Annotated in this window: 99 protein-coding genes and 1 tRNA gene (2 of these 100 cut by a window edge); 66 read left to right on the plus strand and 34 right to left on the minus strand. The window is 53.4% G+C overall.

Annotation, left to right across the window (positions count from 1 at the left end; translation table 11 throughout):
- The 3 genes from RID21_RS15330 to pilM all read right to left on the minus strand — a co-directional run.
- Window positions 1–2,157, minus strand: the 5' portion of a protein-coding gene (locus tag RID21_RS15330) for a hypothetical protein (RefSeq protein WP_350190277.1). It extends 51 nt beyond the left edge of the window; the window shows 2,157 of its 2,208 coding nt (coding positions 1–2,157); the start codon lies at window positions 2,155–2,157; the stop codon falls past the left edge of the window.
- Window positions 2,158–2,222: 65 nt separating this feature from the next.
- Window positions 2,223–3,998: a hypothetical protein gene (locus tag RID21_RS15335; RefSeq protein WP_350190279.1), complete on the minus strand. Its 1,776-nt coding sequence runs from the start codon at window positions 3,996–3,998 to the stop codon at window positions 2,223–2,225.
- 97 nt (window positions 3,999–4,095) lie between these two features.
- Window positions 4,096–6,249 (minus strand): type IV pilus assembly protein PilM, encoded by a 2,154-nt coding sequence (gene pilM, locus RID21_RS15340; RefSeq protein ID WP_350190281.1) that lies wholly within the window; start codon window positions 6,247–6,249, stop codon window positions 4,096–4,098.
- Window positions 6,250–6,926: 677 nt separating this feature from the next.
- On the opposite strand from pilM, the gene RID21_RS15345 reads away from it, so the two are divergent.
- Together RID21_RS15345 and cmk are read left to right on the plus strand one after the other, a co-directional pair.
- Window positions 6,927–9,842 (plus strand): polysaccharide deacetylase family protein, encoded by a 2,916-nt coding sequence (locus RID21_RS15345; RefSeq protein WP_350190283.1) that lies wholly within the window; start codon window positions 6,927–6,929, stop codon window positions 9,840–9,842.
- A gap of 3 nt (window positions 9,843–9,845) precedes the next feature.
- The gene (gene cmk / locus RID21_RS15350; protein ID WP_350190285.1) at window positions 9,846–10,508 is read left to right on the plus strand and encodes a (d)CMP kinase; all 663 of its coding nucleotides are present in this window, start codon (window positions 9,846–9,848) and stop codon (window positions 10,506–10,508) included.
- A 30-nt stretch (window positions 10,509–10,538) separates the two neighbouring features.
- Here the strand turns inward: cmk and RID21_RS15355 are convergent, their stop codons facing one another.
- Both RID21_RS15355 and RID21_RS15360 read right to left on the minus strand, forming a co-directional pair.
- On the minus strand, window positions 10,539–11,669 hold the full coding sequence (locus tag RID21_RS15355) for a hypothetical protein (RefSeq protein WP_350190287.1): 1,131 nt from the start codon (window positions 11,667–11,669) through the stop codon (window positions 10,539–10,541).
- 257 nt (window positions 11,670–11,926) lie between these two features.
- The gene (locus tag RID21_RS15360; RefSeq protein ID WP_350190289.1) at window positions 11,927–13,324 is read right to left on the minus strand and encodes a sigma-54-dependent transcriptional regulator; all 1,398 of its coding nucleotides are present in this window, start codon (window positions 13,322–13,324) and stop codon (window positions 11,927–11,929) included.
- Window positions 13,325–14,374: 1,050 nt separating this feature from the next.
- Here RID21_RS15360 and RID21_RS15365 point away from each other — a divergent pair.
- Genes RID21_RS15365 through RID21_RS15375 form a run of 3 tightly spaced genes read left to right on the plus strand, consistent with a single transcriptional unit; the run spans window position 14,375 to window position 18,657 of the window.
- On the plus strand, window positions 14,375–15,121 hold the full coding sequence (locus RID21_RS15365; protein WP_155362530.1) for a metallophosphoesterase family protein: 747 nt from the start codon (window positions 14,375–14,377) through the stop codon (window positions 15,119–15,121).
- Between the two features lie 2 nt (window positions 15,122–15,123).
- Window positions 15,124–17,253: a YidC/Oxa1 family insertase periplasmic-domain containing protein gene (locus RID21_RS15370; protein ID WP_350190291.1), complete on the plus strand. Its 2,130-nt coding sequence runs from the start codon at window positions 15,124–15,126 to the stop codon at window positions 17,251–17,253.
- Between the two features lie 24 nt (window positions 17,254–17,277).
- Complete coding sequence (locus RID21_RS15375; protein ID WP_350190293.1) at window positions 17,278–18,657, plus strand: tRNA modification GTPase; 1,380 nt, start codon at window positions 17,278–17,280, stop codon at window positions 18,655–18,657.
- 17 nt (window positions 18,658–18,674) lie between these two features.
- Here the strand turns inward: RID21_RS15375 and RID21_RS15380 are convergent, their stop codons facing one another.
- A complete protein-coding gene (locus RID21_RS15380) occupies window positions 18,675–20,282 on the minus strand; it encodes an SLC13 family permease (RefSeq protein WP_350190295.1) in 1,608 nt (535 codons plus the stop codon).
- An 86-nt stretch (window positions 20,283–20,368) separates the two neighbouring features.
- Entirely contained in the window at window positions 20,369–20,836 is a 468-nt protein-coding gene (locus RID21_RS15385) for a universal stress protein (protein ID WP_145184574.1), read from the minus strand.
- A 287-nt stretch (window positions 20,837–21,123) separates the two neighbouring features.
- Here RID21_RS15385 and RID21_RS15390 point away from each other — a divergent pair, with 287 nt between their 5' ends.
- The 11 genes from RID21_RS15390 to RID21_RS15440 all read left to right on the plus strand — a co-directional run bounded on the left by RID21_RS15390 (window position 21,124) and on the right by RID21_RS15440 (window position 28,943).
- Window positions 21,124–21,972, plus strand: a complete 849-nt coding sequence (locus RID21_RS15390) for a sugar phosphate isomerase/epimerase family protein (RefSeq protein ID WP_350190297.1) — start codon at window positions 21,124–21,126, stop codon at window positions 21,970–21,972.
- A 41-nt stretch (window positions 21,973–22,013) separates the two neighbouring features.
- Window positions 22,014–23,267, plus strand: a complete 1,254-nt coding sequence (locus RID21_RS15395; protein ID WP_350190299.1) for a hypothetical protein — start codon at window positions 22,014–22,016, stop codon at window positions 23,265–23,267.
- A 233-nt stretch (window positions 23,268–23,500) separates the two neighbouring features.
- Window positions 23,501–24,862, plus strand: a complete 1,362-nt coding sequence (locus RID21_RS15400) for an HD-GYP domain-containing protein (protein WP_350190301.1) — start codon at window positions 23,501–23,503, stop codon at window positions 24,860–24,862.
- Between the two features lie 224 nt (window positions 24,863–25,086).
- Window positions 25,087–25,159: transfer RNA gene (locus tag RID21_RS15405), tRNA-Phe, on the plus strand.
- Between the two features lie 496 nt (window positions 25,160–25,655).
- Window positions 25,656–26,060, plus strand: a complete 405-nt coding sequence (locus RID21_RS15410; RefSeq protein ID WP_350190303.1) for a hypothetical protein — start codon at window positions 25,656–25,658, stop codon at window positions 26,058–26,060.
- A 62-nt stretch (window positions 26,061–26,122) separates the two neighbouring features.
- A complete protein-coding gene (locus RID21_RS15415) occupies window positions 26,123–26,491 on the plus strand; it encodes a VOC family protein (protein ID WP_350190305.1) in 369 nt (122 codons plus the stop codon).
- Between the two features lie 30 nt (window positions 26,492–26,521).
- Window positions 26,522–26,902 carry a hypothetical protein gene (locus RID21_RS15420; RefSeq protein WP_350190307.1) on the plus strand — a complete coding sequence of 127 codons (381 nt, stop codon included), beginning with the start codon at window positions 26,522–26,524 and terminating at the stop codon, window positions 26,900–26,902.
- 192 nt (window positions 26,903–27,094) lie between these two features.
- Window positions 27,095–27,502 (plus strand): DUF695 domain-containing protein, encoded by a 408-nt coding sequence (locus RID21_RS15425; protein WP_197993943.1) that lies wholly within the window; start codon window positions 27,095–27,097, stop codon window positions 27,500–27,502.
- Between the two features lie 6 nt (window positions 27,503–27,508).
- Window positions 27,509–28,021, plus strand: coding sequence for a hypothetical protein (locus tag RID21_RS15430; protein WP_350190309.1), 513 nt, complete (start codon window positions 27,509–27,511; stop codon window positions 28,019–28,021).
- A 209-nt stretch (window positions 28,022–28,230) separates the two neighbouring features.
- Complete coding sequence (locus tag RID21_RS15435) at window positions 28,231–28,596, plus strand: hypothetical protein (protein ID WP_350190311.1); 366 nt, start codon at window positions 28,231–28,233, stop codon at window positions 28,594–28,596.
- Window positions 28,597–28,685: 89 nt separating this feature from the next.
- Window positions 28,686–28,943, plus strand: coding sequence for a DUF8617 domain-containing protein (locus RID21_RS15440; RefSeq protein ID WP_350190313.1), 258 nt, complete (start codon window positions 28,686–28,688; stop codon window positions 28,941–28,943).
- A 713-nt stretch (window positions 28,944–29,656) separates the two neighbouring features.
- On the opposite strand, the gene RID21_RS15445 is transcribed toward RID21_RS15440, so the two are convergent.
- The gene (locus RID21_RS15445) at window positions 29,657–30,334 is read right to left on the minus strand and encodes a hypothetical protein (RefSeq protein ID WP_350190315.1); all 678 of its coding nucleotides are present in this window, start codon (window positions 30,332–30,334) and stop codon (window positions 29,657–29,659) included.
- 191 nt (window positions 30,335–30,525) lie between these two features.
- Between RID21_RS15445 and RID21_RS15450 the strand changes: the two genes are divergently transcribed.
- From RID21_RS15450 to RID21_RS15470, 5 genes are all read left to right on the plus strand, one after another.
- Window positions 30,526–31,098, plus strand: a complete 573-nt coding sequence (locus RID21_RS15450) for a sigma-70 family RNA polymerase sigma factor (protein WP_350190317.1) — start codon at window positions 30,526–30,528, stop codon at window positions 31,096–31,098.
- A 113-nt stretch (window positions 31,099–31,211) separates the two neighbouring features.
- Complete coding sequence (locus tag RID21_RS15455; RefSeq protein ID WP_350190319.1) at window positions 31,212–32,078, plus strand: hypothetical protein; 867 nt, start codon at window positions 31,212–31,214, stop codon at window positions 32,076–32,078.
- Between the two features lie 38 nt (window positions 32,079–32,116).
- Window positions 32,117–35,995 carry a protein kinase domain-containing protein gene (locus RID21_RS15460; RefSeq protein WP_350190321.1) on the plus strand — a complete coding sequence of 1,293 codons (3,879 nt, stop codon included), beginning with the start codon at window positions 32,117–32,119 and terminating at the stop codon, window positions 35,993–35,995.
- Between the two features lie 199 nt (window positions 35,996–36,194).
- Window positions 36,195–36,560, plus strand: coding sequence for a hypothetical protein (locus tag RID21_RS15465; RefSeq protein ID WP_350190323.1), 366 nt, complete (start codon window positions 36,195–36,197; stop codon window positions 36,558–36,560).
- An 8-nt stretch (window positions 36,561–36,568) separates the two neighbouring features.
- Window positions 36,569–36,991, plus strand: coding sequence for a hypothetical protein (locus RID21_RS15470; protein WP_145440148.1), 423 nt, complete (start codon window positions 36,569–36,571; stop codon window positions 36,989–36,991).
- A 34-nt stretch (window positions 36,992–37,025) separates the two neighbouring features.
- Here the strand turns inward: RID21_RS15470 and RID21_RS15475 are convergent, their stop codons facing one another.
- Window positions 37,026–37,361: a DMT family transporter gene (locus tag RID21_RS15475; RefSeq protein ID WP_350190325.1), complete on the minus strand. Its 336-nt coding sequence runs from the start codon at window positions 37,359–37,361 to the stop codon at window positions 37,026–37,028.
- 175 nt (window positions 37,362–37,536) lie between these two features.
- Here RID21_RS15475 and RID21_RS15480 point away from each other — a divergent pair, with 175 nt between their 5' ends.
- Together RID21_RS15480 and RID21_RS15485 are read left to right on the plus strand one after the other, a co-directional pair.
- Complete coding sequence (locus tag RID21_RS15480; RefSeq protein ID WP_350190327.1) at window positions 37,537–37,788, plus strand: hypothetical protein; 252 nt, start codon at window positions 37,537–37,539, stop codon at window positions 37,786–37,788.
- A gap of 3 nt (window positions 37,789–37,791) precedes the next feature.
- Window positions 37,792–38,031 carry an Imm7 family immunity protein gene (locus RID21_RS15485; RefSeq protein WP_350190329.1) on the plus strand — a complete coding sequence of 80 codons (240 nt, stop codon included), beginning with the start codon at window positions 37,792–37,794 and terminating at the stop codon, window positions 38,029–38,031.
- A gap of 47 nt (window positions 38,032–38,078) precedes the next feature.
- Here the strand turns inward: RID21_RS15485 and RID21_RS15490 are convergent, their stop codons facing one another.
- From RID21_RS15490 to RID21_RS15505, 4 genes are all read right to left on the minus strand, one after another.
- Window positions 38,079–40,415, minus strand: coding sequence for a PAS domain-containing hybrid sensor histidine kinase/response regulator (locus RID21_RS15490; protein ID WP_350190331.1), 2,337 nt, complete (start codon window positions 40,413–40,415; stop codon window positions 38,079–38,081).
- Entirely contained in the window at window positions 40,412–42,223 is a 1,812-nt protein-coding gene (locus tag RID21_RS15495) for an HDOD domain-containing protein (protein WP_350190333.1), read from the minus strand. The genes RID21_RS15490 and RID21_RS15495 overlap by 4 nt, the downstream gene beginning before the upstream one ends.
- A 560-nt stretch (window positions 42,224–42,783) precedes the next feature.
- A complete protein-coding gene (locus RID21_RS15500) occupies window positions 42,784–43,566 on the minus strand; it encodes a DUF2071 domain-containing protein (RefSeq protein WP_350190335.1) in 783 nt (260 codons plus the stop codon).
- 102 nt (window positions 43,567–43,668) lie between these two features.
- Complete coding sequence (locus tag RID21_RS15505) at window positions 43,669–43,878, minus strand: hypothetical protein (RefSeq protein ID WP_350190337.1); 210 nt, start codon at window positions 43,876–43,878, stop codon at window positions 43,669–43,671.
- A gap of 570 nt (window positions 43,879–44,448) precedes the next feature.
- Between RID21_RS15505 and RID21_RS15510 the strand changes: the two genes are divergently transcribed.
- Complete coding sequence (locus tag RID21_RS15510; protein ID WP_350190339.1) at window positions 44,449–45,204, plus strand: response regulator; 756 nt, start codon at window positions 44,449–44,451, stop codon at window positions 45,202–45,204.
- Here RID21_RS15510 and RID21_RS15515 read toward each other — a convergent pair.
- From RID21_RS15515 to RID21_RS15525, 3 genes are all read right to left on the minus strand, one after another.
- A complete protein-coding gene (locus RID21_RS15515; protein WP_350190341.1) occupies window positions 45,201–48,944 on the minus strand; it encodes a chemotaxis protein CheB in 3,744 nt (1,247 codons plus the stop codon). The two genes, RID21_RS15510 and RID21_RS15515, sit on opposite strands and share 4 nt — an antisense overlap.
- 277 nt (window positions 48,945–49,221) lie before the next feature.
- A complete protein-coding gene (locus RID21_RS15520; protein ID WP_350190952.1) occupies window positions 49,222–49,755 on the minus strand; it encodes a DUF4184 family protein in 534 nt (177 codons plus the stop codon).
- 164 nt (window positions 49,756–49,919) lie between these two features.
- Window positions 49,920–50,516: a hypothetical protein gene (locus RID21_RS15525; protein WP_350190343.1), complete on the minus strand. Its 597-nt coding sequence runs from the start codon at window positions 50,514–50,516 to the stop codon at window positions 49,920–49,922.
- 161 nt (window positions 50,517–50,677) lie between these two features.
- On the opposite strand from RID21_RS15525, the gene RID21_RS15530 reads away from it, so the two are divergent.
- Window positions 50,678–51,151, plus strand: a complete 474-nt coding sequence (locus RID21_RS15530; protein ID WP_350190345.1) for a hypothetical protein — start codon at window positions 50,678–50,680, stop codon at window positions 51,149–51,151.
- A gap of 14 nt (window positions 51,152–51,165) precedes the next feature.
- On the opposite strand, the gene RID21_RS15535 is transcribed toward RID21_RS15530, so the two are convergent.
- The 5 genes from RID21_RS15535 to RID21_RS15555 are packed head-to-tail and all read right to left on the minus strand — an operon-like array spanning window position 51,166 to window position 56,804.
- Window positions 51,166–51,897: a glycosyltransferase gene (locus RID21_RS15535; protein ID WP_350190347.1), complete on the minus strand. Its 732-nt coding sequence runs from the start codon at window positions 51,895–51,897 to the stop codon at window positions 51,166–51,168.
- Window positions 51,897–52,919, minus strand: a complete 1,023-nt coding sequence (locus RID21_RS15540; RefSeq protein WP_145184679.1) for an NAD-dependent epimerase/dehydratase family protein — start codon at window positions 52,917–52,919, stop codon at window positions 51,897–51,899. The genes RID21_RS15535 and RID21_RS15540 overlap by 1 nt, the downstream gene beginning before the upstream one ends.
- Window positions 52,916–54,139, minus strand: a complete 1,224-nt coding sequence (locus RID21_RS15545) for a nucleotide sugar dehydrogenase (RefSeq protein WP_350190349.1) — start codon at window positions 54,137–54,139, stop codon at window positions 52,916–52,918. The genes RID21_RS15540 and RID21_RS15545 overlap by 4 nt, the downstream gene beginning before the upstream one ends.
- Before the next feature lie 31 nt (window positions 54,140–54,170).
- Window positions 54,171–55,817, minus strand: coding sequence for a glycosyltransferase family 39 protein (locus tag RID21_RS15550; RefSeq protein WP_350190351.1), 1,647 nt, complete (start codon window positions 55,815–55,817; stop codon window positions 54,171–54,173).
- Window positions 55,818–55,853: 36 nt separating this feature from the next.
- Window positions 55,854–56,804 carry a prenyltransferase/squalene oxidase repeat-containing protein gene (locus RID21_RS15555; protein ID WP_350190353.1) on the minus strand — a complete coding sequence of 317 codons (951 nt, stop codon included), beginning with the start codon at window positions 56,802–56,804 and terminating at the stop codon, window positions 55,854–55,856.
- A 164-nt stretch (window positions 56,805–56,968) separates the two neighbouring features.
- Here RID21_RS15555 and RID21_RS15560 point away from each other — a divergent pair, with 164 nt between their 5' ends.
- The 3 genes from RID21_RS15560 to RID21_RS15570 all read left to right on the plus strand — a co-directional run bounded on the left by RID21_RS15560 (window position 56,969) and on the right by RID21_RS15570 (window position 59,193).
- Window positions 56,969–57,697, plus strand: coding sequence for a hypothetical protein (locus RID21_RS15560; protein ID WP_350190355.1), 729 nt, complete (start codon window positions 56,969–56,971; stop codon window positions 57,695–57,697).
- A gap of 93 nt (window positions 57,698–57,790) precedes the next feature.
- A complete protein-coding gene (locus tag RID21_RS15565) occupies window positions 57,791–58,282 on the plus strand; it encodes a S1 RNA-binding domain-containing protein (protein ID WP_350190357.1) in 492 nt (163 codons plus the stop codon).
- Between the two features lie 98 nt (window positions 58,283–58,380).
- Window positions 58,381–59,193, plus strand: a complete 813-nt coding sequence (locus tag RID21_RS15570) for a phosphatidylinositol-specific phospholipase C/glycerophosphodiester phosphodiesterase family protein (RefSeq protein WP_350190359.1) — start codon at window positions 58,381–58,383, stop codon at window positions 59,191–59,193.
- Between the two features lie 34 nt (window positions 59,194–59,227).
- On the opposite strand, the gene RID21_RS15575 is transcribed toward RID21_RS15570, so the two are convergent.
- The gene (locus RID21_RS15575) at window positions 59,228–60,199 is read right to left on the minus strand and encodes a hypothetical protein (protein ID WP_350190361.1); all 972 of its coding nucleotides are present in this window, start codon (window positions 60,197–60,199) and stop codon (window positions 59,228–59,230) included.
- Between the two features lie 126 nt (window positions 60,200–60,325).
- On the opposite strand from RID21_RS15575, the gene RID21_RS15580 reads away from it, so the two are divergent.
- On the plus strand, window positions 60,326–60,820 hold the full coding sequence (locus tag RID21_RS15580) for a hypothetical protein (RefSeq protein WP_350190363.1): 495 nt from the start codon (window positions 60,326–60,328) through the stop codon (window positions 60,818–60,820).
- Between the two features lie 69 nt (window positions 60,821–60,889).
- On the opposite strand, the gene RID21_RS15585 is transcribed toward RID21_RS15580, so the two are convergent.
- A complete protein-coding gene (locus RID21_RS15585) occupies window positions 60,890–61,366 on the minus strand; it encodes a T6SS immunity protein Tdi1 domain-containing protein (RefSeq protein WP_350190365.1) in 477 nt (158 codons plus the stop codon).
- 116 nt (window positions 61,367–61,482) lie between these two features.
- Window positions 61,483–62,337 carry a hypothetical protein gene (locus RID21_RS15590; RefSeq protein ID WP_350190367.1) on the minus strand — a complete coding sequence of 285 codons (855 nt, stop codon included), beginning with the start codon at window positions 62,335–62,337 and terminating at the stop codon, window positions 61,483–61,485.
- A gap of 504 nt (window positions 62,338–62,841) precedes the next feature.
- Here RID21_RS15590 and RID21_RS15595 point away from each other — a divergent pair.
- Window positions 62,842–63,327: a hypothetical protein gene (locus RID21_RS15595; protein WP_350190369.1), complete on the plus strand. Its 486-nt coding sequence runs from the start codon at window positions 62,842–62,844 to the stop codon at window positions 63,325–63,327.
- 225 nt (window positions 63,328–63,552) lie between these two features.
- Here RID21_RS15595 and RID21_RS15600 read toward each other — a convergent pair whose 3' ends face one another.
- Window positions 63,553–64,071 (minus strand): hypothetical protein, encoded by a 519-nt coding sequence (locus RID21_RS15600; RefSeq protein WP_350190371.1) that lies wholly within the window; start codon window positions 64,069–64,071, stop codon window positions 63,553–63,555.
- Window positions 64,072–64,435: 364 nt separating this feature from the next.
- On the opposite strand from RID21_RS15600, the gene RID21_RS15605 reads away from it, so the two are divergent.
- The 9 genes from RID21_RS15605 to RID21_RS15645 all read left to right on the plus strand — a co-directional run bounded on the left by RID21_RS15605 (window position 64,436) and on the right by RID21_RS15645 (window position 73,223).
- Window positions 64,436–65,599, plus strand: a complete 1,164-nt coding sequence (locus RID21_RS15605; protein ID WP_350190373.1) for a hypothetical protein — start codon at window positions 64,436–64,438, stop codon at window positions 65,597–65,599.
- Window positions 65,600–65,894: 295 nt separating this feature from the next.
- Window positions 65,895–66,647 carry a hypothetical protein gene (locus tag RID21_RS15610; protein ID WP_350190375.1) on the plus strand — a complete coding sequence of 251 codons (753 nt, stop codon included), beginning with the start codon at window positions 65,895–65,897 and terminating at the stop codon, window positions 66,645–66,647.
- Between the two features lie 170 nt (window positions 66,648–66,817).
- Window positions 66,818–67,351, plus strand: coding sequence for a hypothetical protein (locus tag RID21_RS15615; RefSeq protein ID WP_145040830.1), 534 nt, complete (start codon window positions 66,818–66,820; stop codon window positions 67,349–67,351).
- 288 nt (window positions 67,352–67,639) lie between these two features.
- Window positions 67,640–69,571, plus strand: a complete 1,932-nt coding sequence (locus tag RID21_RS15620; RefSeq protein ID WP_350190377.1) for a pyruvate kinase — start codon at window positions 67,640–67,642, stop codon at window positions 69,569–69,571.
- Entirely contained in the window at window positions 69,537–70,079 is a 543-nt protein-coding gene (locus RID21_RS15625) for a GNAT family N-acetyltransferase (protein ID WP_350190379.1), read from the plus strand. The genes RID21_RS15620 and RID21_RS15625 overlap by 35 nt, the downstream gene beginning before the upstream one ends.
- Window positions 70,080–70,206: 127 nt before the next feature.
- Entirely contained in the window at window positions 70,207–70,455 is a 249-nt protein-coding gene (locus RID21_RS15630; protein WP_145040837.1) for a histidine kinase, read from the plus strand.
- Window positions 70,456–70,484: 29 nt separating this feature from the next.
- Window positions 70,485–70,835 carry a DUF6122 family protein gene (locus tag RID21_RS15635; RefSeq protein WP_350190381.1) on the plus strand — a complete coding sequence of 117 codons (351 nt, stop codon included), beginning with the start codon at window positions 70,485–70,487 and terminating at the stop codon, window positions 70,833–70,835.
- A 39-nt stretch (window positions 70,836–70,874) separates the two neighbouring features.
- Window positions 70,875–71,132, plus strand: coding sequence for a hypothetical protein (locus tag RID21_RS15640; protein ID WP_350190383.1), 258 nt, complete (start codon window positions 70,875–70,877; stop codon window positions 71,130–71,132).
- Window positions 71,133–71,252: 120 nt separating this feature from the next.
- Entirely contained in the window at window positions 71,253–73,223 is a 1,971-nt protein-coding gene (locus RID21_RS15645) for an FAD-dependent oxidoreductase (protein WP_350190385.1), read from the plus strand.
- A gap of 31 nt (window positions 73,224–73,254) precedes the next feature.
- Here the strand turns inward: RID21_RS15645 and RID21_RS15650 are convergent, their stop codons facing one another.
- From RID21_RS15650 to RID21_RS15660, 3 genes are read right to left on the minus strand one after another with little or no spacing between them, the layout of a single operon-like run.
- Window positions 73,255–74,502: an exo-alpha-sialidase gene (locus RID21_RS15650; RefSeq protein WP_350190387.1), complete on the minus strand. Its 1,248-nt coding sequence runs from the start codon at window positions 74,500–74,502 to the stop codon at window positions 73,255–73,257.
- The gene (locus RID21_RS15655; protein WP_350190389.1) at window positions 74,499–76,103 is read right to left on the minus strand and encodes an FAD-dependent oxidoreductase; all 1,605 of its coding nucleotides are present in this window, start codon (window positions 76,101–76,103) and stop codon (window positions 74,499–74,501) included. The genes RID21_RS15650 and RID21_RS15655 overlap by 4 nt, the downstream gene beginning before the upstream one ends.
- The gene (locus RID21_RS15660) at window positions 76,100–77,644 is read right to left on the minus strand and encodes a sodium:solute symporter family protein (protein ID WP_350190391.1); all 1,545 of its coding nucleotides are present in this window, start codon (window positions 77,642–77,644) and stop codon (window positions 76,100–76,102) included. Before RID21_RS15660 ends, RID21_RS15655 begins: the two co-directional genes overlap by 4 nt.
- Before the next feature lie 85 nt (window positions 77,645–77,729).
- On the opposite strand from RID21_RS15660, the gene RID21_RS15665 reads away from it, so the two are divergent.
- The 19 genes from RID21_RS15665 to RID21_RS15755 all read left to right on the plus strand — a co-directional run bounded on the left by RID21_RS15665 (window position 77,730) and on the right by RID21_RS15755 (window position 94,783).
- Complete coding sequence (locus RID21_RS15665) at window positions 77,730–78,473, plus strand: AraC family transcriptional regulator (RefSeq protein WP_350190393.1); 744 nt, start codon at window positions 77,730–77,732, stop codon at window positions 78,471–78,473.
- Between the two features lie 210 nt (window positions 78,474–78,683).
- Window positions 78,684–78,959: a hypothetical protein gene (locus RID21_RS15670; RefSeq protein WP_350190395.1), complete on the plus strand. Its 276-nt coding sequence runs from the start codon at window positions 78,684–78,686 to the stop codon at window positions 78,957–78,959.
- Between the two features lie 94 nt (window positions 78,960–79,053).
- Window positions 79,054–79,548, plus strand: a complete 495-nt coding sequence (locus RID21_RS15675; RefSeq protein WP_350190397.1) for a hypothetical protein — start codon at window positions 79,054–79,056, stop codon at window positions 79,546–79,548.
- 247 nt (window positions 79,549–79,795) lie between these two features.
- The gene (locus RID21_RS15680; RefSeq protein ID WP_350190399.1) at window positions 79,796–80,665 is read left to right on the plus strand and encodes a hypothetical protein; all 870 of its coding nucleotides are present in this window, start codon (window positions 79,796–79,798) and stop codon (window positions 80,663–80,665) included.
- 13 nt (window positions 80,666–80,678) lie between these two features.
- Window positions 80,679–81,044, plus strand: coding sequence for a hypothetical protein (locus RID21_RS15685; RefSeq protein ID WP_350190401.1), 366 nt, complete (start codon window positions 80,679–80,681; stop codon window positions 81,042–81,044).
- 51 nt (window positions 81,045–81,095) lie between these two features.
- Window positions 81,096–81,485, plus strand: a complete 390-nt coding sequence (locus RID21_RS15690; RefSeq protein WP_350190403.1) for a hypothetical protein — start codon at window positions 81,096–81,098, stop codon at window positions 81,483–81,485.
- A 269-nt stretch (window positions 81,486–81,754) separates the two neighbouring features.
- Window positions 81,755–82,117 carry a hypothetical protein gene (locus tag RID21_RS15695; protein ID WP_350190405.1) on the plus strand — a complete coding sequence of 121 codons (363 nt, stop codon included), beginning with the start codon at window positions 81,755–81,757 and terminating at the stop codon, window positions 82,115–82,117.
- 62 nt (window positions 82,118–82,179) lie between these two features.
- Window positions 82,180–82,842, plus strand: a complete 663-nt coding sequence (locus tag RID21_RS15700) for a DUF4328 domain-containing protein (protein ID WP_350190407.1) — start codon at window positions 82,180–82,182, stop codon at window positions 82,840–82,842.
- Between the two features lie 49 nt (window positions 82,843–82,891).
- Entirely contained in the window at window positions 82,892–83,656 is a 765-nt protein-coding gene (locus tag RID21_RS15705; protein WP_350190409.1) for a hypothetical protein, read from the plus strand.
- Between the two features lie 31 nt (window positions 83,657–83,687).
- Entirely contained in the window at window positions 83,688–84,356 is a 669-nt protein-coding gene (locus RID21_RS15710; protein ID WP_350190411.1) for a DUF4328 domain-containing protein, read from the plus strand.
- Window positions 84,357–84,380: 24 nt separating this feature from the next.
- Window positions 84,381–85,160: a hypothetical protein gene (locus RID21_RS15715; RefSeq protein ID WP_350190413.1), complete on the plus strand. Its 780-nt coding sequence runs from the start codon at window positions 84,381–84,383 to the stop codon at window positions 85,158–85,160.
- Window positions 85,161–85,174: 14 nt separating this feature from the next.
- Window positions 85,175–85,939, plus strand: a complete 765-nt coding sequence (locus RID21_RS15720) for a hypothetical protein (RefSeq protein ID WP_350190415.1) — start codon at window positions 85,175–85,177, stop codon at window positions 85,937–85,939.
- 1,073 nt (window positions 85,940–87,012) lie between these two features.
- Window positions 87,013–87,543 (plus strand): hypothetical protein, encoded by a 531-nt coding sequence (locus RID21_RS15725; protein ID WP_350190417.1) that lies wholly within the window; start codon window positions 87,013–87,015, stop codon window positions 87,541–87,543.
- 263 nt (window positions 87,544–87,806) lie between these two features.
- Window positions 87,807–90,857, plus strand: a complete 3,051-nt coding sequence (locus RID21_RS15730; RefSeq protein WP_350190419.1) for a GAF domain-containing protein — start codon at window positions 87,807–87,809, stop codon at window positions 90,855–90,857.
- A gap of 142 nt (window positions 90,858–90,999) precedes the next feature.
- Window positions 91,000–91,830 carry a hypothetical protein gene (locus tag RID21_RS15735; RefSeq protein ID WP_350190421.1) on the plus strand — a complete coding sequence of 277 codons (831 nt, stop codon included), beginning with the start codon at window positions 91,000–91,002 and terminating at the stop codon, window positions 91,828–91,830.
- 3 nt (window positions 91,831–91,833) lie between these two features.
- Window positions 91,834–92,721, plus strand: coding sequence for a hypothetical protein (locus tag RID21_RS15740; protein ID WP_350190423.1), 888 nt, complete (start codon window positions 91,834–91,836; stop codon window positions 92,719–92,721).
- Between the two features lie 104 nt (window positions 92,722–92,825).
- Window positions 92,826–93,596, plus strand: a complete 771-nt coding sequence (tam, locus tag RID21_RS15745; protein ID WP_350190425.1) for a trans-aconitate 2-methyltransferase — start codon at window positions 92,826–92,828, stop codon at window positions 93,594–93,596.
- Between the two features lie 55 nt (window positions 93,597–93,651).
- Window positions 93,652–93,975, plus strand: a complete 324-nt coding sequence (locus RID21_RS15750; RefSeq protein ID WP_350190427.1) for a hypothetical protein — start codon at window positions 93,652–93,654, stop codon at window positions 93,973–93,975.
- A gap of 109 nt (window positions 93,976–94,084) precedes the next feature.
- Window positions 94,085–94,783 carry a phytanoyl-CoA dioxygenase family protein gene (locus RID21_RS15755; RefSeq protein ID WP_350190429.1) on the plus strand — a complete coding sequence of 233 codons (699 nt, stop codon included), beginning with the start codon at window positions 94,085–94,087 and terminating at the stop codon, window positions 94,781–94,783.
- A gap of 13 nt (window positions 94,784–94,796) precedes the next feature.
- On the opposite strand, the gene RID21_RS15760 is transcribed toward RID21_RS15755, so the two are convergent.
- Window positions 94,797–96,986, minus strand: coding sequence for an FdhF/YdeP family oxidoreductase (locus RID21_RS15760; protein ID WP_350190431.1), 2,190 nt, complete (start codon window positions 96,984–96,986; stop codon window positions 94,797–94,799).
- A gap of 246 nt (window positions 96,987–97,232) precedes the next feature.
- On the opposite strand from RID21_RS15760, the gene RID21_RS15765 reads away from it, so the two are divergent.
- The 5 genes from RID21_RS15765 to RID21_RS15785 all read left to right on the plus strand — a co-directional run bounded on the left by RID21_RS15765 (window position 97,233) and on the right by RID21_RS15785 (window position 107,284).
- Window positions 97,233–99,218 carry a redoxin domain-containing protein gene (locus RID21_RS15765; protein ID WP_350190433.1) on the plus strand — a complete coding sequence of 662 codons (1,986 nt, stop codon included), beginning with the start codon at window positions 97,233–97,235 and terminating at the stop codon, window positions 99,216–99,218.
- An 86-nt stretch (window positions 99,219–99,304) separates the two neighbouring features.
- On the plus strand, window positions 99,305–101,656 hold the full coding sequence (locus tag RID21_RS15770) for an efflux RND transporter permease subunit (RefSeq protein ID WP_350190435.1): 2,352 nt from the start codon (window positions 99,305–99,307) through the stop codon (window positions 101,654–101,656).
- Window positions 101,657–101,834: 178 nt separating this feature from the next.
- Window positions 101,835–104,483 carry a PSD1 and planctomycete cytochrome C domain-containing protein gene (locus RID21_RS15775; RefSeq protein WP_350190437.1) on the plus strand — a complete coding sequence of 883 codons (2,649 nt, stop codon included), beginning with the start codon at window positions 101,835–101,837 and terminating at the stop codon, window positions 104,481–104,483.
- Window positions 104,484–104,544: 61 nt separating this feature from the next.
- Window positions 104,545–105,999, plus strand: coding sequence for a DUF1501 domain-containing protein (locus RID21_RS15780; RefSeq protein WP_232106828.1), 1,455 nt, complete (start codon window positions 104,545–104,547; stop codon window positions 105,997–105,999).
- Between the two features lie 25 nt (window positions 106,000–106,024).
- Complete coding sequence (locus RID21_RS15785) at window positions 106,025–107,284, plus strand: M14-type cytosolic carboxypeptidase (RefSeq protein ID WP_350190439.1); 1,260 nt, start codon at window positions 106,025–106,027, stop codon at window positions 107,282–107,284.
- 60 nt (window positions 107,285–107,344) lie between these two features.
- Here the strand turns inward: RID21_RS15785 and RID21_RS15790 are convergent, their stop codons facing one another.
- The 3 genes from RID21_RS15790 to RID21_RS15800 form a co-directional block, all read right to left on the minus strand.
- Complete coding sequence (locus tag RID21_RS15790; protein WP_350190441.1) at window positions 107,345–108,433, minus strand: deoxyhypusine synthase family protein; 1,089 nt, start codon at window positions 108,431–108,433, stop codon at window positions 107,345–107,347.
- 222 nt (window positions 108,434–108,655) lie between these two features.
- Window positions 108,656–109,075 (minus strand): S-adenosylmethionine decarboxylase family protein, encoded by a 420-nt coding sequence (locus RID21_RS15795; RefSeq protein ID WP_350190443.1) that lies wholly within the window; start codon window positions 109,073–109,075, stop codon window positions 108,656–108,658.
- A gap of 488 nt (window positions 109,076–109,563) precedes the next feature.
- Window positions 109,564–110,541, minus strand: a complete 978-nt coding sequence (locus tag RID21_RS15800) for a DUF1559 domain-containing protein (RefSeq protein WP_350190445.1) — start codon at window positions 110,539–110,541, stop codon at window positions 109,564–109,566.
- Window positions 110,542–110,775: 234 nt separating this feature from the next.
- Between RID21_RS15800 and RID21_RS15805 the strand changes: the two genes are divergently transcribed.
- On the plus strand, window positions 110,776–111,030 hold the full coding sequence (locus RID21_RS15805; RefSeq protein ID WP_350190447.1) for a hypothetical protein: 255 nt from the start codon (window positions 110,776–110,778) through the stop codon (window positions 111,028–111,030).
- Between the two features lie 330 nt (window positions 111,031–111,360).
- Here RID21_RS15805 and RID21_RS15810 read toward each other — a convergent pair whose 3' ends face one another.
- On the minus strand, window positions 111,361–112,260 hold the full coding sequence (locus tag RID21_RS15810) for an alpha/beta hydrolase family protein (RefSeq protein WP_350190449.1): 900 nt from the start codon (window positions 112,258–112,260) through the stop codon (window positions 111,361–111,363).
- A 360-nt stretch (window positions 112,261–112,620) separates the two neighbouring features.
- On the opposite strand from RID21_RS15810, the gene RID21_RS15815 reads away from it, so the two are divergent.
- Window positions 112,621–113,550 carry a chemotaxis protein CheX gene (locus tag RID21_RS15815; RefSeq protein ID WP_350190451.1) on the plus strand — a complete coding sequence of 310 codons (930 nt, stop codon included), beginning with the start codon at window positions 112,621–112,623 and terminating at the stop codon, window positions 113,548–113,550.
- Between the two features lie 90 nt (window positions 113,551–113,640).
- Complete coding sequence (locus RID21_RS15820) at window positions 113,641–114,384, plus strand: SDR family oxidoreductase (protein ID WP_350190453.1); 744 nt, start codon at window positions 113,641–113,643, stop codon at window positions 114,382–114,384.
- Between the two features lie 30 nt (window positions 114,385–114,414).
- Here the strand turns inward: RID21_RS15820 and RID21_RS15825 are convergent, their stop codons facing one another.
- Window positions 114,415–115,343, minus strand: partial view of a polysaccharide pyruvyl transferase family protein gene (locus RID21_RS15825; protein ID WP_350190455.1) — the 3' portion only. 409 nt of this gene lie beyond the right edge of the window; the window shows 929 of its 1,338 coding nt (coding positions 410–1,338); its start codon lies beyond the right edge, outside the window; the stop codon is at window positions 114,415–114,417.

Genomic DNA, 115,343 nt, shown 5'->3' on the forward strand with positions numbered 1-115,343 from the left:
CTGAGCAGGTGCCATCATTTCCGGATCAATTCCGGTGAAGTCGGCACTCATACCCTCCAGACCGAATTCCATGCCATCAGTGGGGGCTGTTTCACGGGCTTCGGTGGCTTCCTTAACCCATTCGAGACTCTTGCGTTCCCGGCCGAAGCGGGTTTTGACAGTCTCGTAGTCGCGTGAAGCGGCTGCTGGAAGTGAGGTTTTCAGATTGCCGAAGTTATCCACGATAATGGCTTCGGCATCAATGGGCAGATTGCCGCGTGTGTTTGCCGGCAGGTTGAGGTCCGGGTGGTCTTCCAGACGAATGGAAGGTGAAGCCACGGCATCGACCAGGTAGTTCTGTGTATCAAATTCGACAGTTGCTTTTTCGTCGAATTCTTCTTTAGCGACGTCGTACAGTTCAGCAACCTGCTCACCACCGATCTCTTCACCCACGGCTGTTTTCAAGACTGAGTGAATCGTCGTTCCGGTTTTGGGGTACCACTGGAAGACTTCGAAGCTTGCAGTCTTGCCGTTGATGCCCCGAGGAGGCCGGACACTTTCCAGATAGTAGTGCACGTCTTCTTCAGCGGTAACCGCAGCGGTTTCATTACTCCAGGGAGTCATACGGGTTTCCCCTTCAGCGACAGCCGGCAGGACCACTTCTTCGATGGGACGCTGATAGTTCGGATTGCGGACCACCAGCCGGACGCGATATTTGTAGGTCGCACCGGGAGTGAGATCAAAGTCGAAGTAACGGAACAGCAGCAGGCGACCTGCGGCAGATACGTTTGCTTTCAGTTTCTGAACGAATTTCTTCTCATCGAAGGCCTCGCCGGGGCGCTGCTGCTGTCTCATGTTGTCGACCATGCCATTGAAGACATCGTCCATGGCTTCGGGCTGGCTGCCATACATGAAGTCGCTGCGAATACCACGCATGTCAAGCTGCAGGGTGGAGAACCCTTTCTGCTTTTCTTTGAAGACACGTTCATTTGCATGCGTTTTCTTGTACTGATCCAGGAAGCGACGATTGATTTCCAGTTCCTGTTCGATTTCCTCCTGGCTGAGGGTGAAGTTTTCAACACGGGGGTGTGTAGCGACCTTGTACCAGAATCCAGCAATACGACTGGGGAGTGGCATGGTGAAGACCCGGTCGGTAATACCCGTATTAACGACTTCGGGATCGAAATCAGAGCTTTGATTGAGTGTCTCAATGGCAACATCGATATCGACTTTTTCCCAGGGGCCAGCCCAGGGATCAGCACCGGAGACGGCTTTTTTACGTTCCAGTTCGAAGTCGAGGAATTCCAGGAGTTTGCCGGTCTGCATGTTCTGCAGAGAGTAGGCATCGCCCAGTGAGCGTTCCAGTTTATCCTGCTGTGTGGCCAGGTCGAAGACACCGCGGACGGCAACAAACCGCAGCCCACGTCCTTCGCGGGCCGGGCCAGCCATTCCCATGCCGCCCATCCCTTCCGCGCCCATCATAGCAGGGTCTTCCGGCAGTGCGCCTCCTACCATATCGGGGGCAACCATTCCCGGATCGTAGCCACCAGGACCAGCGGCCATCATTTCAGCTTCGCCTGGAATCGCACCAAAGGTCAGACCAGTGGGAGAACCGGGACCGCCCATACCTTCCATGCCCATTCCGGCCGTCGTCGTACGGCGTTTAAAGGCGTCATACTCGGGTTCATCCGGCTTGGCTTTTTCGGTCTCCGCACCAGATTCCGAACCTTCTGCTCCCTCTTCTGTCGTTGCGTCAACAGGACGAGTCATCATGATAAAACGTCCATAAGAGGCGATCAGCTCTTCCACGGGGAGCCAGTCCACTTCTTTGGCGCGTTCTTTTTTAGCGTAGATCTGATAATCCAGTGGGGTAGAAAAAGCATAAGGCGAAGCTTCGACGCCATCGATCATCAGCTTTTTCACTTTTTCCCGTAAGTCATCCTGCTTGAGGAATTCTTTGCGTTTGTCCTCAGGCCACTGGCTGTTAGCGACCATGGACTCAGAGGTATCCACCTTCTGGGTTAACTCCTGTGGAGTCCGTTGCTCGGTCGACCATTTGGATGTAAAGATGGCGAAGAGTACAAACAATGCAACGAAGCCCAATACGATTTTTTCCGCATGGTTCACTGCAAATTCTTTGTAATTCATTCCTTTGAGATTGGACATCAGGTTTTTCACGGGACCTTCTCCGTTAAGTGAGTTTTACTGCCTCTGATTAACTTCAGGTTCAGATCAATCTTAAATTACTGGTTTCCAACAGGTTCAGCAGTTGTCTCATTCTGCGGTGACGGCTGGGATGTATCTGGTTGTGTGCCTGCACCAGGTTCTGCTGCAGGGGGACTGTTATTACCGTCCGCGGGCTCTGCGGGAGTATCTCCCTGAGCTGCGGGGGGCGTTGCCGGTTGACCAGGTTCCGTTCCTGGAGTTGCCAGACCTGAGGCTGCTGGTTGACCGGGAGTCGCTGGAGTATCTGTCGCCGGAGCATCTGCCGCAGCAGGATCGCCGGGCTGCCCTTCAGTTGCTGCACCTTCTTCTCCGGCAGGTTGCTGGCTTCCATCAGTCTGTTCTGCTACTTCAGCACCTTCGGGTGGTACATATGGTTTATAAAGCGTCATCAGTCCGGCGACAGTGACGACTGCCAGTTCCGGGTCATTCATGGCTGCCTCGAGTAGGCTGCGGTTTTCCGCACCGGGTTGAAGACCAGAACCAGGAACGCCTCCAGATTCTGCTTCCATTCCAAAACCACCAGACATGCCTGCACCAGGTAAGCCAAAGTCATTGCCACCAAACCCGGCATCTGCACCAAAGCTCTCGGCGCCACCGGAACCTCCCATGGCACCGCCCCGCATGGCTCCACCGCCTGCATTGGAGACGATGGGCTGCATGTTGTCAGAGTACATGGAAGCCAGTTGGACGCGAACAATTTTGGTCGGCCAGGGCATGCTGCTCAAGGATGCCAGCAGGTCCGGAAGTTTGGAAGACTGGATTGTTGCTTTGAGATAAAAGGCGCGGGTTTTATAAGGGAGATCTTCTTCCTCATTATAGTAACGTTTCAGATTTTGGGACTGGCCACCCATGCCGCCTCCCATACCACCGGGGACCATACCCATGCCTTCAGCAGACATGTCGCCACCCATATCTCCTTCTCCCCCACCGGCGGAGCCATCGACGTTGTTACCAAAGATCTTCATTAAGTCCATATCGACATCGATGGACAGTGTTCCATCGCGGCCGCCGTCCATGCCTGCACCAGGACCAGCGCCACCGCTGCCCCCGCCAAACATGCCACCGCCACCGGCCATCATTTCGGGATCCATGCCCCCCATTCCTTCCATGCCGCCCCCTGCTGGGGCACTTCCATCATCACCGGGGGTTCCACCACGCAGTTCCAGAACGGAAATCTGACGCACCGGGGATTCACTGATGTTGGCTGCACCTTTATTGACTTTGGCGATCGCTTCCAGAATAGATGTGACCAGCCAGACATCTTCCTGCGCATTCCACATTTCTTCGGATGTCGGAGGCAGGGTTTTCCATTTGTCCAGGGGAACGTGAGGAATGATATTCGGCGAAAGCTGAACCAGTCCTGTGCCATCCCTGACGTCAAAGGGATTGGCGGCTTTATGGGCACGCAGGATTTCAAATTTGTAGGCACTACGATAGAGGTTACGTGGTACACGGGTGATCTCACCCCGGTAAGGAGTGTCTGACATCAGAGGTGTGATTTCCGGCGGCCAGACAAACAGTTCTTTCTGCTTTTCCCAGAGGAACTTGTGAGAGGCGCCGATATAGCTCTCTTTCTTCTTGTTGATTTCCCGAAGTGCGCTGGACCAGGTTTCATTGGGAGGATTGGGTTGAATCTGGGCATCGGTAAACGCTTTGTCGATGGCCGTTTTGCGCTCATCAATTTCTTTAGCCAGGCTTCCCGTTGCCATGCTCCAGCCTACCACCGGCAGAATGAGGGCGATGAACAGGATGATCCAGAATTTATGAGTAATCAGAGGTTTCAATTTATCCATTGGGGTTTCCTCTACACTCCGAAGAGAATCAGTTTATTTTCAGTTTTACGTGTACTTCAAAATCGGTTGTCACAAAAGTCGAATCCGTTTTCACGGATCAGGCGGGAGGAGCTTCGCCTTCAGCGCCGGGAGTCTCTTCCCCTTCTCCTTCAGCAGCAGGTGCTTCCGGTGGATTTTCTTCACGCTCCAGAACTGGAATTGGTTGCCAGACAAACTCCAGCGTGAAGGTGGTCTTCTTCAGCGGGATGATTTTCGTTTCTTTCTCGGGACGTGGTCGCGGGCGAACTCCCGGACGTCCCATCGGACCCATTGGAGACGAACCGAAGCCGACATCCTCTCCCGGAAGCGCACCCATACCTGGCTGACCGCCTCCGAGTCCGGCGAAACCACGGCCCATGCCGCCGTCCATACCGCGATTCATACCCGGTGGTTTGCCATACGGATAGTACTGGAAGGGACGCACTTCGTCTTTGAGAATGACCGCATGGGAAATTCCCATTTTGCGAACATCCACGGGTTGAGAATTCGGGTTTTTAACAGTCCATGACTGCAGGTTCTTGAGTAGTGTTTCATGCACGTAGAGTACGCCGACATCAGTTGTCGGTTTGGATTCATCGTTATGGTAATGCACGCCGGTCAGTGTGAAGACGTAGCCTTCACCTTCGGGTGGCTTTTCTTTATCAATAGGTGGCAACAGCGATTTGGCCTGCGGAGAGAGTTTTTCAAACCACTGGGCCAGATCTTTGTGGTGTGTAACTGTGATACCGGGCAACTTGATGCGGTTGCTCTTGGCAATCTGTTCGTTGTCGATTTCATCGCCGACATCACGAGGCAGGCATTCATCGATGGCCTTGTAAACTTCCAGCCAGTTCTCGCGTGAATCGAGGTTCCAGACCAGTTTATTACCGTTTTCGATCAGGGTTGTGAAATCTCCGGCAGCAGAGTCATAACTGGATTTGTAGCCGGAGACCTGTGTGGTGAGGTTATTGACTTTTGTTTCTGCTTCCCCAAAGCGATCTTTGCTGACCGAATTGGCAACATTGCTGTAGCCAACGGCTGAAATACAGAGGCCGACCATCAAAGCAGCAGCACTGACCACCGCCCATGGTTTCTTGCGGCGGATTTTGCGGGCCGTCGCAATTTCCGGTGGCAGAAGCGTGGTACGAATCATGGTCTGCTTGAGTGCCTGCAGAGCGATCCCGTAAGGCACTGTGAAGGTCAGGATGTTGTCCTGGAACAGGGGTTCGTTGAGGACGGCATCGCCAACCAGGCCCTGGAAGTCATCCAGACGTTCCACTTCGTATTGCAGGTTCTGCTGCAGGAATTTCTGCAGACCCGCGAGCTTAAAGCCATTACCGGTACCGTAGACCTTCGAGATCTTGGCTTCGCGGTTAACACTGGAGAAATATCCGATAGAACGCTGGATTTCTGAGACGTATTCGTTGAATACGGGACGCAGTGCCTGGAAGACCGCACGGGGATCTTCGGAGCGGGTTGCATTACATTTCAGGTGTTCCGCTTTGGCAAAGGTGAGTTTCATTTCCTTGGTCAAAGCACGTGTGAAGTGGTTGCCGCCGATGGGAACGTTACGGATCCAGATTTTGCTGCCGTTCGTCACCATCAGGGTCGTGCTGTCGGCACCCATGTCAACCACGATGGATGATTCTTCCGGATTGCCGTCGTAATCGGCATCGACACGCATGCCGAGTGAGTCGTAGCAGAGCGTGTTGTACAGACCCAGTGGTGCGATCTGAATCAGTTCCACTTCGACTTTACGATCAATGAATGGCTTCAGGGTTTTGAGGACCTGATCTCGTTTCATGGCGAAGATACCGACTTCGGCATCCAGCATGTAGCCCCCTTCTTCGATACCGCCTCCCAGGGGCTGGTAATCCCAGATGACATCTTCCAGGGCGAAAGGGATCTGCTGCTTGGCTTCGTACTTGACGATTTCCGGAACACGGTTGGACTGGACCGGTGGCAGTTGGATAAAACGGGCCAGTGAAGTCTGCCCCGGAACGCTGATGGCAATCACATCTCCCTTGATTTCATTACGGGAGAGGAATGTATCCAGTGCCTGACTGATCAATTCTTCGGGATCTGCATCGGGCTGGCTGAGAATTTTCGGATGCGGGATATAGTCGAAGGCAACCGCAATAACCTGGTCGGCCGCTTCGGCATACCGTAGTCGGATAGCCTTCAAACCGGCCTGTCCTATTTCAATGCCCCAAACAGCTTGATTTTCTGCCATGTGTCTGGTTACTCCTGCTTTCTGGTGGAACTGGAACCAGTACTACCAGAGTGCTTGCGAATCGTGTTGCGAAATTGAATGTACGAAGTGAATTCCCGTCACCTGGATGAGAGAGCTTCTGCAGGCGGCCGGAAGAATCTGATTTCAGTCATTTCTGTAGAGACAGGTCAGGAAAAAATCGATAGAGATAATTCCCTAACATAAGGCTATCACAGGGTTTTGTATAAAGTCAATGAAATAACGGGTTTTGCTATCGAGTTCATCAAATTTTATCAGTCTGCTCCCTGCAACTGGAAGCCCGGAAAAGCGGTTTAACGATGCTCTTTTTGGGCCTCTTGAGCGACCTGTTTATCTGCCTCTCGAAATGTTGGACGGATGCTGCAGGGCGGAAAGTTCCCACAAACAACATTTTTAGTACGATTTTTCCAGATTTTTTGCTGGATTTCATCCACAGAATCAGATCAGTCTCTTTGAGATTCCGTTTGTGAGCAGGTGAAATGGGGCTGTATTTAAGTATTGTTTCAGCATGCATTTGGGATTTCTGACCCCTGTGGGAATCAGCACTATGGATACTCGGAACCAGTTTACGTATGCTAATTGTTGTGACGGTTTGTGCCGACACCAGGCCTGCCGCGTAATCTCATAAAGTTATATCTTCTGTAAAGTATTGCAGTGAAATGACATACAATGACATTGTGATATTGATTCCGTGTCACAGTCTGGATGACTTCCCGACAGAGTTGGATGAAAAAGAGGCGGAAAGCCTGCTGAATGCCTTTGCGGTCGCCTGGCATCCGGAACTGCTGGCGACGACCCGGGTGATTCCGAGCTGGCACCGCTCCGATGAGCCTCCCCAGTTTCTGACCGATCGACTGTTGCTGGTCCCCAAGACGGCGGAAGACTGGCTGCCTTACGGCTGGATTGAAGAGGCTGAGTCGAACGGAGCGACCGTTGTCAGCGGCAAAATCCAGCGCGACGAATATACCGAGGCGGCCTTAGCCCCCCTGCACTCTTCTGCGGAATCGAGTGAATCCGAAACAGAGAAGCCTGATTCGTCGTCAACAGTCGAGTTATCAGCAGATCTGGTCGCCGATTTTTGTGCACTCGGTTTCTGTTATATACAATTAGAACTGCTTACCCGCTGTATGCATCATTTCAGTAGCCTGGATGAAGCTACGATTCAGCGGGAAGCAATTGCCGCCGCCGATGCTGCCCTCGCTCAAGATGAAGAAGCTGCCCGGGCGCATCTCAAGGCCTGTTTCGAGGTGTTGCTGGAAAACCGCGAACGGTTTTATCCCATTGATTGTTATCTGATTGACCTCTGTCTGGTCGCGCCGGAGTGGGCTAAGGAGAGTTTCCAAGAGGCGATCGAAGACGAACAGCCTCTCAATATCCTGATAACGGCGCAGGATCTGGAGACTGTTGCGGAACAGAATCCGGACCTGATCACGGTCTTGAAAAAGAGCTGTGATAACAGGGAAACGGAAGTCATCGGTGGTGAGCGGGAAGAGATCGCCACCCCCGTGATTGCGGTAGAATCACTGATCTGGCAGTTACAGGCTGGTTCAGAGAAGATCCGCGAACTTTCAGGACGGGCACCGACGACGTGGGCGCGACGACGGTTCGGTCTGGCCTCCCTGCTGCCGATGCTCCTGCATCGTTCGGGATTTCACTCTGCCCTGCACCTGGTTCTGGATGACGGGATTTATCCGGATTACGAACAGAGTAAGATCCACTGGGAGGGCGCAGACGGCACCATTCTGGATGCCTACTCCCGGATTCCGATGTCAGCCGAAGGTGCTGCGAGCTATCTGCGATTTCCCCAGCGAATGGCGGAGTCGATGGAGGAAGACCAGGTAGGGGCATTGATGTTTGCCCGCTGGCCGGATGTGAAATCGCCCTTTTATCAGGACATGAAACGCATTCATCGCTACGCGCCGGTTCTGGGTAGCTTCGTCCTGCTGAATGACTTCTTCCAGGATACCGAATCTTCCGGGCGGCATTCTTCCTATGATGCGCGAGAGTACCTCTCTCCCTTTTTGAGCCAACTGGTGGCGATGCGAAAGCCGGATCCGTTGAGTCGCTTCATTGACTGTTTTCAAAGACATGACGAGTTTATGGCGGGACGCTGGTTTCAGACAGTGGCCCAGGCAATCTATGGAAAGCCGATTCAGGAACCATCTTTATTGGCGCTGGAAGCAAAGGTTGAAGACGCACACCCGGACGCTGAGGAAGAGACGATCCAAGGTGCACGTGCAGCACTGGAGGGTTTCCGGGAAGCGGGTGTCAAAAAACTGGCCGACATTGTTCTGCAGGGAGCCGACGCGTCGCAGTCAGGTGTGCTGCTGTTGAATTCACTTTCGTTTAACCGGCGTGTCGTTGTCGATCTCCCCGATTTTCCCTTTGAGCCGGAGCCGCGGGATTACATCAAGGCGACTCAGTTCGATGGGCAGCGCAAACAGGCGGTGGTGGAAATACCAGGTGCGGGATTCGTCTGGCTGCAGCCTGGGAAGAAGCCGGCACCGGCGGTTAAGAGTAATATTCCGATTGGTGAGCCCCTGCTGTTACGCAACGAATTCTTTGAGGTGCATATCCACGAAGAGACCGGCGGGATTGCGCAGATCAAAGAGTATGGTCGTAAGCCCAATCGCCTGAGTCAGCAGTTGTCATATCGTTTCCCTTATCAACGGAATATTCCCCGCCCCGATCCCCTGGGGGACTGGGATGAGAAAACACCCTATGCTGCTGTTCGAGGCGTGAAGGCCGAACTGACCTGTGCCGGACCCGGAATGGGCGAGATTGTCACCACTGGTGAGTTGTATGACCAGGTCAGCGACAGTCCCCTGGCAACGTTCCGGCAGACATTTCAATTATGGCGGGGACGACCGATTCTGGATGTGAAAATCGAGTTGGACGTGCAGGTACAGCCCGAAGGAAATCCGTGGGACCATTACTATGCGGCCCGTTTTGCCTGGGGAGACAGTACGGCATCTCTAACGCGTTCGCTGCTGGAAAGTGCCCACGCGTTTCAGGGAGAACGTTTTGAGGGACCGCATTATTTTGAAATCGCCGAAGGCGAGGAGCGGGTGACGATTCTGAATCATGGGCTTCCCTTCCATCGCAAAACCGGTCCCCGCATGCTCGACAGTATGCTGGTGGTCGAAGGGGAAACCAGACGCGAGTTCCAATTCTCGATTGCCTTGAACCAGAACTTCCCTATGCAGCTGGCTCGAAATGCGATGGTGCCGGCAGCTCAGTTTGCCAGCCCCGCAGGTCCGCCGCGAATGGGCGACCAGGGGTGGTTGTTCCACGTGTCGGCCAGTAACGTGCAGATCACCCGGGTGATGGATCTTAAACACGATGAGTTGCGTCCCGAGGAATCGCGGAAAGGGTTTGCCGTGCGTCTGCTTGAAACCGAAGGCGTGCATCGTTCAATTAAACTGCGATGTTTCAAATCCCCCGTGAGCGCCCGACAGCGTGATTTCCAGGGGAAGACCGTTGTGGAACTCCCCGTAGAAGAGGATGCGGTGCTGGTGGAAATGTCGCTGTACGAAATTGCCGAGATCGAAATTTTCTTTGAGGAGTCGAACTGACAGATGATCGTGACGATTGATGGTCCTGCAGGATCGGGTAAAAGTACTGCGGCGCGGGGGCTGTCTCAGCGGTTGGGTTTCGAGTTCCTGGATACCGGGGCCATGTATCGTTGTGTGGCTCTGGCGGTGCTACAGCAAGGCATCGATCCGGCAGAGGTGCAGTCCGTCGGCGACGTCAGTCAGCAGATTCATATTACCTTTGCTGACGCCAGCGTGATCTTGAACGGAGAGGATGTCACCCAGGCAATTCGGACCGCAGACGTCTCGGAAGCGGCATCCCAGGTCGCACAGTACCCTGCGGTTCGGGAAGCACTGGTGCATTTGCAGCGACAGGCGGCCGAAGGAGTAAATATTGTCAGCGAAGGCCGCGATCAGGGGACAGTGGTGTTTCCAGATGCGTTGTGTAAGTTCTTTCTGATCGCCGATCCTGAAGAACGGGCCCGACGTCGCTTTGATGAAATGCAGGGACAGGATCAGGAGATTACCCGGGAAGAGATACTGCAGCAGATCCACCAGCGCGATCAGCGGGATGAAAGCCGCACCGTCGCCCCGTTAAAACCGGCCGACGATGCGGTTGAAATCAATACATCTCAGCTTTCAATCGAGGAAGTCCTGGATCAGCTTGAGCAGACAGTTCGGGAGCGTCAGGCTGCTTCAGCCGAGTAAATGCCGAACCGATCACGATTGAACCTGTTATTAGAACATCAGAGTCAAAGTGGCAGTCGTGCGGCTGTCGAGCAGATCTTTTCTGTTGGACAGCGGGAATTCCCAGGCAGCGGCGAATGACAGACACTTGTTGAAGCGGTAGTCGGCACCAAAAGCGAACGTCAGGACATTGTTTCCAGCGACACTGGAAGAACCCAGGTTGATCCAGTCGCCCCCTTCAATATTCAAAGGCAGTGCCTGACCGCTTTTGGTGTAGACAATGCCGTTCAACTCAGCCAGTGCAGAGAGTTTGCTGGTCACGGGGTGATCGTAGTGCACGCTGTAGTAAATCGACTGCGATTCTTCAGCAGTATCTCCGGGAACGTGATATCCGGTGGAGGCGATGAGGTGCCCGCAACCAATCTGCTTACCAATCGACAGGTAAGGAGTCCAGACACTGTCGCCATTGCCCTGGAAGACGCGTGAACTGCCGTTGGTAGCCTCGTAAATCAGTCCCCCCGACAGCAGGAACTGGTTTTCCACATCGCGGACCAGAACGTATTTCAGTCCGAGGCCGATATCAGACCAGCCGGTTCGGTTGCCGATTCCCCGTGTCTGCAGGGTGTTGTAACCATCTTTGACGGCGATGACTGAAAGGCGTTCGTTGAGTGCGACTCCCAGCTGAAGTGCGTAAACCTGCAGGTCCCCTGCCCCCAGTACCGGCGTCTGAGAATCGATCATCTGATTGATGAATATGCCCCTGACATAAGTCAGCGAGCGGGGATCGATTGACCAGACTGGATTGCTGACCGGCATGACGAAGTCTTCAAAACAGCGGTCGCTGGGAAAGCGATTCAGCAGAGGAATGCGATCGCAGAGAGTACAGTTCTGGCAGGATTCACAGCTGCAGACCGGAGTCTGGCAATTACAGGTTCCACAATTACAGCCCGTTCCGCCGGGACACGCCGCAGGCTGCGTTGCAGGAGCAGTGATGGCTTCGACCTCGGATTTCAGGGGGAGTTGTGCTGGAGTTGCGGGATCTGTCAGAGGAGGAGCCGGCGCAGGTTCGAATTCACGAAAGACTTCTTCAATGGACTTGGGTGCTGCTGGTTCTTCGGCGGAAATTGCCGATCCGCAGATGTGGATAACGAGCATGGAATAGAAAACCAGCGCAAACCTCATCTCTTCCCCCTCCTGAAAATGAGACTGTTGTATTTTTGGGTTGTTTCGTCAGAAACACTCAATTATCTCTTCAGATATCGGCAGTTCCGAAATGTGAAAACAGGTATATAAGTGCAACTTTATTCGTTTTTTCTGATTTGAAGGTAATACCGCTTTTGCTGCTGGCGTAAAAAAAGCACGCCAGTGAGGCGTGCTTTCTGGTTCAGGAGATTCAGAAGAACCAGTATAGTTTCAGTTGATTTGCAGTTCGTGCGTGCTTAGTGCATCAACTGTTTTTCGAAGTCGATCTCGTATTTTTTCATCTTCTTATAAAGCGTAGTTCGGTTGATACCCAGGGCTTTGGACGTGTTCTGTCGGTTCCAGCCGTTGGCTTCCAGTGCTTCGATGATGATCTGTCGCTCGGGATTGGCGAGGGCATTTTTCAGTGAACTGCGTCCGCCGCTGCTGGTCTCTGTAGAGAGCGAATAGGACTGTTCCTGACGAATCTGCTCGGGCAGATCGTGTACGCGGATGTACTCCCCTTTGGAGAGGACCACAGAGCGTTCGATGACGTTGATCAGTTCCCGCACGTTACCCGGCCAGGAATATTTCAGCAGGGCCTGCATGGCGGAAGGATCGAAACCTTTGATCGATTTCCCGATCTGTTCGTTGTAAACTCTGAGATAATGTTCCACCAGCAGCGGGATGTCGCTCATGCGTTCTCGCAATGCCGGCTGAGTGAGGGTGATGACGTTGATGCGGTAGTAGAGGTCCTGCCGAAACTCCCCCTTCGCCACCATCTCTTCCAGATCCTGGTTGGTGGCCAGAATCAGGCGGATGTCGACTGAGTGTGTTTTGGTATCACCCACGGCTTCAAACTCGCGGTCTTGCAGAACACGCAGCAGTTTGACCTGCAGGCTGGGAGAAGAAGTCGCGATTTCATCAAGGAAGAGCGTGCCTCCGTCTGCCTGGAGGAACTTACCAATTTTGTCGTGAGTCGCTCCGGTAAACGAACCGGCTTTGTGTCCGAACAATTCGCTTTCGAGCAGTGTGTCGGGCAGTGCCCCACAGGCGACTTCGACGAATGGTTTGTTGGCACGATCGCTCAACTGATGAATGGCACGGGCCGTCATTGTCTTACCGGTTCCGTTCTCTCCCAGAATCAGAACAGTGGTACGCGTGTCGGCGACGCTTTCGATCAGATCAAACATCTTCTGCATTTTGTAGTCCTGCCCGACGATGTTAGACAGGCCATAGCGCTGATCGAGTTGTTTTTTAAGTGATTTGTTTTCTTCGACCACTTGTCTCTGATCGAGGCAGCGTTCAATGGTCAGACTGAGTTCTTCATCAATGACCGGCTTCGTGAGATATTCAAAGGCCCCGAGGCGGATTGCTTCCACCGCACTTTCGATCGTGCCGTATCCGGTGAGCATAATCACGGCGGTGTCGGGGGCGTTCTGCTCAACCCATTCCAGCAGATGGAATCCATCCTGATCTGGCAGGTTGACATCACAGATGACGATTTCAAAAGGAAATTCTTTCAATCGCTCGATGGCATCGAGGCAGGTCAGAGAGGTCTCTGTACGGTGCCCCAGACTACGCAAGTAGTCTGCCATGGCTTCCAGAATGTGTTGGTCGTCATCAACTACCAGTAATGAGCCTGAATTTGTCTTCATTGATTTATGTCTCGCCAAAAGGTGCTTGTAGCGTTGTAATCGTCGTACAACCGATTTGATGAACTAAAATTAATTGTGATGTTGGATCTCACTGGAACCAGTGTCAGGCTCTGTCAGCAACCGTCCAGACGGTTCGACAGCGCAGAATTCTGGCACCGCTCACCTGCTCCAGGGAGCATGTGAAGAGACCGGATTTCAATTCAGGCTTCTTGTCCGCAATCCTGGCGAACTGTGCGACCCGAGTTGAAAACTGGGAGACAATCATGATGAAGGGGTACCAAAACATAGACCACAGTTTCCTGCAGGCAACATCGTGAGCAGCGCGGCTGTTGATTTTGGGAAGCAGCTGTTCCTCGCTTGCATCTTTGAGGTTCATAGAACTGTTATTGTGATCACTCCTTGAGGTCAACGAAGGTTGGAAATTGCCGCTTGCAGGGATCGCAGTGGATCTCGCACAGTGGTGTAGTGGCTCAATCGCCCCGCAGAACTGCTTCAGGCCTGAAAGGCGGCACAACCCCTGATTTCGCTATTTGAAACGCCATTTAGCCAGCTTTATCCGGATTTCCTATGTTTTGACTCAATCTGGAGAGAGAAATCATCACCGATTTTGGCGATCTGGGAGAGTTTTGGTGTGTTTTTCAGTCATGAATGAGGCAATGTTGTTTTTTGAAGGCATTAAGCAGAGATGAAATCAGAAGATTTACTGACAGGTAACGAATGATAACTGTAAACAGAGCCTTGAGATGGTGCCCCTGTACTGCTACTATTGGGACTTTGGTGGAAAGATTTTGGACGGTCTCTCAGAGCTGTAGTGATCTTTTGTCAGACCCGGTCAGACTCAGTGTCCCGTTGCATGTTACCGCTGCTTTTCTTTCGCGGTGCTGTGGCGGTGTTTCATTGTGGGAATGCATTCATGTCTGTTTTGACAGATCTGACCCGTCGCAGTTTATTTCTGATGAGAACTTCGGGTGGTCATGCTCCGTAAAAAGCGACCTGCCTGGATAGTCTTTCGAACTGGTATTCCCGGTCAAACAAAGTGGGAGTTGTCCGTTGTTAAGAGCGATAATTAGTGATATTCACGGTAATCTCGAGGCGCTGGAAGCTGTCCTGGCTGACATTGATCGTCGTGAGATCAGCGAGATTTATTGCCTGGGTGATATCATCGGATATGGACCCAATCCACGGGAATGCATCGATCTGGTCAGACAACGATGCAAGAAGTCTCTGCTGGGGAACCACGACCAGGCAGCCTTGTTTGATCCGGAGGGCTTCAATGCCGGTGCCGAACGCGCCATCTTCTGGACTCGGAAGATGCTGGAGACCGGTGATGCGAATAAAAACCAGGATCGCTGGGATTTTCTGGGCGAACTGCCGCGGATGATTCGCGAGGACAAGTTGCTGTTCGTGCATGGTTCCGCCCGCAACCCGTTAAACGAATACGTCTTCCCGGAAGACATTTACAACCAGCGCAAAATGGAACGTATTTTTGGTCTGGTCGACCAGTACTGCTTCCAGGGACACACTCATATTCCCGGCATTTTCACAGAAAGCATGAATTTCCTTGCTCCAGATGAGATTGATTACGTTTACTCATTCGGCGAGGAAAAGTTTCTGGTGAATGTCGGTTCGGTGGGACAGCCCCGCGATGCGGATAGCCGCTCTTCCTATGTCATTATCGATGATGAGAAGGTGACCTTCTGCCGGGTTGAATACGATTTCAACACGACCGCCGAGAAGATTTACGACATTCCTGATTTAGATAACTTTTTGGGCGATCGTCTGCGTGACGGTCGATAATCATGGAACAAAAACGACTTTTACTCTTTGTAGTACTGTCTGCCACAGTCATCTTTTTCTGGCAGATGTTCATATTCCCCCGCATTGCTCCCCGTCCTCAGGTTGTCGCAGAACAGCAGGCTGAGAACGCGCCTGCGCAGGATGAGCAGGATCCCGATCTGCCGCTGGTGGCGAAAAAACCATCGACTCACGGCGAAGTCAAGCCGTTGCCCGAACAGCCGGCAGAACAGAAAGCCGGTTTTGCCCGCAATCCCAATCGGACAATCGTACTCGGTTCACTGGACCCGGACTCAGGCTACTTTCTGCAGGCGAAAATCACGACTCAGGGGGCTGCTGTCCTGGAAGCCTCTTTGAACGATCCACTCTACAGAGACCTGGACGATAACAAGAAACAGTTGCAGATCCTGGGGGAATTCAGTGGTGCCAAAGAGGTTTCGCGGTCTTTACAGATCGAGATGAAGCAGCTGGACCAGAAACTGGCCCCCTTCCTCACCAATACCCGTCGCGCTGACTGGAAGGTGCTGGAAGAAGTTAAAGATGCCGACGGAATCATTCATTCGGTCCGCCTGGGTCTGACGGCTCCGGATGGAAGTATCGAAGTTCAGAAGGTATTCAGCCTGAAAAAATACCCGTTACCTGAGGGAGAAGACTTTCGCGAGTTCCGCAATACCCAGCAGGCCGGTTACCTGATTCACTTCGATCTCAAACTGATTAACGAAAGCTCACAAGGGCAGGTGCTGGATTATCAGCTGCTGGGTCCCGTGGGAATTCCGCTGGAGAACGCAGACAATACTCGTAAGTTCCGCGATGTTCGCATCGGATTCCTGCAGGACGATATGAGTGTCGACACCACGACCTTATACGCTGCAGACATTATCGAAGAAATTCAGGAACAGAATGTCGAGAAATACACACGGGCTTTTCAGTTCGCCGGTGTGGACGTGCAATATTTTGCTGCCCTGCTTACTCCAGATGGCAAGAACTATAAGCCGGAACTGGTCAACGGTGAGATGCAGTCCAATTATTCTGCGAGTGTCGAGCCGGTGCTCATCCAGCAGAATGTGAAGACCGAAGAGCAGAGCCGCATCACGGTCAAAATCAATTCTGATGAAATCGAACTGCCCGCCGGCGGTGAGACCGAGCACAGCTATGCTCTGTATGCCGGCCCCAAACGGGAATCGTTGCTCGGACCGCCGTTGAAGGCGACCGAGATCATGGATTTCGGCTTCTTCGGTCCGGTAGCCAAACTGATGTTGTGGCTGCTGACGACATTGCACAGCATTGGGTTGTCTTACGGGATCGCCATCGTCTGCCTGACTGTGATCGTGCGGGGAAGTCTGTATCCCCTGTCGCGTAAGCAGGCCGTAGGTGCTCAGAAGATGAAAGAGCTGCAACCGCAGATCGCCGAGCTGAAAAAGAAATATGGCGATGATCGCGAGAAACTGGGCCGGGCGCAGATGGAGTTGTTCAGCAAGAACAACTACAACCCGCTGGCTGGCTGTCTGCCGATCTTCCTGCAGCTGCCGATTTTCTTTGGTCTTTATACCGCGTTGAACAACGCCGTCCAGTTGCGGGGAACCCCGTTCCTCTGGATCGACAACCTGGCTGCTCCGGATGCCCTGTTCAAGCTGCCGTTCAATCTGCCGGTACTGGGAGATAACTTCAACCTGCTGCCATTGATCACAGTGGGGCTGTTTGTGGTACAGCAAAAGCTGTTCATGCCGCCCCCGACTGACAAAGACCAGGAACTGCAGCACAAGATCATGAACTACATGATGATCGCGATGGGCTTCCTGTTCTACCGTGTGCCGGCCGGTTTGTGTGTGTACTTCATCGCATCCAGTTTGTGGGGGATCTGTGAGCGGAAGCTGCTGGATTTCCAGGCCAAACGTCATCCTGCAACCAGTGCCGATCCGAATGTGATCGAAGTTACAGCTGAGACGAAGAAGTCTTCGCCGAACAAGAACAAGAAGACGGACAAAGAGGATGAACAGCCTGCGAAAAAAGGCTGGTTTGCCCGCTTGCAGGAGATTGCCGACCAGGCTCAGACCCAGGCAGCGCTGAATGAAAAACAGCGCGATCAGAATCCCCGCGACAAAGGCAACGGGAAGAAGTCCAAGAAACGTCGATAGTCAGCACGTCCTGAGAGACGCGACATGAACCTGCAGTTTGACGATACGATTGTTGCACTGGCGTCTGCTCCCGGAGCAGGCGCAGCCGGCCTGATTCGCATCAGTGGTCGTGAGATTCTGCCCTGTCTGTCAGCCTGTTTTGAAGCGGAAACGGACTGGCAGCAGAGTATGCGCTCGCAGCGGTATCCGGGAACATTGCAACTGGCGGGTTCTGAAACCCGCCTGCCCGGGGCACTCTATTACTGGCCGACGGCGCGGAGCTTCACCGGTCAGCCGCTGGCGGAATTTCATACCGTCAGTTCTCCCCCTCTGCTGGAAGCCGCCATCGAGCAGATCGCTTCCCGCGGTGCCCGCATGGCGCGGCCCGGAGAATTCACCTTGCGGGCCTTTCTGGCAGGACGCGTCGACCTGATGCAGGCCGAAGCGGTACTGGGAGTCATCGATGCTCACGATCACGAAGAGCTGAACCTGGCGCTCAGTCAGCTGGCAGGTGGTGTCTCGACCCGGATCGGACGGGCACGTATTGAGCTGCTGGAACTGCTGGCCGAACTGGAAGCGGGGCTCGATTTTGTCGAGGAAGATATTGAATTCATTGACCGCATGACACTGGTCTCTCGACTGCAGGGGATTCGCGAGTTCTGCGAGCAGCTGTATGCCGACTCGGCACAGCGGATGGAGTCGACGGGCAGTCTGTCGCTGGTGCTGGCGGGGCTGCCTAATGCAGGGAAAAGCACACTGTATAACGCGCTGGTCGGGGATGCCGAAGCCGCGCTCGTGTCAGACGTCGCTGGTACGACCCGCGATTACCTGGTGACGCCTCTTAACTGGAAAGGTCAGAGCATCCACTTGATTGATACCGCCGGCCTGGAAACGGGAGCCCATGAAATTTCAGTCAGTGCTCAGAACTTTCGTCAGGCACAGACCCAGCAGGCGGATCTGGTAGTCTGGTGCACGGCCGCTGATTTGACGCCTGAAATGAGCGCCGAGGACCGCAGTCAGCGCGATCTGTTGGCAGCCGTGCGCAATGTTCTGACAGTGAGAACGAAAAGTGATCTCTCCCCTGCTCCACTGGAGTCTCACTCCATAAAGGCTGACCTGGAAATCAGTGTTGCGGAGGGAACTGGTTTGAAAGCTCTGCAGGATCAGATTCTGGAACGGCTGTCTGAGACGCATCGCGGGGGGAGGCATCTGATCGGTTCCACTGCGTCACGGTGTCGGGAAAGTCTGCGAGCGGCGGGGGAATCTTTGGGGGCTGCGGAAGAGGCTGCTGAACTTCAGCTGGGAGAAGAACTGGTGGCGATCGAAATACGCGAAGCCCTGCAGCATCTGGGGCAGATCGTCGGCCAGGTTTACACCGACGATATCCTCGATCGTATCTTCAGCAAGTTCTGCATCGGTAAATAAATAGTCGCATCAGACGTTCAGCGAGCGTGAAGCCAGTCCGGCACAGTTCCCGTCTCAATCCCCATCTGCGGAATGAAGTAGAAGAACATGAAGGCCGTGAGCAGGAATACGCCGATCAGATTCAGGATGATGCCGTAAGTCAGCATGTCGGACATCTTGATTTTTCCCGAAGCAAAGACAATCGCATTCGGGGGTGTAGCGATCGGCATGGTAAACGCGCAACTGGCGGAGATCGCTGCGGGAATCATGATCAACCGAGGGTCAATTTCCAGACTGACCGCGGTAGCAGCCAGGATCGGCAGCACCGTATTCACGGTTGCGATGTTCGATGTGAATTCGGTCAGGAAGGTCAGCATCAGGCAGGCGGCCAGAACCAGAGCCCAGGCGGGCCAGCCGGCGATTACCTGCGAAAAGACATGGCCTACCCAGTCGGAGAGTTCGGTCGATTTGAAAGCGCCCGCGATGGCGAAGCCGCCACCAATCAGCAGCAGGACTCCCCAGGGCAAACGCTCTGCGGTTTCCCAGTCCATGAGATATTCAGTTTGTCCTGTTTCGGATTTCCGGGCAGGAATGGCAAACATCAGAATCGCCATTCCCATGGCGACCGTCGAATCGTGGACCCAGCTTGAAGCCTGGTCCGCGGGGATGCCCCATTTCTTGAGGAAGTGAATCGGTAACTGTTCCCAGCCGGCCAGCAGCTCCCATTCACCAAAGATCAATGGTTTTCGTGTTACCCAGAGGATAGCGGTGGTGGCGAAGACGAACAGCATCAGGACTTCCGCGCGGGTGGGCTGTCCCAGATTCTGAATCTGTTCCTGCATAATATTGCGGGAAGATGTTTTTGAACTGGAAAGTGATGGCATTCTCCAGCAGAGAACCAGCCAGGTGATCATAATAAAGGTCACCCCGAACGGGACAACCATGATCATCCACTCCCCTGCCGAGAGTTGTGGACCTTGTGGAAACTGAGCGAGCCAGATCTGCTGAAAGGCGATATTGGTGGGCGTGCCGATCAGCGTGGTGACACCGCCGATGCTGGCGGAATATGCGATGCCCAGCAGCAGCGCGACTGAGAAGTGGCGAATCGCTTTTGAAGAATCGACATCAGAATCGAACAGTGAGAGTTCGGACATGGAACCGATGATCGCCATGCCGATAGGGAGCATAAGCAGCGTCGAGGCGGTATTACTGATCCACATCGAAAGGAAGCCGGTCGCGAACAGGAACCCCAGCACCACCCGGCGGGGGCTCGATCCGACGACATTAATTGTATGCAGGGCAATCCGTCGATGAACGCCCCATTTTTCGATACCCAATGCGATAATGAATCCACCCATATACAGAAAGATATTCTGATTAATATAAGCCTGACTGACCGTCGCCGGGTTCTGGATACCGAACAGGGGAAAGGCAAACAACGGAACCAGGCTGGTGACGGCAATGGGCAGTGCCTGCGTCATCCAGAGGATTGCCATCAGCGCGGTTACCGCTGCCAGACGCTGCGCAGCGGAGGTCATGTCGTCCGGTGTCGGCAGATTCAGAATAATCACAAACGCGATCAGGCTGAAAAGTTTACCGTAGAAGGGAATCCGGCTTTCTGAAGTGTGTGATGCGTCGCCAATCACGAAGAGAGTATCCCTGAGTTATCAGCAGGCGCGCTCCCCAGGGAGCAGGCACTGTCAACAGGTTAAATCAGCGTGCCGAATCAGGATTAGTCCTGTGCCGGATGAATGAACTGGTGTCCTTTGGGGCGGACGGTCAGTACCGGACAGGGAGCTTTCCGCACGACCTTCTCTGCTACACTTCCGAGCAGGAGGTGCGCTGTGAAGGAGCGCCCGTGAGTACCGACGACAATGACGTCAATGTCTTCTTTTTTCGCGTACTTCAGAATGTCGACAAACGGGTTGCCGTGAACCCAGTGAGTGACCAGGTCGAGCCCCTCTTTATCTTCGTCCAGAATCCAGTTTTCGAGTCGGGTTTTGGCGAAGTTTTCGAAGTCTTCCTTGGGCGGAAGTGCATAGCTTTCAAACATGGGCATGTAGACAATGGGGTCTTCAATCACGTTCAGCAGATGCAGCTGGGCATCGAATTTCCGTGCCAGTTCGACAGCGTATTGAGTAGCGGCCTGAGAGGGTTCACTGAAGTCTGTGGGGATGAGGATTTTGTTGATTTCAATCATGAGCGGTATCCTTTCAGTGGCCGGGCCGACTAAATTATTCTAGGGGCAATCATTGCAAGCAGGCTCCATTATAAGGGGAGTTGTGCCGGAAACAATAGACGGGGGAAGTGGGAAACGACATTCGAAAAAGTGTTTCTTTTTTTTGTTAAGAAACCGAGGTCGTGGTTTGTGAAACCGGGATGATCTCCTTATGATGAGTTGAGGCTCCCGAGAGGCGGGGGCCTGTTTTGTAATGAAAACCGAACAATTTGAGACCTAGAGAAACAATCAATCGGGGAGGCAGAAGAATGGAAAAATGGCCTATTGGTGTATTCGCATCCGTCGACGCGGGACTGGGGGTACACTTCGATGTCGTCCAGGAATTAGGAATCCCCACGATTCAGATTCACGCACCGCATGCGGAGACCCGGTCGAAAGAACTCGCCGACGAATTCATGAAGAAATGCAATGCTGCCGGCATTGAGCTGACGTGTGTCTTCGGTGGCTTTGAAGGTGAAAGCTATGCAGACATCGAAACCACGAAGAAGACTGTAGGCCTGGTTCCACTGCAAACCCGGGCTGCCCGCGTGGAAGAGATGAAAGGGATCTCCGATTTCGCCCGGATGCTGGGCTGTGATGCCGTCGCTCTGCACATCGGTTTTGTCCCGGAAGACCGCGAGTCGGCTGACTATCTCGATCTGGTCAAAGTGACCCAGGAACTGCTGGATCATGTCAAAGTCAATGGCCAGACACTGAACCTGGAAACCGGACAGGAAAGTGCCGATCATCTGCTCGATTTCATTGGCGATGTCGCACGTGATAACCTCAAAATCAATTTCGATCCCGCAAATATGATTCTGTACGGGACGGGGGATCCCATCGCTGCCCTGAAACGGGTGGGGCACCTGGTCGCCAGCGTTCACTGTAAAGATGCGACCTGGGCACCGGAAGCCGATCGCGGTGTCGCCTGGGGGGCAGAAGTGCCTCTGGGTGAAGGTGATGTTGGCATGGGAACCTATCTGCGAACGCTGAATGAAATCGGCTACACCGGTCCCCTGACAATCGAACGGGAAATTCCCGAACAGCGGGATCAGCAGAAAGCCGATATTGGTAAGGCGGTCAAACTGCTGGAAGAGCTGAAAGAACAGCTGGCCTGAATGCTGCCTGTTTCCCCTGAAACTGCTGGCGGAGACTGTCTGTGAAGAACGTGTTTGAAGATGTGACCTGTGCCGGATGTTGTTGCGTCTGCGATGACATCGAGGTCACAACAGACGGCCAACAGATACTTGACGTGCAGACCACCTGCCCCCAGGGGCAGGCGTGGTTTGCGCGCTCCCGCCAGACGAATCAGTTACAGCCCCTGATCAGTGGCGCTGTAAAGTCTCACGAAGCTGCGTTGACCTGCGCTGCAGAGCTGATTCAAAATGCGACCTCTCCTCTGCTGTTCGGCATGGGACAATCCGCGACCGAAGCGCAACGGGCTGCCATCAGTCTGGCGGATCGAATCGGAGCCACGATCGACAGCGGTGCCTCAGCCTCCACGCGAGCACTGCAGCAGGTTGGAGAAGCCTCCTGCACACTGGGAGAAGTGCGTAGTCGTGCGGATCTGATTATCTACTGGAACGCGGAGAGTCTACGGACGAATCCCCATCACCAGCAGAGCCTGAAACCCGGGGCCGAACCGGTTTCGCGGAAAATCGTCACTGTTGGTTCTTCCGTGTCAGATGAAAGTGCTGAGGTTGATCTTAAACTCAGTGTTCCTGTTGAGGGGGAATTTGAAACCCTCTGGCGGTTGCGGGCACTGCTCAGAGGGATTGAGCTGAATGGGGAGGTCTCCCCAGGTCTGTCAGCCGGAGAACTGGAATCACTGGCAGCGCTGATTCGGCAGAGTCGCTATATTGTGATTTTTTTCGGACCTGCTGTCTCTGAAGATCGCCTGTTCCATCGTAAGTTGGAAGCACTTTCACTACTGGCCCGGGAGATTCAGTCTGAACGTCGCTGTCATACCATCAATGTTCCTGCTTCGGGGGCTGCGAAAGGGGCCGAACCGGTGCTGGCCTGGCAGACAGGTTACGCGGCGGCGGTGAATTTTGCGGTCGGGTATCCCCGTTTTTCTCCCTGTGAATATGCGACAGTCCGCATGCTGGAGCAGGGAGAAGCCGATGTCTGTCTGCTGATTGGTGATGCACCTTTGACGGGACTTTCGGAGCTGGCCCTGCAGCAGTTGCAACAGACTCCACTGATTTATGTCGGCCCTGCACCTCTGAGTGACCTTGAGCCGGAAGTCTTTATCCCGACAGGGATCTCCGGCATTCATTCAGCCGGTTCCCTCTACCGTTTTGACGGAACGCCGCTTCCATTACGTGCACTGATTCCCACGCCTCAGCCCAGTGAAGCAGAGGTGCTGCAGCAACTCGAAAGCCTGCTCACGCCTGTTTTGCCTATCTGTTAGCAGGTAAAACCCTTAGGTGATTTCTGGCGAGACAGCGTGACTGTTATAACCGTCAGAACCTGAATGAGATTTTTACCACGGATATCCCTCCTCAGGTGAGGGAGCAGAATTCTGACCTAGAGTTAAAATAAGTCTCTACTCAGGAGAACCATGGTGTAGCCGGCAGCTCACACTGACGCTTAAAGCTGTCGGATTACATCAGTACTTCTTTATGGTTTGCTCAGGTTCCGATTATGATTGCAGAAATTCAGGAAAAACCAGAACTCACTCACAGTGATGCAGCGGGAAAACAGGAGACCGTTGCGATTCGTGTAGAAGATCTGATCGTGGGACGCACGATTCAAAATCCGATCCATGACGCGAATGGTGTGCTCCTGCTGGCTGAAGGTTCCGTGATTACTTCACGTTTCAAAGATTTGCTGCGCGAGCGGAAACAGAACCATGTGGAACTGCACGGCGACGATGCTGCTACAGTGAGCCTGAATACACTGGCGGGAAATCCGCTGGTCGACGGTGCCAGCCAGGGGATCTTTTCTACTGAGTTGACAGAAAAACTGGACCGGTTAATCGAATCAGGGTCCATGTTTGTTGCCAATACCGGACCGGCACTCCGCGATTCGATGGTGGTGCATGGCTGTAAAGGGTATGACCAGAAGCATCGCGAACATCTGTTCGAGCAGCAGAAAAAGTTCGGTGAATCACTGGATGGAATGATGCGCGGCGCCCTGAGTGGGACGACTCCCAGCGGTTCGCAGATCACCAGCATGGCGGCCAGTTATCTGACACAGCTGACAGCTGACGCGGACAGCGTGATTTCCGTAGCAACAGAGGCGGGCAAAGACGAAACCCTGTCGCAGCATTGTTTACAGATGTCGCTGTTAGGCATGGCGATTGGTGCCGAACTGAATCTGGATGAAACCAACGTAAGAAACATCGGTCTGTGTGGATTGGTGCACGACTGGGGCATGGTCAAGGTGCAGGCCAAAATCGGTAAATGGCGTCGCAAGCTCGATCCGCTGGAGCGGATGGAATTGCAGAAGCATCCCATCTTTTCTCTGGAAATGCTGGAAGATGTGGCCGGGATTCCGAGTATTGTGCCGGTCGTCTGTTACCAGGTACACGAACAGCCAAATGGAGCCGGGTATCCTCGTCAACGGACTCAGAATATGATTCACCTGTTCGCCCGGATCTTAAATGTGGCGCATTGGTATGTATCACTGACCAGTTCCCGGGAGGACCGCCCTGCCCTGATGCCATATGCGGCCATGGAATACATGCTGCGGATGACTAACACGAAAACGATCGATTCTTCCTCCATGCGAGCCCTGTTGAACCTACTCTCGCTGTTTCCGGTGGGAAGTTTCGTCACCCTGACGGATGGAAGTGCGGCCCGCGTGATCCGCCGCAATGGGGAAAATTATACGAGTCCAATCGTACAGATTATCCAGACCGCGGACGGCAAACAGGCCGATCCCCTGGATCCGAATTGCATTGTTGATCTCCGTCAGAGCGAGTTGGAGATTGATCAGGCCCTGCCTACCCCTGGAAAAGATGAGATCGAACTGACATCCGAACTGTTTTACGGACAGGTTTAAGCTGCCCTGACCGTTAAATTGCTGCTAATCCGAACCTCATAAGCCGTGAAACTGTCGATATTTGCAGAGCCAGATCCACTTCTCCGGGAAAACTGACGATTCCTGAATCAGAAACGGTGGTTATGCTTGAAACTGATCGCGGAATGGCTTATATTTCCATCTCGCTTCCATTAAGCGATGAATTCACAGGGAGTTAACGCCTGTGATTTCAAGGCGGAAACGAAGGGCATGTAGCTCAGTTGGTAGAGCACAGGACTGAAAATCCTGGTGTCGGCGGTTCGATCCCGCCCGTGCCCACTTTTAACCTGAAAACGATGCCGAGCGGGAATGTCTTTTGATATTCCCGCTCGTTTTTTTTGCGCCCTGCCCTCACCAGATTCGCCTGGTCTGAACAACCTGATCCCGGGGTTGTGTGCAAGAGCTTCTTTGTTGACGGACGGTCTGATTCTGTTACGATATTTTTGTTTAGATGCTGCTGGCGTCAAAGCATTTCAGTTCGCTAATCATATCTGGGTAGAGCTAATACAGGTTGTGCCGACGTTGTTGGCAGGACTAATTTTCTACAGCATTTTTTAGATGAATCACAATTATTGATGGGGGTTGTCTGATTCTAAAACCTGATCTGCAAGCGTGGATTTCATCTCAAGACTGCCAGTTTTGTGCGCAGTCATTTTCCAATATTCAAGTCAACGAAATAATCGAAACTGGCAGTCCCTGTTTTTACTGTCTGCCACCGCTTCCTGAATGTTGGGAATTCAAGTGTCACTCTTGTAGTCGACAGGTTGTGGTCTGCGTGAGCCATGAAAAAACATGGTTTATTGGAAGAGGGACCATAGTAATGTTGAACCCGATCTCGGTAAACGCCGCACTGGATCGACTAATCGAACTGAATGGTCAAATGGTAAATCTGGTGGGAGCATTGTCGTTAGATTTTGAAGGAACATGTATTAATCACATCCCAAAATCTGAGTGCCATTCAGATGAGGTAGGCACATATCAATCCAGTATCTGGGTAAACTTCGATTTAGCAGCCATGAAGCGAAACGAACAATGGTTACAACAGTTTGACGGCCGTCATGTACGGGTTGAAGGTAGACTGGCTGCTCCAGAAAAAGGCTTTGATGGTTGCGGGCATTTTTCACTCTGGCCCGCTGAAATTACAGTGAACAAAATCGTTAATTCAAATGACAGTGATTAGTACCCGACTTGATGCTAAGTGATCCCTTGCTGGAATTATCATAGCGTTCTATGAGGTAAGACATGAGAAATCTGGAAACTATCGAACTGAAGGCCTTTGTGCCTGCGAAGGATTTCGAACTTTCCAAACGCTTTTACTCGGATCTCGGTTTTCAGATTCCCTGGTCTTCGGATGAACTGGCCTATCTGCATTGTGGTAATTGCACGTTTCTGTTGCAGAACTTTTATGTCAAATCGCTGGCTGAGAATTTCATGATGCATCTTTCGGTCCAGAATGTCGACGACTGGCGTGCGCATGTGCGGGAACAGCAGATTGCCGAGACGTATGGCGTGACAGTGACCGAGACGGAACAACGCCCGTGGCGGATGCGGGATTTTGTACTGTATGACCCCTCCGGCGTATTGTGGCGGATCGCGGAAAACACGGATTGAGTTGTTTCAGTTGTGTTAGCGGGCTTTGTTATGAAAAGACGAATCAGCCTACTGTTACTTTTTCTCGCAGGATGCTCAGGAAGCACTCCCTCTCCCGGGCCTGCGATCTCGTTTGATGAAGCTTCCGGCGTGATTACGATCAATCCGGCCGTCGATTCAAAGCGAAAAATCAGTTATGGCTTCCCGCTGGGATCGGTGACTGTGGAAACGCTGGGACACGAAGAGGGGGAGTTACTCTTTGAGTACACCCACGAAGTCGAAGGAGGCTATACCGTCTATCTTTGCCGGGTTCCCGTGACCGATCAACCAGTGACGATCCAACTGCCGAAAGGCGGGGATACTGAGCCCAAGACTTCGTTTGACCTCGAAGACTGCAAGTTCGTGCGTGAGGGCAGTGTGTTCTTCGATTAAAGTATCTTCCGATTTCAGTGCCGATTGAAGTGGCTATCCGTGCTGCTGCTGATCCCCAGATTGACTTTATGCGTCATGCAAAATGGATCGTACCGGAATCGACTTGAACGAAACGCATTTACAGGTACGATGAAAGGACACTGGGATTTCCTGTCATTAGAAAATGGATCTGTATCTGAGAAAGTAGAGCCGATGGAAGATCAATGGGCCGTGGGCCAGACTGAGTGGGAAGGTCACCCACTGTTTGTACGCTTTAACACGTCCGTCCAGGATGGTCATTTGAAAGGCGAATTTCCGATCAAGGTTGGCTTTGCCCTGCCCTTGCATACGCCCTCATCAGAAGGTCTGCCCGGGGAAGAAGAGATGGAACAGCTGGGCGAGATCGAAGAGCTGATGGAAGAATACCTGGGTAGTGACGGCGTATTGGTACTGGTATTGACCACTGGGGGTATGCGTGAAGTAATTTTCTACGTTCGTCCTAACACTGATATCGCAGGCGTCCACAAGCGGCTGATGACGGAAGTCACTTCACATGAAGTCCAGTGTGTCGGAGAAGAAGAACCGGGGTGGGATTCCTATTATGCGTTTGTGGGTGAGTGAATTTCGATGAGTCTGAGCGGAATTTTCCAGACACGAGCCGGAGTACTGTGGCTGTGCTTACTGCTGTGGAGTTGCCAGGAGGCGGCGCCGCCTGCGGGAGCGAAACTTCCTGCCGAGGCGGAAGCGGCGTTGCGGCTGGCGCCAAAGTGGGAGTTATTCTCCCTCGATCCGGAAGTGGAGCAAGATGCAGAGAAGCCCGAAACGTTTCATGGCTGGAAGGTATTGGGGAGCGTGGAAGTCACTGACAAGGCGACGCGACTGAAGTTGCTGGAATCGTTGAAGGCGAGTGTGGCTGCGAATCGGAATGAGGTCGCCGCCTGTTTCTGGCCCCGGCACGGGATTCGAGTGAACTACCAGGGTATGCAGCAGGATTATGCCGTCTGTTTCCAGTGTTATCAGGGAAGATGGTACACAGGCGAGGAATTGAACGAGGGCTTTGCCCTGACCGATTCGCCGCGAGATGAATTCAACCGTGTGTTGGCAAAGGCGAATGTGCCGCTGCCGGCGCAGCCGAAGTGACAGGTGAATGGACTACGTTTCTTCTTACTGATGATGAGTGATTCGTGATTGTCAGAAACTTAAATCAGTTTTTCTTATTACTACTCACTCTCTGTTTCTACGGATGTGAGATCATCAAGATGGATTATGTGCCAGAGGAGGAGCAGATAAGAAATGCATTTGATTCGTTTCTGGTGAAACCTGCAGAAGTGACTGGTCATTATGCGAACATGGATATTGACTGCGTTGTCTTCACCTATCGATCAGAGGCCGCCGAGGGTGCTGCTTTCTGGAAGCTGCTGGATGATGCCCTGACGGAACGGAAATGGAAATGTACTCGAGAGGATGAGACGCAGCGGCATTATGAGCGAATCTATCACAAGACGGGAGAGCAACTGTTTCACAGTGCTGAGCAGCTGCGGATCAGTTTCAATCCAGAGACGAAGTTCGTAGTGGTGGCCTGGGTGCAGGCGGATTCGCTTGATCCCGTGGAACAGTTCAGTGAAAACGATGAAGCCGGTTTTGCCGACCGGGTTGTCTGGCCGCGATTTGATACGCTTGTTGCTGACGAAACTGGGACCGCTGAAAATGAGTAAGCAGACTGCCAGAAGTCGAGTCGAAACTCAACTGAAGAATGAAATTGAACTGCATTAAGGATGGGCCACCATGATCAACAGGAGCTTTGGTGAAGATTAGCTGCTACTGCGGGGAGATGATATTTGACTCAACGGACAATCTGCCTCAAAAGGGGCGTTTAATACCGGATCAGGACTGGCTGGAGATGTTTGATGCGCTGGAGGTCCAGGTTGTGGAACGTCTGGCTGCGGGAAAGCTTTCCTTTGAAGCGGCCTGTATGCAGATGAGAGAACTGATCTGCTCGCCTGTCCGAGGGATGTGGCAATGCGCGAGTTGTGGCAGGCTTTATATTGATGACCTGGAGTGACAGTTGCAGTGTTACCTGCCCGAGAAGGACGAAACCGATAAGCGAGTTCTCCGCGGCGGGTAGGAAAGAAAACTATCGATTTCTGCTCACAGGGAAAGGGCCTCTGCGGAATGAGACATTTGAACTGCTCAATCCACACATTCTGATTTTGCCGTTGGTGAAAGACAATGAATAACAGTAGGCGACAACCAGAGAAACAAAGCTTGATGAGACAGGCACAACAGACAGCATTCCGGTCTGAGCGATTATCACAGATGAAGAAATCCAGGAGATTCTGGGAATGGGCGTCCTGTTTGTCTTTGGTGGCGACAATGATTCTGCCAGTGATAACAGTTTATGCAATTTATGTTTCGATCTCCAACATGCTTATAGGTCGAAGAGGGGTGGGGATTGATGCCTTGTTCCAAATGTTCTCTGTCATTCTACGTCTGGGGGGGATCGGAGGTGCGTTCGCCTTAACTGCGTTTTGTATGATCCTAATCTCCAGAGAGATGGTGGTTAAACGGGGAAAGTCGGTCGAGGCACTGACGGCTGCACTTAATACGAAAGGCAGGAAAGGCTCTCAGGGTAGCCATCCGAGTAAGCCAGGCGACAATGACAGGTAGGTTTGAAATCCATTCAGCTCCAGTGGGGTAAATCATTCTTTTTGTGAGTTGGTAGTGTCACGAGAGCGGCTGGGCATTTTTTTAGAATGCAGTATTTCAGTGTGAAGTTCACTTCTCCGTGGGGGCTTTCTGCTTCTCACTGCAGGCATCGCCCAATGCGGTCAACAGTGGCGTGAGTGTCTTCACATCGTCCAGTGGATTTTTGGCATGGCCGGTACAGCGGAGTTTGAAGAAGGTGTTCGCATGGGACCAGACATAGGTGTCGGAGTTGACCTCACCCTGGTCGGTGGCGAGCTGGTAGCGGCACCAGAGTGCTTTTTGTGGTGAGTCACCCAGCGAGACAGTGCCGTGATCGGTTTCTGTCGCCGAGTTCCAGAGTCCAAGTTCGACCGCCTGTTCGATGCTGGCTTTAGCATGCTTCATTTCGTTTTGAACGGGCTCGCTGTTGAGATTGTCGGGAATCTCTTTCAGGCCGCGCGTGAACTGATAGAAGGTTACCGTCATACCACCCGCGTGATCGTAGGCCACTGAGAAGCCATGATCGGAGGCTGGCAAGGCCCGGGGAGCGGAACGTTTCCAGTCGGGCAGGTTCGGGAGTGGAAATACCGGGGGAGGCGGTTCGGCGCTAGCCGATTCCTGTTCCAGTTTCTGGATCTCCTGCATGATTGCCTGGTTGGTGGCTTCCTGTTGTGGTGTGGGGCCTGGAACGTTCGCATTTTCCTGGTCCTGGCATCCGGTGAAACAGATAAGTAGTAGCAGAAATGAGATCTGTCTGGCGTTCCGCATGATGTCTCCGCAGCGAAGAATTTGAGGTTTGTGAATCAGGAGACAGTATTGTAACATGGGGTGATCTGTTGTCGAGTGTGGACCCTGGGAGCGAGAATCTATTGCGAGTTGTCTGAAACGACTGGTGTGCCTGTCCTCCACTCATATAGCAAAGTCCGGATGACCTCCCAATCTGAAAGTTCGAGTCTGCGATGTCTGAATTCACCGAAATGATGCGTGCCGTTCAGGCGGGAGACCGTGAGTCAGCTGAAAAAATGCTGCCGCGAGTCTACGACGAACTCCGTAAGCTGGCTGCAGGATATCTGGCGAATGAGCCGACAGCACATGCGCGTCAGGCCACTTCCCTCGTCCATGAAGCTTATCTGCGGCTGATTGGGAATGACGAGGATTGGAATGGTGAAGGACATTTTTTCGGGGCCGCCGCAATCGCGATTCGCCGTATTCTGGTTGAAAATGCACGAGCCCGCCGCAGTCTCAAGCGTGGTGGAAATGCAGTTCGTCTAGATCTGGAGGAGGTGCTGCCTTCCACATTGCCTGAGCCCGTAGAAGATCTGATTGCGCTGGACGAGGCCCTCGACAGGCTCTCTACAGTAGATCCCCGGGCCACGGAATTAGTGCAACTGCTTTATTTTTCTGGTCTTACATTAAGTCAGGCTGCAGAGGTGATGGGGGTTTCCCCCCGCACAGCTGATCGATTATGGGCCTATGCCAAAGCCTGGCTACGGAGAGAAATGCGGAGAAATTCAGAAAAATCTGAGATTTGATGACGTCCTCTGCTGCTGGTTTTCGCACTGAGGGGTAGCGAGGTTCAAAGAGGGCCGTTTGGATCCACTTTGTTCTGTTTTACAGACTCCCCCCTGTTGCATGAGGTCGAATCGTGTCTTTGAAAACCAGAAATCTGATCTGTCTGTTGTTCCTGGTTCTGAATGTTACGGCGTTGCAGGCTGCCGATTATTTCAGACAAATACCCCGTCAAGCAGCGAAGACGGGGGCCCGCTGGAATGGCAAAACGCAGAACGGTAAAGCCGATTCGCAGGTTACCACCCTGCCCTCCTCAAGTGAAAAGTCGGGGCATGTGCAACGGGCTAATTTTCCAAGTCAAAATCGGAGTAAGGTGATTATTATCCTGGCTAAAGCGGGGCCCGGTCAGGGGAAGCCAGAGCTGGATGCTGCCCGGGAAGAGTTTCAGGAGCGGGTTGAGACTGCCATGAAGGCGATCAACGAACTGTTTGACAAACAGAAGGCAATTGCCATCAAACAGGGGAATACACATGCTGCCGATTTGATTGAACGTCAACGCAGACGGTTTAAGGAGAAACGGGTTTTACCCTCGGTCATCAATACCACTCACTTCGAAAAAGAGATGGTCGTCGCGGTGACGGCGATGCAGAAAGCCTACCAGCATGAAATCGCGGAGTGTGCACGGAATGGAAATCAGGCGAAGGCATCCCTGCTGAAGACGAAGGCCCATAATGAGCTGTCTCCCTGCGTATTTGACGGGCGGCGCAGATACGTTCGCGGGGGTGGCGGGATATTCACAATCCAGGCGGATCAAAGCTGGCTGGAAGTCAAAAATCGGGGCAAGAATCATGTTCGCTTTACTGAAGTAGCCCGCAAGCCGGATTACATCGAGTTAAAAGACAATACAACAGACACGCGACTCCGATTATATCATGACCGGGTTTCACTGAAACACGGTTATTATCCCTGGCGTCACTTCAAAAATGGTCAGTGGGCAAACTAGAATTTTAAGCGATTCACTTCTTCTGAGAAAAGTCTTATATGAACGAACAGGAAATCTTTATTGCCGCACTGGAGATTGAAGATCTTCAGCAGCGGGCGGCTTACCTCGATCAGGTGTGCGGCGAAGATCGTCAGTTACGGGAACAGGTGGCTGCCTTGCTGAATGAGACGGAACAGTCAGGCGAATTTCTCGGTGTCCCTGTGCTGGAGCAGATGCGGCGGTCGAGCGAAGCAACACGCGTCCCGGGGGAAGATACGGGGGCTCAGCCTGGACTGGATGATCTCGACATCGGATTTCTACAGCCGGCGACGGAAGCTGGATCACTGGGAGTACTGGGGCACTATGATATTCAGGAGCTGATTGGCCGAGGGGGCTGTGGTATCGTCTTTAAGGCGTTTGACCAGCGCCTGCACCGGATCGTGGCTATCAAGGTGATGACCCCGGCCATGGCGGCGACTTCTCCGGCCCGCAAGCGGTTTTTGCGCGAGGCGCGGGCCACCGCAGCCATACGGCATGAGAATGTCGTTAATATTTACGCGGTCGAGGAAGCCCCCCTGCCCTTTCTGGTGATGGAATACATTGACGGTAAGACACTGCAACAGATGATTGATGACAATGGGCCGCTCGATCTGACTACCATCGTGAAGTATGGGCGGATGATCGCAGATGGTCTTGAAGCAGCGCATCTGCAGGGATTAATTCACCGGGATATTAAACCGGGGAATATCCTGATCGAGTCCGGAACGGGACGCGTCAAAATTACCGATTTTGGTCTGGCACGCGCTGCAGATGATGCGAGCCGGTCTCAGAGCGGTATCATCGCGGGTACGCCGCTGTATATGTCGCCCGAGCAGGTTCAAGGGCTCAAGCTGGACCGGAAGAGTGACCTGTTCAGCCTGGGGAGTGTTTTATATGTGATGTGTTCCGGACGCCCTCCTTTCCGCGCCCCGTCGACTCTGGCTGTGCTGAAGCGGGTCGTGGACGAGGAGCCCCGGAGTATCCAGGAAATCATTCCTGAAGTGCCGGACTGGCTGGTCGCCATCATTCGTCAACTGCACGAAAAAGACCCCGATCATCGGTTCCAGTCTGCAGAGGATGTTGCTGAGCGGTTAGCCGGGGGGGCGGAAGCAGCAGTGCCGATGCGTCAAACCAGGGATGAATCGACTTCGGCAAAATCAAAAAAACTGAGGCAGAGTCGGTTATCGTGGATGCAGGCTGCGGCGATCCTGATCGTGCTGTTGTCGAGTTTTGGCTTTACCGAAGCAACCGGCATCACCCGCTTGCACAGTACTGTAATCCGCTATTTCTCACCCGAAGGGACTCTGGTGATTGAAGTCGAAGATCCTGGTGTGAGTGTTTCCATCGACGGACAGGAACTGGTAATCAAGGGGGCTGGAGTCGAAGAACTTCGACTGAAACCGGGACAGTATCAGTTCGAGGCTACAAAAGACGGAGAAGTTCTGAAGAGGGAGCTGGTAACTGTTTCACGAGATGGCAGAAAAGTGATCCAGATAGACCAGCAACCTGCCCCGGTTGCCTCGAGCTCTGCTGATAAGCCTTCGCCTGAGTTTACAGAGGAGAGCAAGCCCGTTGATCCGGATCGCCGTGCAGCAGAATATGTCCTCTCGACTGGCGGAAAAGTACGACTCAACGATTTCAGCCGGCATGGAGAGAAGAAAAGTTTCACAACACTGAGTGAACTCCCAGCTACTCCCTTTCGGCTTACGCACGTTGAGTTGACTGACAATGCTCAACTTGATGACTCTGGGCTGGCTGCATTCCAGGGGACGGAGAACCTGCGATCTGTGGTATTTTCCGGTTCCCGTAACTTTACTGAGGTGGGGCTCGCTCATTTAAGTAAAAACCTGGAATTACAGTGGGTTGATTTGTGGAGAACAAGCATCAATAAAACTGGTCTGGAACAACTCTCTCAATTTCCGGATCTCCGTGATGTCAGGTTAGGGGAAACCAGTCTCACAGCCGATGACCTCGCGGTATTGAAACAATTCAAGAGTTTAAAAAAAATCGAACTGATCATGCTCAACCATACCGGAGCCGATGACAGTACACTTGCCATACTGTCTGCTGCGCCCCAACTGATTCAATTGAATCTGGAAGACACTAACGTTACTGATGCCGGTTTGGCTCACCTGGAGAAGAATCTGAAGCTCCAATACCTGTTTCTGAAGGGGACCAAGGTAACGAACGTGGGAGTTAGAAAACTGTCTCAGGCATTGCCGTGGTATAATCCCCGACCGGAAGAGCCGGATAAAAACAAAACCGTTTCAAAGTCGATGCCCTCCCAGGCAGATCTGAGCTCAGAGGACCCCGACCGACGCGCTGCGGAGTATGTCCTCTTTATGGGTGGGCAGGTCTGGATTAACAAAGACTCCGCTTTCACAGATGGTAATGGCATCAAGACGCTCGACAGGCTACCCACAGAACCTTTTCGTTTGACACATGCGAAACTGATCGATAACGCTCGTGTAACCGATTCCGGCATGGAAGCGTTTCGGGGAACCAGGAACCTGCGCGGGATCTATCTTTCGAATGCAACCCATGTCGGCGATAAGGGAATCCTGCACTTGAAAGAGAACACGCACCTGCACGAAATTCATCTCTGGGGTACGCAGGTGACGGGCGCGGGTTTAAAGGCTTTTGAAAACTGTGATGCCATCATCGATTTCTATTTCGGCTATACCCGGGTCTCGGATGCCGACATGGCCTTTTTTCGAGATTGTGCCAGCTGGAAATCATTACGCTGTATTATGGTCACTGGGCTGGGGATTACGGATCAGGGGATTGCTCATCTGGCAGGTACTCCCAGACTGGGGCAGATTCATATCGAACGAACGAAGATTACTGACGCTGGTCTGCTCCAGTTAGCGACATGTCCTAAACTGGGGCTTGTAGGGGCGCATGAAACGAAGATTACCAGCCAGGGAGTTGAGAAGTTTCTGCAGGCAAGAAAAGGGAAATGTGGCATTCTCTGGGAAGAGCCGGGGATGCCTCCCGAGAGTGAGGGGACGGTTGTAGCAAAAGAGCCTGCTCCCCTCAGTGTCGATGCTGGTTTTTCGCGTGTGTGGCGACTCACGAAACTGCAGCCCCGCAAGGCCGAATATGGATGGGATCCTGGTCCGCGGCGGGTTTTGGTGTCTCCAGAATTCGAACGCTGTGAAGAGTACCTGGTTATCGATCAGAACAGTTCCATTACATGGGAAATACCAGCAGGAACGAAAAGTATATCGGCAACCGGCTTATACAATTTTGGGAGCTATGTTAATTTCCGCGTCGCGTTCGATGGAAAAGAAGCATTCTGCAGTGGGGTCACCCGTTTACAGAAAATTCTATTGGATATTCCAGAAGGCAGCTCTACCATGATGCTTTCGGTGGGACGTGTGACTGATAATGCGGAACATATCGCTGCGTGCCCTGTGTACTGGTTGAAACCGCGGCTTTACAAAGAACCACTCAGTGCCACGCGAACCATCCCAGAGACAGAGGACTTCACAAAACTCTCGAAACTCACTCCGATTGCAGGTAAAGTGAAAATCGCCCAGGATGGTTCCTCTCCACCGAAATCTGAAGAGCTGACAATTGAGCCACCCGGTTACGATTCCTTACCCGTTTGTACGGAGATGCTCTGGGCGCATGCAAATACGTCGCTCTCCTATGAGATCCCTAAGGGAGCGAAACGGTTTCGCGCTGTCGCAGCGGCATACAGGAGTCGTTCGGTTCGGTTCCTGGTGCAGATTGATGGACGGGAAGTATACCGCAGTCCTGTCGCTGGAATTCTGCCAGTCGATGTGCCGATTCCTGAGGGGGCCAGGGAGATAACGTTGCTGACTGATGACTGTGGTGATCAGCGGAATGACTGGGCTGACTGGTGTTATCCGCGATTTGTGGGGGAACGATAAGATTCTGCAGCATCATGATGATCAAAATGCTTCCAGGATCGCTATTGAGTTTCAATGACTTTGGTGGGGTTGACTGAGGCCGGTAGTCTGGTGGGAGTGATGGCCCATTCGGTCCAGACTTAATTGAGGGGCGCTGTCGGTTTATTATTTAGAGTACTTTTAGATGCATTTTTATATGCCTTGATCTGTGAGATAACCAATGGACAAAGCGAATCTATTACCCGAGTTTCGAGTCTTTCTGGAGCGTGTGAAAGAAGGAGAAGAGGCTTATCCGAAGGGGGAAGATATACCACATTATGAATACCAGGGACAGCGGACCAAGCTGGGAGGCAGTCCTGACTGGATACAGGGGAATGAAGAGGAATGGCCGGGCTGTCCCCATTGTAAGAACAAGATGCGATTCGTGGCACAGATCGACTCTGTTGAGCATGACTGGAATTCGAATCCTCATCGTGTTGACAGCTTATCTGAGGATCAGAAATGGATGTTTGGCGATGTGGGGATGATCTTTGTTTTTTTCTGCTTTGAATGTCTGGAGACAATCTCGGTCTTTGAATGTGGTTAGGATTGTAAATGAGTATAGAAGCATTCATCTGGAACTATCGTGATGGCGAGCCGATCGGCTTTGATTATGCGACAGTATGCGAAATACTTTCAACTGACCAGACCGAGTCCCTGGATCAGTACGGCTGTCTGCGGGTCTGGTTTCAGGAGCCCGATGATGTGGTCGATATCTATCTGGGTGGGAAAGAAGCGGCTGAAAGCGGCGATGTCGCTGGGATCATGGTCGCCCGGCCGATCCGGCATCCCGCATTTCTGGAACGGCTGTTTCAAGTGCTGCAGTTGGGTGATGTGATGCTGTTTTACTCCGATGAAACGACGCCGGTCTTCCGCAGTGGTGCGAATGCGGGACAATACCCGGCTGATCTGCTGGCACAATTGGGAGAGCCTCGCTACGTCAATGCACCAGAGGAACTGGTTCAACAGGAACCATAAAGCGTGAGCGATTAATACAGACGCTGTTACGCGTTCAATGTGAGACAGTCTGGGAGAACAGATTGATCACGAGAACTCCGGCGATAATCAGTGCCAGTCCCAGAATGGCGGGCATATCCAGTTTCTGCTTGAAGAGAATCAGGCCAACGCAGGAGATGAGCACAATACCCACGCCGCTCCAGATGGCATACGCGATGCCGACGGGGATCATCTTCAGGGCCAGGGAGAGAAAATAGAAGGCACTCAGATAGGTGACCACCGTGATCGCGGTGGGAACTGGGCGCGTGAACTGCTGCGAAGCCTGCAGGGCAGATGTGCCGATCACTTCCAGCACGATTGCCACTCCCAGAGCCAGATAACTGGTTAACATGTTTTGCAGTACCCCGTATCAAGAGACGTCTTGTGGAATTCGAGATGTCGAACCAGAGAGGTTCAGTGGATGTCTAAAGATATCGAATGGCGGTGAACTGTCAATGCTGACGTAAGTCCTGTGGGAAAACTCCGCTGGCTAAAAGAAATCCGGAATACAAAGAGGGGGAACGACCATGTTACTGGGATTTGGCTGGTGTCATCTGCGGAGCAGTCGTGAAGCAATCAGGGAGGCGAGGCTGTCTGACATTGATCAGATCGAAGCGGAAATCGATGCCGCAGATCAGAAATTATGGAACGAATTTCGAACATGGATGGAAGTGTCTGCAGAAAGCTTCATCCAGTGGCAGCTGTGTGAGTCGTTAAATAATGAAAAAGGCCTGCTGACCTGGTGCGTTTCACGCAATCACAGATCGTCTGCAGTGTAGGAGATGCTCGACTGGATCGTGACACATGGCCCGGGAAGCTATGGCCTGTTTTATTGTCACGACGATGAAGACACGCGGGAGAGAAAATTCAGTGGTCGTCATCCACCGATGGATTATGACAATGTGTTTCGAGTCCACCGTTTACTGCATGGCGTACTGACAGAAATGGATGATCCGTTCTTCGGTCTGGTTCAGGGAAATATTGATCCTGTGCACCCTTATGATCGGGCTGATGAGGATTAATTCAAGAGAGACGGAGGATAACAAAGTCCTGCACAGGAAAGGGCCGCTCATTCCTCTCCAGCGGCTTCGTGCTGTGCTTCGTTGATGGCCCCTTCGAGGGTCGACTGGTCAAACGGTTTGTTGATCAGGCGATAACCTTTCTGGGAGAGGTTGTTCTTGAGCTTCTGGTCGGAATCATAGCCGGTACAGAAGACAACCGGCGGAGGATTGCCCAGGCGACAGATCTCGTCGTATGCTTCGGTGCCGGTCATGAGTGGCATGCACACATCGAATACCAGGCAATGAATATTGTCCCGCTCCTGACGATACATTTCCAGAGCCTCCCGACCGTTGTTAGCAGAAAAGACCTGGTAACCCAGGTTCTCAAGCATACGACAGGTGACCCGCATGACAATTGAATCATCTTCCGCCACCAGAATGGATTTGAAGTTTGTGTTTTTCATATCGACCGAATCAGTCTGATTTCCATATTCAGGCTGATGATTGTCTGAAATGACAGGGATCAGCAATTCGAAGCGAGACCCCTGGCTGGAAAGGGATTCAAATTCGATGGACCCTCCGTGCTCCTGGGCCGTGGAATAGACCATGGAGAGCCCCAGCCCGGTTCCCTGCCCGACCTCTTTGGTGGTGAAAAAAGGATCAAAAATCCGATCCTGTAGGTACTCCGGGATTCCCAAACCGTTATCCTGGACATAAAAGCCAATGAAGGTTTTTTGTTGGCTCGTGATGAGCCGGTTGCCTATAGTGATGGTTCCTCCGGCAGGCATGGCATCACGGGAATTCATACAGAGATTGAGCAGTGACTGTCCCAGCAGGAGGGGGTTCGCGAGGATGGGGGGCAAGGTGCTGCTTAATTGATAGTCGACGTTAATATTCTCGGGGAGTAAGGGGCGGAGCAATACTTTCAGATCTTCGATGATCGAGAGGGAATTACATTCATATTTTTCAACCTCGTCGATGCGACTGAATCGCAAAAGCTGGTTGGTTAATTGAGTCGCGCGACTGATGGCAGTCAAGCTTTGATTTAAATCGGTATGAGCCTGCGAATCGGGACTGATATCATCGCGGGCAAATGAAACAAACCCACCAATTGCCTGTAGCAGATTATTGAATTCGTGAGCGATGCCCCCTGCCAGTTCCCCAACGGCCTCCATGCGTCCTCTGTGCCGAACTTTAAGTTCATTTTGTCGTAACGTCTCTCGCGCCGTTTCCAGTTCCGTGATGTCGATTGAAATGATAAGTAATCCTGTTTCAGCATTATGCATTTTCAGGGGAACTTTACTCGTGTCTAATATCATAGGCCTACCGTTTTTTGACACACTGGTCTCGATCTTGTGCATTACCGGATCGCCAGATTGCATAATTCGCTGATCTTCATCGATGTTTGATTCAGAATGAATGCCTGTCAGCGATAAATTCAGATTTGAATTGCCGATAACATCTCGAGAGGAATCAAATCCCCAAAACTCAAGAAAACGATCATTACAGCCCAGGTAATTGGAGTCAGCATCCTTCCAGGAGACGGCAAATGGAATGACATCCAGAATGGTCTGCAGCAGGTCGTTTCTTTCGTCCAGTAACCGTTGTGTACGTTTCTGTTCAGAAATATCCAGATGGACTCCCACCAGACGGGTGGGATTGCCGTCCGAATCGCGATCAACTACCTGCCCGCGGGCCATGGTCCAGCGGTAATGCTTCTCCTGGCAGAGAAGACGGTGTTCAGAAACAAAGGTGTCATGTTTTTCACGTGTAATGAGTGCCAACTGCTGCGTAAAGCTGTCGATATCATCGGGATGGATGCGCTGTTCCCAGGTTTCGAGTTTATGCTCCAGGGAGCCAGGTCTGGCACCCACCAGGTTCTCCCAGCTCTCATGGAAATAGACTTCGTCTTCTATTGGATTCCAGTCCCAACTGCCGACTTGCCCACCGGCAAACGCGAGCAGCAGCCGTTCTGAGTTTTCCTGTGCTCGACGATTGGCTTCAATCAACTGATTCTGAAATTCGATGCGGGAAGTGACATCGGTCTGGATCGCCAGAAAGCCAGTGTGCTCGTCTGCTTCGTAAAGAGGCATGCATTCGATGTAATTCCAGTACCCCGCACCCTGCTTTGTGTAATTAAAGATGGTGACCTCGAACGGTATGACAGTCTTGATAGCCGTTCGCATCGTCTTGATCGCCTCGGGATCACTTTTTTCACCCTGTAAGAGATCCCCCGGTTTTTTACCGACGACTTCTTTGAAACGGAAGCCAGTCATTCGTTCAAAACCTTTGTTGACCCAGGTCGTGATACCATGCTTGTCTGTAACGACCACTGCATTGATGGTTTTTTCCAGGACCTGTTTTAGCGCGTTGACGGTGATTGAATGATCTGATGGCAGTTTCATGTTTGCTCTGGACCTTCTTTTGTGAGTTGACCGATTACTGCTTCCAGTTCATCAGCGGATAATGGGGGAGTATGCAGGACTTCCGTCATTTTGTTGGTTTTTTCAATCGCGGTCAGGAAGACATCCTGGGAATCCATTCTCCCTTTTTGGTAATAATCAGATAACAGCTGATTCACCTTAAGAATTCGCTGGGGGACCGGTTGATCGCACATTTCTGCGAAGGCTTCCGCTACCCGCATACAGCGGACCAGTCCCTGTGTCATGATGGGCAGATTCATGTCGGTGTCATCCTGGTGATGCGCATAGACCGGTTGTAGAATCGAGAAGGGAAAACTCCAGGATTGCAGGACGGCTGCTGAAACCATGCCATGGTCGGTATTGGTGACCATGTTCTCGGAGGTGATAAACTGCAGGGTTGGTATGCTGCGAACCCGTTTGACGACACGTTCAAAGTAGGCTTCACCATAATGTTCAGCCAGTACCAGGATGCCGATGTCCTGCAGGATCCCCAGCAGGTAAGCCGTTTCCGGTGGCACAGAGTCATAGTACCGGGCGACCGATTCTGCAGTGGCGGCGATCAGCGAGGTGCGTTTGAGATACCAGTGACGGAATTCTTCCGCCCAGGGCTTCATCAGTTTGGAGTGAACCGTGCGCAGTCCCAGCGAAAGGCAGATGGCAATTGCCTGCCGGGGGCCCAGCAGGGTGACGATGCCTTTGAGATCTTTCTGTTTTGATGAGGCTGCAACTTGTGACGAATTGGCGACCTTGATCAGTTCGGAAGTCAATCGCGAGTCGGTTTCAATTTCACGGACCAGTTGTGGAATTGAAATTTCCAGTGAGGAGCGGGCAGCATGTTCAGCGAGCCTGGTGAGTACATGCGGAATGGGAGGCACATCACTGAATTCTGTGACCAGACGACGGGCGGCGGGGTCAATCATCAGGCAATGGTGTGAGAGACGCGACATGAAACCGTAGGCCATGTTCAGAATTTCGGTTTCGTCGGTGTCCTCTTCGATCGTCCTTTCCACTCCCTGGCAGTTATCGATGTTGAGTCGGTCGAGTGAATCTCGGGGGCCTCTCAGGAATGCAGGAATATTGATCAGGTCGGCGTGCAGGCGTTCGACAATCTGATTTCCCCTCAAGAAACCTGATAATTCCTGATCGATAATCAACAGGTCGACCCGTTTTTCATTCACAATTTCCAGCAGGTGATCGGTGCTGAGGGCGATGATTACATCCAGGGGCGATTCAGCCGAAGCCATTACAATCCGGTGACAGAACGACGTATCCGGACTCAGGACAACGACATTGTGCTTCGAGCCAGAGGGGGGGGAGGGAGTAGCGGCAGTTTGAACCGGTTTTGAGTCTTTTGTCTGAGCGGCCGCACCTCTTTCCAGGAGCTCCAGCATGTTCTCTGAAAATTCTTTGTAATCGACGGGTTTGCGATAGAGGTGTTTGACACCCCGCTTCCGCAGGTCTTCGTCAATTAAAGCTTGCATGATGCCGGTGAGCACACAGATCTCCGGTCGCTGATCCTGCCGTTGGATCAACTGCAGACACAAGGCGTGTCCATTCATTTGCGGCATTTTGAGATCGACGATCACCAGGTCATAAGTATGGCTCTGGCACATTTCCAGGGCAGCGATACCGTTTTCTGCCGTATCACAGCGAATGCCGACTTTGCTCAATGCCCGGGCCAGCAATTGCCGCAGAGATGGTTCATCATCAACAATCAGGGCATGGTATTGAAAGGAATTTATGGCTAAATCCTCCGAAAGCTGAGTCTGTCGTGTGATCGGCAGACTCACTTTGAAAATATAGGATACATGAAAACGAAGGAAGTATGAAACGGTGCATAGTCAGGCGGGACTGAGTGACTTCAATATTTCAGGCGCAGAGAGGATCGGTAAAAAATTAGCGATAATGTGATGTGTTCAAGTGAGATTATGACATCATAGGACGCGAAACTGTTTTGTTAATAAACAATCGACGTGCGGTTTGAAAGAAATCAGTCTGGCATTACTGATTCGTGCAGTGCGCTATGTCCTGCTACAAACCCAATGCTAACACTAGAGAATATCAGAGAAAAAAGTATTTGTGATGATACGTAAGGGGAGATCTGGATACCCAGAAAATATAGCTGAGAACAACTATGAGGACTCTTTATGGGATGTGAAGTGAAGCTATCTAGCGAAGTATGATCATACAAGATCGTACGGATTATATTTCTTGATTTTAGTCTGGTTTGAGGAATATGCCTCATTTTATCTGATGGCAGAGAAGCAAATTACTCGCATGATGTGCGACATAATGTCGTGATCATCAGGGGGGGAACGGGACTACTCATCTCAATTAGTAAAACTACCGATTATAAGGTGTGTGGAGGCAGATAGATTGTGAATTCAGTTTCGTGCTGTAATAGAACACTGTGAATGGCTGGTTCTGCACCTTTCGCGACCAACCCCAGTTCTTCGAGAAGTATGAAGCGCGCAGAGGTGATCCTGCCGACGGTTGTCTGCAGCCGGTCATGCCAGATCTGGTAAGTGCCCAGTCGTCCGTCGCGGCGATAATAAAAACCTTTCCGGGGGTGGGTTAAGACAACCAGTCCTGTTTCCAGGTCATCAAAGCCTGCCAGTTCGGTGGGGGGCTGGCCGGTATCCTGAAGTTCGACTTCCGCGTCGGCCCAACTGTCAGTTGTCTGCATGCGATAGCGAGTATAACGGCGTGCTGTCTCGTCGTAGTTACAGTCAAAATGGATCCTGGCGCGGTGCCAGGGAAGTTTCCATAGATGTCGGGGGATGGAAACGGTCCAGGAGTCCAGAGACGTTCCGATGAACCAGGCAACGTGTTCGCCGGTTTGGGTGTCGGTGACGTAAACACGATAGTTCGTCTGGCCGAAACGCCATCTGATCCAGGGAAAGCGGACGAAGCGGAAGTCCTGATCCATGAAGGGCACGACTGAGAGCAGTGCCCTCTCCTGCCCATCGACTTCCACCAGGTCGAGTTGGAAGCGGGGATGGATCAACGGACGAAGTAATGCCGGATCGATCAGACAGGTGATGATGGCGAAGTGCGCGAGCGTGGTTTCGACATCAATACCACGAGCAGGCTGGCGTGCGAGGAGTTCATCGTTGAAGGTGAGTTTGTCCATCGGAAAAGTCTGAAGACAAGGGGTGTGATGTAGCCGGGTCCGGGTATTGTGTGATCTTTACGGTTGCGAAATTGATGCCGGTTGGTACCTGTGGGGGGTATGTCACTCTCCCTTATCTTGCTCTGCATTTGATTTTGATTTGGGGAGATTCAGAAACAGCAGGAGCATCAGTCCCACGGCCAGGGTACCTACGCGGAACAGGAGTTGGGTCGTGTTACTGGAGGGACCTTTCATGAACAGGTAGCCGCTCATGAAAATCATCATCAGGGGAATAAAGAGGCGATAGTTAACGGGCTGCTGAGGATCGCTCATGACTGGTCCTGAGAATAGATGACGGGATTCAGAAAGGACAATGAATGTTATTCTGGTCGTAGAATGTTCAGTTGTCAACAGGCTTGCCTTGAGTGCGTAATTCTTAAGTTGTCAGATATCATCGCGTCGATTCCCTGGGTTGCTCGTACTTGGTGAAAAATCGGAATCAAATAAGTGATCACTGCGTAAGTATGTCGCGGTGTGGCTTTATTGATTCCAAAACTCGAGATCTATCTAAGAGGTAGTCGTTACTCAGGCTATCATGACAGTCTCAATGTGTCCTCTGTTTGATTTGTCTGTTTAAGCGGCATTTTGAGTGAATGCGAAAACGTACTCGGAATCGATGTGGTGACTCGATGCTAATACCGATCCTGTATTGACAATCTGATTCTGAGACATAAACTCCAGTCGCGGTAAGTGTATCGGAACGGATTCCCTTCAAGCTCACTGATAGCGAGAAAGCCGACAAGACGTCGCCGCTTACCTCGCTCGTCACAGGTCAGTGATCCGAAGAAACGATACGGAGTCGAAACCAGAAGGTTCGATTTCGATCAGGAAAGGAACCCAAGAATGCTCGTACTATCGAGACGTCCCGATCAGAAGATCGTGTTTCCCTCCATCGGTGTCACGATCAATGTGCTCAAGGTCCGAGGCGGAGTTGCCAAAATCGGCATTGATGCCCCGCGTGAACTGGAGATCTTGCGAGAAGAAGTCGCTACAAATCAAGGAAGCGCGACCTCGTCTGCTGACCGACCTTCCATGCTTGTCAATAAAAGTCAGCATGATCTGCGAAACCGGTTGAACACGGCGCGGCTGGCAGTCTATCTGGCCCAGTTACAGATTCATCAGGGTGATAACGCTGAGGCGGCTAAAACACTGGAAACCGTGGTGGAAGGCTTTAAAGAAGCCGAGAAAATCATGGCGGCGCAACGCTCACCCCAGAAATTGCGTGCCCTGCTGGTAGATGATGATCGCAACGAACGCGAGCTATTAGCGTCCTGTCTGAAATCGTTTGGCTATGATGTTGAGACCGCCGGCGATGGCGTTGAGGCACTCGAATACCTGCAGGAACACCAACTGCCGGATGTGGTTTTGCTGGATATGGCGATGCCTGTCTGCGATGGTCCCCTGGCGGTACGTCACATCCGCGAAACTCCCTGGATGCGAAACCTGAAAGTATTCGGCGTCAGTGGCGCTGATCCTCGTGAAGCCGGCGTAGCCATCGGTCCCGAAGGTGTGGATGGCTGGTTCAAGAAGCCGCTGGATCCCGCACGCATGATCGGGCAGATTCGCCAGGAAACGTTTGGTTCCATCACCACTGTTTAATCGTCCGATTGCTTCAGTAAGGACAACAGTCGGTCCAGATCCAGTGGTTTGACCAGGTACTCATCGAACCCCGCCTCTTTTGCACGCTCGATGTCTTCGGGTTGACCATAGCCCGTCAGCGCGATCAGAAACAGGTCGCTTCCCTGTTCGGATCGTAGGGTGCGGGCAACTTCATTACCGTTGAGTTCGGGGAGACCCAGGTCGATCACCGCTGCATCGGGATCGGTATTTCGAATGAGCTGGAGACCTGTTTTACCGTTCTCCGCGGTACTCACGTCGAAACCTTCCATACTCAGCAAGGCATTCAGCATTTCGCGGTTATCCTGCTGGTCTTCGATGACGACGACACTGCGGATCTGCTTCCGTGCCTGTTTATGATGAGAGTGGTTGGGGGCTTTGCCATTCCCTTCTGAAGCTTTGGGTTTGCCGTTGCCTCCATTGGATGATGCATCAATCTGGCTGAGATCCTGTTGCTCCAGCAATGGCAGGCGAATCGAGAAGACACTGCCCCGATTGATGCCTTTGCTTTTGACCTGGATGTCACCATCGTGCCCATCGATGATGAATTTGACCAGGGAGAGGCCGACGCCCATGCCGCCATCCTGATCGTCATGAGTACGATGCGACTGGACGAACGGTTCAAAGATGGTTTCCATCATCTCGGTCGAGATCCCTTTACCGTTATCTTTTAATTCCAGAACGGCGCCGTCCGGCTCCCTGCGGACATTCATCCGAATGACATCGCCCCGAAATGAGTATTTAACTGCATTGTCGAGTAAATTCACGACGACCTGCCTTAAGCGGTCTTCATCCCCATAGAGGTTCAGCGGATCGTCTGTGATATTCAGTTCCAGTTCCTGGTCCTGCTGCTTGATGGAAGGCAGCATTGAATCGATGGCTTCCTGCAGGGGATCATGCAGATCAAATTTCTTCTTGCGGAGTTCCAGTTTGTCCTGGGTCATGCGCGAAATATTCAGCAGGTCATCCAGCAGGCGTGCCATGTGAGCGGCCTGTCTCTGGATGACGGTAACCGCTTTCTGCGATTCTTCAGTTTCGCTGATGCGGTTGTTCAATAATCGAGACGCACTGAAGACGGCACTGATGGGGTTGCGCAGTTCGTGGGACAGCATGGCCAGGAACTGCTCGCGATTTTTGACAGCCGCGGCCAGTGAGTCCTGTGTCCGTTTCAGAGTATTAATGTCGATGAGAGTCAGTACAACGCCCTTCAGATCCCGCTTAGAGCGGTAAGGCAGGACGCGGAGATACATCCAGCGTCCCTCATCATCCTGGACTTCTTCTTCGATCGCTTCTCCTGTATGCAATACATTTCGAATCTCTTTGATTAAACCGGGGCGGTCAATGTGATGGGCGAAGCTGTCGATGCAGCGGCCCATGTCGTGCGACATCAGTTTGAAAATGGGCCCAATCTGAGGCGTAAATTTCCGAATGCAGAGGTTTTCGTCCAGGAAGACGGTCGCGACATCGGTACTTTCCATCAGACTGTCCAGGTCGGAGGTCATATCCGTCAGGTCATTGATCTTGTTCTGATACTCAGCATTAACGGTATAGAGTTCTTCGTTGACCGAATGGAGCTCTTCGTTTGTGCTCTGTAACTCTTCGTTCGAGGCAATCAATTCTTCGTTCGCTGCCTGCAGCTCTTCGTTGGATGTCTCCAGCTCTTCGACAGTGGCCTGCAGGCTTTCCTTGGTGTGCTGCAGTTCGGTTTCCAGAGTCTTGATGCGTTCCCGGGCGATGCGCTCTGAACTGAAATCTTTCATATGAGTGTCTGTTTTGCGGCCGGTATCCGAATTTCCTTCACTCATCGGTTCAAACATGATCAACAGCTGCTGCTGCGAGGCGTGTTTGTTTTCGACAGGCTCGATGGAGACACGATACAGGCCCTCTGCATTTCCGGAGTCGACGCGCATACCGCTATAACAGACGGGGACCTGATCTTTGCTGATGCTCTGCATGGCTGCCAGCAGCGCCGTACGGAGATCGTCTGTGAACAGATCGAGCGCATCTTTACTCGGACGGCCTTTGCGGATCTTCATGAATTTCTCCGCGTCGCCGAATACGTGCAGCAGTTCGCGTGATTCGTCAATCAGGACGGCAGCCGGCATATGATGCGCGAGGACCCAGTCGTAGGCGCCCAGCAGGCTGATATCCATCAGTTCGCGTTTCTTGGTGGCGGGCTGCCTGGTTTCTTCAACTTTTGTCGAGGTCAGGCTGGTATGGGTCAACGGGCCCCGGATATCCGCGGGCAGACGGATATCACGGCGTTTGTGGTATAGCTTCCAGTGTCCATCAATCACTTCGAATTCATCCGCCAGTTCCCCGGGGGATTCACTGGGTCCCAGCATGAGAATACCGTTGGCTTTGAGGCCAAAATGGAACAGGGACAGAGCCCGTTTCTGCGCCCGGTTCTGGAAGTAGATCAGCAGGTTGCGGCAGGATATGAGATCCAGCTTCGTAAAGGGAGCATCTTTTAACACGTTATGGGGCGCGAAGACGATCATTTTACGCAGGTCCGGATCGACAGAGTAACCCTTCTGTGTTTTATTGAAGTAGCGTTTCAGACGTCTGTCGGAAACTTCCTTGAAGGCGTCTTCTTCATAGTTACCCGCACTGGCAAACTCGAGTGAGGCTTTATGTGCATCGGTGGCAAAGATCTTGATGTTGATGGGGCGGTTGCGTTCTTCGAGCTGTTCATGAAATAGAATCGCGATGGAATAAGCTTCCTCCCCGGTTGCGCAGGCTGCGATCCAGATGCGGATTTCTTCTTCAGGGGGGATGCTGTCAAGCAGATTGGGAATGATCTTCTTTTCCAGAATCGAGAACGCTTCCGGATCGCGGAAGAAACGGGTGACGCCGATCAGCAGGTCCATGTAAAGCGAATTCAGTTCCTGGGAATTCTCCCGCAGCTGTTCTGCATAGTCATTAATCGAATCGACCTGCTGCATCAGTAGACGACGCTGGATTCTCCGGCCGACGGTGCTGGACTTGTAATGGGAAAAATCGATGCCGTATTCCTGGTTCAGGAGCCCGAAGATCAGTTCGACTCCTTCGTCCAGCGGCTTTTCCTCAACCTGATTGGAAGTCAGGGAGTTACTGTGAAAGGTGATATGCTTCTCAATGGCACCGGCTATTTCTCGCGGTTTCAGGACCAGATCCACCAGTCCCGTTTCTCGTGCCGACTGGGGCATTCCATCAAATTTTGCGGTTTCATTACTCTCACAGATTACAAGTCCGCCTGCGTCGTGAACGTCACGAATGCCACGCGAACCATCACTGCCACTGCCCGAGAGCACGACCGCGATCGACCGGGAGCCTGCTTCTTGAGCCAGTGAGCGGAAAAAATAATCAATGGGCAGCGTCAGGGTTTCTTTGGGATCTTTATCTCGCAGACGAAAGCGTCCATCGGAGAGGATCGCCTCTTTCTTAGGAGGGATCAGAAAAATCCGATTGGGAGAGATCGGCAGTCCATCTTCCGACTGTTGGATGGGGATATCAGTCCGTCGCGCCAGGAGCTCATCCATGACGCTTTTGAAATCGGGGGACAGGTGCTGCACCACGACAAATGCGATGCCGCTGTCGACGGGAACCTTGGCGAACAGCTCTTCCAGGGATTCCAGTCCACCTGCTGACGCACCGACGCCGACGATCGGAAAACTGCTCGGTTCATCGTCCTCATCTGAATTACGATTGGTTTCACCCAGCTTAGCCTTATCGCTGTTCATCGTTGAATGTCCTTTTCTCAGATTGCGCTGCATCAGCCTGCGATCATTTTGACGCGCTTACAAACTTCTCTGTTTGCCACTCCCAAAAGCGAACGGCATGCCAGTCATGATCACAGAGTGTCGTTCGTGTCGTAAGTGACTGCTGAGTAATGATATGCGATGAAAGGTGATAGGCAGTAAACCAGCAAAAGAGGCAATGAAATGGCTGCCAATCGATCAGTACGGCGGCTGATAATACGGCTTTGTGTAGCCTGTTCATCAGAATGTGCAGTCCTGATTAAGACCGCGGATCCCGCAGGAAGAGCCAGAGGAAAATCGAGAACAGGCCGAGCAGCCCCAGGCCGAGATGCAGGGATGCGACACTGATCGAACCTGCGAGCGCATTGCCGGTGGTGAGTGGCCAGAAGGGATGCATGTCGGCGTGCATCAGGCTGTCGAGGAAGACATGAGAGACTCCGCCGATCAAACCGGCGATGAGAGACTGTAGCAGCAGCCGTGTCCGGGATGTTTGCGCGAGACGCTGTTTCCAGCGTGAGGTTGGGGGCATGAGTCGGGCCAGAAAAAGTATGAGTCCCCACATCAGCAGACCAGCCACGAGTCCTGCGGCGCTGCCTCCCAGGTAGGTATGCAGACTGCGGTGGAGAGGCAGCTCATTGCGGCTCATATAGTAGAGCACTTCCACATCAATCAGCACGTTGGCCGCCATAAAGGAGGTCAGCCAGAATGAACGGGGACCGCAGACTTTGGTGAGCAGGCCGGGACTGAAATGAAACGGGGTGAGCGGAATGAGTGATCCTCCATGCTGAAATATTTCTGGCCGGAATCATAGTCGGATGAGCGCGAATCTGTCTATCGCTGTTTGGACGTGTCTGAGGGATGTGGACTGGAAATAATTCTTGAATGCCGGTTTGCACGGACTATGATGGAGAATGTAAGACTGTGCCCAAATGAATCGGCGACGCTGCAAGAGACAGGCTATTGGCCTGGTACCCCCTGCTGCGGAGGTGGGGTACGCAACTGGCTGGGGTCGGGCTCGACTGTGACCAGCAGGAAGTTGTACCACACATTATCTTCCGGCTCGCCTCTGGTAATTCGCTGATAACACCAGCGCATGGGATTGATCACCGGCTGTCCGGCCTCCTCAGTGAGTTGAAGTGTGACCGCTTCTGTTTCGGGATCAAATTTCCATTCACTCGGCTTGACTGTTTTAATCACCTCACCAATATAGGCTCCCCAGAGATAGCTCCGCGCAGACGGCGTGATCGAGCGGTCCGCGTTTGGATCCTGAAGATAGCGTTCCCGCGATTTGGCCAGAATCTGTTCTACCTTCTCAACAGATTCCGGAGAGTAATCCAGGTCGACCTGAAATACGTCTTGCGCTAACCGGACTGCCCGTTCTGCCTCTTGTTCCATATGACCGGAAGCTCCCAGCCGATCGATTTCCGGCAGACTGACATAGTAATGGCTCAACTGCACGCAGCCGGCGACTCCCAGAATAATGAGCAGGATGATTACATAAATTCTGAGATTACTTTTGGGAGAACTGGTCGTTTCGGGGGCTGTTTCGTTCATGAGTTCGCTTGATCTGCAGAGGGAAGGATTCGCACTGGGGCTTATTTTACGCTACACAGCAGGCAGGGAGAATATCGACAGGTCGAAATAGAGCAGATGTTGAAAGATCCGCTGCAGCGAACAGCAATTGACAGGCTCCCCTGCTCTTTTAAGATAGCGGGATGGCTGTATTCGCAAACATCATCTTTCTGTTGATCTTATTCACGATCGGATTTGCAATCATTGCGCTGATTTTGATGGGGGCGTTATATCTGTTGCATGTTCGCCATAAATGGCGGTGGCTGCTGGGGGCGTTTGTGATTTACTGCAGTGCCCTGGGAATCTGGCACTACGCGTTATCACGTCCAGCCGCCGTCTTTGAACGGCAGTTTGGCTTTGCCCCACCAGCTGATGTCCGCGAGTTGCAGTCTTCTACATGGATCCTGGGGGATGCGGGACATATCCGGCTGTCGTTTAATGGGAGCCGTGAGACGGTGCAGCAGATTCTGAAACGTGGTCTCCAGCGGCAGGAGGATATGGGATTTCTGGAACGTTATCATCGCGAGTTTTCAGAATACTTCGTGCACGAACGGGAAGAGCTGACCTACAACAGTGAAACGGGACATGTGGAATTTACCTGGCAGGGCATTGATTAAAAAGTAAGTTTCAATCAGCGTTGTTTTTTCCTGCCGAACCAGCGACCGATGAGGGCGTAGCGATACCAGCGGAAGTATTTGGGAAGCCAGCGGAAGAGCTGGAAGCGGGATTCGCCGGCGTCGCGGTCTTTCCAGGTGGTGGGAATCTCGCCGATCTGTTCGCCGCGGACAAAGGCCTTGGCGGTCAACTCCAGGGCGATTTCGAAGCCCTGCTCGCTTTCGATCTGCAGTTCATTGACCAGGGCGGCGTCATACAGACGGAAATTATTGGTCGCGTCGTGGGTGGGGAAGCCGACCAGGTAATAGAGGGAGAGCCCTGCCAGGCGGCTGAGCGTGCGTTTGAGCAGCGGACCGCCGAGTTGTTTGCCCCCCTGCATATAACGTGAGGCGCAGACGATGCGATAGCCAGAATGATAAAGCTCGAGCATGGGGGCGACATCGTTCAGGTCGTCGGAGAGGTCGGCCATGATGACCAGGGCCGGTCCGTTGTCTGCTGCCTGGAAGCCCGCCCGGATCGCATTCGCGGGTCCCCTGCCCAGTTCGTTTTTGACCAGTGAGAGATAGGGACGCGTGGTCGCCAGTTCGCGGGCCACCGGAACCGTGGTGTCTTCGTCAAAGTCGTAGACAACCAAGACGCGGAAAGGTTGCGGCAGCCGCTGGTCGATGGCATCGATCAGGCGGGGGAAGTTTTCGTCCTCGTTATAGACGGGGACGATGACCGAGAGAGGAGTGGCTGCCTGCTCCATCAGATGGTTCCGCGTGCAATCTGTTCTTTAATCCAGGGGATGACCTCGTCCAGCATCTGATCCAGAGTGGTGTCGGCGGTGAAGCCGAGCATGTCTTTTGCTTTCTCAACTGCGGGAGAGCGATACTGCACATCGTGTGGGAATGGCTGTTCGCTTTGATAGCGGAAAGGCTTATCGGGCCCATGAATTTTCTGCCAGATCGTCTCGGCCAGTTCGAGGACCGTCGTCGCCTGGGGGGTGGAGAGGTTGAAGTCTTCGTTGAGGGCCTGGGGATGTTCGACACAGAGCCGGATGCCCCGGGCGAGGTCTCCGCCGTAGGTGTAGTGACGGACCTGCGAGCCGTCGCCGAGAATCTGCAGCGGGTCCTGCCCTTTCATGATTTTCTGAACGAGGTCGGGGACGACATGGCTTAAGGCGAGTTCGATATCACCCGATTTGACATCTTCATCGGTGACTGCCCGGCGTTCACCAATGCCGACGCAGTTAAAGGGGCGGGCAATTGTGTAAGGCAGACCGTATTGCTGATGTGCTCCCTGGGCATAATACTCCACGGCGAGTTTTTGAAAACCGTAGGTCGATTCGGGAGGCGGGCAGGTGCGCTGGTCCCCTTCCTGGCTGGGAAACTGCTGCGCACATTCAAAGACCATCGACGAGGAAATGACGGTGATTTTCTGCAGTTGTCCTTCGCGATGGGCGGCGAGAGCCGCGTCGAAGGCGGCCGCTGTGATGCGTTCGTTTTCTGCGAGCAGGTCGTAGGCGAATTTGTGGAAGTAGGAAATACCGCCGATCATCGCGGCGCCGGCGATGAAGTGATCGCAGTCCTTGAGCAGCCGACTGAGCAGGTCGATGTCTTTGGCATCGGCCTGCAGGAATTCGTAGCGGGGATGTCCCTGGTGAGCGGGACTCAATTCGCCGTACTTGGAGAAATTGTCCAGACCGACGACATCGTAGCCGGCCTCCAGCAGTTCTCCGACGACATAACTGCCTATAAACCCGGCGGCGCCGGTAATCAGAACTTTCATGGCTCCTGCCTTGTTGTGAATCCAAATACGTCAATCAGGGGTTTGGTAGTCTGTAAACTGCGATACTCGTCGTGACAGGCCCCGAGGATCAGAATGTCTGACTCCTGTTGAATGGTTTCGAGCGAAACAAAATCGGAACTGTCGATGAAGGGATCGGTACAAAGCACCCGCCGGCATTCCAGCGTCAGCACTTTTCTGAGTTTGTACGATAAAGAACTCCGAGGATCATCGCAATTCCCCTTGAAGCCCATTCCCAGAATCCCGACCGTCAAGCCGGTCAGGTCGTGAATTTTCTTGAGTCGTTCCACAATGAACCCGGGGAGTCCCTCGTTGACCGCCATCGCAGTCTGACCGAGGGTGAGCAGGTTGTGATTGAAAGAAGCCAGCTGCATGGTGTCTTTGAGCAGACAGGGACCGCCGGCAAACCCGGCGCGGGCAAAGCCGTTCATCCGGGGGTATTTGTAGGTGATCGCATGATAGATGCGGTCGAAGTCGGCTTCGTAACGCTGGGCCAGCATGTAGAACTGATTTGAGATCGCGAAGTTAATGTAGCGATAGGAATTGGTAAACAGCTTACCCAGTTCGGCTTCGACAGGAGAAAGCTCGATGACTTCCTGACCGAAATCGGAGAAGAAACTGGCCGCCCGCTGTGCTGCCTGCGGGGTACAGCCGCTGACTAACTGGGGGAGTTGTGTCAGTTCCAGCAGTGCCCGGCCCTGGGCAATCCGTTCGGGGCAATAAGAGACATCGATCTGCAGGTCACGTTCGGCGACGAGTCGCCCCAGACGCTGGGTGACTCCGGGGAAGACCGTACTGCGGATGATGAGTAACTGACCGGGGCGGCAGTGCTGGAAGACATCTTCCATCACCTGATCGAAGGCTCTGAGACTGGGGTCGAGATATTCGTCAACCGGGGTTCCGATGGTGACGATGATCACATCCTGTTCGGAAAGCGCCGTGAAGCTGGTGGAACAATGCAGGCGACCGGATTCGAGAACTCGGGGCAGAAGCTGGTCGGCGTTGATTTCCTGGAACGGCATCTGGCCGGAGCGGATCGTATCGAGCTGCGTCTCGTTAAGATCGACGAGCGTCACCGTATGTCCGCAGTCACACAAGGCCAGGCCGAAGGGGAGTCCCACATGACCGCCTCCCCCGATAATGGCCACGCGGAGAGGATGTTGCACCTGTGTCGTCTCTGTCTGTTCCTCTTGTGCGTTCAACCGGTGACTCCTGTGCTGGTGGTGATGGTTGTCATTTCTGACTGGTCTGATCGAGGCTCTGTACCGGGCTGTCTTCCGGCACATAAACTTCGACAAAACAGCTGAAGGGATCATCCGGATCTCCCCAGGTTCCCACGAGACGCCCGTTGAACTCTTGACTCACCCCCCTGTCCCGCATGTCATGGCTGACAATGAGGTAATCGTAGGGAAAAGGACGTGCATCAAAGGCGAATTCGCGGTTGTCCCCGAGGAGCGTCTGACGTCCCGTGGCTGCAAAATTGAAGACATAGGCGCGATCGACCGTATAACGGGCGTCTGCAGGTAACTCCTGAATAATCCGACTGATAAATCGAGGTGCATTGTAATTCGCATTCGACCAGTTCGCAATGTGAGCGCCCCAGGTGCGGATCCCCGATCCGGGAAGCATTGCCAGCACAAGACAGGCTGCACCAACCAGTACCGAAAGACGCCAGACGACGCTGCGGTTCCAGAGTGGCGTAGCGAGGCGGCTCAGCCCCCAGCCCAGGCAGAGGAACAGGAGCAAGCCGGGATACGACCAGTAGCCTTTGGTCGGGTGGTGGCCCTGGCAGGCAATGAGCAGGTAAATAGAGGACCAGGTGAGCAGCAGCAGGATACGCTGACGATGGTCCCGGGAGCGCCAGCCCAGCCCGGTGCCGATGACTAATCCTGCGGCCATGAGTGAGAGCTGAATCGTGCCCGCGTGTTCGCGGAGCAACTGAAACTGCGTGGCGAAGTAAGGCCAGGGAAACAGAAGACGGGAGATCAGTCCCGGACCGGAGCGGTCGAGGACGTTGGTGAAAAACTGATAGCGGAACGGTTCGGGGTAAGCCAGTATCAGAGGGAGCCATAAGGCGAAGACCGCGAGGGCGCATACGGTGATCACGGTGCCCCGCAACAGGCGTTGTTGCCAGGTCCCGTTGACGAGCAGTGCCCAGCAGCCGAGCTGAATGCAGTAGACCAGCGCAAAGGGATGCGTGAGCATGCCCAGTCCCAGCAGGAGGCCGACGAGACCCAGGTCGCGGTAGCGTCGTGCGCTAGCATGCCAGCGATACATCATCAGGATTGCCAGCAGTCCCCAGAGGCAGCAGAGCATGTCGGGTCGGGAGATGACAGCGGGGAAATAAAGGAGCCGGGAGAGGCTGAAGAGCCCCGCGGCGATCAGTCCGGCCTGTGGGTCTTTGAATACGCGCACGGCGAGCAGGTACATCAGAATCAGGGTTCCGACCCCAGCCGCGATGGAGACGAGCCGCGTCGTGCTGTAAGTTGGAGGCAGGACGGCGTACAGCGGTGCGGAGACATAAAAGTAAAGTGGCGGAAGTGCGAAGAGCGCTTCGTCTGCCTGATAGAAGGCGCTGCCGGTCTGTCGTTGCGGGGCATAGGGTACGCGGGGGATGCCTGTCTCGAGAATCGTCCAGCCGGGAATGGCGAACCATTCTTCATCCTGCCCCCCTGCCTCGCGGAGTACGAGGGGGACCCGCCAGATCAGAAAGAGGATGACAATCGCGGCGAGGGCCCAGTGACACCAGTGGCTGGTGTGAGAGGTGGTCTGATTCGATTCGGGTTCGGACAAGGTCGGCAGCAGGCTTTCGGTGACGGGACGCGCGGAAGTCGTTTGACAGTTGTTACCGACGATATACGGTTTACCAGATGGGATCAAGTAGATTTCAAGGCTGCGGGATGAAATGGGGGCTGCTTACTGTGGCAGGCATTCCAGAAGACCGAGGACCGCCCAGGTGGTGCCCCAGTAGACGGCAGTTTCTTCGATGCGATCTTTCTTCTTGGCTTTGGTCCCTTTGACCGGCCAGGAGCCATCTTTTTTCTGAGTCGAGATCAGAAACTGCTCCGCCCGTCGGACTGGGTCGGCCTCTAAATCAACGCCCGCTTTGCGGAGGGCGAACAACGCCATACCGGTACCAAGGGCATCGCTGGGATCGCTGGTGAGCCAGCCCCAGCCACCATCATCGTGTTGCAGGCTCTGTAACTGCTGGATCATCTGGTCGCGCTGCTGGTCTTGTTTCTGGCTGGTCGCGAGCAAGAGTTTCATGACGTACCATTCGGTGCTTTTGCCCGGTGCACTCTTGTCGATAAAGGTCTGCGCCTGCTGGATGGTCTTTTGATTTTGAGGATCATCGGCGGCGGTCAGCAAACCGAGCGTGAGCCACATGGTACTGACGGCATCGGTTTCCGGTTTGGGACGCTTCTGAAAGGGAAGTTGCCCGCCTGCTTTCCAGGAGCCGTCGGGCCTCTGATCGACACGCAGCAGACCGATCAGTTTTTTGCGGGTTTCCGGATCTGAGTTGGCTGGCGTAAATGCGAACAATTGCTGGACTACGCCTTCTTTATTAGTCGTCCCCGCGATCTGGCCTTTGTCATTTTTGGACAGCGCCTTGTCATTGGCCCAGTCGGTCCATTCCTGCAGACGGTCGCTGACGGTGAAGCCATGCTGCTTCGCGTTCTGCAGACTCCAGAGCATGGTTCCCACGCGGTGGCAGGACGCACATTTTTTTTCCTCAATCCACCACAGACCCTGATTTTCAATGTAAGGGATGCTGCGCTCTACGGTGGACCGAACTTCGGCGGTGGTGGGCTGGGCGTCTGCGACTGCACCGGTCAGAGCGAGGAGGAGTGAGCTGAAGAGGAACATAGGGGGAGCCTTGAATCAAGTGAAAGCAGTTCAGAGACGAATATGAGGTAGAATATTTTCGCTCTCTATTATAGCAGAGTGGTTCTCGCATTTCAGAGTAAATAAATACCATCAAACTGGATTCTTTAAAAATCACTCTGGTAGAAGTCTCCGATTTTATCAGAATGAACAGTTGGGCAGCGGGTTTTCACATTGCATCAAGCTTATCAGGTATTCAGAAAATGAAATTAATCGGTTACTGGATTGGTTCACTCAAAGACGATCCATATCTGCCTCCCCAGGCTTTTGTGGGGGGAATGGAGTCGGCGGAAAAAGAACAGGCGACTGAGTATCTTGATCGGGGGAAGGTTTACATTCGGTATCGAGGTTATTCATGGTGCCGGTTTAACTGTGGTACTGATGATCTGGAAATGGGGAGCAGTTTACTAACGGATGGTGAATGGGTTTGGCCACAAGGATTATCACACTATGTTCGCTGTCATGATGTCCGGCTACCAGAGGATTTTATCGAGCATGTGAAACAGAACCAGACGAATGATTTCTGTACGTTAGATGTGGATGCCCTGTTGAAGCGACCAGAAACAATTGAATCTGATGCTGAGTGGATCAACTGGTGCCACGAGAATGTTCCTGCTTCATATATAAAGAAACTGGAACGTTACAGAATTGCTGCTAAGCGTGCCTACGAAGAGTTAAGAGAAGCCCATTTTCTCGATTTGGAGACAGAAGTGGAGCTGTCGACTGAAATCTGTCGCTATCAGGGGTGCACAAATCTGGCGATGAAAGAAAAGTATTTTTGTGTCCGGTGTGCCACAAGATGGGGAGGTCGAAATGCAGGTGAAGAGGCATGGTCGCAGAAATTCAGCGAGTTTCTCGATGAACTAAAATCCTGAATCGTAATTCCGAAATACAGGGAATCCCCTGTTGGTTTCATAGCGGACGGCATGATAGTTTGGGGCATGTCCATAAGGAGGGAGCGTAGGTCGATGCTGGTTTCAGGGGATATCGTGAGAGCTGAGGTCCTCGCTGTGCGCGTATTCGGTATGTTTTGTGTGTATGACAGGCAGGAGATCCAGGTGCTCATCCCGGAGATTTCCTGGATCGCCTCTTTTAATTCGTGTGAGCAGTTTGCATCTGTGGGTGATCAGTTACGAGTTAGGATCATTCATGTTGATGCGGCAGGCGGTCGGATTGCAGGTACGATTAAAGGAATGTATGCGAACCCCTGGGAGTCCAATCAGTTCGAAGTGGGAACAGTCTTTTCGTCAAAAGTGATGCGTCATGTCGATCAGGCAGATCGATGCGATGGACAGTCTGGCTATCTGGTTGAACTGATGCCAGGGGCATATGCGATGTTATGCTCGCAAAATAGTTCAATCACACCAGGTGAGCGTTGTTCCGTCATCGTGAACGTAGTCAATCGGCGGCAACATGCAGTGCGTATCTCTCTGGTATCTCCGAACCAAAAAGCCTGTTAAGAAACGGTGAAGCACCGCGCGTGCGACTGGAAGCCCGGATGCGTGACGATTAAGCTTTTGATTCCCTTATCATTCAGGTTCTTCAAAGGTTTGCGTCAATGGGTTTCAGCCGATTGTTTTGCGTTGTGCTGCTGGTTATCAGTTGTAGCTTCACATCATTGAAGGCAGATGAGAAGACGCATGCGCCTCTGTTTCAGGCACATGCCCATAATGATTATGAGCATGCTCGACCATTGCACGATGCGCTGGAGCATGGGTTCTGGTCTGTGGAAGCGGACATTTACCTGGTGGATGGTGAACTGCTGGTGGCCCACGATCGGCCCGATGTAAAGCCGGAACGGACGCTGCGGAAACTCTACCTGGATCCGCTGCAGGCTTATTTCCTCAAACAGCCTTTCCCGAAGGATGGGAAGACGCCCCCCTTCACTCTGCTGGTGGATATTAAAACGGATGGTGCGGCGGTTTACCCCATATTACAACAGCAACTGGAAGACTATGCCGCGCTGCTTTGTCGGGTTGAAGACGGGAAATCGATTCCGGGGGCAGTGCAAATTGTGATTTCGGGAGACCGGCCGAAGAGACTGATTGCCGCCGCCAACCCGCGGTATATGGGGATTGACGGGCGGTTGAGTGATCTGGGCTCGAAGCAGCCGGCGGAACTGATGCCGCTGATCAGCGATCGCTGGACGTCCCATTTCAAATATCGCGGTAAAGGAAGCATGTCTGAGGCGGAACGGACCAAACTGCGGACAATTGTGAAGCAGGCCCATGCCGCGGGGCGGCGGGTACGGTTCTGGGCAACGCCGGAGTCAGAAGCCGTCTGGCGGGAACTGGTGGCCGCGGATGTGGATCACATTAACACGGATCAACTGGAACGGCTGAGTGCGTTTCTTAAGAGGCAGACCGATTAGCTGGTTGCTGGTAAATTTACTCTCCCAGGGATGACTATTTCTGATCAGCGGCTTTCTCTGGATGCTCCCAATCCGCAGGCTGTGTTTCCCGTAACCATTGGATCATGCTGATGTCTTCTTTGCCGGGACGCAGGAAACCAATGTTCCCGATTTTCTCAACATACTGATTTGCTGTTGCGCCCTCGAGCGTCTGTCGAAGATATTTATCTATGAAGCCGCGTTCATTTTTATTTCGCATTTCTGCTGCGGTAGGAGTCGCGATCTCAATGAATACCAGTGCGTTGCTGAGGTAATAAACCCTGATGCATCTGCCAGAACCCATGCTGGCGTCTGGGGGGCCGAGCACCGAATGGAGCGGTTTCCCGATGGCACCCCCACCCAGCGTGTGTAGTTTTCGCATCCGTTGTTGTATTAGAGCGTCACTCAATTCTGGAGGCTTGAGTTTCTGCCAATGATCAAAGGCGCGATACAGGACCGCTTGGGTACCATCGTTGTGAACGTGAACTACCTGGGCTGCTTTATCTTTGTAATGACCGCTTCGGCCAATCAAATATAAAACAGGTTCAACGACGAGATAGCCATCGTCAACCTGATAGCATTTCCCCTCGAATCCTGCCGAATCGAAGGCGGGGCCTGCAAATTGAGGCAGGACAGTAAAGGATCTGGTTGTCAGATATTTTTTACGCTCGGCGAGGTGTTCCGGTGCTAACTTACCGCCCCAGGTATAAAAACAGTTATTGATTTCTCCATTGGGGGCTTTCAGATCACAATTCAGAAGCGTGCTGTTCTGATAATCCAGTTGCAACTCTCCCTCCGGCAGGTGGTAAATGTCTGTGGTTTCGCTAACTGAGTCCGGTTTGCCCGCAAGCTTGTGAAGCTGAGAACGCGTGATGTCGGGAGTCAGTTTGTGGTACCACTTCCATTCGATTTCCTGGGATACTACGATGGATGAGTTCAGGAAAGTACAGACCAGGGAAAATAAGCAGAGAAATTTATTTGGCTGCATCATAGCTCTCCTGGCTGAAAATTACTGCGAAATGAAACTACGCGTCGTTTCTGTTCACTGTATGCGACGCGAAATCGTAGCAGACACAGGCAACCTGTCAACAGAAAGTGTCGATTAGACCTTACCGTGCGGCAACGAATTGTAGCTGAAAAGTGTGTTTCGGGTTTTGATGCACCGGGCGATTTGATTTACACTAGGAGAGAAGAAATGTCAGCCTCTCTGGGAACCAGTCAACCGGAGCCGGATGCTGGATCAGACCGGACAGCAGAAACTGAAGCGGCGCTTATGGGGAGACGTCACTTCCTTGGGCTCTCAATCTTCCTCTGGTTGGTCCCATTAATCGTTTCCTGGGGACTGTTTATCTTTTCATGGGGAGATTTTGAGTATCTTGGGTTCTGGGGCGTCTTGCATGCTGGCCCGTTGCTCTCAATGCTCTCAGGAAATGTATCGAATTCAGAGTTGTTAATTTGCGTGATTTTATTCGATGCCGCCTTTCTGGTTGCGATCTCGATGATCTATCGGTCACAATCATTTCGACTGGGCTTACCGCTGCTATTTACTCTGATTGGCTGGTATCTCTGGGCAGCTTATGATTTCCTCAAACATCTCCATATCGCGTAGGATGAATACATATCATGAAGCATGAGCTGGCATGGCCAGACAGCTTAAGGCTGTGATCGATAGGATCGATTACTCAAACTCGATATCAGTAATCACGGTACCCGGGGGGAGGTCTTTGACCTGGTCGTGGATCTGGCCGTGGACGCTGACGTGTACGGCGACGTCGATCGGTTCGATGTTATCGAGTTCATCTTCGCCACTGAGGACGAGGGGCGTCTGGTGGCCGTAGACCTGGCCCGGTTCCAGGGTGACGCCGGCTTCGCGCAGTTCCAGCACGCGGGCAGGAAAGAACAGGTCGGTGACGAAATCGGGATCCTGGAGCAATGTTTCAAATTCGCTGCTGTCCTCGGCGATCGGGGAGATCTTGCCTTCGACCATATCGGCAAAGTAGATGGCCCCCGATTCGCCCTGCGCGAAGACATCTCCCATGGCGGTGACCAGTACGGGCTGCATCGGTTCGGGCATGGCCCAGGTCCAGTCGTCCAAGAGGTCCTTGCAGTCGACCTGATCCAGATTAATTGTCAAATCATTTAGTGTGAGTGCCACGGTAACCTCGTGCTGGGTAATGAATGTGAATGGTGACGGGATTTATTGAATTCTGTGGCAGAGAATTTAACAAGATTAAAGTCTGCTGACAAACGCAGACTCGCGATTCCCGAAAATTATGTGTCTGTTTCAGTGTCAGGTTGAGTAGTACTACCTTGCTGCAGTGCCTGTTCTGCTGCAAGCCGACATTCGTCCGCTTTGGCCTGCAGGGAATCTGCCTGCTGCTGAAATTCGCGGGCCAGGCGTTCGAAGTGGATGCGTTTAACGATTGGGTTGGCATTCGGTTGTGCCAGGTACTCGGCCAGGTTTCCTGTCTGCGGGGGATGCATACAGTTGGCCTCAGTGAGCAACGCTGCAAAAGGTTCGGCCGCTTCGCTGGAGGAAAAGCCGATCCAGTTGTCCTGGTACACCAGCGCGTGGTGATCGACGAGATAGAACTGTGTTTCCAGGAGTTGATCGAGACAGGGATAGAGTCCGTTCAGCCAGAGGGGGTTGACGCGGAAGCCGGCCTGCTCGAGTGTGGTTTTGATCCCATCCTGGCTGTAGAGACAAGGCGCTCCGAGAGTCAATTCCTGCAGACAGAGCGTGACAAGGAAGTTTGCCAACGAGGGGTGTTCGAGGACGGGTTCATCAGGCTCTGCGATAATCCAGACGGGGGGATCGTCGCCGGTGGGCTCAGTCAATGCGCTCCAGCAGCCCTGGTTTTCCAGGGCAAACAACAGACGCCCCTGTTCGTTCCGCGTCAGTTCAAAAGGGAGCAGATAATCCTGATGCCAGAAGGGAAACGTGCGCCCATCCGCTCCCGGCATATTTCCCAAAGCGCCATAGAGACGGGCCAGTGGTTGGGGAAGCGTAACCGCCTGCAGTTTCTCTTCGCTCACCCCGTACCAGGGACGAATTCCCTGCCATTCGTCTACGAATGCGATTAACGAGTCCAGCAGGTGGACGGGATCCTGAGGATGGTCAAACATAATGCGACTTAATCAATGTGCAAGAAGGACGTTCCAGTAGCGAGAGCGTACCAGATGTGAAAAGACAGTCAAGCAGGATCTATCACACTGAAATTCCAGTGTCCTGGTAATGAATGATAGAGAGGAAATTCCCGCTACGGGCAGAGAATTGCAGAGGAGAGCAAAAGTTTGCAGATGGTTGTCTGGTCAAAATACCCCTGGTTTTACGATTGCCGAGAGAAAAAATGTAACATCAGCTACAAATCCATACAGGTTCTTAACGTGAGACTCGCTCTGGTATGCAGTCTGGTAAAAAGATCGCAACTCTATTGATTTGATTTACTTCGGTCATGTTCAAGGAGTGAGAGTCAGGTTCTGTCAGGAGACTGGTGGATCGGAAAAATACCTATGCGGGAACTCAGGGGAATTCCTGCATTTGAAAACGCGGTATGGAGTTTGCTTTTCAAGATTAACAACGCGGCCAGGAATATTCATTTTTCCTCCACTTGAAAGGAAGGTGCTCAAATGAAAGGCCTTAGTTTAAAAGTGTTGACTGTGACTGCAGCGTTGGGGCTCTGTCCTCTGCTGTTGTCAGCCCAGGTCCAAACTCCTCCCGATGCACAACCGAATTCGGGCGATCAGATGCAAATTGATCCGGTCGTTCGTGCGGGAACCGCGCATCTGAATCTGGACGATGCAACCCGGGCCAGGTATCGCTACCATGACGGTCACTGGTGGTTTAAGACAGCTCAGAATGGCTGGCTGGTGGAACAGAATGGTCAATGGGAAGAATTTTCTCCCATGACTTACATTTCTCAGTCCTCATCTGCAACTGCGCAAACGACTCAGAACGACAACACGGGTAACGCCCAGACCACGGGGAGTGGTAATTACTACTATGGAACCCAGTACACATCGGCTGGTGCCCACAAGCCATTCAGTCACCACCATTTTGGTGGGGCACAGTTTGGTCACTGGGGAACCGGTTATCGTGGCTGGAGTGCTCACTGAGTTTAATCCTGTCCGGCTCTGACCTGAGAGGGCCTATAGCGCCGCGAGGCCGGGAATCAGGTCAGCTGACGGAGTTCGGGAGCTGCTGGCTGCTCGAAGTGACTCGCTCAGATGAAACGTTCATCAGGATCTTCGGACGGTCATCACAATCAGGAGTGTGTTTAAGGCAGACCAGCAGCTTGTTGCTGATCTGCCTTTTTTGCTGCGCTGATACTGACTGGAGACTCAGTCTGTATTCCTGCGGATGGACTCAATGGTCAGTTCATCCTGTCTGCCGTGCATTTCTGCGAAGTGGAGCGCGAGGATCCAGGACGTGTGGCTGGGGAGACAGATCGTTGCTCCGGGAGCCGCGGAGAGGATCTGATCTGCGAACGAAGGACCCAGTTGTTTCAGATGTTCCGGATCGTGCCAGTCCATGCGACAGAGCAGACATTGTTCCGCCTCTGGATACAGGGGAACGCCGCAGAAGCGACAGGGAACCGTGTCCGGCGTTACCAGGGGATGGGGACCGTCTTTGTGCTGAGCCCAGATTTTGGCCCACGTCAGACGGCAGCCTGTTCGGGTACGCAGGGTTTTGATGGTTTCAAAAAAGCTGGCCTGTTTGAGTTGTGCCCGCTCTTCTGGAGTGATATCTGCGAATTCGGGGATATAGAGACCGCAGGCGGGGCAGAAGGTTCCCCGATCGGGTAACTGATTTCCGAGGGCCTCGATTTCGGCGCGGGTATAAGGGGCTGGTGAAGTCATGGTTGATGCGATCCATGCAGAATATTCTATGTGAGTCCGGTTTAAAGAATGACCGGCGCGTGTTTTTTCGAACGAGGTTCCGACACCTGAGCCCTCTTTCTGGTTCGTTGTTCAGAGTTCGGACAAGATCAACGGGTGGCTGGTCTTACAACGGGCAACAGTCTGGCGGATTTCAGACCGGCATGACCGCTCATCGTTCGCCGCCCAATTCTGCTGATCTGTCTGTGAGTGGCAAAAGCGCGACATTCTGTCGCTTTTGGGGTGATTTCAGGTCTTTTTCTCAAGTTGGTATGCCGGTTGCGATTGTCGAAAAGCGTGGCCAGGAAATACCACTAATAACAATAATTGAAAGGAAGGATTTCAAATGAAAGGCCTGAGTTTAAGAGTATTGACAACAGCGACAGCGCTGGGGATCAGTCCCCTGCTTCTGTCCGCACAGTTAGAGACAGGTGCACAACTCGACGCAGGGGCCAAAGCAGCCGGCAAGGCTGTTCAGGGAGCGGGTAGCAAAGCTGCAGCTGGTGCTGATGCCGGTGCGAAAGGCGCCGTTCAGACGCCCAACCGAGATGCCGCTCCTACGCCGCCAAACACAAAGACGCCCGGTAAAGCGCTGAATCAGGCGCGTCCTAAATTAGAGACTGGATCAGATGCGAATCTGAAGGGTAAGACGAACGTCCAGACTCCCGGCGAGGCTGATCTGAGAGGAAAATCGAATCTGGATGGTAAGGCGAATGTTCAGACGCCTGGTGAAGCCAACCTGCGAGGAAAAGCAAACCTGCAGAATAAGACTGGCGCCGATCCGAATGATGGTGTCAATCTGCAGAACGATGCTGATGCCCGGATCCAGGGAAAGATGAAAGCCGATGGTCCTATGCGTCGCCGGACCAACCGTCCTAATATGGATGCTGAGGGAAGCGTGCAGGGACAGTTCAATGGAGACATTGATCCCATGGTTCGAGAAGGGACTGCTCATCTCGATATCGACGAAGCAACCCGTGCCCGGTATCGTTACCACAACGGTCACTGGTGGTATCAGACCGAAAATGGTCAGTGGTTATTCGATAATAATGGAAGCTGGGAATCTTTTGATCCCATGACCTACCGGAACCCGCGTCAGCAGATGGCACCGCCACAGACGTTTCAGAACGACAGTGACGGGAATGCTCAGGTTGATGTAGATTCAGGTGCTTACTATTACGACAACTCATCCGACAATGGTTACTACTACGACAATGGTTCGTACTATAGTGGTAACTATGGAAGCCCCTATTACAACAACCGTGGACGTCGATTCTATAATGGTCGCGGTTACTACAACGGTGGCTACTATGGTGACGGATACTATGGCCGTGGTTACAACAATCGTGGTTGGAACCAGGGTTGGAACAATGGTCGTCATGGAACCGGATACCGTGGCTGGTCTGACCGCCGCCGTGGTGCCGCAATCGGTGCTGAAATCGGTGGATCACTTGGTGGTCGAACCGGAGCTGCCATTGGTGCCGGAATCGGTGCCGAAGTTGCCGACTAGTCTTAATTCGGCAAGGATGAATCTGATCAACTTAGTTTGATCATTCCATAAAGGAGTATGTTTAAGGCGGATCAGCTAAGCCCTGAAGCTGATCTGCCTTTTTTCGTGCGCGGTGGAAAAGTCGTTGTGCAGAATCTTGTTGATGTGTGATGAAGAGAACGGTTCAAAATGTGTTGTCTGGAGCCTGTTTCTGGTATGATAGAGCAGCTGGAATGCCGCTTGCTGTCTGTGATCTATGTCGTCTGAAACGAGCGCTGACATTCAGCAGGATCTGAAATGAACAGGAGTATTTTCCATGCAAGGCCTCCGTTTTAAAATATCGATTGCGGTACTGGCGTGGGGCATCGGTCCCCTGCTCTTCTCAACACCGGCAGTGAATGCGGCGAGTGAGGTGGATCGCGATGCCGGTCCGATCGCTGCCGAGAAGCCGGTCACGGAATCTGCGACTGATGCTCCCGAGCAATCGGATGCGAAGGGAAAACAGCCAAAGCAGTCACCGATCAAAATCGATCCGGTTGTGCGCGAGGGAACAGCGCATCTGGATATCGATGAAACGACACGTTCTCGCTACAGCTACTATAACGGACACTGGTGGTTTTATCTGGGAGACGGAAACTGGATGATCTCCAGGAATGGAAAATGGGAGGATGTGGATACTTCCAGGTATCATCAATCGCAGCAGAAGATGGGATCGTCGGGAGCCGCCGTCCAGGGTGGTGGTAAACCAAAGTTACAGTCTGGCAATACAAGATACTACGACGATTCTCCCGCCTATGGCAACTACTACGGGAATGGTACCTACTACGACGGGAGTTACACCCGTCCCTTCTATAACAATAACGGCCGGGGAGATTATGGACGCGGCTATTATGTCAATGGCTTTTACGGACGAGGCTACTATGGTCGTGGCTATTACGGAAACGGTTACTACGGACGTGGTTTGAACAACGGTTCCAGCAACGGACGCTGGGGAACCGGAGCGGGTGGATATTCAGGAGGCCGGGGATTCGGTTCCTCCAGCGGTGCCGCAATTGGTTTTGGGCTGTGACTGATAGATTCGTTCTTTTTCCTGTCAGGATTTAGCGAGCGGAAATGCTCTCTTTGCAGTGGAAATGGTGAAAAGCTTGCGTTTTGGTCCAGAGTTGGTATTGTGAATAAGAGATTTCCTGTTTAACCAGGTTTGCCTATTTGCTCTGGAGATAAAAGGACGAAATTCAAATGAAAAGCCTTTGTTTGAAAGTAATGACCGTAACGGTGGCGTTGGGAGTCAGTCCTCTGCTCCTGTCCGCACAGAAAGTAACTGCAGATTCTGAGGTAAAACTCGATCCGATTGTGGCAGAGGGAACGGCCCATCTGAAGCTGGATGACGCGACCCGGGCCCGTTATCAATACATGAATGGCCACTGGATGTATCAGACTGAAGAGGGCAAGTGGCTGGTCCATAAAGACGGGGCCTGGAAAGTGGCTGATCCGACCTTCTACACAGTACCGCCGTTGCCACGGCCGGGTGGAAATCCGCTGGGGCCCTATTTTGATCAATTCATCCCCGAGTACGCCCGCTGGGGAGCCGTCCGTCCCATCGGTAAAGCGTATTATGATCAGTTCATCCCCGCCAATGGCAGCTGGGGGTATGACGGTCCGATCGGTACCGCTTACTTCGATCAGTTTATTCCTGCCAACAGCGACTGGGGATACAACGGACCGATTGGCACCGGCTATTACGATCAATACATTCCCGAATACGCATATTGATCCCAGCGACGTAAAGACTGTTTCAGGCAGATTAACCACTGTGGTGTGTTGATCTGCCTATTCTGTTGCGCGGTACGAGATTCTGTTGACAGCTTTACCTGGTAATCTATGATCGTAGAGGCTTGAGCGGCTGCCTCGCGCTGGTCTGTCCTGTTAAGATTATGTGAAATCAGGCGTACTGCCTGTTGCTATCCGTTGCGATTCTGTGTTCATCGTTCAGAGTAATATCAGCGACTTAGTCGTTGTTAATGAATCAGAGATCTCAACGGTTTTTCACGAGGTTGTCATTTGTCGGCAGAGCAAGGTGACTCCGATTTCCTTTCCGGTCATCAGGAGTATCAACAGGTCTTTGAGGAACTGGTTGTCGTTCGAGATAGACTGGTGGCAGAGGTGGTCTGCTCACAGCCTCTGCTGGATCAGATTCACGTGCAACATCGCGAAAGTGCGCGGAACCTGTTGTACTATCTGGCACTCAGACGTCGCGACCTGAGACCTTTGCAGATACGACTGGCGGCGCTGGGACTCTCTTCCCTGGGACGGGCGGAATCGCATGTCATGGCGACCATCGATGCCGTTCTGGAAATGCTGCAGAGACTGCTTGATAAGACCACAGATGTCACAGACTCCGGCGAATCATCAATCGATTTCAACACGGGGGAACGATTGCTGGCGGCGCATGCCGAATCGCTGTTAGGGCCTGCTGCCCCGGGACGCGGCGTGCGGATTATGGTGACGATGCCCAGTGAGGCCGCCGATGATTACGAGTTGATCTATCACCTGTTGCAACAGGACATGGAGTGCATGCGGATTAACTGCGCGCACGATGATGTGGAAGCCTGGTCGCGGATGATCGCACATCTCCGCCGGGCCGAGCATGCATTGGGAAAGCGGTGTCGAGTTGTGATGGACCTGGGCGGTCCTAAACTGCGGACCGGTCCGCTAGAGCCGGGTGCTGCTGTGGTCAAGGTGCGTCCCCGCCGTGATGAGTATGGCCGGGTGATCGCTCCCGCACGCATCTGGCTTTACCCGGCTGAGCAGCCAGCGGCTTCCCCTGCCCCGGCAGATGCCTGTCTGCCGGTCGAGGCGGCCTGGCTGAAGCGTCTGGAAGTGGGCGATAAAATCAGGCTGATCGATGCCCGTCACTCGCGACGAAGCTTGCGCGTGGTCGATTGTCTGGATCAGGGTTGCTGGCTCGAAGCGAACAAGACAACCTACCTGGTGCCGGGAACGACATTACGCTTACGGAGCCATAAAGGTAAAAAACTGAGAGCGACAGAAATCGTCGCGGTATCGCCCCGCGAAAACTGTCTGCTGCTGCATCCGGGAGATCAGTTGATCGTCACCCGGGATCAGACGCCGGGACGACCCGAGGTGCGGGACAGTGCCGGACAGGTACTGACGCCGGCCCGGATTGGTTGTTCTATTCCCAGTGTCTTTGATGATGTGCGGTCAGGCGAGTCGATCTGGTTTGATGATGGTAAAATTGGCGGTGTGGTGGAAAAAGTTGCATCGGATCAGGTGCAGGTGCGGATCACACAGACCCGTCTACAGGGGGCGAAGCTCAGGGCCGACAAAGGGATCAATCTGCCTGAGAGTCAACTCCGTCTCCCCGCACTGACGCAGCAGGATCTGGAAGACTTGTCGTTCGTCGCGCAGCATGCGGATGTGGTGGAACTCTCGTTTGCTAATCGGGCGAGTGATATCGAACAGTTGCAGTCAGAACTGCAGCGGCTGGACGGACGGCAGCCGGCGATCGTCTTGAAAATTGAAACCCGGCTTGGTTTTGAAAATCTGCCGGATATGCTACTCACGGCGATGCGTTCCCCCTGTTGTGGAGTTATGATTGCCCGCGGCGATCTGGCAGTCGAGTGCGGTTTCGAACGGATGGCGGAAGTACAGGAAGAGATTCTCTGGATTTGTGAAGCTGCCCACGTTCCGGTGATCTGGGCGACGCAGGTGCTGGAGACGCTGGCCAAAGAAGGCATGCCCTCTCGCGCGGAAATCACCGATGCCGCGATGGGGCACCGGGCGGAATGCGTGATGCTCAACAAGGGCCCCCACGTATTACATGCGGTCAAGACGCTGGATGATATTTTAAGACGGATGCAGGCGCATCAGACCAAAAAACGTTCGATGCTCCGCGAACTTCGATTAGCGACGCACTCTTCAGGAAAACAGGACCAGGATGGACATCAGAGCAACGACGGCAACGGATCTTGAGACGGTCAAAGCGGTTCACCGCGAGGCATTTGGACCTGAAGAAGGCCCCGTCATTGTCGCGCTGCTGGATGAACTGTTCCCCGATCCGACAGCAGCGCCGTTGCTCTCGCTCCTGGCTGAAGAGGCAGGAAATGTGTTGGGGCATGTGCTGTTTACGAATGTGGTTGTTCACGGGGCTGAGTCTGTCACCGCGCGGATTCTGGCACCCCTGGCGGTGCTTCCCTCTGCCCGGAAACAGGGTGTGGGGCGACAACTGATCGAAGCCGGACTTTCCCAGTTGCGCGATGCGGAAGTCGAACTGGTGTTTGTGCTGGGGGATCCCGCTTTTTATTCGCGGTTTGGTTTTGAACCGGCGGGCGTGCGAGGTTTGCAGGCACCGCATCCTCTGCCGGCGGAATACGCGGAAGCGTGGATGGTACAGGAACTCTGTTCTGGCGTGCTGGGACGCGTTACAGGTGAGGTGGAATCTTCGCAGGTACTCAACCGGCGAGAATACTGGATCGGTTAGCGTCTGTGTTACTCGTCCGTGCTCGATCCGTTTGTTGACAGTCACCTTGAGTCTGGTACGATTTGAGAAGACTGTTCTCCTACGAACAAGGCTCGTTGACGCTTCATTATCAAAGGACTGCCCCATCATGATCAGCACTGCCGAAATCAGTTTCTATCCCCTGCAGGAAGAATACAAACCGCTCATCAAAGAATTCATCGCAAAGCTGCAGAGCTATTCCGGTCTCCGCGTGACCCCGGGTTCCACTTCAACGTATGCTGTCGGCGACTACGACCGGCTGATGGAATGCATGACCGAGATCATGGCCTGGAGCCACGAAGAACAGGGCAAAGGCGTATTCGTGGTGAAGTTTCTGCCCGGGTATGAGGCGAAGTAGCAAGATCTGGTCGAAGGAATCACCACTCCATGGAAGCTGTACCGGATGTCGTGCGGCATCTGATTCATTATGCGTGTCACCTGCTGATTCCCTTTCTGATTGCGCGCCTGTTCTGGAAGGAGCATTGGGTGCAGGCAGGGCTGATTATGCTGGCGACGATGCTGATTGACGTCGATCATCTGCTGGCTGATCCGATTTTTGATCCGCATCGCTGCAGCCTGGGGTTTCATCCACTGCATACCTGGTGGGCGGCAGCCGTGTATGCGGCGCTACTCTGTATTCCCTCCTGGCGCTGGCGGGCGGTGGCGGTGGGCTGTCTGTGGCATCTGGCGACGGATGGGATCGACTGTTTGCTGGGCGGGCATTGTCTGTTTTGTTGAGCGGGTAGAGTTCCAGATTCGTATTATGGAAGACTGATCATGTATGAGCAGATTGCGCGTGAGAGTTCTTCGACGGAAGTGGCTCTCGAGAAGCTACATCGCGCCGGTGCGGGACCGATCGAAGCGATTAAGGCCTTGTGTTCAGGCCGGGGACTCTCGCTGGCGGATGCGAAAGAGCGACTGCAGCAGTCCCCTGCCTGGAGCACGGAGGCCCGGAATGCTGAGTTTTTGCATGAAGCTTTATGGAAGGCACTGGATGAACAGGACCTGCAGGAGACCGAGGGAGATGAGGATTGATCCCGGTTCGATTTTTTCAAGAACGTTAAGCATGGTGTTGCTTCGTCTGGCGTCGGGCGGTAAACCATAAGGATTGTTTATTCCTGCTGAAAACTGATCCTGCAAACCTGGTCTGACATCATGATATTATCCTGCCTGCGTCAATGGACTTTTCTGGCGATCCTGACTCTGGTCGCCTTTTCCGGAACGAGTGCTGCGGTGGCACAGCCTGAAACCGTGGAGGCGGATGTCTGCATTTACGGGGCGACTCCCTCGGGGATTCTGGCGGCGGTGGCGGTGCAGCGTGCGGGGCGGTCGGCGGTGATTGTGGAGCCGAGCCGCTGGGTGGGGGGCATTCTGGGATCGGGGCTTAAGCCGATGCAGGACTGTCCCAACTATGCAGCGACCGGGGGAATGACCCGTGGGTTGTTGAAAAGTCTGGGGCAGCCGAAGTGGACCGAAGATCGAACTGAGAACCGCCGGGTACTGGCGGAGATCAGCCCGAAGACGATTCGCGAAGACTTTCAGAAACTGCTCGCGCAGTACAAGATCAGGGTGATCTTCGATCATCGCATTGCCGGTTGTAAGTCACAGGCGGGAGACAAAACCGCGATTCTGGCGGCTCTGTTCGATCGGGCGCCCTTTGACGAACTGGGGACGCCGGTCGTGGAACCCGCAGCACGCGAAGCGTTGCGCGTCGCGGCGAGGATCTTTATTGATGCCAGTTACGAAGGGGATCTGCTGGCGAAAGCGGGCGTGTCCTATCGCGTCGGGCGGGAATCGTCGGAGGAGTTTGGCGAGGAATTCGCCGGTGTGCAGCCCCCGGTGGGGTTGACTCCCGTGGATCCGTTCCAGACGCCCGGCGATCCGAAGAGTGGTCTGTTACGCGGGGTGGAAAAAGATCATGGTAAGCCGCTGGGGGCGGCGGACGATTATACGCAGGCGTACAATTTTCGGTATTACACGACCAGCGATCCCGCACATCGGGCTCCGTTTGGCGTGCCCAGGGATTACCGGGCAGAAGATTTCGAGCTGGTGGGCCGGTATGTGGAGTATCTGAAACAGCAGCATCCCCGCGAGAAGGACCTGCGGCAGCGGCTGATCGGAATCTTTCCGGGCTGGAAGAACTCGGGCGAGTGGAACTATCAGCGGAGTTCACTGATTTCGATGTCGCCGGTGGGTATCAGCCGGTTTTATGCCGACGGTGATGTCGCCGCGCACGTGAAGATCTGGCAGGCACACCGGGACTATTTAAGCGGGCTGCATCATTTCATGAGCACCGATGACCGCGTGCCTGAGTTTTATCGTCAGGAAGTGGCTGAACTCGGACTGGATAGGCGCCCTCATCCCGAGACGGCCGGCTGGCCGCACCAGTTGTATGTGCGAGTGTCGCGCCGCCTGGCGGGGCGTTATACGGTGACGGCACACGATGTGTATAACAAGACAGAGATCGAGGACCCGATCTGCCTGGCGCAGTACGGGATCGACGTGTACCCGGTTCGGCGGATCTGGCTACAACAGGAGGGACAGACCCTGGTCGGCCTGGAAGGCAAGATGTTTGTCGGTGGTTCCAAGGGCCCGACGAATCAGCCCTACCCGATTGCCTATCGGGCGATCACACCTCAGCAGGACGAATGTACAAACCTGCTGGTGCCGGTCTGTTTTTCTGCGACGCATTTGGGGTACGCTTCGGCGCGGATGGAGCCGGTGTTTATGATCTGCGGTGAGTCGGCGGGGATCGCGGCCTGCCAGGCTCTGGCGGAAAACTGTGCCGTGCAGGACATCGATGCGAAAGCCTATCGACGGGCCCTGGAGCGGGCCGGGCAGAAACTGGTGTGGGATCCCGCGACGGATCAACCCGATTCAGGGATGGGAAAATCAGGGGGCCGCTATACGATGCAGGGGCTGCTCCGGGAGTGCGATGCGGATGACAACGGGACGGTCTCCCAGGCGGAATGGAATGAGAAGAAAGCTCCCTATGAATGGCTGTTCGTGTTCATTGATGCGAACAGCGACGGACAGATCGTCGCCAGCGAATACGAGGCGTTTCAGAAGTATAAAGCACAGCATCCGGACTGGCAGAAACGGATTAAAACCGCAGGCCTGAAGTGAGTTCACGGGAGGCCTGCGGAGCACGTTCCGTTTAATGATGATCGGATTTCAGCAAGGCATCGATGTCGGCGAGTTTCACGCGGAAGACTTCGGTCTGCAGCTTATTGCGTGAGAAGGCGATATAGAGGGAACCGTCGTGCTCGATGACGTGCGGGTATTGTAGACTGGCGATGCCGGCACTGAATTTCTTGTTTAGCGAGGCAAGCTCAGCGGGGAGTTCGGCTGGAGAGGGGATTTCCAGCTTCGCCAGGCGGGTGAAAGTTTTGTTGTCGGGGCTGACTGCGAGGTGGAGTTCGCGGCGGTTGACCTGGGGATTTGCATTGAGGACGAGTATACGGTAGCCGTGGCTGGTGGCCAGCGAAAACAGTTTGCTTTTGGCGTTGGGGAAGTTAGAGAGGACCGGGGTATCCCAGGTGCGACCTTCATCTTGAGACGTCGAGAAGAAGAGCCGTTGCGATTTGCCGTTATCGCGGAAGAGTGCATACAGGCTGTTGTCGGGCAGGACCCAGAAGATCGGTTCGTCGGGACGGAAGCCCGAGACCTGTTTGACGCCCACGACGGGAAAGGACTGCCAGTCGTCGAGCGCTTTGACACCGCCGATCAGTACGCTGACATTGAACCGCGAATCGCGGCGGGTGAGAATCCAGTTGTCGGAAGGAAGCTTCTGCGGGGGGAAGTTATTGATGGCGTTGTCGTAGAGCTTGCCTTCATAGACCCACTTATCCTGCTGTGGTTCCCAGCGGTAGGCAACCAGTTCCAGGTGTTTTTTATCCGGAGGGCCGAACGCGCCGTGTCCCTGGTATTTCGCTGCTAATGCCAGCAGTTGACCATCGCGGAGCCAGAGTCCGCGGGCGATGAAGGCGTGGGGCTGTTTGGGAGTGCCGGTGACCGATTTTGCCGGGCTCCAGTGGAGACCATCGACGCTGGTGGCGTATTTAATTTCCTGGGTCGGTTCGTCTTCGATGCGGGGGCCGTCGCTCCAGATGCACCAGAACTTGCCATCATGATAGATCAGGTAGTTGTGCAGGTTCAGTCGCAGGTCGCGGAGGTCGATCTTGTCTGATTTTCTCGGGTAAGGGCCCAGGGCCGCCGGATTGATGATGGCGTGTTCGCCTTTGAGTACCGGGAGACTTTGATAATCGATGGCCGCGGGATCGGTGCCGGAACCGGGGAGGTTCAGGACGGTGACCGGCGGGGTAGTCTTTTCTGCTCCCGAAATAGGAGTGATCGCAGCGGTGATTGAGGTCAGAAGGGTGAGCGTATAAATCAGCTGTTTCATGACTGGGGTTCCCTGGTGGAAGCGTGGTTGAGTTCAGGTTGATGTTTGAGGATCTGACCATCATGGGCCAGTTGCTGTTGCAGTTCGTGAATCGGAATGTTGCGGGGGGCACACTGTTGCTGAATCGCCAGGTGGGCGGCGACGCCGGCGGCCTGCCCGAGGGCCATCCAGGTCGGTTCCATTCTAATAGACGAAAAGGCGACGTGCGTCGTCGAGGCGGCTACCGGGACGAGGAGTCCGTCGATGGTTTGCGGCACCATGATCCGATAGGGGATCTCGTAGGGGCGGGTGATCTGGTCCAGCATGCCGAGATAGCCTTCGAGGACGATGGTGTCGCCCGGTTGTTTTGGCTGACAGGGGAAGCTGTCGATGGGGAACTCGCCGATAGCGATGGTGTCGGCGAAGGTTTTGATTTCTGCCTGGTCGATCTCCTGCTCTGGCTGATGGGTGATGTGCCGTTCCGTGAGGGTGAATTCTCCCTGGAGACGACGGCCCTCGCGGATGTAGAGCTGCCAGGGGAAATGTTGGTTATCGGTGAATTCATCCTGCGGGAGATGATATTGTCGGGCGATCTGGCGATGCTGCGCTGGAATCTGCGCGTCGTTTTGCAGGAACCAGATCAGGCCGAGAGTGCGATTACAGATGCGGGTGGAGATAGCGGCGCGGGTGGCGGCATCTCCGGTGATATAGCCGCGGTTCAGTTCCGGAAAGGGGAAGCCGAGCGGACGCGGGTTGATGTTGACGTCGGTTTTGTGATTGGGGAGCGGCGTGACGCTGAGGGCGCGGACCAGTGTGTTAAAGTGTGCCGGTTCGTAGCCCCGACCCGGTTTAAGTTGCAGCGGACCGGCCAGACGACCGGCGGCCAGATCGTCAAAGTAGCCGAGATAGTGGCGGCGGTCATAGTCGGGAGGCGGCTCTGTTAAGGGAGCCGCGTTCGCGGGATCGGTGGTCAGGCAGAGACGGTAGGTGTAGGCGGGGAGTCGGTCGTCGCCTGCCCCTGTGCTGCCGGGGAGGAACTGTTGTCGCTGGTAGTCGAAGTAGATCTGGCCGGCGTGGGGTTCGTCGAATTCGTCGCGGGACTCGCGTCCCAGTCGGAAGTCGGCGCCCGCAGCGGCCAGGAGATCGCCTTCATAGGTGGCGTCGAGGAAGACCTGAGCGTGGACGGTGACGCGTTCTCCCCTGGGGCTGAGCACGTCAATTGTTGTCAGTCGGTTTTCGCTGGTGGTCGCGGAGTCCAGAGAGTGTCCGGTGAGGACTGTGATCTGCGGCTGTTCCTGGAGCATGTCGTGGAAGACGGTTTCGGCGACCGAGGGTTCGAAGTAATAGCCGTCCTGGCAGAGAGCGATGTTCTCTGAATCGGGGGCATAGCGATCGAGGTAGTACTGGTGGATGCGCTGTGTCAATTCCTGAAACAGGCCGCCGATCAGGTGGCGGCGTTCGACGTCGCTTTTGCCCAGACCGCTGGTGGACATCCCGCCGAGGTGGGCCTGGGGTTCGATCAAGAGTACACTGCGCCCGAGGCGGGCGGCTGCGATGGCTGCGGCGATGCCGCCGGGGGGGCCCCCGAGGATGGCGATGTCGGTCTGCAGAGTGTTGCTCATGGCAGTTGCTCCTGCGTCCAGACGGTCAGGCCGGTGAGATCACGGGTGTTGGGACTGCGGAAGAGGCTGATCAGCAGCGCCAAGGAAATGAAGGCCAGATTGACGAACAGGCCGACCCAGTAAGTGTGAATCTGGATAGACCAGGCTGCGGGCAGCCAGCCGCTGGTGCTCAGGCCGAGATAGAGGTTAACCAGGATCGCCCCGGCCAGTCCGATGACAGCGGCGGTGTTATCAACGCGGCGGGTGAAAAAGCCGAGCATGAACAGGCCGAGCAGACAGCCGCCAAAGACAGAGGCGATGATCCAACTGAGGTCGTTCATACTTTCCTTTTCGACGGTACTGAAGAAGACGGCACCGCCGATCATGGCGGCTGAGGCCAGGACGGCGATCAGGCGGGCGAACCGCAGGTAGAAGCGGTCGTCCCTGCCCGGGGCCAGCCAGGGTTTGAGCAGGTCGACCGTGGTGACGGTGGCGATGGAGTTGATCGAGGAGTCGAGGCTCGACATGGCAGCCGCGAGGACTCCCGAAATGACGAGCCCGGCCAGGCCCGCGGGGACCTGAGTGAGGATGAACCAGGGAAAGACTTCGTCGGCCTGGAGGTTGGCGACTGCGGATTCCGGGAAGACGCGATAGAAGACGAAGACGCAGGTGCCGACGAGGAAGAAGAAGGACCAGGTCAACACGGCGAGGACGGAATAGAGCGTGGTCGCTTTGCGGGCTTCGCGGAGGCTGCGGGCGGCGATGAACCGCTGGACGACGTTCTGGTCGCTGGAGTAAATCGTCAGCCAGTTGAGCAGGCCCAGCAGGGAGACGGTCCAGAAGGTGCGTTCGGTCAGGTTGAAATCAAACGAGCCGATGCCGAACTTACCCTGGGCGGAACCGACTTCAAAGACCTGTGCGAGTCCGCCGGGCAGACGCGTGACGATGATCGTGAAACAGAGAATGCCCCCCAGCCAGAGGACGATGGTCTGAATGACGTCGGTCCAGATGACGGCTTCGATTCCGCCGGCGATGGTGTAGAAGGAGATGAAAATGCCCACTCCTACGATGACGAGGCGGATATCCCAGCCGGTGAGCAGGCTGACCGGAATCGAAACCAGGAAGAGGACTTTCCCGAGGCGAATCAGTTGCAGGAGAATGAAACTGAGGGTGCCGTATAGACGGGGGATGGTGCCGTAACGGTCGCCCAGGTATTCGAAGGCACTGGTGGTATTCCCCCGACGAAAGAAGGGAATGAAGACGATGATGGCCAGTACCGCGACAAAGGGTAAGGTGAGGTTGGAGATCAGCTGGCGCCAGTCGAGGGCGAAGGCGGCCGCCGGGAAGGCGAGGAACGTGACCGAGCTGATGGAGGTGCCCAGCATGGAGAGGCCGATGGCCCAGCCGGGGAAATTCCGATCGCCGAGGAAGTAGTGTTCGGTCGACTGGTTGCGGCGGGAAAACCAGATTCCCATTCCCGCCATGAGCGTGAGATAGACGAGGATCGCGGCCAGGTCGAGCGGGCGAAAGTGAACCGAATTGGCGAGGAGCACTGATAACATAATCGGCCATCCTACTGTTGACGGTGCCGGTGCGGAATAGGAGAATCGGTTATTTATATGTCAAAAACGATCATCGGGAGTGGCTGTGTTGGAGAGTCCTTTTCAGTATGTTGCGAGCAGCCGGGTGCGGTTTCACCAGGAACTGCATCTGCGGCCCCGACGGATCTCGCATTATCGGTTTCTGTATGTGGAAGCGGGTAGCGGCGAGTATCGAATTGCCGAGGAAGCGTTTCAGGTCACTTCCGGTTGGCTGGGCCTCCTGGCACCCGGAGTGCGGGAGAACCGGTATTTCGGGCGGGAGCCGGTGTCGTATCTGTTCGTGGAATTTCAGGCGGCGACGCGGCTGACTGAACAGCCTGCGGTCCCCTTCCCGGGCCAGGATCCGCAGCGGTCGGCGCTGATCGGTTTGTTGAAAACGATCCAGGCGGAGCAGGCGGATGCGGGGGGCTGTCTCTTGGCGGCTGCGGTGCGGCTGATGTTTCCGGAGGGCGACCAAGACACACAGCGACGGCTGGATGATCGACTGCGGAAGGTGGTACGGTTGATTGAGGCGGCCCCGGATCAGAATCATCGGATCAGCGAACTGGCGGAGATCGCGGGGCTCTCGGAGCCGCACCTCAGGCGGTTGTTTCGCGAGCAGATGGGCGAGAGTCCCAAGCAGTTTCTGAGACGGACCCGCATGGAATTCGCCCGGCGGCTGATGCAGCAGGAGGGGCTGCGGGTGGGAGAAGTCGCGCACCTGTTGGGGTTTGCGAGTGTCTTTCAGTTCTCGGCCCAGTATCGGCAGGTGCTGGGGCATCCGCCTTCGGAGGATCGGGGGACGGGGTGATGCAGACTCTGGGAATCTTCGTGTGGAGCCAGGATGGAGTTGTTATTATACGAAGATTGTCAATCACTTATCTGTCAGCTATCGTGTTGGTCAGGCTGGAGGAACATGTTTAAGAAAATTACTAATGGTTTCATCTTCGCGATCTTCATGTTGCTAATACCAATCATCTTACCTGTTTCGCTAATTCAGTCTCAGCTTGAAAAGCGAAAGATGAGACAACTGGCGAGTCGGTTTGTCTGTCTGGAATGCGGTGAAGTGCTCGGAGTCGAGGCAATCCGACTGGCGAATGAACGCTGGGATGAGATCGTGAAAGCAATCATCGCAAAGAGTGAACCAGGAACCAGACTGAGGCTGGTACGCACGGTCGAAGCGCTCTGTCCGCACTGTGGTTGCCAGTATCTGTATCATAAAATGGAGCAGACTTTCTTGAAGCGATCAGAAATTGTGGGGCAGGATCCCGCGGATGCTGAAATGAAGGATCGTTGATATCGTATCTAACCTGATGTCATTTGAGATGCTGGAATGCAGTTTGTTGTGAAGTTCTGATTGTGTCGTAATCAGGGGCAGCTTTAGTAGAACTATGGAATATGATCCGATCTATCATGTGACCTGTCGGCTTCAGCAGGAGTCGGGGCGGGAGTTGATTCTCAATCAGCTGGAACAGTCACAGACTTATGCCGGGATGCTGGAAGGCGTTCCTGACAAGAAAGCCAATGATTGGGGAATTGATGTTGATCTGCGGCGTGCTGCCCGTCGTGAGTATACACTGGGAGAGCCGTATCTGATTCCGCCGCGCCGTCGTGATTATCAACATGATCCGGGGGACATGGAGCAGGAGCGTGCGCGGCGAGCGCATTATCCCGCAGAGTGGGAACGCGATCCGGAGTGGATCCCGCTGGTTTGTTGTATTGGCTGTTTCCGTTCGTTTCCACCAGTCAACGATCCTGAAAAGCATGGCTCCAGCCTGACGGTGGTCTGGTATCAGGATGATTATGCGCTGCCGATCGCTGCTGAGATATTACGATCGTTGAAACAACTGGACTGGGATTCTCTGGCGATCGATTTTGAGTATTGAGGGTTCGACAGATCTTGCAGGGACGCTCCCTGCTCTGGAGAAACTGCTTGCAGTCTGCAGTCCTGAGTGCTACGTTGAAGCTGGCACTAGTCTCGATCAAAGCATGACAGTCTCACAGTAAGCTTTACAGTGTGAGGGGGAGACTCTGCCTGAGCCGCGATGGCGGTTCGCATTTCTTCTGATCACAGTCTGTGGCGTATGCATGCTGTCGCTATAAGTGTGCTCATTCAATCTACAGGAGTGTGAAATGTTCGTTCACGATCTGGTGCAGGCGCAACGTACCTTGCTACGAAATGTCTGGTTTTGCTGTCTGGGGCTGGCGTTGCTCACGGTTGCACCGCTGGTAGTGCAGGCAGATGAGGAACCGCGGACTTCAGAAAATGATCCGGAACTGCAAGAGGACCTGAAGAAACTACAAGGGACATGGGAACTTTACCACGGCAATGAACTCAAAGGAGCGCCCAATACGCGCAGCGTGAAGATTATCGAAGGCAACACAGAAACGATGCGGCGTTATAACCTGCAGGGGAAATTGGCTCGTGAATGGCAGATGGAATTCATTCTGCAGAAAGATGGGGATTTGAAGATCTTTACGTTTTATCCCGTCGGGGGAAAACCCGGTCAGGGCGCTTCGTTTCTGTATCGCATCCAGGGGGATCGTTTTTTTGATGTGCCGGGGATGTTCACGGGTGAAAAATACCGCAACTATCTGCGGGAGCCGGCGTTCTGGGTCTGGAACCGAGTAAAAGATGAGGACGCGGACAGACAGAAGCAGACGAAATTGACGCCCGCGCAGCTGAATATTATCACGGTGATGCCGGGGGATCATATCTTTGTGGGGCACCGCCATCAGAACAAGTATCGAGAGATGAATCTGGATGAGCTGAAAGCGCACCTGGAAAAATATAAACCGAAGCAGGTCACGCTGGCCGTAGATCAGAAAGCGGATATGGAATTTACGAACAAGGTGATTAAACTGTGCCAGGACCTGGAAGTGAAGGAGCTGGAGATCAGAAAGACGAGTGATGATCCGCTCTTGAAGTCGGAAGCCAAACCAGAAGCCAAACCAGAAGCGAAGCCTGAAGCAAAGCCGGAACAGTCAGCCACAATATTTTAGCAGGTGTTCCGTAATGACCGGTCGACCGAATGACTGTCCGCTGTGTGCGGCTCCTGTGGAATACAAGCTGGATGCTGACGCCGAATCGCTCTGTTGTCCGGTGTGTGGCTGCCGGATCGAGGGGGCCTCGCTGCTGCTGGCGTTCTGGGAACGGGAGCGGACGGCGATCGAACTCTCACTCTCCGGCCCTGTGACACTGGAGACCCGGCTAAGCGAACTGGAGTATGAATCACTGACGCTGGTCGAACTGGTGATGTTGCTGGAAGGCAATGTCGATGTCGTCGGTTCAGAAGTGGATTATGAGGCATTGAATCAGGCGCAAACCATGCGTGAGCTGTTAGGCCGCCTGTCGCATCTGGTCGAGGCACGGCGACACTGACTGTGTTTCTGAGAACGGGATTGTGACTGAAATCAGACAACAGGAGAAATCATGAGCGAGCGACTGGAGGAGAAAACGAATCCGTTGATGGAGGCGGTGACCTCTGACGCACGGTGGGAGTTAGAAGACGAGCTGCTGGTCCAGGTGCTGGGCTTTACGCTGTATGGTTATGCGTTTGGTGTGGGGCGTGTCATCTTTCTGATGGATGTGGAGGACATCAATGCGAGTGTGGCGGGACAACTGGCGGCACTGGGAGTCGGTCCGAAATATGCGCAGGGTTTGGTCGAAGCGGCGTTCGAATGTTTTATGAATGAAGAGGATCAATCGGTGCATTCGCAACTGGTGAATATCGGGCACTCGCATATCGCATCCGAGGATTTGAGCGAGTGTGTGGAATCGATTTTCACGAACACCGAAACCCTGCGCGAGCATCTGGAATGAGCTGGTGGCGTAGTGTTGGCACGCGCTGAGGCGCAAGTTTGATGTGCACACACCTGAGAATCGTAGTGTCATATAACGACTGCGGGAATTCCTGAGATTAATTGTGTTTCTCTCTGAAAACGTTTTTGAACTGGTGATCAGTATGGTATAAGTGTGAGTGTTCTGTGCTGGCTCCAGTACAGGCGCGGCAGAAGCCCAACAGCGCGCGACGTGGCCTTCTGCATTCTACATTAGCACGAATGACGACATCACATCAGGGGGAATGAGCTATGAGTAACGCAGAAGCGGCGTCGCAGGAAGAAATGATCCAGGCTGTCTATCACTTTGCTGCAGAGAAGATGCGGGACGGCGCGTCGAATCAGGAGATCCAGAAGGCACTGATGGAACAGGGCGTCGATGAAGAATCAGCGGGCATCATCGTGACGCAGTTGAATGAACTGCGGGATCAACAGGCGAAAGAAGCCGGTCAGAAAAACATGATGTTTGGCGCCCTGTGGTGCATCGGCGGGATCGTGATTACCGCACTGACCTATTCCGCTGCTTCCGAAGGGGGTTCCTATGTGGTGGCCTGGGGCGCGATTATTCTTGGTGCCGTTCAGTTCTTCCGGGGGATGTTTCAGTCCGGGATGTGAGTGGCTGCTGAATGTGACTGACTGAGAGATGACAACAATGATTAATGGGAACCAGACAAGCAATGAGCAAATATACTTACCGGGATGAAACCGGTTTTTCTAAATTCTTAGTTGTATTGATCGTGTTGTCGGCCCTGTTGAACAGCGTGGCCGTGGGTAGCAGCGTGATGTTGTATGACATGCTGGTCGCGGTGCAGAAGGGAGCCGAAGTCACGGATGAAGTGGCCAATGCACACGATGCGCGTCAGCTGGTGATTGGGCTGGTCCAACTCGCGGCTGCCATTTTCATTGGAATCATTTTCCTGATGTGGGTGTATCGGATGTGTCGCAATGCCCACAGTATTGAGAATGCAAAGCTCGATATTACTCCGGGCTGGGCGGTAGGCTGGTATTTCGTTCCGCTTGCGAATCTCTGGAAGCCTTACCAGGCGATGAAGGAGACGTATGAAGCATTTATCAATCGTGAGAATGATTCGATGATCCTGCCCCTCTGGTGGTTCGCCTGGATTGTGGCGAGCATCATGGCGCGGGTCTCAACCCGGTTTGCAACGGAGACCGATACACTGGACCAGATTATGACGGGGGTCCAGGTCACGATTATTACTGATGTGATTGCCGTGTTCCTGGATGTGGTTGCGATCCTGATGGTCGTAACGGTCAGTCGTGCCTGCAATGAGCGTTTCGCGGTCGATCATTTCGAAGCCGCGACGGAAGACTGGGAGTGAGCGCGACCTGGCAATGGCTTTGGGCGTTCAAAATATTATGAGGCTGAATATGGCGAATGAACGATCTGTAATCGAAGTGCCGGCTACACCGGAGTATGTGCTGGAGGTGCTGCTGGAGCAGTCGCGCCAAGAGTGGTGCAAGCTGTCCTGCACACCCCCGGATCCGATTCTGGTGACACTTGATTCTCCGTTTGAAGAACTCTGTGAAGTGTGCGACTTCCAGGATTCTGAGGACATCTATTTCTGCCCCATTACCTGGTTTGATCTCAAGTATAATGAATGGGATGCTGCACTGGCTGGTAGCGTATTGGAATCAACTCGTGATTACTGTGAGATCATAGCTTCTTTGATTACCATGCCTCGGATTCCGCTGAGATCCTTTTGTGGCAAAATCTGTCAGCCGGCATCCGTTTTTCTTTCGATTCGAGCTCTGTTGCAGGAAGCGGGAGCCGATGTGAAAGACATCGCACCTTCGACTTCGTTGAAGGAATTCACCCGCTGTTACACGGAAACGTTCCTGGGGCCGATTGCAAAGCTGGCGCCCGGTTCTCTGCCGGATGTGGATCTGGATGACGGGGGTAAGTTTCGCAGAGAAATGATAAAAGGCCTCTGGAGCATACCCGTGCTGATTGGGTTTTTGATCAAAAGCTGGGCTCCCCTCTATTTTGTTATCGTACTTCTGGTTTACCTGAAATTGATTTTAGACTCCTGGGGGGATGAAACAGCGTCGAATGCACGAGTCGATTTTGGAGAGTTGCGTACTTTTCGGGATCTGTCGGAACTGATTGCCCAGCGTGCTGTGTTTCAAGCGTGAGTGGTGCAAAAGAAAGAGTATGATCTTTGAAATGTCGAATTCTATTTATAAAAAGTCTACCGGATTCACGGATGTTCTGATCAGCTTGATTCTCCTGTCAGCGATTCTGGACGGAGTGGCGGTTGTCAAGAATTATCAGCAGTATGAACTGCTGATGTCTGCGAAGAATGGTGTGGATGTGAAGATGGATGAAGCAGGTTCCCTTCTGGTGCATCTCTTTCTGATCAATGTGACGCAACTGGGGTTCAACATTGTTCTCGGGATACTGTTTCTGATGTGGGTCTATCGAATGTGTCGTAATGCGCACTGTGTGGAAGCCGGTAAACCAACGGCTTCGCCGGTCTGGGCGGCAGGGGTTTATTTGATTCCGGTGTTGAATATGTGGAAGCCCTATCTGATTATGAAAGAGATCTACGAAGCCTTCAGACAGCGACCGAGCGACAGCAAAGTACTACCGTTCTGGTGGTCTGCGTGGGTGCTGAGCAATGTTGTCGGATGTTTTACATCACACTATATGTCGCGTGCTGAAACACTGGATGAACTGCTGGTGGCCAGTCGCTGGGGGATTGCGTTAGACGCATCGCTGATCATTCTCAATATCGCGGCGGCCCTGATGGTTTATGTGGTGAATGAGGCGTCTGTCGAGTGGCATGAAGTAACGCAATACAAAGATCTGGGAGTCTACTGGGAACTGGTCTGAGCTGGATCAGAATGGGAGTATGATATGGATGGCGATCTGCTGATATTAAAAGAACCAGTGACTGCAAAATATGTGCTGTCGGTGTTTCGGGAACAGCATCGACTCTATTTTCTGCTTGATTATAATATGCTCCCGCGAGAGGAATTGACCAGCGAATCGACGGTTGAAGAGTGGCGGGAACAGATGGACCTGCTTGACTGGCGGCCTCTGGGTCAGGCGGAGAATGAACTCTGGGAGATCAATCTGCCGGATGAAGAATGGAAGCAGGTGCTGGAGCCCGAGGATGAGAAAACTCTGGGAGGTGTGTGTGAGTTGATCGCCCGGCATGCATCTGCCCCCGTGATTCGTGACGAGACGTTTTTCGGGAAACCATGTCGCCCTGCCTCGGCGTTTCTGACGATCCAGGCTCTGTTACAGGAAGCTGGCGCGGATGTGTCTGAGATTTCGCCTTCGACAGATTTGAGTGAGTATTCTTATCAGTATGGCCGGACCTTCCTTTATAAAGTTGCCAATCTGTCGCCGGGGACTCTCCCCCGACCTGAGATTCTGAATGGGGATTCGTATCGAGGGGCCGATCTGAGCCTGCTCTGGATGACGGGGACGCTGCCTTTCGCGTTGATGTTTTCTCTGGGGATCGGGAGTCCCTGGTTCCTGTTAATTCCCGGAGTGTTTTTCCTGATGTATCTGCTGTTTCGCTGGGAACTTCAGCTGCTGGGAGGCAAACAGTTGAAATTTGGTGAACTGAAAACTTTTCGTGATCTGGCGGAACTGATGGCAGCCGAGGCACCGGTAGTGCGGGTGTGATTAAGGAAACTCAGATGGAAGTGACAGAGTGTATCGAACGCGTGCCGGCGACGCCGGAGTATGTGCTGGACGTGCTGCAGGACTGGTATCGGACTGAATATTATTGCGAGTATGGTCGCTTTCCGCAGACGGAGTTTCAGTTTGAGACGACGGTGGATGACTGGGATTGTGAGCTGGGCTATGAATTTTACAGCTGGAAGGATCTGGCCCGATATCTAAATACGATGTGGCGACTGGAACTCGGCCAGCAGGTGTGGAAGGAAGTGCTGTACCCAGAAGAAGATCAGACATTGCGGGGTGTGTGTGAGTTGATTGCCCGGCATGTGACGGTGCCGGTGATCCGGGAAGAGACGTATTTCGGGAAGCCGTGCCGCCCTGCTTCGGCGTTTCAGGCGATTCGGGGACTGTTGGAGGCGGACGGCGTTGATGTGTCAGACGTCGGTCCTGCGACGGATCTGGGGCCCTATCTGAAAACGCATTTTAGCGCGCTGGTCGGCTCCCTGCTCTTACTGGTACCGGGGCGACTGCCCGGGGTGCGCGTGGTGCGTACGACGCTGCAAAGGGTGCTGAATCGAATCATCTTCTGTTTGATTGGGCTGTGGGTGGCTGGGATACCGCTGGCGTGTGTGGAGCCGCGGGTGTTGTATCTGTTTTTGATCCTGGTTCCCCTTTATCTGGTGGTGCACTTCATTGCTTATCGACTGCGACCAGCCCGCATTGAGCTGGGGGAACTGCAGACATTTCGGGAACTGGCGGAACTGGTGGCGGGGACTACCTGAGTGATAGAGCGATGTCAGATCAATACCTGATCACTGTGGGGCGAGCCCAAAGTACCACCCGGGTAGCGTAATCAATGTGCAAAAAAGAGCAGGAACTGGTCTCACCGGGGCTGACGCTCTGCGGCTCATGGTTTTCACTGCTGCACTGCAGTGGTATCTGGTTTTCAGCTACGTGTGATGGGGGACATTTCGTATCATTGGCTGCTGAGTGAGGTGACGACGTTGGTTGGCGGGACTTTGGGTTGGTGCGTTGTCCTTCCCGTTGCATGAATGCACTGACCGTTTCCTGTGGTCTGCGACCACCCCGAATTGCATTCGGGGTCACCCTGTTTTATGTATCAGGCCTGTTTTACAGAGAGCTGTTCCGGTAAGGGAGACGGGCTCTGCTGCTGACTGCGATAATGGCGAATGGCAAAGGAATGGTGTTGGTCATGAAAGTGATCCTGATGTTGTTGAGCTGGTTCATTCTCGATCCGTTCTGCCGAATGAGGCTGTTGGTGGTGATGATCAATAGAAATGATTTTGTGGAACGACAGGTGGGCGTCAAGAGGGAATTGTGCTTTGAGTACTTCGGGAAATGCAGTGAGTATTCAGTGAGTTGCCTGCGAAACAGGTTGAATGTGCTCCGAAATGATTTGAAATCATACGAGACAGGGCGAACCGATGCGGGTTGTTCCGGTGAAAAACTGGAAAAATCGACGGTGATTCAGGTGAACTCCGGGCACTTAAGCGTCGTGTTCCAGTGCACGCATCGTCCGCCTCGCGCGCGAAGCACAATTGCAACACTTTACGATTCGGAGAGTGACGATCAAGTGCAATCTGAGCATGTACCGGTGAGCCAGGTTCAGTGATAAAAATGATTGACGAAGTAGAACAGGCGGTTTGTGATTGACGAGATAATTTAATCCGGATTCGGGCCGACTGCGTTGATGCTAAAGGGAAGTCAGAAAATGAACCGGTTTCTATTCCTGATGTGGCGCGAAGCTCACTTTGGCAGTGCTGTTCTGATATGATAATTACTGAATGAAAATATACGTTTGAGTAGCCGATGTGATTCGGCGGGAGAGAGTTTCATGCAAAAAGAAGATGTGGCTTATATTGGTTGTCGACTGGTGGGGCTGTTCTATGCAATGAAGGCGCTGGAGACGGTGGCATCGTTCGTGATGATGATTGTGGCCTTCAGAGCGGGGGCTGAATTTCCGGCATCGAAGGCGGCGATGTTTTATATGCAACTGATGCCGTTCACGTTTTATACGATTGCGGCCTGCATGCTCTGGTTTGGAGCCGGGACAATTGTCAAATATCTGCTGCCGGAGTGTGATACTAAAGCTTCCTCCTCCAAACCAACTGTCGAGCAGATTCAATCGGTGCTGTTTTCCGCAGTGGGGCTGCTGGTGCTGACCTGGGGAATCACAGATTTAGGGAACGTACTGTTTCAACTGTTTCAGTTGAAAAAAGCCAGCAATTATGCCGTGATTTCCACGACGCTGCAGGCCCAGTGTGTGGCGGTGGCCTGCCGGCTGTTGCTGGGGTTCTTACTGGTGTTTGGTTCGCGTGGATTGAGCGGTCTGTTGACACGGCTGAGGCAGCCTGAGCTCAGGTGAAAGTCACTGTTCGTATTACGCAGAGTTTTCATGGCCGAAATCAGCAGCGACGATAGATGTAATCTGATCCGAAATTTCCGTTGAACCCCAAAGTGGTATTGGTCTGTTGTTAATTCGGATTAAAATGTCCCGTAGTAAATGTTATCGTGAGAACCCCGATTGTGAGTATGTGTGAGGTTGCGTACTGATGAGATGATTTTGATTCTCATCCAGAGAGTGTCCCAGTTTGTTTTAATCACGATCCTGTTGGGAGTGAGGTGCTTGTGCAGCGGTCATCAGAAACCTTACCTGAGGTCAGGTTGATCCTGGAACTGATCAGCAAAGGGCACTCCCTCACAGATACTCTGACGACACTGGTCGAATATCTGGAATCGAAGTGCGAGGACATGGTCTGTTCGATTCTGCTGGTGGATGAAGAAAACCGACTGCGCAACGGCGCTACGCTGCATCTGCCGGAGGAGTATGTCCGACTGACCGATGGGGTACTAATAGGTCCGGAGGTGGGTTCGTGTGGTGCGGCTGCCTATCACAACAGGCAGGTTGTGGTGAAGGATATTGAGACGGACCCTCTCTGGAAAGACTATAAAGACCTGGCTTTGAAACATGATCTGCGCGCCTGCTGGTCGACCCCGATTCGTTCTTCGACGGGAGCCGTATTGGGAACGTTTGCGATTTATTATCACAAACCGGGGGAGCCGACCGATTATCACCGGCATCTGATCGAACAGGCGGTTTACCTGGCAGCGATTGCGATCGAGCATGTCCGGATTGAAGCAGACTTACAGAAAAGCGAACAGGAGTCTCATCGGCTGCGGCAGCATCTGCAGGAGGCGATCGAATCGTTGACCGAGGGTATCGTAATTTATGATTCGGATGATCGGCTGGTGATGTGTAATTCGAAGTACCTGGAGATCTATAGTGAGAGTCGGGATATCCTGGTGCCTGGACAGCGTTTCGAGGATCACATCCGGATTTCAGCCTACCGGGGACAGGTAGCTGATGCGGTCGGCCGGGAAGAAGAATGGATTAAGGAACGAATATGCCAGCACCAGAATCCTGCAGGCAGTTTTCGCCAGAAATTGTGCAATGGGCGCTGGCTAAAGATTTCCGAACAGAGGACGGCAGAAGGAGGCATCTCTGGAGTTCGGACTGATATTACCCAGCAGGTGCTGTATGAAGAGAAATTGCGGAAATCGATTCACCTGATCGAGACTATCCGCAAGCTGCTGTCACAATACATCTCTGATACGAATCCGGATAAGGTGTTTGACGATCTGTTGCAGACGTTTTTAAATATCACAGAAAGTGAGTCCGGTTTTTTTGGAGAAGTCCGTCAAACAAAAGCGGGGATGTATGAACTGATTCCCCGGGCAAGCTGTTATCGCGCATCACTGACTGCTGACTGGGATTGTGCGGAAGTCGAGAAGAATCGGACCCGGAAATTCTTTGAACAGCAGGGATTGTTTGAACGGATCATAACAGACAAAGAGTCGCTGATTGTTAACGATATTCAGAGGGCTTACGAGGGTGACACTACGGCAGCGGGTAGATCTGATGTCGGTGTGATTAAATCGTTTCTGGTGCTCCCCGTTTTCTCCCAGGGAGAACTTTCAGGTGTAGCGGGAATCGCAAATTGTCCGTCTGGTTATGACGCAACTCTGATTGAGTTTATCAAACCACTGCTGGCTGCTGCGGGGACGCTGCTCACCGATTATCGGAATGAAGTCAGGCGACAGGAGAATGAACGGGCGCTGCAAATCTCGGAAGAGCGATTTTCCAAAATCTTTCGACTCAACCCGATTGCCAAGGGAATTCTGAGTCTGTCGACAGGCTCTGTAATCGATGTCAACGAATCATTCCTGACGACCACGCGTTATCAACGCGAAGAGGTGGTTGGGAAAACGATCCATGAACTGCAGTTCTTTCCCGATGCCAGTTACTGGGAAGAGATCATTCAGAGTGTGTGTGAAAACGGGCACGTCTATGAGCAGGAAATAGTAGCACTCATCAATGGTGGTGAAAAAAGGATCATGGACTGTTCCGCCTGGATTATTGAAAGTGACGATGAACCGCTGTTGCTGTTAATGATCAAGGATCTGACGGAACAGCGACAGACCGAAGAACAAAATCGGCAGATGCAGATTCAACTGCAACACAGCCAGAAAATCAAAGCGATCGGACAACTGGCAGCGGGAGTGGCGCACGAGTTTAATAATATTCTGGTTGGGATCAATTTGAATGCAGAGCTCATGTTGCTGACGCCTGAGGAACAGATTCGGGAAGACTTTCGGGAACCCTTGCGGGAAATTCAAAAGTCAGGCGAACGTGCTGCAGAGCTCGTCAAACAACTGCTGGCTTTCGGACGAAAGAAAGCCCCGAATACTTCCTGGTTTGATGTAAATGCACTGATCATGAATCATCGTGCCATGATTCAACGGATCCTGGGAGGTTCCGTTAAACTGATCCTGGATCTGTCACCCATGGCTGGGATGGTCTGGGCGGATGAAGCCGAGATCGAGCAGGCGTTGATGAATCTGGTCGTCAATGCGCGAGACGCGGTGGCTTCAGGCGGCGAGCTTATTTTAGGAACACAGAATGTGAATCTCACCGCAGCTCAGATGGCTGATCAGAATGGATGTCTGCCTGGAAGTTATACGCTCCTGACTGTGGCGGATACTGGTTGTGGGATGACACCCGAAGTTCTGGAGCGAATTTTTGAACCGTTTTTCACAACCAAGCCTGCAGCGGAAGGAACCGGACTGGGGTTATCCACCGTGCAGCGGAATCTGTCTGACAATGGTGGATTTATATCGGTGGATAGCCAACCGGAAGAAGGGACTCAATTTCGGGTCTACTTACCGCAGGATCAACGCATCAAGGCAACCGAAACCAGGCAGACCGAAACTCCCACGAACAATAAGCAGATGGCCGGTGGTTCGGAAACAATTCTGGTCTGCGATGACGAACCGATTGTGCTGTCGACGATATCAGCACTATTGAGTCGACTGGGGTATAAGGTGCTCCGAGCACTGGGGCCGGTGGAGGCGCTGAAAACTGTCGAAACGCATACCGAAGCGATATCGCTTTTATGTACCGACTTTAACATGCCTCAGATCAATGGCGTGGAACTGGCGCAGCGATTGACGGGGATGCGTCCCGGCTTGAAGGTGGTCTATTTATCGGGGATTGCAGAGAAGATCCCGGCTTCCGCGCTGACTGGTGGCAGCCTGGTCATCCAGAAGCCAGCCAACCTGGGAGAACTATCGGTCGTCATCCGACAGGTTCTGGATGAGGGGGCAAACCAGAAGGTCTGAATCAGCTTCGGAAGCATAAGATCTGAGAGGGATGACTTTGAAACGTTTCTTTATAATGTTCTTTCTGTATGCTGCCTGTGATTCTGTTGCGATAGCGCAGACCCCCTCGGAGTATTCTGATTGGACTGTGAATTCCGACCAGATGCCTCGTTTGCAAGAAATTGAACGTGGTGCTCCCTATTCGCTGACATTTCGTCTGGGGCATATCATTTTTACTTATGATCCAGATGCCAGAATGCGCAAGGGACTGGATAAGCAGCCCGTGGCGCTGGAATCGATGGTGCGGGTAGGGAAGGCGGTCAAGGTTTCTGAGCCGGATGCCGCATTTCGAGCGCTGGTCCATCAGCAACTGGGGCAGAAGCAGACATTTCAGTTCCAAAAAGCGCAGTTGACCAACTGGCTGGATGTGGGATCTGAGTGGGAGGTATCCTGGAAAATGTTTCCGCTCTATGGAGGCCTGGCGGAAGGTCCTGAGCAAATTCCGGTGCTGGTAGATTCGCAAGGTGCCTTGATTCCGCATGACCGTTATTTGATCGATTCGATACCGTTATTGTTGCCGAAACCGGAGATCGATCCTGAACAGAATCCCCGGTACCGGAAAACCGAGCGTCCCCGGATCTGGCCTTGTGCAAAGCTGAAGCTGGAAGCAGCAGATATCAGGCCCGAAAAAAGACTGGATTCAGATGAAATCGAGAAACGGGCGCGGCAGGCTTTTGATGACATGATCGACCGGCTGCATGAGGTCAGCAAGGCGGAGTCGTTTCAGTTTCGGTTTGTGAATCTGCAGAGAGCGCGGTTGCCCTGGAGTCTTAACTCTGAGGGGCAGATTGAGTACTTACACGTCTGGGCAGTTAATTTTCAGGAGGTACGGACAGAGAAACTGAAAACGCCCCCGGAGCTGTTCACGGTGTGGGTGAAAGAGGATGGAACGGTCGCCGATTTAGGACCGATCGACGAGCGGGACAGGAATTGAACCATGCGAAATCTTATATTACTCACGCTGTTCCTGTCGGTTGTGGTATCGTCTGCGTGGGGAGATCCCGATCAGGAACAACCACCCGATCCGATGCTGGATAGCGGACAATTTTCTTATGGATCCGACCCGAATCTCTGTGATCTGGTCCCTGACGCCGACCCGGAGACATCCTTTGATATTGGACATGTGATCTTTGCTTATCCAGTGCCTTATCGTAAAGAAGGTGATCCACATCCTGTTCCTCTTGATTCCGTTGTGCCCGTTGCGCAAGTGATGAAGCTTGTCACTCCCGACAAAGCGCTCAAAGCACTCGTCAATCAGCAATTAAATTATAATCATGCATTCCATCTCAGTGAGGTAGAACTCGTCTCACTGAAACCGGTAGGTTATCGCTGGCAAGTCGTCTGGTTGCTTTTTCCAAGTCCGGGTGGTTTTTCAGGGGTGCCCTATCGTTATCGGGCGCTGGTTTCGGATCGGGGAAAGGTGATCCTGCCTGATCTTTATATTTACGACGCCTACAGCTTGTCGGATTGGAGAGAAAGGCTGTGTTCTAATCTCCAGTTGAACGTGAAACCTGAAGCAGAGCAGAAGAAATTGTCTCAGCAGCAGATTGAGAGACGGGGGCGAAAGACGCTGGAGAAGTTTCTGAGGAAAGTGAAAGTCGCCCCCGGAAAGAAACCGGTAGAGTTTGAGTTTCTGAATTGTCGATCCCTCGACTTGCCGCTGAGCGTGGGAGTGGATGGAGAACTGCAGTACCTGAAAGTCTGGGGGGTTAATTTCAAGGAGGTGCGTGAAGCGGATGCGGATCAGACCGAGGAAATGTTTACGGTCTGGGTGTCCGAATATGGAGCCGTCTCCGAGTTGAAGCTCTTTTCCCGGGAATGGTAGCGCCTGTTAGCTTCGGCATAGATCGGAGGCGAACCTGTGAGGCTTGCTGGCTGTCTTGTCGATGTCGTGTTTTTGTGTGAGAACTTAGCTAGGGATACAGCTTGATGCCTGTCTGGGATGCGGATCAGTATTTAAAATATCAGCGTGAACGGACGCAGCCTGCCATCGATCTGGCAGCACGGGTACAGCTGGAATCGCCTGAGCAGATTGTGGATATAGGCTGTGGTCCTGGGAACAGTACCGCGGTTCTGGCACAGCGTTTTCCCGGGGCAAAGCTGAGTGGTCTGGACAGCTCTGCAGAAATGCTGGAGACTGCGCGGGAGGCTCTGCCTGACGTACACTGGTTCCAGACTGATATCACCACGTGGCAACCGGATGAGGCATTTGATCTGTTGTTTTCCAATGCCGTTCTGCAGTGGGTGCCGGACCATGAAACGATCTTTCCCCGGCTGATGAGTTTTCTCAAATCCGGTGGGGCGCTGGCGGTGCAACTGCCCGCGCATTACGCATCTCCCCTGCACCGCTGTGTGGTTGAGCTTTCCCAGCTACCGGACTGGCATGATGTAACCGCTGCTGCCCGACAGGCGCTGGGCTGTGAATCGCGGTCATTCTATTACGATCTGCTGGCTCCGTTGAGTTCCCAGCTGGAACTCTGGGAGACTGAATATGTCCATGTGATGGAGAGTGTCGAGGCCATCCTGGAGTGGTTCCGGGGAACGGGACTGCGACCCTATCTGGAAGCGTTGCCCGATGCTGCCACCCGTGACCGGTTCGAGGCGGAACTGCTGAAGCGTTTTGCGAATGCTTATCCCCTGCAACAGAACGGAAACGTGTTGTTTCCGTTTCGCAGGTTTTTTCTGGTGGCGTATCGATAAATGAGATACATCACTGTTTGAATGTTTTTTAATTTCTCTCTGGGGACCTGATGTGGTGAACGTGATGTCGTATTGTGTGTTGCTGGGGTTGCTCTGCCTGTGGGCTACGGGCAGCCGGTGTCTGTCGAGGCTGGGGTTAAAAACCGGCTCCTGTTGTCTGACGGCAATTGTGTTCGGTTGTTTCGGGCTGAGTTACCTGGTGGGCCTGTTCTACAATTTCGGGCTGTATAATTCAGGTCATTTTTCGACGGCGATTCTGCTGAGCTATCTGCTGGTAGCCCTGGTCGTCAGCCTGTTTTTGATTCCCCTTTCCTTCGTGGCTGCTCTCTATACACCCTCAGCCAGTCTGCGGATTCTTGAGCGTTTTAAACAGGTATGAGCACTGGTATGGACTGGACTTGAACAAGCTGCGCCGATTCATACCATTCCTGTCCGATTGATCTACTTCAGATAGGTAATGTATCAGACTCCTGCTGGAACTTAAGGAAATGTCTTCGATCTTCAGTGCAGAAATTAACCGGGATGGATTCCAGATCTGCCGAGAACCGCTTCCCCAGGACACGTTGGCGCAGTTCGAAGCTGTAATTGATTCCGCCAGGGAAGACAGTTATCGACAACGACGCAGCGGTACACGTTATGCGATTCGCAATGCCCATCTGGTTTTACCCGGACTGCGATCGTTGCTTGAAGAGGGAGTGCTCAAGGAACTGGCGGCTGACGTGTTGCAGGAGCCAGTCAGCCTGGTGAGTGCGACACTGTTTGATAAGCGTCCCGGTGCGAACTGGTTCGTGCCGCCGCATCAGGATCTGCAGGTTCCGATTCAGGGACGCATCGAGGATGAGGACTGGACGAACTGGTCTGTCAAAGCGGAGCAGCAATACGTCGAACCGCCATTGAACGTCTTTCAACAGATGCTGGCAGTGCGAGTTCACCTTGATGAGTGCCCCGGTGAAAACGGGGCGCTGGAGGTGGTTCCGCGGAGTCATCGCAGGCGGCTCACTGAGGATGAAGTTGCTTTGATCCCCGAACAGGAGTTCCAACTCTGCCCGGTCGATGCCGGTGAAGTGTTGTTGATGAACCCTCTGCTGGTGCATCGTTCGCGTAGTTGCCAGTTACCACGGCGGCGACGAGTGCTGCATGTGGTTTATTCCAGTTCCGAACTGCCGGAAGGGATGGGTTGGACATAATTGAATGATATTCTCAGGTTGTTACCACATCTTCCACTTCCAGTGTGACCCGCGTCGATTTGAAGCCGGGAGTTTTTGACAAGGGATCGACGGTGTGTGGTACCAGGACGTTGGCTTCGGGATAATACATCAGGGCGCTGCCTGCGCGGATGTCGAATTCGCGGACAAGGATATACGGCATCTCCCCTGCCTCGCTTTTGACTTTCACGCGTTGATCGGGTTTGAGGCCGAGACGGTCGATGTCGGCCCGGTTCATCAGGATGACGTCACGGCGTTCCTGTCCGCGGTAGATGTCTTCCTCGTCGTAGACGACGCTGTTGAACTGGCCTTCGGAACGAATGGTGATCAGCCGCAGTTCATTTTCTGCAACGGAGAGATCGGGCAGCGGGAGGGCGTGGAATTTCGCTTTGCCGCTCTCGGTGGGGAAGTTGTATTCTTCGACGGCGCGGCCGGTGACGTGGAATTCTCTGTGAGTCTGGAGTGTTTCTTTCATGTTTTCGTAGCCGGGGATCAGGTCGGCGATCAGTTCCTGGATGGCGCTGTGGCTCTCCAGTTTTTTCCAGTCGATGCGGTCATCGCCGGCGAACAGTTTCTGGCCGATGGCCGCCAGGATCGAGACTTCGCTGCGAGGGCCGGTGAACCGGGATTTGCCGCCGTCACTCATGCGGACGTAGCTGAACATGGACTCCTGAGTCGTGGGCTCGGGTTCTTCGTCGCGGGGAAGTACGGGCAGGATCAGGGTTTCTTCGCCGGTTCCCCAGACATGACCGGTATTCAGCGTAGTCGAAAGGTAGAGCACAGTTTTGATGCGGCTCATGGCTTCAAGTGCGTATTTGGTATCAGGGTTACTGCCGAAGAGGTTGCCTCCGAGACAGAACGCGAAGTCGATCTCGCCGCGATGGGAGGCTTCCATGCAGGCCATTGTGTCGTAACCGGGCGTGGTGGGAACTTTGATGCCGAGCTGTTTCTCGAAGCGTTCGAGCATCGCCTGTTTCATTCCGGGAACGACGCCCACCGAACCGAGGCCCTGCACATTGCTATGGCCGCGGATGGGCATCAGTCCCGCTTTACGGCGGCCGACCATGCCACGGAGCAACGAGAAGTTGACGATCGACTGCACACTGTTGGTACCATGAAGATGATGCGTGATTCCCATGCACCAGCCGATGACGACGTTTTTCGCGGAGAGATACTGGTCTGCGATGTTCCGAATGGTTTCTCTGTCGACGCCGCTCTGGGCGATGATGTCGTCCCAGCTGGTTTCTGTGACCTGTTGTTTGAAAGCGTCATAGTTTTCGGTGTGTGCGTCGATAAATGCCTGGTCGTGTGCGTTGCGTTCCAGGACTTCTTTCGAGAGGCCGATCAGCAGGGCCATGTCACCGCCGACGTGTGGTTGTACGTAGGTGGATGCGATGCTGGAGCCAAAGAGCAGACTGCGGACGTCACTGGGAACCTTGAAATTAACGAGCCCCAGTTCCTTGACCGGATTGACGACGATGACTTTGCCGCCCCGTCTGCGGATTTCCATGAAGGCCTTCATCAGGCGAGGATGATTCGATGAAGGGTTTGCGCCGATCAGGATGTAGAGGTCGGTGTGATCCAGATCTTCCAGACGGAGTGTGCCGGCTCCGGTGCCAATACTCGAACCCAGGCCGACGCCACTGGCCTGATGACAGTAAAAGGAGCAGTTATTCACGAAGTTGGTGCCCATAAGACGGGACATCAACTGGAAGAGGAAGCCGGCTTCGTTGGAGGAGCGGCCGCTGGCATAGTAGAAGGTTCGCTCGGGGCCTGCGGCTTTGAGACGCTCGACGACCAGGTCGAAGGCTTCGTCCCAGGAAATCGGCTTGTAATGTTTTTCGCCGGGCGAGAGCAGCAGTGGCTGGGTGAGACGGCCACTGTATTCGAGCTTGCGAGAGGACATCGAGCGGAGCTGGTCGATGTTGTTTTTCGCGAAGAAGTCATTAGCGACAGCGGGCTGCATGTCGGCGGCCATTGCCTGGAAGGATTTTTTGCAGACCTCGGGGAACAGACCGGCTTCGTTGACCATGCCCCCTTTCTGTCCCCCCATGCCAACCGCGCAGGTCTTACAGGCATTGCGGGTCCGCATGGATTTCCAGAGCTTCCACCAGCCGACCTTGTTTGCCAGTGTCAGACTGTATTTGATCGCCTTCCAACCGCCGCCGCTTCGTGGAGCTTTCACTTTGATGCCTTCCTATGTTGTTCCTCAGGAGCACACTGCAGCCAACCAGATGAATTTCGGATAAAGGTAAACGGGAATCTTTTACCAAAATCTGAAACCATTGTGAGTTACGTCGAGTATATCCAAAGGAAAGAGAGCAATCAATCTGGCCGGGCTCTATTCTGTACAGTGGGGGTTGCGGGGGTTTCCGGGCGGTTGATAGAATGAACGCACCCGTCGTTACCAGTTCTGGAGGAAGGATCGCTTATGTTTCGTTTTAGTATCACATTCCTGTGTGCGCTCACATTGCTGGGCACCAGTTCCCTGCTCGCTGAAGCTAAAACCAAATCGTCGCAGGATGCCTCCCACACGTTTCGGCTGCCAACCGCTCAGGGAAAAGTGGTCGAGTTAACGGCAGAGCCAGAGACGAAAGCGACGGTGGTCTGCTTTCTGGGGGCGGAATGTCCGCTGGCCCGGCTGTATGGTCCCAAGCTGAATGAAATGCAGGCTGCTTACGCGGCGCAGGGTGTCCAGTTCATCGGCGTGAACAGCAATCAGCAGGACTCCCTGGAAGATGTCAAACAGTACGTCAAGCGGTACGAGATCTCGTTCCCGATGGCGAAGGACTATAACAACGAAGTCGCCGACCGATTTCAAGCGGTGCGCACACCTGAAGTTTTTGTACTGGATCAGCAGCTGGCCGTCCGGTATCGTGGGCGGATCGATAACCAGTACCTGCCAGGCATCTCACGAGCTGAGACGACCACACATGATCTGAAGAACGCACTGGATCAACTGCTGGCAGGCAAGCCGATTGAAGTGTCCGAGACCAAACCGAATGGCTGTTTTATTGGCCGAGTGAAGCAGAATGAAGTGACCACCAAACTGACTTTCTGCAAGGAAGTCGCGGGGGTATTGCATCGTCATTGTGTGGAATGCCATCGCACAGGGGAAATCGCACCATTCAGTCTGACGGATTACGATGAAGTTCGTGGCTGGGCGGATACGATGCTGGAGACTATTGAAGATGGTCGAATGCCCCCCTGGCACGCCAGTCCGAAATACGGTCATTACGCGAATGCACGGTTCATGCCCGAAAAAGACAAGGAAATTCTACGGGAATGGGTGACCGGGGGCATGCCCTATGGTGATATCAAGGATTTGCCGGAACTGCCCAAGTTCCGCGAAGGCTGGCACCTGCCCCGAGTGCCGGATGTCGTTTATGAAATGCGGAAGCGACCCTTTGTTGTTCCGAAAGAGGGTGTCGTGGAATATCAGTATTTCGTCGTCGATCCCGGGTTCAAAGAGGATAAGTGGATCACCGGAGCACAGGTCCTGCCGGGTAACCGGTCGGTCGTGCATCATGCGATTGTTTTCATTCGTCCTCCTGATGGCGCTGACTTCCGTGGGATCGGCTGGTTGACGGCTTATGTACCGGGACAGCGGATCAACATGCTGCCTCCCGGTCGGGCTCGCAAGGTTCCCGCCGGCTCGAAACTGGTATTTCAGATGCATTACACGCCGACGGGATCGGTGGCAGAAGACATTTCGAAAGTCGGTTTGATTTTCGGCAAAGATGAGGAGATATCCCACGAAGTCTTTACGCTGATTGGTATTGATCAGGAATTCGAAATTCCGCCGCACGCCAGTGATTTCCCGGTCTCGGCGAAGGTTCGTCGCATACCACCACATGCCGAACTGCTGGCGATTGCCCCGCACATGCATCTGCGCGGGAAATCGTTCCGCCTGTTTACAAAGCAGGATAAGAAGAAAGAGATTCTGCTCGATGTGCCCAATTACGATTTCAACTGGCAGCACATCTATGAACTGAGCAAGCCCATGTCGCTGGATACGGTCGACGGTCTTGAGTTCACGGTGAAATTCGATAATTCGAAAGACAATCCGTTCAACCCGGATCCCAATGAATATGTAACCTGGGGCGATCAGACCTGGGAAGAGATGGCGATTGCTTTCTTTGAAGTGGCTGAACCCCGGAAACAGAAGTCTCAGGATACGAAACCCAAGCCAGAGAAAAAACTGACTAAAGCGGAAGCGGAGAAACAGCGGGAGGCGGAGTTGAAAAAAGAGCTCGATAAACGTGCCGCTGCTTTTTTCAAACGGTTCGACAAGAATGGCGATGGACGCGTTGATGTGGAAGAAGTCCCGCTGGCAACACAGCGCTACGGGCGCATCCGGGATGATAATGGTGACGGTGTGATTCAGAGAGAGGAACTCAGATTGCAGGTTCGCTAATACCTGAAGCTGGTTGAGATTCAGCGCCTGGCAATCTTCAACCTGATCTCTTTAATATTCTACCACTGAGAGAAAGTGAATCGCGCGTGTCTCGTACGTTCAATCGCTGTTCGGTCTGGATGGTTGACCATCCCCTGCTGGTAACTCTGTTCATTCTACTGCTGAGTGGAATCGCACTGCTGGGGTACACCATGCCCGAGGAGGTTCGCGACTGGTTCACAGCAAAACCCGAACCGGTTCCCCAGATAGAACAGCAGAAAGCGGATAAGCCGCGGAAAGTTCGGGAGTCGCCGCCCGATGTCGACCCGATCAGCCTGACCGACGCTGATACGATCCTGGTGATTGATTCCGATCAGTTCTTCACCGCCGACGGCATCAAGGCCCTGCGGGAGATCGTTGCCGAGATCGAATCGCTGGATTACGTCGAAAGTGTTTTCTGGCTGGAGGATATTCCCAACCTGAATATCTTCGGCCTGCGGGAACCAATCCTCCCGAATGAGCGGGCCTCCCAGAAACGGCTCGATGACGCTAAGGAAAAAGCGATTAAACATCCGCTGGTAGGCGGCCAGCTGTTATCAGTAGATGCGCAGACCATTCTGCTGATGGTCAAATTCAATTGGATGTATGTGACGGACGACGATGCCTGTACGACCGGATTGAAAGAAGTCGCGAAAAAAGTCGTTGCTGAATATCCGGATGTGAAGTTTTCCTTCACGACCACCGGCCGTGTACCCATCTATCTGACCGCGGTGCGCACGCATAATGCGAACAAGGTCAAGTACCAGGTGATCGGCTATGGGATGATTCTGCTGATGGCCATCATTCTGTTCCGGGGGATCACGGCGGTGATTATCGTGGCCCTGGCACCGATGTTCGGCGTGTTTCTGACGATGGGAATTATCCAGTTCTTCGATTTCCAGGACAACCCGTTTAACGACGTGGTACTGCCGGTTTTGTTGAGTCTGGTGGGGTTAACCGACGGCGTGCATCTGATGGTGCAGATCCGCCGCCATCGGGCTTCTGGTCTGTCGGGAAGGGATGCTGCCCGGCGTGGAATTCAGGAAGTGGGGCTGGCCTGCTTTCTGACTTCGGTCACGACGGCCATCGGCTTCGGTTCGCTTTCGCTGGCTCATCATGAGACGGTCCGCGAATTTGGTTACAGCTGTGTGGTCGGCGTGCTGTTGACTTTCATTGCGGTGGTGACGGTGATTCCCCTGGCCTGCCGCACCTGGCTGGGGCGTTCCATTCATGTGGGATACGGTAAGGGCGTCATCGATAAGAACCTGAACCGGATCAGCGTGATTATCGAAATGGTGTTGAAACGTGCGGGGTGGATCAGCAAGGTGGGCATCGGGCTGACGGCGGTACTGATTCTGATTTCGCTGACATTGCGTCCCGATGAACGCCGGGCCAATATGCTGCCCGATGGTTCGGAAGCAGCGACTGCCTTGAATCATATGGACCAGGCGATGGGAGGGCTCGAGCATTCGCGGGTTGAGGTGAAATGGTCGGATGAGGTCGATTCGGATTCGCCCGAAGTTCTGGTTGCCATCAGCGAAGTGGATCAACTGCTGAACCAGGAAGCGTTGATTGGTCATCCGATTTCGATTGTGAATATTCTGTCTGCTCTGCCTGGTGAGGGGCCCCCTGAAGAGCGGATGTCGATGATCGACCTGCTGCCTCCACCGTTGAAACGGGCGTTTTATACGCCGGAACGGAACCAGGCGACGGTCAGTTTTCACGTTCAGGATCTGGGCATTGCCAAATATGGGCCGACCTTCACGCGCATTGAAGAGGGGCTGGCCGAGATTGGAAGTCAGCATCCGGAGTTCCAGTTTCAGTTGACCGGCTCAGCTGTCTGGCGCTGGCGGAACCTGTACCAGATCGTCGTCGATCTGGCGTCCAGTCTGGGGAGTGCTGCGATTATCATCCTGATTGTGCTGGCGATCGCGTTTCGTTCATTACGACTGGGGCTGATTTCAATCATTCCCAACATGTTCCCTCTGGCCGTGACGGGGACCTTCCTGGTCTTTACGGGACAGGCACTCGAGATTGTCAGCGTTTGTGCATTTACGGTTTGTCTGGGGATTGCCGTCGACGATACAATTCACTTCCTGACCCGTTTCCGGGAGGAACAGCTCCAGAATGAGAGTGACGACGAAGCAATCCGCAAGGCGTTTACCGGCGTGGGGACCGCGTTAATCATGACGACGGTCATCCTGGTCGCCGGATTCTCGACTGTGATCTTCAGCGACATGCGGGATCAGCGGATCTTCGCCATCATGAGCGGCCTGACAATTGGCTCAGCCCTGTTTGGCGATCTCATCTTCCTGCCGGCACTGCTGGCCCGCTATGCCAAACGCTCACAGGTCCCTGCGATGGAGGAAGAGGAATTGATTGCCGATGAACCGATGCAAGAGTCGCTGGTACGGGAATAAAACCCCTTTTTTGTGATGACACAATGGTCGACGGCTGTTCTTGTAAGTAAACTTAAATAATTTGACGCGGCTGCCGATATAGGGTACTATAGGACCTCACCAAAACAGTTAATTTCACAGCCTTTATGTGACTTAACTCCCGCCCTGAATGAGTTTCCTCTGAAAAAGGAATCCTGCCTTGTATATCCGCGCCATCGCTTTCCTGCTGACGGCTGTTTCTGCCTGTCTCCTCGGGAGTGAATCGAGCTCCGCCGCTGATTCGCGAGTGACTTTTGAAAAAGACATTCGGCCCATTTTCAAGGCGTACTGCTTTCACTGTCATGGCGAGGAGAAAGAACTTTCCGGTGCGCTGGATGTGCGGTTACGCCGCCTGATCATGAAGGGCGGCGATTCTGGAGGCGCTGTCATTCCTGGAAAACATGCAGAGAGCCTGCTGTTTCAGTATGTCGAATCGGGAGACATGCCCCCCGATGAGAAACTGCGGTTGAAGCCGGAAGAAGTCGCCCTGATTGCGAAATGGATCGACCAGGGGGCAAAGACAGAGGGGCCGGAACCCGAAGGGGACATCAAGCCGGGCGACTTCCTGATCACCGGCGATGAACGCTCCCACTGGGCGTTTCGTCCCATTCAGAAAGCTGCTCTGCCCGAACTGCCTCAGTTAAAAAAAGAGAATGGAAAGCAACCGCTCAATCCGGTCGATGCCTTCATCGCACGAAAGCTGAAACAGAACGGTCTCTGGTTTTCTGAAGAAGCAGATCGACTGACGCTGATCAGACGGGCTGCGTTTGACCTGACCGGTCTCCCCCCTGCTCCGGAAGACGTCGATACCTACCTGGCAGACAAGTCGCCTGAAGCATATGAAAAGATGGTCGATCGGCTGCTGGAATCGCCGCATTACGGGGAACGCTGGGCGCGGCACTGGCTGGATGTTGCCGGCTATGCCGACTCAGAAGGCTACAACGACAAAGATATTATCCGTCCTGATGCCTGGCATTATCGGGATTATGTGATTCGTTCTCTGAATGCAGACAAGCCTTGGGATCAGTTTATCACCGAGCAGCTCGCCGGCGATGAAATGGTTAAAGCCACGCATGCGACGGCTCAGAAACTGGTAGACCAGGATCCCGCGGTCTGTGAGAAGCTGACGGCGACCGGCTACCTGCGGCTGGCTCCCGATGGGACCGGCTCAAGTCCGATGGATCCTGCGATCGCACGCAACCAGGTCATTACAGAGACGGTGAAGATCATGTCCTCTTCACTGCTGGGCATGACCGTGGGCTGTGCGGAGTGCCATCATCACCGCTTCGACCCGATTCCGCAGGAAGACTTTTATCGTCTGCGGGCGGTGATTGCTCCCGTGTATGACGATCAAAAATGGCGGATGCCTGTCAGTCGACGGGCGGCCCTGATGTCAGCAGAAGATAAAGCCAAGGCTGCAAAGCTGTCAGCGCAGGTCAAGGAACTGGATGCCGAGCACAACAAGGTTAAAGCGGAAGTGACCCAGCTGATTGCCGAGCGGGTGCTGAAGGAAGTCCCCGAGACAGACCGCGAACAGGCGCGAACCGCTTATGAAACCGCGGTTAAAGAACGTTCAAAAGAGCAGGCGGATTTTCTGAAACAGAAATACCCGATGCTGGACCTGCTGGTGCCGGGACGCCTGCATCTGTTCCTGGCCCGTTTCAAAGATGGAAACGATTTGAAGAAACAGTATGAGGATATCAAGGCGGAAGCAGACAAGCTGCGGGCGCAGATTCCCAAACCGGAATACATTCGCGTCGCGACCGAGGACACACAGCACCTGCCCCAGACCTTTGTTTTTTATCGGGGGGATATCTCTTCCCCTGAGAAAGATTTGATTGCTCCCGGTGGTCTGACAGTGATTTCTTCCAAAGCAGACAACACGTTTGAGCTGAATGATCCCCAGCTGCCGACCACGGGACGTCGGCTGGCGTATGCCCGCTATCTGACCAATGGAAAGCATCCACTGGTGGCGCGGGTGCTGATGAACCGGTTCTGGATGCATCATTTCGGACAGGCGATTGTCGATTCCACGGGTGACTTTGGTTCCCGGTCTTCCGTCCCCACGCATCCCGAACTGCTGGACTGGCTGGCGGCTGACTTTATGGAACAGGGCTGGCAACTCAAACGCATCCATCGCCTGATCATGACCTCACGGACTTACAAGCAGACCTCAGCAACCCACTCCGAACAAGCTGCCGCGATTGACTCTGATAACCGTCTCTACTGGCGCATGACAATGCAACGCCTGGAGGCGGAATCGATCCGCGATGCTATTCTAGCGGTCAGCGGCGAATTGAACCGGGAGCAGTTTGGTGAGCCAGTACCGGTTGCATTGGCGGACAGCGGCATTATTACGGTCGGTGCTGGTAAAGTGTCAAAAGATCGCCGGGAACTGAAACGTTCCATTTACGTGCAGGTCCGGCGGACCCAGCCGGTGACAATGCTGAATGCTTTTGATGCCCCCAGCATGGAGCCCAACTGCGAGCGACGGGTCTTTTCGACAGTGGCAACACAGTCACTGGCGCTGCTCAATAGTGAATTCATGCGGAATCAATCTGAGGCCTTTGCTAAGCGGGTCCTCACCACGGCAGGGAAAGACGCCGACGATACTAAGCTAATCAAGACAGCCTGGAAGCTGGCTTTAAGTAGTGAGCCTTCCCCGGCTGAACTGCAGGCGCTGGAGAAAAACTTCGCGCTGCAGTTGAAAGAATATCAGACAAAGAAAGCCAAACAGCCTCGGGAGGAAGCACTGGCTGCCGTCTGTCATGTGCTGTTTGGAACCAACCAGTTTCTGTATGTGGAATGAGCGGGAAATGACGCCCGTTTCCTGACAGAATATAAATATCGATCTCCAGAGGGAGTCTCTCGTGTCTCAATTTATCAATCAAAACTCCGCCAGCTCTCGCCGTCACTTTCTGGCCCAGAGTGCCTTTGGCGTCTCCTCACTGGCACTGGCCTCGCTGTTAAACGACGAACAGCTGCTGGCGGCTCCGGAAAAGCCGGCTCTGGAAGAGAAAACGTACGATCTGCTGCCGAAGCAGACCAGCCATCCGGCCCGCGCCAAATCGATGATCTCAATTTTCTGCGGTGGTGGACCGAGTCACCTGGATCTGTTCGATCGAAAGCCGACACTCGACAAGTATGCGGGCAAGAGATTTCCCGGCGACGGAATCAAATACGATAACGCCGGTCAGGCGACTTCGATCATCATGCCCTCTCCCAACACGTTTGAGAAGTGTGGTGAATCGGGGATGGAGATCAACACCGCCCTGCTACCCCACCTGGGAGAGATTGTTGACGATATCACGCTGATTCGCTCTATGCAGCTGCCCAATATTCGGAATCACGTGGCCGGCATGCGGGCCATGACCACCGGTCGGGGGCGAGAAGGCTGGCCTTCCCTGGGGAGCTGGATCACCTATGGTCTGGGAGCCGAGACACAGAATCTGCCGGCGTTTGTAGCGATTACGATTCCCCGCAACCCGGTCGGATCGCCTTACTGGGACAGCCGCCACTTACCTTCGATTTATCAGGGGACGGTTGTCAGCAAGTCAGAGCCGCGAATTGCGAATCTGAATCCGATCCGGGAACTGCGTGGGAAGCCCCAGTCGAATCAGCTGGACCTGCTGAAAGAACTGAATCAGATCCACCAGCAGCGCCATCCCGGCGAAGACGATCTGGCAGCCCGCATTGCCAGCTATGAGCTGGCGGCCCGGATGCAAACCGCAGCGACCGAGGCACTCGATCTGACTAAAGAGACCGAAGCCACCCATCAGATGTACGGAGCCGATGATCCGGTGACCAAAGAATTCGCGGATGCCTGTATGCTGGCCCGTCGATTCGTGGAACGTGGTGTCCGTTTCGTGCAGATCTGGAATTACGCCTGGGACATGCACGAGAACATTTTCGCTGCACTGGAATCCCGTTGTAAAACCTGTGATAAGCCGTGTGCGGCACTGGTAACCGATTTGAAGAATCGGGGACTGCTGGATTCCACGATGGTCCAGTGGGGCGGCGAAATGGGGCGTCTGCCTGTCATTCAGGACCGCGGTAAAGGCAAGAAACCGGGACGCGACCATAACACGGAAGGTTTCAGTATCTGGATGGCCGGTGGTGGCATCAAAGAGGGGCACATTCATGGAGCGACAGATGACTTCGGTCACCGAGCGGTTCAAGATGTGGTGACCCAGCATGACTTCCATGCAACTTTGCTGCATCAGTTCGGTCTGAACTATGAGGGCCTGAATTTCGAACATAACGCCCAGTCAGTCGCACTGGTCGAACCCGGTCAGGGAAAGGTGGCGTCTGGCATCCTCAAGTAATCCCCTTGCGCAACAGGGAGCGTCGATGCAAACAGCTGGTTATCGTCTAAATAGTCTGATTCTGTCACTGTTATTACTGGCTGTCCCTGTACAGGCTGGTGAGCTGGTCGTTTCAGCTGACTTCCCGGGAGGCTCGGCTGAGGTTCTGAAAGTTGAGCAGCAAACGCGTTCGATTACGGTGCGTCCTGCCGGAGATCCGCAGTTTGGCTGGCCCTGCTGGTGGTATTTCAAGGTCTCCGGCGTTAAGCCTGGAGAAACGCTGACTGTTTCGGTCGATGCGAGTACTCTCAAACAGGCAAACGGCTCGAAGCTGTCTGCTAATTGGGCGCTGCCCGAGCGAGCGGCGTTTAGTCTCGATGGGAAGACCTGGAAACAGACTGGTCCCGGTACCAGGGAGAAGGACCACTGTCGCTGGACACAACAGGTAGATGCCGAACAAGCCTGGTTTGCCTGGGGGCCTGCGTTTGTGCCCTCGGATGCCCAGGCACTGGTTGATCGCCTGAGCCGGAAACATGAAGACGTGACGGCATTTGAATTATGCAAAACCCGCGCTGGCCGCAGTGTACCTGCGCTGGTGGTGAGCCAGGCTGGGAAACATTCCGACGATCGCATGGTGATCTGGGTTCAGGCCCGTCAGCATGCCTGGGAATCAGGGGGCAGCTGGGTTGGGCGTGGCTTCATTGAATGGGCGGTGAGCGATGATCCTCTGGCGGTAGCTTTGCGGGAAAAGGTCGATATCTACTACGTTCCAATTATGGATATCGACAATGTGGCGACCGGGAATGGCGGCAAGAACCAGGTTCCGCACGACCATAACCGGGACTGGTCTGAGATGCCCCGCTGGAACGCAGTGCAGGCAGCCATGAAGGCGCTGAAACAGTACGACAAGCAGAACCGACTGGTCATGTTTATCGATCTGCATAACCCCGGTGCCAGTTCGAAACAGCCGTTTTTTTACATTGCGCCTCCTGAACTGAATACTCAGCGAAGAAAAGCACTGCAGGATGCTTTTATTGCAGTCTGTCGGGAGGAGATGCAGGAGCCTCTGGAACTGGATCGAAGCACGCCCTCGACGGGACCAAAGTACGACAAACGCTGGAAAGAGATTTCCAGTAACTGGGTACGAAGTGCCACCCGCGAACATGTCGTGGGGATTACGCTCGAGACCTGCTGGAACACGCCCCACAGTCATCCGCAGGGTTACATGACTGTGGGACAACAACTGGGTCGGGGGATCGCCCGGTATCTGAAACAGGATCCCCGCCAACCACTTGCTCTGGATTGAGCCAGAGCAGGTTATCTAGCTCTTAGTTTGACCCTGCCTGAGGAAGCCTCAATCCACAGTTTATGAAGCGGAGTCCAGTTTTTCGAACACGGCTTTCATCAGCAGCGGGAGCACGACGGTGGCATCGGAATAAACTTCCGCGAACCGGCCGCCATCCTGGGGTGAAAGGAATTTGCCCCAGCTGACCCCCTCAGAATAGGTACACCCGGAGAGGCCTCCCCAGTGAACCGGTTCGGGGCAGATACGAATTCCATAGCGGAAGCGGGGCTCTTTCCACTCTGTGCCCAGGCGGTAGTTGGCAATTTCATAATAGGGGGCAACCTGTTGAGCCCAGTTGCGGGGAACTCCCCCGCCGATGGTGAAGATGCCGAAGGTGACCGCATCCCGCATCAGTCGGGCATATTCCTGCAGGTCGAGAAAGGGGTTGAAGCTGGGGAGCGCGGTGAGAATTTCTTCCTGTTCGAGGTCTTCCAGGGGCTTGCCCGATTTGGCAATCAGTTCGGACATGGCCCAGGTGGAGACGTCGAGACCGATTTCACTGTCAGTGAAAGCGGGGATGAAGACGGGGACATTTTGCTCATAAGCACTGCGGAGGATGCCGCGTCCGTCGTTTATTTCGGAGAGCCGCTGACCAAGTGCCCGGCAGAGACGGGCTGAAGACCAGACGCCATCTTCGGGCTGGGATTCCCGCAGGACCGAGCGGACCAGCTTTTCGACGTTGTTCAGATTCGACTCCATTTCCAGGGTGTCGTAAATCCGGTTGTAGCCTTTTTTGTAGAGTGTTTCGTCGGAATCAGTGGGATTGTACTGGTAGTGGACCAGGCCGATCGATTCGGTGAGACCGTGGGCAATCAGGGCACCAGTGGCGACGACGGCATGGACGAGGCCACGGTCAATCATGTCACAGATGATGCTGCCCTGTTTGGCGACGGTCATGGCGCCGGAGAGAGTGAGTACGACTTTGCATTCAGAGTCCTGTGCCATATCCAGCAGGATGTCGTAGGCATCACCCAGGCGTCTGCCCGAGAACGCGGTTGCAGACATGGCCTGCAGCAGTTCGCCAAACGAATTGACACTCGACAGGTCCAGGCTTTTCAGCGGTTTTAAGCCGTCTCCTCGACCGTCGTGGAACTCTCGATCTCCACTCATGATTCACTCTTCCTTCGTGAGTTGATGCGGGGCGTAAAAAAAGAAAAACAACGCTCAGTCAGGTGCGCTCCTCGTCTGAATACAGACTTCAAAGCGCACCTGGCATGATGCGATGTTTATACCGTAATTCAACGCCTTTTGGATTTCCAGAGTGGGAACGGTTTATCGGCTGTAATCAGTAGATACAGGAGCGGTTCCCGTCAGGAACTTTCAGGTGGGAATTTACAGAGCAACAACCTGATCCGCTTCGCAGAGGGAACCGGCTGGTTCCTGAAGCGCAGGTTGCCCATTGGGAATGGGGAACCGGGGCATTTCGAGAATGCTGACGTCACCCAGATCGACTTCTTCCCGAATGTAACGAAGAACGTCATTCGGATCAGTATTGCCGCAGGTGAAGACGTCCAGAGCGATTAAGCCCAGGTCGGCGTAACAGTGGGCTGAGCAGTGGCTTTCATCAAGAAGGCACATCGCGGTGAAGCCCGGTGCTGAATTATGACCAAAGTGATATCGTACCTGTGAGATCACAGTAGCACCAGCACGGGTAGCTCCACGTGCCATGGCTTCCAGAATCAGTTGGTCGTTTAGACAAATGTCCCGCGAGACATTACGACAATCAATGAGAAGATGTCTTCCTTTATGCAACTCATAAACCCTCCACTGAGGTGCCAGAAAAAAACAGGCATCCGATTTTTAATGAAACTGTTCGAGACGATTTCGAATCGTAATGCCTATATCGGTACGCTTTTTTAAAAGTTCGAGATTATTATGTCAAAGGGGGAGAAAATACAAGAAATAAATCGATCATTTTGCGTGGAATTTACAAAAATTGAAACAAGTATTTCCCACGTCTGGAGACGGGCAGAATCCTGGGCACAAACCTTGGCGGGGCTGGGGGTTCCAGCCTGTCTAAAAATGCGTCAGTCACCCCCGGAAACAGGCTGCCAAGGAAATCGGAGATGCGCAAGTTCTACACTATGTTAGCTCCCCGTCGGCCGGGAGATTGCTGGGCAAGAAAAACAAAGGCCCAGGTATCTTTAAGTGCTGATTGCAGGCCAGCTTAAGAAACAGGGCTGAAGCTCGCATGGAACTTCAGCCCTGATATAGACACTTTTGGTTTGAGAAACCGAAGCTCAAAACTCGCCGATGGGGTTGCCATCCGCGATCATTCCAAGTCGCTGGAAGATCTCATAGCTCATGTTCTCACTCAGGAAGCGGACCGCCCCGTCGCCTAGCAGGAAGTGAGCTCCCCCTTCATGCTTACTGGAGAAGTTGGCAATGTGGTTCGTGGTGTTGGGGGGATGGTGCATGGCCATCATACTCATCATGGCCGGCTGACCGACGTGCCCCAGAATCAGGGAAGCCGGCCCCTCAGTCATGGAAGGCATGCTCATCATCCCTGCCGGTCGGGTCGCGTTGGGGATGGCGGCGTACCAGGTGGAATCGGCCTCGATGATTGAGGCCGCACCCACGAACTGATGCTGGTGGGAGCGTTCCCCGGCGACAATCGTATTCGAAGTCCCGTCGATGACATCGCGGACCTTTACATTACTGTTGCGGTAGAGAATCCCTTTCTGCATGGGATTCCCCGGGGTCATCGTCAGGCTGCCATACCCAAAAACACCCACATAGTTCGCAGAAGACAGTTGATAGGTGTTAGAACCATCGGTGACCGAGAAGACGCCCTGGTTGGTGTCACTGGGACAGCGAAAGATGGGCACGACCTGGTCAGCCAGATCGATGTTGGGAGAGACGGTAGCGTCCAAGTTCAGGTTGAGCTGGTTATACAGCGGAGCCTGGTCCAGGAACGGGAGCAACATGACGCCCCAGGCAAAACCGGATCCTGTTTCGGAAGAACTTGGATCACTGTTGACGACGCCTCGCGCGATGTAGCCTGGAGGATACGTGCCGTGCGTGTCGTGGTAATTGTAAAGCGCCAGGCCGATCTGCTTGAGGCTGTTTTTGCAAGTGGAGCGACGAGCCGCTTCCCGGGCCTGCTGGACAGCAGGCAGGAGTAAGGCGATCAGGATCGCGATGATGGCGATGACCACCAGCAGTTCAATCAGGGTGAAGCCACGTCGATGATGGCGAGGATTCTGTGAAAAATTCATGGCAGGTTTACCTTTTTTGTTACGTTGCATGTCGCGCAATCGTAAACCGGATGTTGGGTGGGAAAGAGTTGCCAGCGCAGCAGATCGGACATTTCCAATCTCTGAGTGCCTGCTGTCAAACTTACTTAGGAAGGCGGGGGCTACGCCTTAGGTGGGGGGATTTCCGGTTGCTGAGACAGCGAGGTGGTCGTGTCATCAGCCACAAGCAGAGAGTCAAGCCGAGAATTGTCAGAAATGATTCGAGGAGCCTGGCTTATCTGGCGGGGATCAGAGACATACCAGCCTTTGAATTGTGAATCGCCACAGCCACAAAGGCGTGAAACCTGGCACATTGTTGAATTCGGCTTCTCGCCGGGGGACCGTTTGTCTGCACCGGCGGAACAGCAGCTTCGGTTGGAAGCCGTGGAGTTCGTACAACAGGTGCCTTGTTCCATCTCGGAAACCGTTCGGCTTTTGTTGACACAGCAGCAGCGGGAGTTCGATTTCTGATTCTCAGCACAACGACAACCAGATCGGACCGACAGGCTGGGAACCACGGCGGTATTCGTGATCAGGTATCCCAGGCAGAACAAGGTGACACAAACACCGCGTAGTACTCTACTCAGAGAGAAAGAGGTAAACAATTCTGGATGGCATGTGCTGCGGTGGGAGGTCACGGTAGGTACTCTTTGAACCAGAACTTGTGGTTTCTGTTCGATGGTAAGCGTCCCTGCTTAATCCATTGTTGAGGACCACAGGAGAGAAAAAAAGTGAATAACCACCATTTTTTTACTGATCCGCAGATTTTTTCCGGCCTCCAGCTCCAAATGTTCGAGTTCTTTACTCGTTGGTGGGGGAAGAGTTGTCCCTGTTGCCAGATTGGAGCGTGTGCTGACGAATGAATTTGACGACCCGGTCCGGCTCGGGATGCGTGAAGTGGTGCCCTTTTGATTTTTCAGTCCCCTCTTTGACGAAGATGATCTGAAAATTATTTTTACGATATTTTTCCGGTACCCGGCTGAACATGAGCAGTGTGTTCTCATCGGGAGGAACAACCTGATCATTTTCCGAAATGATGTGTAGCACCGGGATCTCTGCTTCAGCGATCGTTGCGATGCGGTCTACCGGGTTATTGGGCCAGTCCAGTGCTTCCTGTTCTGTCAGACCATAGGACTTGAGGCAGGCGTCCCAGCGGGCCTGCGAACCTTCGCTCTTCCCTTTTCCACCGGGCCAGCTTTTAAAATCGCAGACAGGAGTGTCTGCATAAATACAGCTCACTTTATCCGGATTTGCCAGGGCCCAGTTGTAAATGAAGAGTCCCCCCCGGCTCACTCCTTCTAAAGCGACCTTGGACTGCAGTCCGTGCTGCTGTGTCAGTCGCTTGTAAAATTTATTTCCGTATTCAATGGCCTGGGGGGAACCAAATAGATCAGACACATCCAGGTATGCGATATGGAAACCCTGTTTCAGAAGTTCCACATCCATTTCATAATGGAAATCAGGGAAGCGGGCGCGCCAGACCCAGGGGTTGTCGGGGGCGGCCTTCTCCGGAATGACGACGTAAGATTTTCGTCCTTCGGTAGGAAAATGAACCCGCTTGAACCCATGCCACGTATCCTGTTTGCCCGACCAGTTTTGAGTCGTTTTTGAGGAGGCTTCTCCTGCAAATCCAACAGGCAGAAAACAGGCCACGAACAACAATGCGAAAAAAGTGCGAAAAATTGAAATGGAGGGATTCATTAGCCGGCGCTCGCTCTCTGCTCAGGGATGTAGGAATTTAAATTGGTTATCTCAAGCAAAATCGGGATGTTAGCGTTACACAAGGTTTCCGGTGATTCAGCATTTCTTCATCAACATGGATATGGGTCGAATCAGTTTTAATGATTTTGTGCCGTGGTGGGGCACTGCCGGAGGCGCTGAGGACAAACTGTCGCTACCCGAAGATTTTTCTGACATATAGTTTAATCAATCCACATTGAAATGGAAATTATAAACAAGACCCGGTCGTCGGGTTATGGTCTGGAGAGGACAGAATTCTCCACACTTTTGAATGCCTTTCATTATATCCAGCTATAGTTCATAAAAAGACGGGTTGCTGCTATGTCTTTCATTCCTGCCACACATACAACAGAGACCTTGACCAAGCGGTTTTCTGATCCAGTCATTAATTCGGTCATTGATGTCTTTAAGTATTTTGTCGGTACCACTGCTGAGTTGGAAACCATGATCGATGTCAGCGATGCCCCCCGTCACCTGTTGAGTTCTGCGATTGAGGTGAATGGTCCGGGCAAAGGGATCGTTGTCGTCAACGTCCCACGGGATCTCGTTTCTCGCGCTGTCGCGTTGTTAATCGATGAAACCCTGGCTGAGGATGAGCATGTTCTCACCGACTTTGCCTGCGAATTATCGAATATGATTGCCGGTCAGGCTAAGAAAGCGGTGGATCATATGGGATTCCAACTGGGACATCCGACTCTGATCGAAACGGAGCAGATCGATACCCTTTATCCCCCGGAAGCCGGTTCCAAGTGCGGTATTTTTCAAACCGGAATCGGTGAGATAGCCGTCTATTTTGGTTTCGTGGGACAACTGGGAGAAATTCTGGATCAGGAAGGTCCGGAAGCGGATAAGAAACGGTTGCTGGTTGTCGATCCTGATGAGCTGAGCTGTGCCCTGTTTAAAGGTCTGTTGCATGAGCGTTACCAGGTTCAGACGGCTTCGACAGTAGAAGAAGCATTTATGGATGCCGCTTTGAATGAACCGGATCTGATTCTCCTTGAAATTGATGCGGACCATGGTCACCAGGCGGAGGCTGTTCGCCAGTTCAAAGAGTCTCCACTCATGGAAAATGTAGAGATTCTGGTGGTTACCTCCAATCGTTCCACGACTGCCATTATTCAGGCATTTAACCATGGTGCAGCCGACTATATTCTGAAAACGGACTTCACAAAGCAGATTCTGATTGGCAAAATAGAACGCGCTCTGGGAAGAACACCGGTTGTCAAAGAGGTTGTGGCGACTACAAAATAAAGATCTCCCAAAGTGGAACCTCTTTCATTCCCCGGTTTGATCGCCGGGTTTTTTTATTGTCTGACCTGAATTGACAGTGAGCGGAACAACATGAACCTGGAAGGAAAAGTCGCCGTCATCACCGGCTCAGCCGTCCGCATCGGGCGGGCAATCGCACTGGCATTGGCTGATGCAGGCGCTGATATCTGTATTCATTATAACTCGTCAGATCAAGCCGCGCGAGATACCTGTGCTGAAATCGAACAGAGGGGACGGATGGCGATGCAGGTTTCCGCTGATCTCTCTAATCCTGTCTCGGCAGCAGAAACGGTTTTTTCAGAGGTGATGACAGAACTGGGGCGGGCAGATGTGCTTGTTAACAGTGCCTCAGTCTTTGAGAATAAGCAACTGAAGGAAGCGACTGAGGCTGACTGGGACTCCCAGTTGGATATTAATCTGAAAGCCCCCTTCTTTCTGAGTCAGAAATTTGCGGAACTCCTGCCCGCTGATCGGTCAGGACACATCATTAATATCGTCGACTGGCGAGCCAATCGGGCCGGGATTGGTCACCTGCCCTACCGGATTTCCAAGGCGGGACTGGTGACCTTAACGGAGTGTCTGGCCCTGGAACTGGCTCCCGGAATTCAGGTCAATGCGATCGCCCCGGGAGCGATACTCCCTCCTCCGGGTGAAGATCGTTCCTATCTGGAGCAACGCTCAGGCGGAATTCCGCTGAAACGGGTGGGAAATCCAAAGGAGATCTGTCGGACGGTACTCTATCTGCTGAACTCCGAATTTGTAACCGGTGAAGTCATCTCCGTAGCCGGCGGCGAACAGCTGACAGGTGGAGCCTGATCGAACTGTTCCTGTTCCGCAACTCCCTCTTCAGGAAGAGTGCGCTTTGAGGACCGCCTGCCTGACAACCTGCATCGTTCGCTTTTGACGGGCGCTGATGGACTCCATGACCGTTTTGAGTTTTTCCAGAGACTGATTGTAGTTCTCGTAGACGGCAATCGCACGGTCTGCAATCTGTTGTTGATTGACTTCGTCAATTTCGAACGTCCAGTCCGCCAACCCGATATCGTACCACATCTGCCCTTTAATCGTGTCTGTGGGTTGTCGGACATAGAGTCCTGGCGTCCCGTGAGCACAGGCGATGATGGGCGAGTGACATTCCATGCTGACGACCGCTGACGCATCTCGATAGAGTGAGCCTGCTTCGTCAGGAAGCCAGTATTGATCGTGGGCGACCACTTTTGCTTTTACATCCTCAGGCAGTGGATCGATCACCAGTGGCTGAATGATTTCTGTCTGGTAAGTCATTTCCGGACAGACGACCACTTTCTGACCGCTGGTGCGGACCCACTTGATAATTGCAGCGCGTAGTTTCGCATGATCAATTTCCTGATACTGTTGATTGACAGATTCAACTTCTGCAATTTTCTCTTTGGACCAGCGGGACCCTTTGTGGATTTTGTGATATGGGGTGTACCGCAGTCGGGGAACCGCACAGAGGTACTGTCCCGGCTCCAACTGGTGCTGTTGCTGGAATGCTTTAGCTTTAGGATCGTCGGTGAGGTCGATGGCAAATGTGGCATCCGGGGCAAAATCCTGCTCGGGCGATGTCACCTTGGCCTCTTTCAGGTTATTTAGCGAGCTGGTCTCTCTGGTATAAATGAAGTCAGCCCCTGAGAGCAGTCGATGGAGTTCGGGGGTGACTTCGGAGACCGTCACACCATAAATTCCGTAGGGCTTGCCTGTGACTTTGTCCCAGTGGGCCAGTTCCCTGCGGGAAACCACACTCGGTCCCGAGC

This window comes from Gimesia sp., from assembly GCF_040219335.1.
Lineage (GTDB): Bacteria > Planctomycetota > Planctomycetia > Planctomycetales > Planctomycetaceae > Gimesia.

What these genes read in the sequence shown, in the direction of transcription:
- RID21_RS15335 (WP_350190279.1), bottom strand. Translation starts at nt 3,998, where the DNA reads ATGGATAAATTGAAACCTCTGATTACTCATAAATTCTGGATCATCCTG.
- pilM (WP_350190281.1), bottom strand. Translation starts at nt 6,249, where the DNA reads ATGGCAGAAAATCAAGCTGTTTGGGGCATTGAAATAGGACAGGCCGGT.
- RID21_RS15345 (WP_350190283.1), top strand. Translation starts at nt 6,927, where the DNA reads ATGACATACAATGACATTGTGATATTGATTCCGTGTCACAGTCTGGAT.
- cmk (WP_350190285.1), top strand. Translation starts at nt 9,846, where the DNA reads ATGATCGTGACGATTGATGGTCCTGCAGGATCGGGTAAAAGTACTGCG.
- RID21_RS15355 (WP_350190287.1), bottom strand. Translation starts at nt 11,669, where the DNA reads ATGAGGTTTGCGCTGGTTTTCTATTCCATGCTCGTTATCCACATCTGC.
- RID21_RS15360 (WP_350190289.1), bottom strand. Translation starts at nt 13,324, where the DNA reads ATGAAGACAAATTCAGGCTCATTACTGGTAGTTGATGACGACCAACAC.
- RID21_RS15370 (WP_350190291.1), top strand. Translation starts at nt 15,124, where the DNA reads ATGGAACAAAAACGACTTTTACTCTTTGTAGTACTGTCTGCCACAGTC.
- RID21_RS15375 (WP_350190293.1), top strand. Translation starts at nt 17,278, where the DNA reads ATGAACCTGCAGTTTGACGATACGATTGTTGCACTGGCGTCTGCTCCC.
- RID21_RS15385 (WP_145184574.1), bottom strand. Translation starts at nt 20,836, where the DNA reads ATGATTGAAATCAACAAAATCCTCATCCCCACAGACTTCAGTGAACCC.
- RID21_RS15390 (WP_350190297.1), top strand. Translation starts at nt 21,124, where the DNA reads ATGGAAAAATGGCCTATTGGTGTATTCGCATCCGTCGACGCGGGACTG.
- RID21_RS15400 (WP_350190301.1), top strand. Translation starts at nt 23,501, where the DNA reads ATGATTGCAGAAATTCAGGAAAAACCAGAACTCACTCACAGTGATGCA.
- RID21_RS15415 (WP_350190305.1), top strand. Translation starts at nt 26,123, where the DNA reads ATGAGAAATCTGGAAACTATCGAACTGAAGGCCTTTGTGCCTGCGAAG.
- RID21_RS15420 (WP_350190307.1), top strand. Translation starts at nt 26,522, where the DNA reads ATGAAAAGACGAATCAGCCTACTGTTACTTTTTCTCGCAGGATGCTCA.
- RID21_RS15425 (WP_197993943.1), top strand. Translation starts at nt 27,095, where the DNA reads ATGGAAGATCAATGGGCCGTGGGCCAGACTGAGTGGGAAGGTCACCCA.
- RID21_RS15430 (WP_350190309.1), top strand. Translation starts at nt 27,509, where the DNA reads ATGAGTCTGAGCGGAATTTTCCAGACACGAGCCGGAGTACTGTGGCTG.
- RID21_RS15435 (WP_350190311.1), top strand. Translation starts at nt 28,231, where the DNA reads ATGGATATTGACTGCGTTGTCTTCACCTATCGATCAGAGGCCGCCGAG.
- RID21_RS15445 (WP_350190315.1), bottom strand. Translation starts at nt 30,334, where the DNA reads ATGCGGAACGCCAGACAGATCTCATTTCTGCTACTACTTATCTGTTTC.
- RID21_RS15450 (WP_350190317.1), top strand. Translation starts at nt 30,526, where the DNA reads ATGTCTGAATTCACCGAAATGATGCGTGCCGTTCAGGCGGGAGACCGT.
- RID21_RS15460 (WP_350190321.1), top strand. Translation starts at nt 32,117, where the DNA reads ATGAACGAACAGGAAATCTTTATTGCCGCACTGGAGATTGAAGATCTT.
- RID21_RS15465 (WP_350190323.1), top strand. Translation starts at nt 36,195, where the DNA reads ATGGACAAAGCGAATCTATTACCCGAGTTTCGAGTCTTTCTGGAGCGT.
- RID21_RS15470 (WP_145440148.1), top strand. Translation starts at nt 36,569, where the DNA reads ATGAGTATAGAAGCATTCATCTGGAACTATCGTGATGGCGAGCCGATC.
- RID21_RS15475 (WP_350190325.1), bottom strand. Translation starts at nt 37,361, where the DNA reads ATGTTAACCAGTTATCTGGCTCTGGGAGTGGCAATCGTGCTGGAAGTG.
- RID21_RS15480 (WP_350190327.1), top strand. Translation starts at nt 37,537, where the DNA reads ATGTTACTGGGATTTGGCTGGTGTCATCTGCGGAGCAGTCGTGAAGCA.
- RID21_RS15485 (WP_350190329.1), top strand. Translation starts at nt 37,792, where the DNA reads ATGCTCGACTGGATCGTGACACATGGCCCGGGAAGCTATGGCCTGTTT.
- RID21_RS15490 (WP_350190331.1), bottom strand. Translation starts at nt 40,415, where the DNA reads ATGAAACTGCCATCAGATCATTCAATCACCGTCAACGCGCTAAAACAG.
- RID21_RS15500 (WP_350190335.1), bottom strand. Translation starts at nt 43,566, where the DNA reads ATGGACAAACTCACCTTCAACGATGAACTCCTCGCACGCCAGCCTGCT.
- RID21_RS15505 (WP_350190337.1), bottom strand. Translation starts at nt 43,878, where the DNA reads ATGAGCGATCCTCAGCAGCCCGTTAACTATCGCCTCTTTATTCCCCTG.
- RID21_RS15510 (WP_350190339.1), top strand. Translation starts at nt 44,449, where the DNA reads ATGCTCGTACTATCGAGACGTCCCGATCAGAAGATCGTGTTTCCCTCC.
- RID21_RS15515 (WP_350190341.1), bottom strand. Translation starts at nt 48,944, where the DNA reads ATGAACAGCGATAAGGCTAAGCTGGGTGAAACCAATCGTAATTCAGAT.
- RID21_RS15525 (WP_350190343.1), bottom strand. Translation starts at nt 50,516, where the DNA reads ATGAACGAAACAGCCCCCGAAACGACCAGTTCTCCCAAAAGTAATCTC.
- RID21_RS15530 (WP_350190345.1), top strand. Translation starts at nt 50,678, where the DNA reads ATGGCTGTATTCGCAAACATCATCTTTCTGTTGATCTTATTCACGATC.
- RID21_RS15535 (WP_350190347.1), bottom strand. Translation starts at nt 51,897, where the DNA reads ATGGAGCAGGCAGCCACTCCTCTCTCGGTCATCGTCCCCGTCTATAAC.
- RID21_RS15540 (WP_145184679.1), bottom strand. Translation starts at nt 52,919, where the DNA reads ATGAAAGTTCTGATTACCGGCGCCGCCGGGTTTATAGGCAGTTATGTC.
- RID21_RS15555 (WP_350190353.1), bottom strand. Translation starts at nt 56,804, where the DNA reads ATGTTCCTCTTCAGCTCACTCCTCCTCGCTCTGACCGGTGCAGTCGCA.
- RID21_RS15560 (WP_350190355.1), top strand. Translation starts at nt 56,969, where the DNA reads ATGAACAGTTGGGCAGCGGGTTTTCACATTGCATCAAGCTTATCAGGT.
- RID21_RS15565 (WP_350190357.1), top strand. Translation starts at nt 57,791, where the DNA reads ATGCTGGTTTCAGGGGATATCGTGAGAGCTGAGGTCCTCGCTGTGCGC.
- RID21_RS15570 (WP_350190359.1), top strand. Translation starts at nt 58,381, where the DNA reads ATGGGTTTCAGCCGATTGTTTTGCGTTGTGCTGCTGGTTATCAGTTGT.
- RID21_RS15575 (WP_350190361.1), bottom strand. Translation starts at nt 60,199, where the DNA reads ATGCAGCCAAATAAATTTCTCTGCTTATTTTCCCTGGTCTGTACTTTC.
- RID21_RS15590 (WP_350190367.1), bottom strand. Translation starts at nt 62,337, where the DNA reads ATGTTTGACCATCCTCAGGATCCCGTCCACCTGCTGGACTCGTTAATC.
- RID21_RS15595 (WP_350190369.1), top strand. Translation starts at nt 62,842, where the DNA reads ATGAAAGGCCTTAGTTTAAAAGTGTTGACTGTGACTGCAGCGTTGGGG.
- RID21_RS15600 (WP_350190371.1), bottom strand. Translation starts at nt 64,071, where the DNA reads ATGACTTCACCAGCCCCTTATACCCGCGCCGAAATCGAGGCCCTCGGA.
- RID21_RS15605 (WP_350190373.1), top strand. Translation starts at nt 64,436, where the DNA reads ATGAAAGGCCTGAGTTTAAGAGTATTGACAACAGCGACAGCGCTGGGG.
- RID21_RS15610 (WP_350190375.1), top strand. Translation starts at nt 65,895, where the DNA reads ATGCAAGGCCTCCGTTTTAAAATATCGATTGCGGTACTGGCGTGGGGC.
- RID21_RS15615 (WP_145040830.1), top strand. Translation starts at nt 66,818, where the DNA reads ATGAAAAGCCTTTGTTTGAAAGTAATGACCGTAACGGTGGCGTTGGGA.
- RID21_RS15625 (WP_350190379.1), top strand. Translation starts at nt 69,537, where the DNA reads ATGGACATCAGAGCAACGACGGCAACGGATCTTGAGACGGTCAAAGCG.
- RID21_RS15630 (WP_145040837.1), top strand. Translation starts at nt 70,207, where the DNA reads ATGATCAGCACTGCCGAAATCAGTTTCTATCCCCTGCAGGAAGAATAC.
- RID21_RS15635 (WP_350190381.1), top strand. Translation starts at nt 70,485, where the DNA reads ATGGAAGCTGTACCGGATGTCGTGCGGCATCTGATTCATTATGCGTGT.
- RID21_RS15640 (WP_350190383.1), top strand. Translation starts at nt 70,875, where the DNA reads ATGTATGAGCAGATTGCGCGTGAGAGTTCTTCGACGGAAGTGGCTCTC.
- RID21_RS15645 (WP_350190385.1), top strand. Translation starts at nt 71,253, where the DNA reads ATGATATTATCCTGCCTGCGTCAATGGACTTTTCTGGCGATCCTGACT.
- RID21_RS15650 (WP_350190387.1), bottom strand. Translation starts at nt 74,502, where the DNA reads ATGAAACAGCTGATTTATACGCTCACCCTTCTGACCTCAATCACCGCT.
- RID21_RS15655 (WP_350190389.1), bottom strand. Translation starts at nt 76,103, where the DNA reads ATGAGCAACACTCTGCAGACCGACATCGCCATCCTCGGGGGCCCCCCC.
- RID21_RS15660 (WP_350190391.1), bottom strand. Translation starts at nt 77,644, where the DNA reads ATGTTATCAGTGCTCCTCGCCAATTCGGTTCACTTTCGCCCGCTCGAC.
- RID21_RS15670 (WP_350190395.1), top strand. Translation starts at nt 78,684, where the DNA reads ATGAGACAACTGGCGAGTCGGTTTGTCTGTCTGGAATGCGGTGAAGTG.
- RID21_RS15675 (WP_350190397.1), top strand. Translation starts at nt 79,054, where the DNA reads ATGGAATATGATCCGATCTATCATGTGACCTGTCGGCTTCAGCAGGAG.
- RID21_RS15680 (WP_350190399.1), top strand. Translation starts at nt 79,796, where the DNA reads ATGTTCGTTCACGATCTGGTGCAGGCGCAACGTACCTTGCTACGAAAT.
- RID21_RS15685 (WP_350190401.1), top strand. Translation starts at nt 80,679, where the DNA reads ATGACCGGTCGACCGAATGACTGTCCGCTGTGTGCGGCTCCTGTGGAA.
- RID21_RS15690 (WP_350190403.1), top strand. Translation starts at nt 81,096, where the DNA reads ATGAGCGAGCGACTGGAGGAGAAAACGAATCCGTTGATGGAGGCGGTG.
- RID21_RS15695 (WP_350190405.1), top strand. Translation starts at nt 81,755, where the DNA reads ATGAGTAACGCAGAAGCGGCGTCGCAGGAAGAAATGATCCAGGCTGTC.
- RID21_RS15700 (WP_350190407.1), top strand. Translation starts at nt 82,180, where the DNA reads ATGAGCAAATATACTTACCGGGATGAAACCGGTTTTTCTAAATTCTTA.
- RID21_RS15705 (WP_350190409.1), top strand. Translation starts at nt 82,892, where the DNA reads ATGGCGAATGAACGATCTGTAATCGAAGTGCCGGCTACACCGGAGTAT.
- RID21_RS15710 (WP_350190411.1), top strand. Translation starts at nt 83,688, where the DNA reads ATGTCGAATTCTATTTATAAAAAGTCTACCGGATTCACGGATGTTCTG.
- RID21_RS15715 (WP_350190413.1), top strand. Translation starts at nt 84,381, where the DNA reads ATGGATGGCGATCTGCTGATATTAAAAGAACCAGTGACTGCAAAATAT.
- RID21_RS15720 (WP_350190415.1), top strand. Translation starts at nt 85,175, where the DNA reads ATGGAAGTGACAGAGTGTATCGAACGCGTGCCGGCGACGCCGGAGTAT.
- RID21_RS15725 (WP_350190417.1), top strand. Translation starts at nt 87,013, where the DNA reads ATGCAAAAAGAAGATGTGGCTTATATTGGTTGTCGACTGGTGGGGCTG.
- RID21_RS15735 (WP_350190421.1), top strand. Translation starts at nt 91,000, where the DNA reads ATGCCTCGTTTGCAAGAAATTGAACGTGGTGCTCCCTATTCGCTGACA.
- RID21_RS15740 (WP_350190423.1), top strand. Translation starts at nt 91,834, where the DNA reads ATGCGAAATCTTATATTACTCACGCTGTTCCTGTCGGTTGTGGTATCG.
- tam (WP_350190425.1), top strand. Translation starts at nt 92,826, where the DNA reads ATGCCTGTCTGGGATGCGGATCAGTATTTAAAATATCAGCGTGAACGG.
- RID21_RS15755 (WP_350190429.1), top strand. Translation starts at nt 94,085, where the DNA reads ATGTCTTCGATCTTCAGTGCAGAAATTAACCGGGATGGATTCCAGATC.
- RID21_RS15765 (WP_350190433.1), top strand. Translation starts at nt 97,233, where the DNA reads ATGTTTCGTTTTAGTATCACATTCCTGTGTGCGCTCACATTGCTGGGC.
- RID21_RS15785 (WP_350190439.1), top strand. Translation starts at nt 106,025, where the DNA reads ATGCAAACAGCTGGTTATCGTCTAAATAGTCTGATTCTGTCACTGTTA.
- RID21_RS15790 (WP_350190441.1), bottom strand. Translation starts at nt 108,433, where the DNA reads ATGAGTGGAGATCGAGAGTTCCACGACGGTCGAGGAGACGGCTTAAAA.
- RID21_RS15800 (WP_350190445.1), bottom strand. Translation starts at nt 110,541, where the DNA reads ATGAATTTTTCACAGAATCCTCGCCATCATCGACGTGGCTTCACCCTG.
- RID21_RS15805 (WP_350190447.1), top strand. Translation starts at nt 110,776, where the DNA reads ATGATTCGAGGAGCCTGGCTTATCTGGCGGGGATCAGAGACATACCAG.
- RID21_RS15810 (WP_350190449.1), bottom strand. Translation starts at nt 112,260, where the DNA reads ATGAATCCCTCCATTTCAATTTTTCGCACTTTTTTCGCATTGTTGTTC.
- RID21_RS15815 (WP_350190451.1), top strand. Translation starts at nt 112,621, where the DNA reads ATGTCTTTCATTCCTGCCACACATACAACAGAGACCTTGACCAAGCGG.
- RID21_RS15820 (WP_350190453.1), top strand. Translation starts at nt 113,641, where the DNA reads ATGAACCTGGAAGGAAAAGTCGCCGTCATCACCGGCTCAGCCGTCCGC.